The sequence below is a fragment of the Marinobacter sp. NSM genome (assembly GCF_052380025.1).
Taxonomy (GTDB): domain Bacteria; phylum Pseudomonadota; class Gammaproteobacteria; order Pseudomonadales; family Oleiphilaceae; genus Marinobacter.
Genome location: NZ_JBQTCK010000003.1, coordinates 1 through 113435 on the forward strand (window position 1 = coordinate 1; position 113435 = coordinate 113435).

109 protein-coding genes, 1 tRNA gene and 1 riboswitch (1 of these 111 running past the window's edge) are annotated in these 113435 nt (G+C 58.1%); of the genes, 55 read left to right on the plus strand and 55 right to left on the minus strand.

Translation table 11 applies throughout. The annotated features are described in order from the left end of the window. Nucleotides 1-416: 416 nt before the first annotated feature. From ACTZWX_RS07685 to ACTZWX_RS07695, 3 genes are read left to right on the plus strand one after another with little or no spacing between them, the layout of a single operon-like run. Complete coding sequence (locus ACTZWX_RS07685; protein WP_444713430.1) at nt 417-2339, plus strand: PrkA family serine protein kinase; 1923 nt, start codon at nt 417-419, stop codon at nt 2337-2339. 26 nt (nt 2340-2365) lie between these two features. Continuing rightward, nucleotides 2366-3655, plus strand: a complete 1290-nt coding sequence (locus ACTZWX_RS07690) for a YeaH/YhbH family protein (protein WP_444713847.1) — start codon at nt 2366-2368, stop codon at nt 3653-3655. Beyond that, complete coding sequence (locus ACTZWX_RS07695; RefSeq protein ID WP_444713431.1) at nt 3652-5211, plus strand: SpoVR family protein; 1560 nt, start codon at nt 3652-3654, stop codon at nt 5209-5211. Before ACTZWX_RS07690 ends, ACTZWX_RS07695 begins: the two co-directional genes overlap by 4 nt. A gap of 31 nt (nt 5212-5242) precedes the next feature. On the opposite strand, the gene ACTZWX_RS07700 is transcribed toward ACTZWX_RS07695, so the two are convergent. Genes ACTZWX_RS07700 through ACTZWX_RS07710 form a run of 3 tightly spaced genes read right to left on the minus strand, consistent with a single transcriptional unit; the run spans nt 5243 to nt 7538 of the window. Then, entirely contained in the window at nt 5243-6577 is a 1335-nt protein-coding gene (locus tag ACTZWX_RS07700; protein ID WP_444713432.1) for an ATP-binding protein, read from the minus strand. Continuing rightward, nucleotides 6577-7248 carry a winged helix-turn-helix domain-containing protein gene (locus ACTZWX_RS07705; RefSeq protein WP_444713433.1) on the minus strand — a complete coding sequence of 224 codons (672 nt, stop codon included), beginning with the start codon at nt 7246-7248 and terminating at the stop codon, nt 6577-6579. Before ACTZWX_RS07705 ends, ACTZWX_RS07700 begins: the two co-directional genes overlap by 1 nt. Further along, nucleotides 7245-7538, minus strand: a complete 294-nt coding sequence (locus tag ACTZWX_RS07710) for a PepSY domain-containing protein (RefSeq protein ID WP_444713848.1) — start codon at nt 7536-7538, stop codon at nt 7245-7247. Before ACTZWX_RS07710 ends, ACTZWX_RS07705 begins: the two co-directional genes overlap by 4 nt. A 247-nt stretch (nt 7539-7785) precedes the next feature. Between ACTZWX_RS07710 and ACTZWX_RS07715 the strand changes: the two genes are divergently transcribed. Then, nucleotides 7786-8250, plus strand: coding sequence for a hypothetical protein (locus ACTZWX_RS07715; protein WP_444713434.1), 465 nt, complete (start codon nt 7786-7788; stop codon nt 8248-8250). Between the two features lie 2 nt (nt 8251-8252). Continuing rightward, nucleotides 8253-10214: an alkaline phosphatase family protein gene (locus tag ACTZWX_RS07720; protein ID WP_444713435.1), complete on the plus strand. Its 1962-nt coding sequence runs from the start codon at nt 8253-8255 to the stop codon at nt 10212-10214. A gap of 7 nt (nt 10215-10221) precedes the next feature. On the opposite strand, the gene ACTZWX_RS07725 is transcribed toward ACTZWX_RS07720, so the two are convergent. The 4 genes from ACTZWX_RS07725 to ACTZWX_RS07740 form a co-directional block, all read right to left on the minus strand. Continuing rightward, a complete protein-coding gene (locus tag ACTZWX_RS07725; RefSeq protein WP_444713436.1) occupies nt 10222-12351 on the minus strand; it encodes a TonB-dependent receptor family protein in 2130 nt (709 codons plus the stop codon). A 53-nt stretch (nt 12352-12404) separates the two neighbouring features. Then, the gene (locus tag ACTZWX_RS07730) at nt 12405-14546 is read right to left on the minus strand and encodes a TRAP transporter large permease subunit (RefSeq protein ID WP_444713437.1); all 2142 of its coding nucleotides are present in this window, start codon (nt 14544-14546) and stop codon (nt 12405-12407) included. A 3-nt stretch (nt 14547-14549) separates the two neighbouring features. Continuing rightward, entirely contained in the window at nt 14550-15689 is a 1140-nt protein-coding gene (locus tag ACTZWX_RS07735; protein ID WP_444713438.1) for a putative solute-binding protein, read from the minus strand. Nucleotides 15690-15785: 96 nt separating this feature from the next. Continuing rightward, nucleotides 15786-16685 carry a bile acid:sodium symporter family protein gene (locus ACTZWX_RS07740; protein WP_444713439.1) on the minus strand — a complete coding sequence of 300 codons (900 nt, stop codon included), beginning with the start codon at nt 16683-16685 and terminating at the stop codon, nt 15786-15788. A gap of 212 nt (nt 16686-16897) precedes the next feature. Here ACTZWX_RS07740 and ACTZWX_RS07745 point away from each other — a divergent pair, with 212 nt between their 5' ends. Continuing rightward, nucleotides 16898-18370, plus strand: a complete 1473-nt coding sequence (locus ACTZWX_RS07745) for a WS/DGAT/MGAT family O-acyltransferase (RefSeq protein ID WP_444713440.1) — start codon at nt 16898-16900, stop codon at nt 18368-18370. A 23-nt stretch (nt 18371-18393) separates the two neighbouring features. On the opposite strand, the gene ACTZWX_RS07750 is transcribed toward ACTZWX_RS07745, so the two are convergent. Next, complete coding sequence (locus tag ACTZWX_RS07750) at nt 18394-19104, minus strand: Crp/Fnr family transcriptional regulator (RefSeq protein ID WP_444713441.1); 711 nt, start codon at nt 19102-19104, stop codon at nt 18394-18396. A gap of 90 nt (nt 19105-19194) precedes the next feature. Between ACTZWX_RS07750 and ACTZWX_RS07755 the strand changes: the two genes are divergently transcribed. Together ACTZWX_RS07755 and ACTZWX_RS07760 are read left to right on the plus strand one after the other, a co-directional pair. Further along, nucleotides 19195-19965, plus strand: coding sequence for a class II aldolase/adducin family protein (locus ACTZWX_RS07755; protein ID WP_444713442.1), 771 nt, complete (start codon nt 19195-19197; stop codon nt 19963-19965). 11 nt (nt 19966-19976) lie between these two features. Further along, nucleotides 19977-21353 (plus strand): GntP family permease, encoded by a 1377-nt coding sequence (locus tag ACTZWX_RS07760; protein ID WP_444713443.1) that lies wholly within the window; start codon nt 19977-19979, stop codon nt 21351-21353. Nucleotides 21354-21365: 12 nt separating this feature from the next. On the opposite strand, the gene ACTZWX_RS07765 is transcribed toward ACTZWX_RS07760, so the two are convergent. Beyond that, nucleotides 21366-21995 carry a TetR family transcriptional regulator gene (locus ACTZWX_RS07765; RefSeq protein WP_058092709.1) on the minus strand — a complete coding sequence of 210 codons (630 nt, stop codon included), beginning with the start codon at nt 21993-21995 and terminating at the stop codon, nt 21366-21368. A 198-nt stretch (nt 21996-22193) separates the two neighbouring features. Between ACTZWX_RS07765 and ACTZWX_RS07770 the strand changes: the two genes are divergently transcribed. Together ACTZWX_RS07770 and ACTZWX_RS07775 are read left to right on the plus strand one after the other, a co-directional pair. Then, the gene (locus ACTZWX_RS07770) at nt 22194-23300 is read left to right on the plus strand and encodes a ferredoxin reductase (protein ID WP_444713444.1); all 1107 of its coding nucleotides are present in this window, start codon (nt 22194-22196) and stop codon (nt 23298-23300) included. Between the two features lie 48 nt (nt 23301-23348). Continuing rightward, nucleotides 23349-24440 carry a fatty acid desaturase family protein gene (locus ACTZWX_RS07775; protein ID WP_444713445.1) on the plus strand — a complete coding sequence of 364 codons (1092 nt, stop codon included), beginning with the start codon at nt 23349-23351 and terminating at the stop codon, nt 24438-24440. Here the strand turns inward: ACTZWX_RS07775 and ACTZWX_RS07780 are convergent. Both ACTZWX_RS07780 and ACTZWX_RS07785 read right to left on the minus strand, forming a co-directional pair. Further along, on the minus strand, nt 24428-24865 hold the full coding sequence (locus ACTZWX_RS07780) for an RrF2 family transcriptional regulator (RefSeq protein ID WP_058092706.1): 438 nt from the start codon (nt 24863-24865) through the stop codon (nt 24428-24430). The two genes, ACTZWX_RS07775 and ACTZWX_RS07780, sit on opposite strands and share 13 nt — an antisense overlap. 29 nt (nt 24866-24894) lie before the next feature. Further along, nucleotides 24895-25263, minus strand: coding sequence for a YbaN family protein (locus ACTZWX_RS07785; RefSeq protein ID WP_444713446.1), 369 nt, complete (start codon nt 25261-25263; stop codon nt 24895-24897). A gap of 338 nt (nt 25264-25601) precedes the next feature. Between ACTZWX_RS07785 and moaA the strand changes: the two genes are divergently transcribed. Further along, entirely contained in the window at nt 25602-26594 is a 993-nt protein-coding gene (moaA, locus tag ACTZWX_RS07790) for a GTP 3',8-cyclase MoaA (protein ID WP_444713447.1), read from the plus strand. Nucleotides 26595-26707: 113 nt separating this feature from the next. Here the strand turns inward: moaA and hemN are convergent, their stop codons facing one another. Further along, nucleotides 26708-28117 carry an oxygen-independent coproporphyrinogen III oxidase gene (hemN, locus tag ACTZWX_RS07795; RefSeq protein WP_444713448.1) on the minus strand — a complete coding sequence of 470 codons (1410 nt, stop codon included), beginning with the start codon at nt 28115-28117 and terminating at the stop codon, nt 26708-26710. A gap of 183 nt (nt 28118-28300) precedes the next feature. On the opposite strand from hemN, the gene ACTZWX_RS07800 reads away from it, so the two are divergent. Beyond that, a complete protein-coding gene (locus ACTZWX_RS07800; RefSeq protein ID WP_444713449.1) occupies nt 28301-29833 on the plus strand; it encodes a cryptochrome/photolyase family protein in 1533 nt (510 codons plus the stop codon). A gap of 96 nt (nt 29834-29929) precedes the next feature. After that, nucleotides 29930-31225, plus strand: a complete 1296-nt coding sequence (locus tag ACTZWX_RS07805) for a hypothetical protein (protein WP_444713450.1) — start codon at nt 29930-29932, stop codon at nt 31223-31225. 5 nt (nt 31226-31230) lie between these two features. Here the strand turns inward: ACTZWX_RS07805 and ACTZWX_RS07810 are convergent, their stop codons facing one another. Further along, nucleotides 31231-32919 (minus strand): HAD family hydrolase, encoded by a 1689-nt coding sequence (locus ACTZWX_RS07810; protein ID WP_444713451.1) that lies wholly within the window; start codon nt 32917-32919, stop codon nt 31231-31233. Nucleotides 32920-32988: 69 nt separating this feature from the next. On the opposite strand from ACTZWX_RS07810, the gene ACTZWX_RS07815 reads away from it, so the two are divergent. Next, the gene (locus ACTZWX_RS07815; RefSeq protein WP_072676429.1) at nt 32989-33132 is read left to right on the plus strand and encodes a DUF2256 domain-containing protein; all 144 of its coding nucleotides are present in this window, start codon (nt 32989-32991) and stop codon (nt 33130-33132) included. Next, entirely contained in the window at nt 33129-34649 is a 1521-nt protein-coding gene (locus ACTZWX_RS07820; RefSeq protein WP_444713452.1) for an FAD-binding domain-containing protein, read from the plus strand. The genes ACTZWX_RS07815 and ACTZWX_RS07820 overlap by 4 nt, the downstream gene beginning before the upstream one ends. On the opposite strand, the gene ACTZWX_RS07825 is transcribed toward ACTZWX_RS07820, so the two are convergent. The 9 genes from ACTZWX_RS07825 to ACTZWX_RS07865 are packed head-to-tail and all read right to left on the minus strand — an operon-like array spanning nt 34632 to nt 41503. Beyond that, complete coding sequence (locus ACTZWX_RS07825) at nt 34632-36110, minus strand: complex I subunit 5 family protein (protein WP_444713453.1); 1479 nt, start codon at nt 36108-36110, stop codon at nt 34632-34634. The genes ACTZWX_RS07820 and ACTZWX_RS07825 overlap by 18 nt on opposite strands. Then, nucleotides 36110-37606 carry a complex I subunit 5 family protein gene (locus ACTZWX_RS07830; protein ID WP_444713454.1) on the minus strand — a complete coding sequence of 499 codons (1497 nt, stop codon included), beginning with the start codon at nt 37604-37606 and terminating at the stop codon, nt 36110-36112. Before ACTZWX_RS07830 ends, ACTZWX_RS07825 begins: the two co-directional genes overlap by 1 nt. After that, complete coding sequence (locus ACTZWX_RS07835; protein ID WP_444713455.1) at nt 37603-39069, minus strand: complex I subunit 5 family protein; 1467 nt, start codon at nt 39067-39069, stop codon at nt 37603-37605. The genes ACTZWX_RS07830 and ACTZWX_RS07835 overlap by 4 nt, the downstream gene beginning before the upstream one ends. Further along, nucleotides 39066-39416, minus strand: a complete 351-nt coding sequence (locus ACTZWX_RS07840; protein ID WP_444713456.1) for an NADH-quinone oxidoreductase subunit K — start codon at nt 39414-39416, stop codon at nt 39066-39068. Before ACTZWX_RS07840 ends, ACTZWX_RS07835 begins: the two co-directional genes overlap by 4 nt. Next, nucleotides 39413-40114, minus strand: coding sequence for an MnhB domain-containing protein (locus tag ACTZWX_RS07845; protein WP_444713457.1), 702 nt, complete (start codon nt 40112-40114; stop codon nt 39413-39415). The genes ACTZWX_RS07840 and ACTZWX_RS07845 overlap by 4 nt, the downstream gene beginning before the upstream one ends. Beyond that, complete coding sequence (locus tag ACTZWX_RS07850; RefSeq protein WP_444713458.1) at nt 40111-40395, minus strand: Na(+)/H(+) antiporter subunit B; 285 nt, start codon at nt 40393-40395, stop codon at nt 40111-40113. The genes ACTZWX_RS07845 and ACTZWX_RS07850 overlap by 4 nt, the downstream gene beginning before the upstream one ends. Then, the gene (locus ACTZWX_RS07855) at nt 40388-40708 is read right to left on the minus strand and encodes a cation:proton antiporter (protein WP_444713459.1); all 321 of its coding nucleotides are present in this window, start codon (nt 40706-40708) and stop codon (nt 40388-40390) included. The genes ACTZWX_RS07850 and ACTZWX_RS07855 overlap by 8 nt, the downstream gene beginning before the upstream one ends. Further along, complete coding sequence (locus ACTZWX_RS07860) at nt 40701-40991, minus strand: monovalent cation/H+ antiporter complex subunit F (RefSeq protein WP_444713460.1); 291 nt, start codon at nt 40989-40991, stop codon at nt 40701-40703. The genes ACTZWX_RS07855 and ACTZWX_RS07860 overlap by 8 nt, the downstream gene beginning before the upstream one ends. Further along, a complete protein-coding gene (locus tag ACTZWX_RS07865) occupies nt 40988-41503 on the minus strand; it encodes a Na+/H+ antiporter subunit E (RefSeq protein WP_444713461.1) in 516 nt (171 codons plus the stop codon). Before ACTZWX_RS07865 ends, ACTZWX_RS07860 begins: the two co-directional genes overlap by 4 nt. Before the next feature lie 202 nt (nt 41504-41705). On the opposite strand from ACTZWX_RS07865, the gene cadR reads away from it, so the two are divergent. Together cadR and ACTZWX_RS07875 are read left to right on the plus strand one after the other, a co-directional pair. Next, nucleotides 41706-42155 (plus strand): Cd(II)/Pb(II)-responsive transcriptional regulator, encoded by a 450-nt coding sequence (cadR, locus tag ACTZWX_RS07870; protein WP_444713462.1) that lies wholly within the window; start codon nt 41706-41708, stop codon nt 42153-42155. A gap of 75 nt (nt 42156-42230) precedes the next feature. Continuing rightward, on the plus strand, nt 42231-42872 hold the full coding sequence (locus tag ACTZWX_RS07875; protein WP_444713463.1) for a cation transporter: 642 nt from the start codon (nt 42231-42233) through the stop codon (nt 42870-42872). Between the two features lie 5 nt (nt 42873-42877). Here ACTZWX_RS07875 and ACTZWX_RS07880 read toward each other — a convergent pair whose 3' ends face one another. Together ACTZWX_RS07880 and ACTZWX_RS07885 are read right to left on the minus strand one after the other, a co-directional pair. Then, entirely contained in the window at nt 42878-43363 is a 486-nt protein-coding gene (locus tag ACTZWX_RS07880) for a DUF6174 domain-containing protein (RefSeq protein WP_444713464.1), read from the minus strand. After that, nucleotides 43336-44979, minus strand: a complete 1644-nt coding sequence (locus ACTZWX_RS07885; RefSeq protein WP_444713465.1) for a M12 family metallo-peptidase — start codon at nt 44977-44979, stop codon at nt 43336-43338. The genes ACTZWX_RS07880 and ACTZWX_RS07885 overlap by 28 nt, the downstream gene beginning before the upstream one ends. Nucleotides 44980-45092: 113 nt before the next feature. Between ACTZWX_RS07885 and rrtA the strand changes: the two genes are divergently transcribed. Further along, nucleotides 45093-45674, plus strand: a complete 582-nt coding sequence (gene rrtA, locus ACTZWX_RS07890) for a rhombosortase (protein WP_444713466.1) — start codon at nt 45093-45095, stop codon at nt 45672-45674. On the opposite strand, the gene ACTZWX_RS07895 is transcribed toward rrtA, so the two are convergent. Then, complete coding sequence (locus ACTZWX_RS07895; protein WP_444713467.1) at nt 45637-46560, minus strand: AEC family transporter; 924 nt, start codon at nt 46558-46560, stop codon at nt 45637-45639. The two genes, rrtA and ACTZWX_RS07895, sit on opposite strands and share 38 nt — an antisense overlap. Nucleotides 46561-46955: 395 nt before the next feature. Here ACTZWX_RS07895 and ACTZWX_RS07900 point away from each other — a divergent pair, with 395 nt between their 5' ends. The 3 genes from ACTZWX_RS07900 (at nt 46956) to ACTZWX_RS07910 (ending at nt 51898) form a co-directional block, all read left to right on the plus strand. Further along, the gene (locus ACTZWX_RS07900) at nt 46956-47654 is read left to right on the plus strand and encodes a Crp/Fnr family transcriptional regulator (protein WP_444713468.1); all 699 of its coding nucleotides are present in this window, start codon (nt 46956-46958) and stop codon (nt 47652-47654) included. A gap of 198 nt (nt 47655-47852) precedes the next feature. Then, entirely contained in the window at nt 47853-50351 is a 2499-nt protein-coding gene (locus tag ACTZWX_RS07905) for a hypothetical protein (RefSeq protein WP_444713469.1), read from the plus strand. A 20-nt stretch (nt 50352-50371) separates the two neighbouring features. Beyond that, nucleotides 50372-51898, plus strand: coding sequence for an OmpP1/FadL family transporter (locus ACTZWX_RS07910; RefSeq protein ID WP_444713470.1), 1527 nt, complete (start codon nt 50372-50374; stop codon nt 51896-51898). 87 nt (nt 51899-51985) lie between these two features. Here the strand turns inward: ACTZWX_RS07910 and wrbA are convergent, their stop codons facing one another. Continuing rightward, a complete protein-coding gene (gene wrbA / locus ACTZWX_RS07915; RefSeq protein WP_444713471.1) occupies nt 51986-52585 on the minus strand; it encodes an NAD(P)H:quinone oxidoreductase in 600 nt (199 codons plus the stop codon). Between the two features lie 199 nt (nt 52586-52784). Here wrbA and trhA point away from each other — a divergent pair, with 199 nt between their 5' ends. The 3 genes from trhA (at nt 52785) to ACTZWX_RS07930 (ending at nt 55974) form a co-directional block, all read left to right on the plus strand. Next, a complete protein-coding gene (trhA, locus tag ACTZWX_RS07920) occupies nt 52785-53450 on the plus strand; it encodes a PAQR family membrane homeostasis protein TrhA (RefSeq protein ID WP_444713472.1) in 666 nt (221 codons plus the stop codon). Nucleotides 53451-53466: 16 nt separating this feature from the next. Then, nucleotides 53467-54087, plus strand: a complete 621-nt coding sequence (locus ACTZWX_RS07925; RefSeq protein WP_444713473.1) for an NnrS family protein — start codon at nt 53467-53469, stop codon at nt 54085-54087. Between the two features lie 294 nt (nt 54088-54381). After that, the gene (locus ACTZWX_RS07930; protein ID WP_444713474.1) at nt 54382-55974 is read left to right on the plus strand and encodes an antiporter; all 1593 of its coding nucleotides are present in this window, start codon (nt 54382-54384) and stop codon (nt 55972-55974) included. Between the two features lie 90 nt (nt 55975-56064). On the opposite strand, the gene ACTZWX_RS07935 is transcribed toward ACTZWX_RS07930, so the two are convergent. The 3 genes from ACTZWX_RS07935 to ACTZWX_RS07945 form a co-directional block, all read right to left on the minus strand. Beyond that, on the minus strand, nt 56065-56679 hold the full coding sequence (locus ACTZWX_RS07935; RefSeq protein ID WP_444713475.1) for an ankyrin repeat domain-containing protein: 615 nt from the start codon (nt 56677-56679) through the stop codon (nt 56065-56067). Between the two features lie 84 nt (nt 56680-56763). After that, the gene (locus ACTZWX_RS07940; protein WP_444713476.1) at nt 56764-58269 is read right to left on the minus strand and encodes an MFS transporter; all 1506 of its coding nucleotides are present in this window, start codon (nt 58267-58269) and stop codon (nt 56764-56766) included. 47 nt (nt 58270-58316) lie between these two features. Then, nucleotides 58317-58778 (minus strand): universal stress protein, encoded by a 462-nt coding sequence (locus ACTZWX_RS07945; RefSeq protein ID WP_444713477.1) that lies wholly within the window; start codon nt 58776-58778, stop codon nt 58317-58319. Nucleotides 58779-59053: 275 nt separating this feature from the next. Here ACTZWX_RS07945 and ACTZWX_RS07950 point away from each other — a divergent pair, with 275 nt between their 5' ends. Beyond that, a complete protein-coding gene (locus tag ACTZWX_RS07950) occupies nt 59054-60400 on the plus strand; it encodes an MFS transporter (RefSeq protein ID WP_444713478.1) in 1347 nt (448 codons plus the stop codon). An 18-nt stretch (nt 60401-60418) separates the two neighbouring features. Then, complete coding sequence (locus ACTZWX_RS07955; RefSeq protein WP_444713479.1) at nt 60419-60877, plus strand: EVE domain-containing protein; 459 nt, start codon at nt 60419-60421, stop codon at nt 60875-60877. A 27-nt stretch (nt 60878-60904) separates the two neighbouring features. Here ACTZWX_RS07955 and ACTZWX_RS07960 read toward each other — a convergent pair whose 3' ends face one another. Then, nucleotides 60905-62257 (minus strand): hypothetical protein, encoded by a 1353-nt coding sequence (locus ACTZWX_RS07960; protein WP_444713480.1) that lies wholly within the window; start codon nt 62255-62257, stop codon nt 60905-60907. 216 nt (nt 62258-62473) lie between these two features. On the opposite strand from ACTZWX_RS07960, the gene ACTZWX_RS07965 reads away from it, so the two are divergent. Beyond that, nucleotides 62474-63295: an ion transporter gene (locus ACTZWX_RS07965; protein WP_444713481.1), complete on the plus strand. Its 822-nt coding sequence runs from the start codon at nt 62474-62476 to the stop codon at nt 63293-63295. Nucleotides 63296-63300: 5 nt separating this feature from the next. Here ACTZWX_RS07965 and ACTZWX_RS07970 read toward each other — a convergent pair whose 3' ends face one another. Further along, on the minus strand, nt 63301-63678 hold the full coding sequence (locus tag ACTZWX_RS07970; protein ID WP_444713482.1) for a SirB2 family protein: 378 nt from the start codon (nt 63676-63678) through the stop codon (nt 63301-63303). 125 nt (nt 63679-63803) lie between these two features. Between ACTZWX_RS07970 and ACTZWX_RS07975 the strand changes: the two genes are divergently transcribed. Then, nucleotides 63804-64844 carry an NnrS family protein gene (locus ACTZWX_RS07975; RefSeq protein ID WP_444713483.1) on the plus strand — a complete coding sequence of 347 codons (1041 nt, stop codon included), beginning with the start codon at nt 63804-63806 and terminating at the stop codon, nt 64842-64844. Here ACTZWX_RS07975 and ACTZWX_RS07980 read toward each other — a convergent pair. Then, complete coding sequence (locus ACTZWX_RS07980; protein ID WP_444713484.1) at nt 64796-65329, minus strand: SRPBCC family protein; 534 nt, start codon at nt 65327-65329, stop codon at nt 64796-64798. The genes ACTZWX_RS07975 and ACTZWX_RS07980 overlap by 49 nt on opposite strands. Nucleotides 65330-65581: 252 nt before the next feature. Between ACTZWX_RS07980 and fabA the strand changes: the two genes are divergently transcribed. Next, entirely contained in the window at nt 65582-66091 is a 510-nt protein-coding gene (fabA, locus tag ACTZWX_RS07985; RefSeq protein ID WP_061332961.1) for a bifunctional 3-hydroxydecanoyl-ACP dehydratase/trans-2-decenoyl-ACP isomerase, read from the plus strand. 11 nt (nt 66092-66102) lie between these two features. Beyond that, nucleotides 66103-67314: a beta-ketoacyl-ACP synthase I gene (fabB, locus tag ACTZWX_RS07990; RefSeq protein ID WP_444713485.1), complete on the plus strand. Its 1212-nt coding sequence runs from the start codon at nt 66103-66105 to the stop codon at nt 67312-67314. Here the strand turns inward: fabB and ACTZWX_RS07995 are convergent, their stop codons facing one another. Then, nucleotides 67315-67671, minus strand: coding sequence for a helix-turn-helix domain-containing protein (locus ACTZWX_RS07995; protein ID WP_444713486.1), 357 nt, complete (start codon nt 67669-67671; stop codon nt 67315-67317). It lies immediately after the preceding gene. A 187-nt stretch (nt 67672-67858) separates the two neighbouring features. Here ACTZWX_RS07995 and trhP point away from each other — a divergent pair, with 187 nt between their 5' ends. From trhP to ACTZWX_RS08035, 8 genes are all read left to right on the plus strand, one after another. After that, nucleotides 67859-69181, plus strand: a complete 1323-nt coding sequence (gene trhP / locus ACTZWX_RS08000; protein ID WP_444713487.1) for a prephenate-dependent tRNA uridine(34) hydroxylase TrhP — start codon at nt 67859-67861, stop codon at nt 69179-69181. 511 nt (nt 69182-69692) lie between these two features. Continuing rightward, nucleotides 69693-71141 (plus strand): Fe-S cluster assembly protein SufB, encoded by a 1449-nt coding sequence (sufB, locus tag ACTZWX_RS08005; protein WP_444713488.1) that lies wholly within the window; start codon nt 69693-69695, stop codon nt 71139-71141. Nucleotides 71142-71345: 204 nt separating this feature from the next. Further along, entirely contained in the window at nt 71346-72107 is a 762-nt protein-coding gene (gene sufC, locus ACTZWX_RS08010) for a Fe-S cluster assembly ATPase SufC (protein WP_152439007.1), read from the plus strand. Nucleotides 72108-72122: 15 nt separating this feature from the next. After that, a complete protein-coding gene (gene sufD / locus ACTZWX_RS08015; protein WP_444713489.1) occupies nt 72123-73409 on the plus strand; it encodes a Fe-S cluster assembly protein SufD in 1287 nt (428 codons plus the stop codon). A 4-nt stretch (nt 73410-73413) separates the two neighbouring features. Continuing rightward, nucleotides 73414-74667, plus strand: a complete 1254-nt coding sequence (locus tag ACTZWX_RS08020) for an aminotransferase class V-fold PLP-dependent enzyme (protein ID WP_444713490.1) — start codon at nt 73414-73416, stop codon at nt 74665-74667. 12 nt (nt 74668-74679) lie between these two features. Continuing rightward, on the plus strand, nt 74680-75036 hold the full coding sequence (locus ACTZWX_RS08025) for a HesB/IscA family protein (protein WP_444713491.1): 357 nt from the start codon (nt 74680-74682) through the stop codon (nt 75034-75036). 18 nt (nt 75037-75054) lie between these two features. Further along, nucleotides 75055-75597: a putative Fe-S cluster assembly protein SufT gene (sufT, locus tag ACTZWX_RS08030; RefSeq protein WP_152439009.1), complete on the plus strand. Its 543-nt coding sequence runs from the start codon at nt 75055-75057 to the stop codon at nt 75595-75597. Then, nucleotides 75594-76052, plus strand: a complete 459-nt coding sequence (locus ACTZWX_RS08035; RefSeq protein WP_058090504.1) for a SufE family protein — start codon at nt 75594-75596, stop codon at nt 76050-76052. The genes sufT and ACTZWX_RS08035 overlap by 4 nt, the downstream gene beginning before the upstream one ends. A gap of 2 nt (nt 76053-76054) precedes the next feature. On the opposite strand, the gene ACTZWX_RS08040 is transcribed toward ACTZWX_RS08035, so the two are convergent. Both ACTZWX_RS08040 and ACTZWX_RS08045 read right to left on the minus strand, forming a co-directional pair. Then, nucleotides 76055-77257 carry a flagellar assembly protein T N-terminal domain-containing protein gene (locus ACTZWX_RS08040; protein WP_444713492.1) on the minus strand — a complete coding sequence of 401 codons (1203 nt, stop codon included), beginning with the start codon at nt 77255-77257 and terminating at the stop codon, nt 76055-76057. A 33-nt stretch (nt 77258-77290) separates the two neighbouring features. Then, nucleotides 77291-77830 carry an LPP20 family lipoprotein gene (locus ACTZWX_RS08045; protein WP_444713493.1) on the minus strand — a complete coding sequence of 180 codons (540 nt, stop codon included), beginning with the start codon at nt 77828-77830 and terminating at the stop codon, nt 77291-77293. 248 nt (nt 77831-78078) lie between these two features. On the opposite strand from ACTZWX_RS08045, the gene traF reads away from it, so the two are divergent. The 5 genes from traF to trmL all read left to right on the plus strand — a co-directional run bounded on the left by traF (nt 78079) and on the right by trmL (nt 83141). After that, on the plus strand, nt 78079-79323 hold the full coding sequence (gene traF, locus ACTZWX_RS08050) for a conjugal transfer protein TraF (protein WP_444713494.1): 1245 nt from the start codon (nt 78079-78081) through the stop codon (nt 79321-79323). Nucleotides 79324-79484: 161 nt separating this feature from the next. Next, a complete protein-coding gene (locus ACTZWX_RS08055; RefSeq protein WP_444713495.1) occupies nt 79485-80597 on the plus strand; it encodes a multifunctional CCA tRNA nucleotidyl transferase/2'3'-cyclic phosphodiesterase/2'nucleotidase/phosphatase in 1113 nt (370 codons plus the stop codon). Nucleotides 80598-80612: 15 nt separating this feature from the next. Beyond that, nucleotides 80613-81353 carry a pteridine reductase gene (locus ACTZWX_RS08060; RefSeq protein WP_444713496.1) on the plus strand — a complete coding sequence of 247 codons (741 nt, stop codon included), beginning with the start codon at nt 80613-80615 and terminating at the stop codon, nt 81351-81353. 139 nt (nt 81354-81492) lie between these two features. Continuing rightward, nucleotides 81493-82671 (plus strand): acetyl-CoA C-acetyltransferase, encoded by a 1179-nt coding sequence (locus tag ACTZWX_RS08065; protein WP_444713497.1) that lies wholly within the window; start codon nt 81493-81495, stop codon nt 82669-82671. A gap of 5 nt (nt 82672-82676) precedes the next feature. Further along, a complete protein-coding gene (gene trmL, locus ACTZWX_RS08070) occupies nt 82677-83141 on the plus strand; it encodes a tRNA (uridine(34)/cytosine(34)/5-carboxymethylaminomethyluridine(34)-2'-O)-methyltransferase TrmL (protein ID WP_444713498.1) in 465 nt (154 codons plus the stop codon). Here the strand turns inward: trmL and ACTZWX_RS08075 are convergent. The 8 genes from ACTZWX_RS08075 to ACTZWX_RS08110 form a co-directional block, all read right to left on the minus strand. Further along, nucleotides 83099-83914, minus strand: coding sequence for a heme ABC transporter ATP-binding protein (locus tag ACTZWX_RS08075; RefSeq protein WP_444713499.1), 816 nt, complete (start codon nt 83912-83914; stop codon nt 83099-83101). The two genes, trmL and ACTZWX_RS08075, sit on opposite strands and share 43 nt — an antisense overlap. After that, a complete protein-coding gene (locus tag ACTZWX_RS08080; protein WP_444713500.1) occupies nt 83914-84951 on the minus strand; it encodes a FecCD family ABC transporter permease in 1038 nt (345 codons plus the stop codon). Before ACTZWX_RS08080 ends, ACTZWX_RS08075 begins: the two co-directional genes overlap by 1 nt. Then, complete coding sequence (locus tag ACTZWX_RS08085) at nt 84941-85795, minus strand: heme/hemin ABC transporter substrate-binding protein (RefSeq protein WP_444713501.1); 855 nt, start codon at nt 85793-85795, stop codon at nt 84941-84943. Before ACTZWX_RS08085 ends, ACTZWX_RS08080 begins: the two co-directional genes overlap by 11 nt. Then, nucleotides 85792-86865: a hemin-degrading factor gene (locus ACTZWX_RS08090; RefSeq protein ID WP_444713502.1), complete on the minus strand. Its 1074-nt coding sequence runs from the start codon at nt 86863-86865 to the stop codon at nt 85792-85794. Before ACTZWX_RS08090 ends, ACTZWX_RS08085 begins: the two co-directional genes overlap by 4 nt. Nucleotides 86866-86868: 3 nt before the next feature. Next, on the minus strand, nt 86869-87993 hold the full coding sequence (locus ACTZWX_RS08095; RefSeq protein WP_444713503.1) for an HmuY family protein: 1125 nt from the start codon (nt 87991-87993) through the stop codon (nt 86869-86871). 37 nt (nt 87994-88030) lie between these two features. Then, nucleotides 88031-90034, minus strand: coding sequence for a TonB-dependent receptor plug domain-containing protein (locus ACTZWX_RS08100; protein ID WP_444713504.1), 2004 nt, complete (start codon nt 90032-90034; stop codon nt 88031-88033). Between the two features lie 140 nt (nt 90035-90174). Next, nucleotides 90175-90672: a protein-export chaperone SecB gene (gene secB / locus ACTZWX_RS08105; RefSeq protein WP_058090491.1), complete on the minus strand. Its 498-nt coding sequence runs from the start codon at nt 90670-90672 to the stop codon at nt 90175-90177. Between the two features lie 132 nt (nt 90673-90804). Beyond that, nucleotides 90805-91221, minus strand: a complete 417-nt coding sequence (locus ACTZWX_RS08110) for a rhodanese-like domain-containing protein (protein WP_061332982.1) — start codon at nt 91219-91221, stop codon at nt 90805-90807. Between the two features lie 216 nt (nt 91222-91437). On the opposite strand from ACTZWX_RS08110, the gene gpmI reads away from it, so the two are divergent. The 4 genes from gpmI (at nt 91438) to ACTZWX_RS08130 (ending at nt 96445) form a co-directional block, all read left to right on the plus strand. Next, entirely contained in the window at nt 91438-92985 is a 1548-nt protein-coding gene (gpmI, locus tag ACTZWX_RS08115; protein ID WP_444713505.1) for a 2,3-bisphosphoglycerate-independent phosphoglycerate mutase, read from the plus strand. Between the two features lie 56 nt (nt 92986-93041). Next, nucleotides 93042-94142, plus strand: coding sequence for a murein hydrolase activator EnvC family protein (locus ACTZWX_RS08120; protein ID WP_444713849.1), 1101 nt, complete (start codon nt 93042-93044; stop codon nt 94140-94142). 87 nt (nt 94143-94229) lie between these two features. Further along, nucleotides 94230-95624, plus strand: coding sequence for a S41 family peptidase (locus tag ACTZWX_RS08125; protein WP_444713506.1), 1395 nt, complete (start codon nt 94230-94232; stop codon nt 95622-95624). Continuing rightward, nucleotides 95621-96445, plus strand: a complete 825-nt coding sequence (locus ACTZWX_RS08130; protein ID WP_444713507.1) for a divergent polysaccharide deacetylase family protein — start codon at nt 95621-95623, stop codon at nt 96443-96445. The genes ACTZWX_RS08125 and ACTZWX_RS08130 overlap by 4 nt, the downstream gene beginning before the upstream one ends. Nucleotides 96446-96543: 98 nt before the next feature. On the opposite strand, the gene hisF is transcribed toward ACTZWX_RS08130, so the two are convergent. The 5 genes from hisF to ACTZWX_RS08155 all read right to left on the minus strand — a co-directional run bounded on the left by hisF (nt 96544) and on the right by ACTZWX_RS08155 (nt 100104). Next, nucleotides 96544-97317, minus strand: coding sequence for an imidazole glycerol phosphate synthase subunit HisF (gene hisF, locus ACTZWX_RS08135; RefSeq protein ID WP_444713508.1), 774 nt, complete (start codon nt 97315-97317; stop codon nt 96544-96546). A 9-nt stretch (nt 97318-97326) separates the two neighbouring features. Next, complete coding sequence (hisA, locus tag ACTZWX_RS08140) at nt 97327-98064, minus strand: 1-(5-phosphoribosyl)-5-[(5-phosphoribosylamino)methylideneamino]imidazole-4-carboxamide isomerase (RefSeq protein WP_444713509.1); 738 nt, start codon at nt 98062-98064, stop codon at nt 97327-97329. Nucleotides 98065-98273: 209 nt separating this feature from the next. Continuing rightward, nucleotides 98274-98915: an imidazole glycerol phosphate synthase subunit HisH gene (gene hisH / locus ACTZWX_RS08145; RefSeq protein WP_444713510.1), complete on the minus strand. Its 642-nt coding sequence runs from the start codon at nt 98913-98915 to the stop codon at nt 98274-98276. A gap of 27 nt (nt 98916-98942) precedes the next feature. Further along, a complete protein-coding gene (hisB, locus tag ACTZWX_RS08150) occupies nt 98943-99536 on the minus strand; it encodes an imidazoleglycerol-phosphate dehydratase HisB (protein WP_058090483.1) in 594 nt (197 codons plus the stop codon). 106 nt (nt 99537-99642) lie between these two features. Continuing rightward, nucleotides 99643-100104: an SRPBCC family protein gene (locus tag ACTZWX_RS08155; protein ID WP_444713511.1), complete on the minus strand. Its 462-nt coding sequence runs from the start codon at nt 100102-100104 to the stop codon at nt 99643-99645. A 194-nt stretch (nt 100105-100298) separates the two neighbouring features. Between ACTZWX_RS08155 and ACTZWX_RS08160 the strand changes: the two genes are divergently transcribed. The 4 genes from ACTZWX_RS08160 (at nt 100299) to ACTZWX_RS08175 (ending at nt 104084) form a co-directional block, all read left to right on the plus strand. Further along, entirely contained in the window at nt 100299-102473 is a 2175-nt protein-coding gene (locus ACTZWX_RS08160) for an AsmA family protein (RefSeq protein ID WP_444713512.1), read from the plus strand. After that, nucleotides 102470-103534: an A/G-specific adenine glycosylase gene (gene mutY, locus ACTZWX_RS08165; protein WP_374787451.1), complete on the plus strand. Its 1065-nt coding sequence runs from the start codon at nt 102470-102472 to the stop codon at nt 103532-103534. The genes ACTZWX_RS08160 and mutY overlap by 4 nt, the downstream gene beginning before the upstream one ends. Nucleotides 103535-103617: 83 nt before the next feature. Further along, nucleotides 103618-103890, plus strand: coding sequence for an oxidative damage protection protein (locus ACTZWX_RS08170; protein ID WP_058090480.1), 273 nt, complete (start codon nt 103618-103620; stop codon nt 103888-103890). A gap of 118 nt (nt 103891-104008) precedes the next feature. Further along, nucleotides 104009-104084 (plus strand) — tRNA-Phe (locus ACTZWX_RS08175). A gap of 67 nt (nt 104085-104151) precedes the next feature. Here ACTZWX_RS08175 and ACTZWX_RS08180 read toward each other — a convergent pair. Continuing rightward, nucleotides 104152-104775, minus strand: coding sequence for a TetR/AcrR family transcriptional regulator (locus tag ACTZWX_RS08180; protein WP_444713513.1), 624 nt, complete (start codon nt 104773-104775; stop codon nt 104152-104154). 166 nt (nt 104776-104941) lie between these two features. On the opposite strand from ACTZWX_RS08180, the gene ACTZWX_RS08185 reads away from it, so the two are divergent. The 3 genes from ACTZWX_RS08185 to ACTZWX_RS08195 are packed head-to-tail and all read left to right on the plus strand — an operon-like array spanning nt 104942 to nt 108269. Continuing rightward, nucleotides 104942-105772, plus strand: a complete 831-nt coding sequence (locus ACTZWX_RS08185; RefSeq protein WP_444713514.1) for an SDR family NAD(P)-dependent oxidoreductase — start codon at nt 104942-104944, stop codon at nt 105770-105772. 39 nt (nt 105773-105811) lie between these two features. After that, nucleotides 105812-106738, plus strand: coding sequence for a ferritin-like domain-containing protein (locus tag ACTZWX_RS08190; RefSeq protein ID WP_444713515.1), 927 nt, complete (start codon nt 105812-105814; stop codon nt 106736-106738). 22 nt (nt 106739-106760) lie between these two features. Beyond that, nucleotides 106761-108269 (plus strand): flavin-containing monooxygenase, encoded by a 1509-nt coding sequence (locus ACTZWX_RS08195; RefSeq protein ID WP_444713516.1) that lies wholly within the window; start codon nt 106761-106763, stop codon nt 108267-108269. Here the strand turns inward: ACTZWX_RS08195 and ACTZWX_RS08200 are convergent. From ACTZWX_RS08200 to ACTZWX_RS08220, 5 genes are all read right to left on the minus strand, one after another. Then, the gene (locus ACTZWX_RS08200) at nt 108266-109666 is read right to left on the minus strand and encodes a sodium:solute symporter (protein ID WP_444713517.1); all 1401 of its coding nucleotides are present in this window, start codon (nt 109664-109666) and stop codon (nt 108266-108268) included. The genes ACTZWX_RS08195 and ACTZWX_RS08200 overlap by 4 nt on opposite strands. Then, a riboswitch (TPP riboswitch) is annotated at nt 109656-109766 on the minus strand. It overlaps the preceding gene by 11 nt. 150 nt (nt 109767-109916) lie before the next feature. After that, the gene (locus ACTZWX_RS08205; protein WP_444713518.1) at nt 109917-110285 is read right to left on the minus strand and encodes a thiol-disulfide oxidoreductase DCC family protein; all 369 of its coding nucleotides are present in this window, start codon (nt 110283-110285) and stop codon (nt 109917-109919) included. Nucleotides 110286-110334: 49 nt separating this feature from the next. Next, the gene (locus tag ACTZWX_RS08210; protein ID WP_444713519.1) at nt 110335-111003 is read right to left on the minus strand and encodes an alpha/beta hydrolase; all 669 of its coding nucleotides are present in this window, start codon (nt 111001-111003) and stop codon (nt 110335-110337) included. 50 nt (nt 111004-111053) lie between these two features. Beyond that, complete coding sequence (locus tag ACTZWX_RS08215) at nt 111054-111803, minus strand: ParA family protein (RefSeq protein ID WP_444713520.1); 750 nt, start codon at nt 111801-111803, stop codon at nt 111054-111056. 140 nt (nt 111804-111943) lie between these two features. Beyond that, nucleotides 111944-112099, minus strand: coding sequence for a hypothetical protein (locus ACTZWX_RS08220; RefSeq protein ID WP_444713521.1), 156 nt, complete (start codon nt 112097-112099; stop codon nt 111944-111946). A 75-nt stretch (nt 112100-112174) separates the two neighbouring features. Between ACTZWX_RS08220 and rhtB the strand changes: the two genes are divergently transcribed. Continuing rightward, nucleotides 112175-112795, plus strand: a complete 621-nt coding sequence (gene rhtB / locus ACTZWX_RS08225) for a homoserine/homoserine lactone efflux protein (RefSeq protein WP_444713522.1) — start codon at nt 112175-112177, stop codon at nt 112793-112795. 51 nt (nt 112796-112846) lie between these two features. Here the strand turns inward: rhtB and ACTZWX_RS08230 are convergent, their stop codons facing one another. Next, nucleotides 112847-113435, minus strand: partial view of a penicillin acylase family protein gene (locus ACTZWX_RS08230; protein WP_444713523.1) — the 3' end only. The gene runs 1904 nt beyond the window's last position; 589 of the gene's 2493 nt are visible here — the last part of the coding sequence; its start codon lies off the right edge, out of view; its stop codon occupies nt 112847-112849.

Consider the following 113435-nt stretch of genomic DNA (forward strand, 5'->3'; position numbering starts at 1 on the left):
ATCCAACGCCGGGCCCCTCCTAAATACTGTCGGAGTTTTGCCGGGGCGTATTTTTTTAGCGCTAACTTATTGTCTCCGCATTGCCTTTTTCTTTTTGCTTAAAAAAAACCCGCCCCGGTGTACGTCAGCCCCTCCCCCCAAACCCGGGAGCCCCCCACAAGCCTCTCAATCCGAAACGCCCCATAACATAATTTAATGAACCTTAGGTGAAACACACCTGTCCAACCCCCGAACTCTGAACTAAGCTCAGATTAAGCAGGCCGGAAAGCTCCGGATAACGTATACCTGTTTAACATAACCATTCCATCAACCTATTAACCAAAGCACACCGCCCGGACCGGCGGCGTTTCAGCAACGGGGATATTGCGTGAGTTAAAGCGGTTTTATAACAAGCAAGAGAAAGCGAGGGGCCATCTATGAGCATTCTGCAGCACTTCAAAGACCGGTATGCATCCACTCAGGAGGAAGAATACTCCCTTGAGGAATACCTGGAGATCTGCAAAAAGGACCCAACAGCCTACAGCACCGCCGCCGAGCGAATGCTGATAGCCATCGGCGAGCCAGAACTGATCGACACTTCCCGTGACCCTCGCCTGTCACGCATTTTTTCCAACAAAGTCATCAAACGCTACCCGGAATTCTCTGAGTTCTACGGCATGGAAGAGGCCGTGGAAAATATCGTGTCTTTCTTCCGCCACGCCGCACAAGGCCTGGAAGAGAAGAAGCAGATTCTTTACCTGCTGGGCCCGGTGGGCGGCGGCAAATCCTCCCTGGCGGAAAAGCTTAAAGCACTGATGCAGAAGGTGCCTTTCTATGCCATCAAGGATTCGCCGGTCAACGAAAGCCCCCTGGGCCTGTTCGACCCGGACGAAGACGGCCCTATTCTGGAAGAAGAGTACGGCATTCCCGGCCGCTACCTGAAAAACATCATGTCGCCCTGGGCGGTGAAGCGTTTGCATGAATTCGGAGGCGATATCAGCCAGTTCCGGGTGGTGAAACGCTACCCGTCGGTACTCGACCAGATCGGCGTATCCAAGACCGAACCCGGTGATGACAACAACCAGGATATCTCAGCACTGGTGGGCAAGGTCAACATCCGCATGCTGGAAGACTTCTCCCAAGACGATCCAGACGCCTACAGTTTCAGCGGCGGCCTGTGCAAGGCCAACCAGGGGCTGATGGAGTTTGTGGAAATGTTCAAGGCACCCATCAAGGTGCTGCATCCACTGCTGACCGCCACCCAGGAAGGCAACTACAACACCACCGAAGGCATGGGCTCAGTGCCCTTCGACGGCGTGATCCTGGCCCACTCCAACGAATCAGAGTGGCAGACCTTCCGCAACAACAAGCACAACGAAGCGTTCCTTGACCGGGTGTACATCGTCAAGGTGCCCTACTGCGTGCGGGTTACCGAAGAAATCGAGATCTACCGCAAGCTGTTGAAGAACAGCTCCCTGTCGGGCGCACCCTGTGCGCCGGATACCCTGGACATGCTGGCCCAGTTCTCGGTGCTGTCGCGCATCAAGGAGCCGGAAAACTCCAGCATCTTCTCCAAGATGAAGGTGTACGACGGCCAGAGCATCAAAGACACCGACCCCAAGGCCAAGTCCATCCAGGAGTACCGGGACGCTGCCGGCGTGATGGAAGGCATGGATGGCCTGTCTACCCGCTTCGCGTTCAAGATTCTGTCCAAGGTGTTCAACTTCGACACCACCGAAGTGGCGGCCAACCCGGTGCACTTGCTGTACGTGCTGGAAAAACAGATTGAGCAGGAGCAGTACCCGTCGGAGATTCAGGAAAAATACCTGAGGTTCATCAAGGAATACCTGGCACCGCACTATGTGCAATTCATCGGCAAGGAAATCCAGACCGCCTACCTGGAAAGCTACAGCGAATACGGCCAGAACCTGTTCGACCGCTACGTGACTTACGCCGACCTGTGGATACAGGACCAGGAGTTCCGGGATCCGGAAACCGGGGAAATTCTGGACCGCGCCTCCATCAACGACGAGCTGGAAAAAATCGAGAAGCCTGCGGGCATCAGCAACCCGAAAGACTTCCGCAACGAAGTGGTCAACTTTGTCCTGCGGGCCCGGGCCAACAATCAGGGGCAGAACCCCAGCTGGCTCAGTTACGAGAAGCTGCGCAGTGTGATCGAGAAGAAGATGTTCTCCAACACCGAAGACCTGCTGCCGGTGATTTCCTTCAACCCGAAAGCCAGCCAGGAAGACCAGAAGAAACACAAACAGTTTGTGGAACGCATGGTCGAACGTGGGTACACGGAAAAACAGGTCCGCTTGCTCGCCGAGTGGTATCTGCGTGTGCGTAAGTCCCATTAACGGCCAGCGGGAGCAGACCCATGGGTATGACCCACATAGTCGACCGGCGACTGAACGGCAAAAACAAAAGCGCAGTGAACCGGGAACGGTTCCTGCGCCGTTATCGCCATCACATCAAAAAAGCGGTGTCTGAAGCGGTCCAGAAGCGTTCCATCACCGATATTGAACGGGGCGAGAAAGTGAGTATTCCCGCCCGGGATATCGACGAGCCCATATTCCACCACGGCCAGGGCGGCCGGCGGGAGGTGGTGCATCCCGGCAATCAGGAATGGGTCGCTGGTGACACTATACCCAAACCTCCGGGCGGTGGCGGTAAAGGTCAGGGGCAAGGCGAGGCCAGCCCGGATGGCGAGGGCATGGACGAATTCGCCTTCCAGATCACCCAGGAAGAATTCCTGGAATTCCTGTTTGATGACCTGGAATTGCCCAACCTGGCCCGGAAGAAGCTCAAAGACACCGAGGCTTTCAGCTATGTACGGGCCGGCTTCACCAGCCAGGGCGTTCCCGCCAAACTGGATGTGGTGCGGTCCCTGCGGGGAGCCCACGCCCGCAGGCTTGGCCTGGGCGGCGCCCGCAAGAAGAAGATCAAAGACCTTGAAAAGCAGCTCGAGGCACTCAAAAGCGCCCCGGATGACCTGGACCCGGCCTTCAGCCACGAAGACCAGATCAAGGTGCTGGAAGATGAAATCTCGCGACTGAAGGCGAACGTCAAACGCATTCCGTTTATCGACGAAATCGACCTGCGTTACCGCCAGCATCAGAAGCAGCCCAAGCCCGCCACCAGCGCCGTGATGTTCTGCCTGATGGATGTGTCAGGCTCGATGACCCAGATGCACAAGGACATCGCCAAACGCTTTTTCATCCTGCTGTATCTGTTTTTGAAGAAGAACTACAAGAAGATCGACGTGGTGTTTATTCGTCACCACACCAGCGCCAAGGAAGTGGACGAAGAGGAATTCTTCTACAGCCGGGAAACCGGCGGCACCATTGTCTCCAGCGCCCTGAAGCTGATGCACCGGATCATCGAAGCCCGTTACTCGCCGGCGGAGTGGAACATTTACGCCGCCCAAGCATCGGATGGCGATAACTGGAACGATGATTCCCCGGTTTGCAGCAAACTGCTGGCGAACAGCATTTTGCCGCTGGTGCAGTACTACTCCTACATCGAAATCACACCCCAGGATCACCAGATGCTCTGGTACGAGTATGAAAAGATCCTGGAACAGTTTCCCCAGAGTTTTGCGATGGAACAGATTGCAGACCCTGGCGATATTTATCCGGTATTCCGACAGTTGTTCGAGAGGAAAGCGGCATGAGCAGCCTGATTGATCGCCCGAACGCACCGGAAAGCGAACAACCCAAGGCAGGTACGCCCATTTCCACCGGCTCGGAATGGACCTTTGAGCTGATTCAGAAGTACGATGAAGAAATTGCCAGGTGCGCCGCCGAGTTCGGCCTGGACACCTACCCCAACCAGGTGGAAGTGATTACCGCCGAGCAAATGATGGATGCCTACAGTTCTGTGGGTATGCCGGTGGGCTACCACCACTGGTCGTTCGGTAAGCAGTTCCTGCAGACCTCCAAGGGCTATCAACGGGGGCAGATGGGGCTGGCCTACGAGATTGTCATCAACTCCAACCCGTGCATTGCCTACCTGATGGAAGAGAACACCCTGCCCATGCAGGCACTGGTGATTGCCCACGCCAGCTATGGCCACAACTCCTTTTTCAAGGGCAACTACCTGTTCCGCACCTGGACCGATGCCAGCGCCATCATCGACTACCTGGTGTTTGCCCGCAATTATGTCGCCGAATGCGAGGAACGTTATGGCGTAGATGCGGTGGAGGAGATCCTGGACTCCTGCCATGCCTTGATGAACTATGGCGTAGACCGCTACAAACGCCCGGCACCGATATCCGCGGCGGAGGAAGCCCAGCGCCAGAAAGAGCGGGAGGAATACCAGCAACGGCGCATCAACGATTTGTGGCGCACCATCCCGAAACCAGAGGAAGATGACGACCCGATCAAGCGCAAGCCCCGCTATCCGGAAGAGCCCCAGGAGAACCTGCTGTACTTCATCGAGAAGAACGCGCCTTTGCTGGAGACCTGGCAGCGGGAACTGGTGCGCATTGTGCGCAAGCTGGCGCAGTACTTTTACCCGCAACGCCAGACCCAAGTAATGAACGAAGGCTGGGCCACCTTCTGGCACTACACCCTTTTACATCGGATGTACGAGAAAGGCCTGGTGACCGACGGCTTTATGCTGGAATTCCTGCAAAGCCACACCGCTGTGGTGTATCAGCCACCGTTCAACAGCCCCTGGTATTCCGGCATAAACCCCTACACCCTGGGCTTTTCCATCTTCACCGACCTGCGCCGCATCTGCGAGAACCCCACCGCCGAAGATCGCGAATGGTTCCCGGACATCGCCGGCAAGGACTGGCTGGGGACCGTGAACTTCGCCATGCGCAACTTCAAAGACGAGAGTTTTATCCAGCAATTCCTATCACCCAAGGTAATGCGCGATCTGAAACTCTTCGCCATAGAGAACGACGACCGGGAAGACCATTATCGAGTGACAGCCATTCATGATGACCCTGGTTACCGCGACCTGCGGGAGAAACTGGCTCGCCAGTACAACCTGAGTTATCGAGAGCCGAACATCCAGGTCTGGAATGTAGACGTGCGGGGCGACCGATCGATGACCCTTCGCCACGTGCCGGTGGACAGGGTGCCGCTAGGTGCCGAAACCGACGAAGTGCTCAAGCACGTACACCGGCTCTGGGGCTTTGATGTTCATCTGGAGAGCGTGGACGACGGCACCCTGTTGGAAGAGCACCATTGCCCGCCCAAAGTCGTGGATGACGAATAACGGATAAAACGTAAGACGAGACCTACGGCGCCTAGGTAGGAAACCGGGCGCTGACCTTAAGCCCACCGAGTTCAGAGCGACCCAGCGATAACTGGCCGCCATATAGTTGGACCAGATCCCGAACGATGGACAATCCCAGGCCAGAACCGGAGCGGGCTTCATCCAGCCGACCACCGCGCTCCAGCGCCCGCTGGCACTGTTCTTCACTCATTCCCGGCCCATCATCGTTTACTTCGATCCGAAGACCGTCTTTACTTTGCACGACCTCGACACCGACGGACTGCTTTGCCCAGTTCACAGCATTTTCCAGCAGGTTGCCCACCAGTTCCTGCAGATCCTGCTGCTCAAAACGGACCGGGGCAGGGCAATCAATTTTCGACTCAAAATGGATGCCGCGGCGCTGCGCCAGCATGCCCAGGCCATGGAGTACCGGGGCCAGGGTCTCTTCTGCCGTCAGCCCCGGCCCGAATGCCGGCGGCCCGGCGGTGGAAGCCCGGGCCAGGTGGTGGCGCACGGCGTCATTCAGCCGGTGCAGTTCTTTCTGGAAGGCCGGGCGTTGCGCTTCGGGCAAGCTCTCCACTTGGGTGTGCAGGACAGCGACGGAGGTTTTCAGGGCGTGGGCGAGATTTCCGGCGGTGGCGCGGCCACGTTCGATCAGCACCTGATCCCGCTCCAGCACCAGATTGATGGTGCGCGCCAGACCGGCCAACTCCTCAGGGAAGTCGGTATCCAGGGCAGAACGCTGGCCGGATTCCACGTCCCGCAGGCTGCGCTCAATCCTGCGAAGGGGCGCCAGGCCCCAACGAATCTGCAGGCCGAATAACAGCAGCAACAGACCACCCAGAGTCGCAAGTGACACTACCAACAGGGTCTGGAACCTAGCGACCTCTTCCTCTACCTCCGACAAATCAGCAGCCACCGCGACATGAATCGGCTCCGACATCGACGCCAGCTGCACCCTCTGCTCAAGTACCCGCAGGGTCTGCTCTCGGGGGCCAGGCACTTCCCGCCAGGTGCGGCCGGTAGCGCGCAACTGCGGCAGGCGTTGATCCCAAAGCGAGCGGGATGTGAGCACACGGTCATCCCCCACCCGCATCTGCCAGTACCAGCCCGAATACACCCGGTCAAAGCGGGGGTCGCCAAGCTGGGGGCTGGGCACGGGTGGCTCGCTGCCAGGTTGGTATTCGATGCCGGCAATGACCACGTTGAGCAGGGAGTCAAGGCGATCGTTGAACGAGGCGTTCACCGCCTCACGGAAATTCCAGGCCAGCAGGGTGCCCGCAAGAGGCAGCACAAGAAGCACCAACACCAGCGCCGAGGCCAGCATCCGAACCGAAATCGGCCAGCGTCGCAGCCTGGCCAGCATCAGCGACTGTCCTCGCCACCGGTGACGCGGTAGCCCTGGCCCCGCAGGGTTTCAATGGTGTGGTTGCCGAGCTTGCGGCGCAGACGGCTGACTTGCACGTCGATCACATTGGAATCCGGTTCCTGGTCGCCGTCATAGACGTGTTCGGAGAGCTCGGTGCGGCTGACCACACGAGGTGCCGCTTGAATCAGATGGGAAACCAGCCGGAACTCCTGCGCGGTGAGCGACACCGGCATGCCCGACCGGCTGACCTGGCCGGCGTGGGTATCCAGGGTCAGGTCGCCTACGGAAATCACCGGGTGAGCATGGCCGTGAGCGCGGCGCACCAACGCCCGCAGGCGGAACAGTACTTCGGCGGTTTCAAACGGTTTGGTGACGTAATCATCGGCGCCGGCAGAAAACCCGGCGGCTTTGTCAGACCAACGCTCCCGGGCGGTCAGGATCAGTACCGGCAGATCGATGCCCCGCTCTCTCCAGCCAGACAACCACTGGGCGCCATTGCCATCGGGCAGGCCAAGGTCCAGCACCACCGCGTCATAGCGTTCGGTGCTGACCAGAAAATCCGCGGTGCGGCCATCGCCGGCCACCTCAACCAGAACACCTGCATCTTTAAGGGACGCGGAAAGTCCCTCAGCCAGGGCGGTATCATCTTCAACCAGCAGAATTTTCATCGGCGCTGCATGCTCCTCAGATCACGCCCTTCAATCTCAAGAACGTCGCCCGTACGGGCATCAATTTCAAACTCCACCACCTGGCCCTGGGGGCCCAGCAGCTCGATCTCATAGATAATTTCACCGTCATCATCGTCAATATCCACGTCGATGACATCACCATGCCAATCTTTGGCCAGGGTATCCAGAATCTCACTCAAGGGTTTGATTCGCCCGGCTTCCACCTGCCGGTGCAAAGAACGCCAGTCGTCATCGTCAGCGTGAGCCACTCTTAGCGACACTGCTAGCATTGCCACCACAAGACATCCAAGCACCACCCGTCGGGTAAACCTATCAGTGGGAAATGTGCTTAAAGCTCTCATAGCCTCTTTTACCCCAATAGTTGGTCTCATGTCCCATAGTGTCAGATGCAAAATGAACGAATCATGAACGATCCACTCACGCTGTTGTCAGTATGGTTGTTCCAGAATGCCTCCAAGCTGACAGGAAACGCAACGCCGTCAGTGATTCAACAGTGATGATCAATAGGAGACTGACATGAAAACATTGACTGCACTTGGACTGATTGCTGGTATTGCTGCAACCCCTCTGGCGATGGCCGACGCCCGCCTGGATGATGCAAAGAACGCCGTTGCACTGGGCAAGGATTATGGCATCGTCGAGTTCCGCAGCATCGAGTTCGATGACGATTATTGGGGCGAAACTGAAATCGAGGGCTGGCTGGAAGACGGCTGGTATGTCGAGGTGGAGATTGACAGCAACGGCAACATCGACCGAGAGAAACGCACGCGCTCCGAACGTGAAAGCTACGGTCTGTCGGCCGATGCGGTAGTCAACTACCTGGACGCTGCCAGTCGCGAAGGCATGGTCTGGTTCGAAGATTTCGATGTGAACTCCAGAGGGTTCATCGACATCGAGGGTGAAGACGACCGTGGTCAGGACCTGGACATTGACTTCCGCAGCGACAGCCTTGAACCAATTCGTGTGGAGTGGGACGACTGAACGTGAGTCAGACAGAACTCACTCAGGCATCAAACCGTGAAGGCGCCAGCACGGTCCCGATCGTGCTGGCCGGCCCGATACTTCGACATACCTGTCGCGAATCGCTGACCCTCTGGCTGGTTACCCGCGACCCTGTGTCTGTCACCGTCGAACTGTTCGACGGTGACAACACCATGCACAGCCGCATGGCCTCTACCGACGAGCACACAACGCTGCGCATCGGGCGACTGGCTTGGTTGCATCTGATCTGCGTTCAGCCAGACACGCCATTACCCGAAGCCCGTTTTATCGGGTACGACCTGCACCTAACCAAGGCCGATGGTACCAGCGCCGGCCGCATTCAGGAGTGGGCGCCTCACCTTTGTCATAACCGTGAGCCGCGTCCAGCATTTGTGCTCAAACCTCGGCTGGACCGCCTACTACACGGTTCTTGTCGACGGCCCCACCATCCATCTACTGATGGCCTGGTTCGGGTGGACCAGGAACTGGCGGATGCCAACGATCCCGACGATCGCCCTGCACTGCTATTGATGACTGGCGATCAGATCTATGCCGATGATGTGGCCGGGCCCACACTGCACGCCATCCATCAGGTGGTGGAGCAGCTTGGGCTGTACCAGGAAACTCTCACCGGTGCCGACCTGAACCACAGCCAGGATCTTGCCTCCGATCCTGATGGTTATTACCACCGGGACCGACTGCTGCCGGAGTCGGAGTTTAACGAAGACCTGACGGAAAAATTCTTCGGCGGCGTGCGCAAACCCGTTTTTACCACTGCCCACGCCGGCAACCATCTGATCAGCTTTGCCGAAGTCTTTGCCATGTACCTGCTGGTGTGGTCACCAACACCTTGGGCGATGGCCACCCGGGCCATGCCGGTCAGCAAAGCCGATGAGCAGGCCCGCTATCGCATGGAGCAGGCCGTCATCGACCGTTTCTGCGAGACCCTGCCCCAGGCCGCCCGCGCGCTGGCTAACGTGCCGGTGTACATGATTTTTGACGACCACGATGTGACCGACGACTGGAACCTGTCGGCCTTGTGGGAAAGCACCGCCTACGAACACCCGTTCTCTCGCCGAATCATCGGCAACGCGCTACTGGGCTACCTGCTATGCCAGGGTTGGGGCAACCAGCCCGGAGTGTTTGATAAAGTCATCACACAATGCGCTGCGCTGTTCCCGACGGATGATGAACCGAACGATCTGGGCGCCGAGCAGCAAGACAAGCTGATCGACGACCTTTTCCACTTTCATCACTGGCACTACACCCTGGCCACCGAACCACCGCTGGTGGTGCTGGACACCCGCACGCGCCGCTGGCGCAGCGAAGTGCGGCGCAGCCACCCGTCCGGGTTGATGGACTGGGAAGCGCTGACCGATTTCCAGCAAGCCGTGATGGGCAAAGATGCCGTCGTTGTGGTGTCACCCGCGCCCATGCTCGGGGTCAAACTGATCGAGATGATCCAGCGGGTGTTCACCTGGTTCGGTAAACCGCTGATGGTGGATGCAGAAAACTGGATGGCGCACCGGGGCGCGGCTAACGTGTTACTGAATATTTTTGGCCACCCGAAAACTCCGAAGCATTTCGTGATTCTCTCAGGTGACGTGCACTACTCGTTCGCCTACGACGTGCGGTTTCGCCACGAACGCAACAGCCCACGCATCTGGCAGATCACCAGCAGCGGCATTAAAAACCAGTTTCCGAATGGTCTTCTGGAGTGGCTGGACCGGCTGAACCGCTGGCTGTTCGCCCCCTGGTCACCGCTGAACTGGTTTACCAAGCGCCGTCGCATGCGCATATCACCGCGCCTACCCGAGGGCCGGGAGGCGGGTGAACGGTTGTGGAACAGCGCCGGCATTGGCGATCTGAGGCTGACCCCGGAGGGCGTGCCGTCCGCCATCGCACAACTCAACTCAGATGGCGGCGGCACCCGGTTTCGGGAGGGTCGAGACGAAGAAGTCTAATAAACCGCTAGAATGACCACTCCACACCGGCGTATACCGTGCGTCCAGGGCCGGGCTCGAAGTAGCCCCGGTCGGCAATCGCCCGATCGGCATTGGCGTTGATGCGTACGTTGCTGAAGTAGTCCGCATCCAGCAGATTACGCATACCCGCGTACACACTGAACGACTGGTCACTCACAAGGAACCGATCGCCCACCCGCAGGCCCAGCAGCCAGACATCGCTGACCTTGGTCTGGTTGCTGTTCTCAGCGTAGAAATCCCCGATGTATTGGCTTTCCAACGCAGCAAATCGGCCGCCCAATCCCCGCCATTTCAACTCGTTTACCCACAGAGTCGAGGGCAGGCCCGGGATTTCATTACCGTTGGCACTATTTCCCTGCTCATCCGTAAAGTCTCGCAGTTCATAGTCTGCCAGGGTCAGCGCGCTGGTCACCCTCCAGGCGTAGGAGATGTCCCAGTCGATACCGAGCTCAAGACCCTGGCGGCGGGTTTCCCCGGCGTTCTCGTAGAAGGTCTGATCGCCAACGTTGAACGGCAGGATTTCATCGTCTACCCGGATAGAGAACAGGGCGATGTCATAGGCCAGTCCTTCGCCAATCAGCCCGCGCATACCCAGCTCCCGATTCAGGGCCTGTTGGGGCTCGATGTCTGGGTTAAAGCCGTTACCACCGTTGGGGTTGGCAAACTCGGTAAACGTTGGTGATTCGAACGCAGTGCCCACGTTTGCGTACACCTGGTGCCTCGGCGCAATTTTGTAGCTCAACCCCACTACCCCGCTGACTTCCCGGAAAGTGCGGGAACCGGAGTCATCACCGTTGGACAGAAAGTTGTCATCAATAGACAGGCGCAATTGATCCCAACGCGCACCCAGCGACAGGTTCCAGCGTTCGGTCAACGCCAAGTCACCCTGGCCAAACACCGCCAGGTTGGTGGCGTTCTGGGTTTCGTCCTGGGTTTGGCCGGTAATGTCGCCGTCGAACGACACCTGATAGCGCCGGCGATCATCAGCCTGCCGGTGCAGATCCACCCCGGTTACCCAGGTCAGCGGCAGACCGGCGAGCTCAGACATTTGCTGGTATTGAGAGCTGATGCCATAGAAATTCCGGTCAAAGGCTATGCGGCTGGCGCCGGGGAACGGCAACTGCTGGGCAAAGTCCCGGCGGTTGTAGAAGGCGTTAACGGTCAGGGTGCCCGGCAACGCTTCGCCGTCCTGATATTGCAGACCCAGGGTTTGCTGCTCGACAGACTGGCCGCTGTCGAGCCGCTTGGCCAGAAACGTGGCCTGGTTCCGGTCTTCCGCCACCTGCGCTGACGTCAGGCCGCCGGGATCTTCAGATTCCGGGTTGTGTAGCGCGTTGAATGTAGCGGTCACACGTCGCCCCTCACTCAGGGCATGAGACAATCGACCGTTGAAGATGCCCTTCTCGGCCTCACTTTGCTCCCTATGGCCGTTTACATTCAACCAAGATAGCGTAGCCGCGGCACTGGTGTTGCCACTCACGCCACTGCCCTGCACCGCGGCCTTACGATAGTCGTCGCTGCCGCCGTCCAACCGGACCCTGCCGCCCTCAGGCAGTTCATCGCCCCGCGCGGTGGTAATGTCGATCACGCCACCCGCCGCGTTGCCATACTGCACGGATGCCGGGCCACGAATCACCTCGATGCGTTGGGCTGACTCAAGGTCAATGGAATCGATCTGTGACTGGCCATCCGGCAAGGTGTAGGGGATACCGTCTACCTGAACTCGAATACCACGAATACCGAACGGTGAACGGGCACCGAAACCCCGGGTCGACACCCGCAAATTCTGGGCGAAGTTATAACGGTTCTGGAAGAACAGGCCAGGCACGGTATTGAGGGATTCGTCCAGTTGCAGGCGCTGCTGGCCCTGGCGGATGGCGGGAGCGTCCACTACGCTGACCGCAGCGGGGGTATCGTACAGGTCACGAGCCAGGCGAGGTGACGTCACTTCCAGAACGATTTCCCCGATCGCCTCGCCCTCGTCCGCAACCTGTGCCGCCAACTCGCTTGACGGCATCATGACCGACACAACTGCGAACATAATCACCAACCGCGGTGAGTAACCATGCGCCCGGGCTTCCTCATTCACTTCGCTTCCCCCTGCCAACAGTTGCATGACACGTACCAGCCGCGAACCCGATCACATCCGCGCAGGCCTGAGCATAACGACTAAGCTGGAGACTGAATACCCAACAATAGTTGGAATATTGTGCTCCCAAAGGCTGGCAGGTAAGTCACCATCAACAGCGTAGTGCCCATGACCAGCACCGGAAGAATGAATCGGAAATTGCGCTGCCAGAAGGTACCATACAGGCTCTGCGGCGATGTGGGCACACCCACCACCTGACGGGTCAGCAAATGGTTGAGCGCCACCGGTGGAGTCAGATACCCCATTTCAAATGCCAGCACGGTCATCACCCAGAAATGAAGCGGATCAATGCCATTGTTCAGTGCGATGGGTGCCAGCGTGGCGTTCACCAACAGCACCGCGCCATAGGGGTCCATGATCATGCCTATAAACACAAGCAAAGCCATCAGCAGCGTGAGTGTCAGCCACACCGATCCCAATTGTTCAGGGAATAACTCGAGCAGGCCCGAACGTTCGATCAGGCCGCCAACACTGACGGACAGCGCCATTAACATCAGCAGAGCACCGATCAGGGCACTGGATTCGCGGGTAGCGCGCAACACAGCAGGTGAAAAGCCGCTTGCCAGCGGACCACGGGCATCCTCCGGCAAGTCATCAGCGTCAGGATCCGATGATCTGAGCACCCAACGCTCGAACGCGAGCACCAGCAGTAAAATCAACGGCAGAATGGCTGGCGCAGAGAACTCATCCAGTCCACGATTCAGCAGTAAATTCCACAGCAGAATGACGCCCGCGAAAATGGCCACGTAAGGCAGCAGTGGCAACAACGCACGCAGCATGCCGGGCACCGCCTCCCGCAGTGGGGCGATCTCTCCTTTCGACGGCCCGCCAATCAGGAACACATAAATCGCGTACACCGACGCGGTCAACAACAATACCCGGGCGCCGGCGCTGAACATTTCGTCAGTGGTCACACTGTTGTTGAGGGTGGCAACAATGACCACCAGCAGACAGGGACGCAGCATGGTTCCCATGGAGCCGGAGATCGCCGTGGTCGCCAGTGCCAGTTGCTCCGATGTACCTGCACGCCGCAGCTCCCGGTAAAGAGTAAGGCCCGCCGCCAGAATAAAAATACCGGACGCGCCGCTGTACGCCGTGGGCAAGGCGGTGAGCAACAGCACCGCCACCCCGAGCCATTTCGGAGGCAACCGCCAGGGCCGCAGAACATTGAATACCTTCCTGGGAAGATGGGTGCGCGCCAGCAACATACCCACCCACACGTAGAGCCCAAGATTGAGGAACAATGCCGATAACTCCGCCATCATGGTGAGGTAGACGGCAATACCGTGGTAGAAGCCGTGAAACGCAAACTGGATGGAGGCAGAAATACACATGAAGCTGTAGAGAGGCACGCTCAGCATGGCCCGAGACCAGCTCCTACCCACGGGAAGGTCATCCCTCCGCCGGCGCAACTGCCAGAGGGAAATCAGGGTAAGCGTGCCGAAACCGGCCACCCAAATATCATGCATGAACAGATGGGCCAGGGGCATGCCGGCGTCTGCCTGGGCCAGCTCCTGTTGCCGATAAAGCCAGGTAGAAGCGGTCAGCAACCCGTTGGCCACCAATTGGGAAACGATGGCAACCCGATCATCCAGACGACTTTCTACAGGGCGAAGAGCAATGTGTTGGCGCCTCAGAGTGGCGGCCGCGGCACAGAACAGCAACATCAGCCCCAACAGCACCCGGCGGTTTCCGGTGACCAGCAGTACAGCCTGAGACAGCCCTGTCTCTATCAGAACGAAAGCCTGAACCCCTGGACCATTGAGCGACTGTAAGCGTTCCCAATTAGCAAGATGACTCTCACAGGCGCGGGATGCGGCCAGCACCGAAGCGCGGACCTGCTCACGGTCGATCTGTTCGCCGAACACATCGGCGAAGGGGTCGGCAGATTTTTCCGCTTTTTTAACCGCAACTGCCTGTTCTACGGCCGCTTCTTCATCGCTCACGACCTGGCAACCCGGCGCACTGACCCGGTCGATCACCCGCAGGTTGAAGTAGTCGGGCCAGGTTTCCCCGCCGATCTCCAGTAACCGCGAATGCAGGGTTTCGCCCACCGAGGCCAACAACGTAAGCACAAGAATCGCCAGCATCGGCACGCTGGCCAGGGTCATTGACCAGTTACGACTGGCGGATACGGGGGCGGTCCGGGAGTCAGTGGTCATGACTTACTCCACCGGATTACTGCATTCCTCCCGGCTACCGTCAGCGCGGCAACGGATCTTGCGCTGCAGGGTTAACATGTCCCCGCTATAGTAGCCTTGCTCACGCAATTCCAGCCGCGCCGCCTGCATCATCGCATCGTATTCCCGGCGGTCATCAGTGGGAATCCTTATCCACCACTTGTCCGGCACCTTTTCCTCTCCCATCCGGACACGGCTGATGATTTCATCCGACCCTTGGAAAAAAGCCTCCCGCACAAGCTGCGCCAGTTCGTTGGGGATGACCTCGGCGCGGCCAATCAGCTGCATGGTAATATGGGTCAACGGCAGGTCGATAATGCCACCGTCCGGCTCCAGCCCCTTGTGCAGTTCCAATACCTCATAGGCTGCCAGCGGCGCTGCCAGCACGTCGACCACCCCGGTATTGAACATATTGGGGGCATTAACAATGTCAGCGACCACCGGCGTTGCCCCCACCCCGGAAATCATCTCCGCCTGGGTAGGATCGTAATCCAGCACCACCACTCGCTTGCCGGATGCCTTTGCCAGGGTATTGATACTGCGGTCGTTCACAAACACGTGGGCGGCGCCTGCCGGAGCAATCCCCATTACCACATAACCGTTGCTGACCATGCGATCCGCACTGCGGGGATCGGCCATCAGCTGCAAGCCCAACTGCATTTGCTCCTGATCCGGGAAGCCGCCAATCGAATCCAGGGTGCCGGTGTATTGATTGAACAATCGCGCACGCAGCCCACTCATCAGGGCGGCGTCGCAGGTACCGGATTTGAGCTCTTCTACCATCACCGATTCGCTGGTGTAGGGCACCATCTCTACATTTATACCGTACTGAAGAATTCTGTGCCGCTGATCCTGGGCTGCACCATAAATAGGGCCGGAGCGCCCAAAGATATCCCAGACACATACCCGGTATGTCCGGTCTGGATCGGGCTGCAGGCCGGTCAGTTCCTGCATGGCGTTGATACGCTGTTCCAGCGGAAGACTCTGGTCATAAACCTTCGCCCGCAAGTCTTCATTGGCCCAGGTCAGAACCGGGAGGCAAGACATCGCCAAGGTGGTAGCCAGTAAAAGACACCGGATGGTCCAGTGGTAGGAAGGGCGCGTTTGAAGGGCAAGAGGCATCATTGTTGTTATCCCGAGCTGAAAGTCTGAGGACTCAGGGTAACAGTGATGCCTTCATGCCCCTCTGTCTCTGGCGGCAGCGGGCGGCTGGCAAATATGTCAATCGATTGGCTGGGAGGCGGTGGTCTGCACATTGGATTTGGGAATAATGCTGCGGCCATACACCGCCAGCAAGAACCCGATGGGGAACATAAGCACACCGTATACGGCAGCGGGGATGGACATGGCGCTGGATTCCAGCAGCGTCAGGGTAACCATCAGGCCAATGGTCGCGTTCTTGACACCCAACTCAACCGCCACGGCCAGTGATTCGCGCTGAGTCAGGCCCGCCGCACGCCCGGCAAGCAGGCCCAGAACAATGCCCACCACATTGAGCATGATGGTTGAAGGGCCCGCCTGCTTCAACAAATCGCCAATCTGGTCACGAACACCAAACAGCAGGGCCACAATCACAACCGCCAGCACCACGCCCCCGAAAATGCTGACCACACTCTCAGCTTTACGTGCCAGCTCAGGCTTGCGAGTGCGCAAAATCATGCCAAGAGCCACCGGGAACAACACGATGCCCACCAGCATGCCGATGGTTTTGCCCACTGGTAGCGAGATGTCCTCCGCCGTGCCCATAAAATGCTGCAGGGCCATATTGGCAAACAGCGGCAGGGTTATGATGGTGACCAGGCTGGCTACCACGGTCAGAACAATAGACAGGGCAATGTTGCCCCTGGCCAGCAAAACGAACAGGTTGGATGTGGTGCCGCCAGGGCAGGCTGCAATAATCACTAGCCCTACCGCGATGGCAGGCGACACCCCAAACAGGTAAGCCAGCGCAAACGCAGCCAGTGGCATCAGAAAAATCTGGGCGATGGTGCCGACCACCATGCCACGCGGGTAAACCGCCACCTGGCGAAAGTCCCGAGCGGTCAGGGTCATCCCGATACCGATCATGATGATAAAGAGCGACACCGGCAAACCTGCCGAGATCAGCGGGCTGGATTCCACGAAACCTCCGTCATTCTTTGTTATTCATTGTTTGCAGAGAGAAATTAGCACACTACCCGACAGATCGGCAGCGCCGGATGACTACATTGTGTAACTGCAAAACCCCGTAAAAGCCAGAACTAAATGGGCGTTTTGATCGTGTGTTACTGCGGTAATCAGTATACTTGCATGTAACAATCAAAAAATGACTAAGTGACGGAGATACACAAGGAATGAAACGTCTCGGAACACTGGACGCCTCATGGTTGGCGGTAGAATCTGAAGACACCCCGATGCACGTGGGTAACCTGCAGATATTCTCACTGCCGGAAGGAGCCCCGGAAACTTTCCTGCGGGACATGGTGACCCGCATGAAGGAAGCAGGAGATGTCGCAGCCCCCTGGGGATACAAGCTGGCCTGGTCCGGCTTGTTTGGGCGACTGGTGGCCCCAGCCTGGAAAATCGACAAGGACATCGATCTCGACTACCACGTGCGGCACTCAGCCCTGCCCCGCCCGGGCGGCGAGCGGGAGCTTGGTATTCTGGTATCGCGCCTGCACTCCAACCCCCTGGATTTTTCCCGCCCGCTGTGGGAATGCCATGTCATCGAGGGGCTCGAAAACAATCGCTTTGCCCTGTACACCAAGATGCATCACTCCATGATTGATGGCATCAGTGGTGTGCGCCTGATGCAGCGGGTGCTGACTACAGACCCGGAACGTACCAACATGCCACCGCCCTGGACGGTACGCCCGGAGCGGCGCCGGGGCAGCAAAACCGATAAAGAAGCCAGCGTGCCGGCGGCCGTCTCGCAAGCCATGGACGCACTGAAACTGCAGGCCGATATGGCGCCAAGACTCTGGCAGGCGGGCAACCGCCTGGTTCACTCTGTGCGGCACCCGGAAGACGGCCTGACGGCGCCCTTCACCGGCCCGGTCTCTTTGCTGAATCACCGGGTAACCGGTCAGCGCCGTTTCGCCACCCAGCACTATCAGCTGGATCGCCTGAAAGCTCTGGCGCACCAGTCCGGTGGCTCGCTGAACGATATCGTACTGTATCTGTGCGGAACGGCATTGCGCCGGTTTTTGCTGGAGCAGGGCCAGTTACCCGACATACCCCTGACGGCCGGCATTCCGGTTAACATCCGCCCGGCAGATGACCAGGGTACGGGTACCCAGATCAGCTTCATGATTGCCTCTCTCGCTACTGATGAAGCCGACCCGCTGAACCGGCTTCAGCAGATCAAAACATCTACCCGACGGGCCAAAGAGCACCTGCAGAAACTTCCAAAAAGTGCACTCACCCAGTACACCATGCTGCTGATGTCTCCGTATATCCTGCAGCTGATGTCTGGACTGGGCGGGCGCATGCGGCCGGTATTCAACGTGACGATTTCCAACGTACCTGGGCCGGAGCGAACGCTTTACTACGAGGGCGCAAAGCTGGAAGCCATGTACCCGGTGTCTCTGATTGCCCACGGCGGAGCCCTGAACATTACCTGCCTGAGCTATGCCGGCTCACTGAACTTCGGTTACACCGGTTGCCGCGACACTCTGCCCAGCATGCAGAAACTGGCGGTGTATACCGGGGAAGCCCTGGATGAGTTGGAGAGCCTGATCCTGCCTCCGCCCGCTAAAACGACAAAGGAAAACCCCCAAAGAAGCAGAAAAGCGCCGAAAGCTGCGGGCACCAGAAGCCAAAGCTGATCTCCGGGCAGCCCTCCCCGGCGCTAATCCAGAATCTGAAGGTAATCCTGCAAGGCGGCCGGATCGGTGAGTTCGATACGGCCGTAGGTCAGTTTCAGCAGCCCCCGCTGCTCAAAATGCTTGATCCACTGGTGCACGCCCTGTCGGGTCATGCCCATCATATTCGCTATGTGTTCCCGGGTAATACGGATAGTCACCGGCTCGGTGCCAGCGTCTCCATCGCCCTGAATCTGGGCCAGAAACAGCAACCTCCGGCCAATCCTTGCGGCAACGCCCCGAAGTGCATCGTCCTCGATAATCGACATCGCCGCCCATAAGCGGCGGCTCACCATGTCCAGAACCACCGGATAGCACTCCGGGTACTTTGCCATCACACCCCGGAATGCATCGCCGGGCAGCTCCACCAGGGTTGTCGCTTCATGAGCCGTGGCGCCGTAAACCCTTTTCATGCCGGGAGAAAAAACTGAATCGCCGAACCAGACTCCGGCGTTGAACATGATCAGAGTGGCTTCCCGCCCTGCGGAATTGACGGAACTTATCCGGACCACACCCGAAGCAATCACATTCAGAGTGGATGTGGCGGATCCCTTTTCGTAGATCGGCTCATCCGCATCGAAGGTTCGAACTCGGGCGATCTCGGCCAGGTCGTTGAACGCTCGCGCAGGGAAACCGGCAAACAAGGGACAATCAGCAAGGATCATCTTGATATTGGTCATAACGTTAATTGTAAACAATTTGACAGTCTTGGCCGATCACTTATCCCTACACTCACGGCTAACGAGGATGAACACCACAAGAACAACACCCACAGAGAGAAATGCATCATGTCAGAACAGCTCTCCATTCCGTCAAAGAAAAACAACGTCAGTGAACAAGAGTGGCAACTGCGAGTCGACCTTGCAGCGGCCTATCGCCTTGTGGCACTCCACGGTTGGGACGACCTTGTCTTTACCCACATCTCCGCAAGAATACCCGGCGACGAGCACCACTTCCTGATCAATCCCTACGGGATGATGTTCGAGGAAATTACCGCATCCAGCCTGGTACGTGTTGACCAGGACGCCAACAAAATTGACCCTGACGATTTCGACATCAATCCCGCCGGCTTTACCATCCACAGCGCCATTCATTCGGTGAGAGAAGACGCAGCCTGTGTGATGCATCTGCACACCGCCGATGGTATCGCGGTATCCGCACAATGGGATGGCCTGCTACCACTTTCCCAGCAAAGTCTGTTCGCGCTGGCCAGCCTGTCCTACCACGACTATGAAGGTGTGGCATTAAGGGAGGATGAGAAGGCGCGTTTACAAAGGGATCTGGGTGATGCGAATTTCATGATCCTGCGTAACCATGGCCTGCTGACCACAGGCACCAGTATTGCCGACGCGTTCCTGGCCATGTATATCCTGCAGACTTCGTGTCAGATCCAGATCAAAGCGCTCTCAGGCAACCAGCCACTAACGCCCATTCCACCCGGCATTGTCGATACCATCAAACAGCAAGCCGAACAGGTCACTAAAGGCCTGGGTGGCAAACTGGCCTGGCCAGGATTGCTGCGTAAGTTGGACCGAATTGACCCAGGTTTCCGGGACTGACAGGAGCTCACATGCTTGCAAACCTTGGCCTTCTGGCCGGTCTGATTCTGCTGATTGTGATGGCGTTGCGCGAAATCAACATTCTGGTCGCAGCGCTGGTCTCCAGCCTGATTGTTGCGGTGACCAACGGGTTGGGCCTATCCCCGACCCTGCTGGAACACTTTCCTTTTGGTCCGCTAGGCGCCTTCAGCTTTGCGGGCAAGTTTTTTATCCTGTTCCTGACCGGCGCCATCTTCGGCAAGATGATGGCTTCAAGCGGGGCTGCCGGCTCCATCGCCAATGCCATCACCCGCAGCCTGGGGGCAAAACGTACCATCCTGGTCACCATACTGGTATGCGCGCTACTGACTTACGGCGGTGTGGTGGTCTTTGTGGTGATCTTCACCATGTATCCGCTCGGTGTCGCACTAATGCGCGAGGCCAATCTACCCAAGCGGCTGTTCTGTGGCGCCGCTGCATTGGGCTCTGGAACATTTACCATGACCGCGCTCCCAGGCACGCCCTCCATCCACAATGTTATCGGTGCCTCAGCACTCGGCACTGACCTGTTTGCAGGCGCCCTGATCGGATTGACCGCTGGCGCTGTCATGTTTGTCTTGGGGCTGGTGTACCTAGAGCGGCAGTGGACCCGGGCTCGCGCAGCCGGAGAGGGCTACCAGGTGAATGCCCAGGACGAATACATGGAGAACATGGCGCCCGCGCTGCAGCACGGTCCCAAGTGGCAGCGTAGCATCATTCCGCTACTTCTGGTTCTGGGCACCATCATTCTTCCAAGACTGCTGACTGCACTCGGGATAGCCGATGGGGAAACGCCGTTTCTGGGCACCTTTATTGCGTTCGCCGGCAGCGAGCCGATCGTCTGGCCAAGCTTTGCATTAATGATTGGTGCAGGCAGCTGTGTGTTGCTTTTCCCTGACTTTCGCAGCAAAGCCATGGAAAGCCTTGGCGTGGGTGCTAACGATGCCATCATGCCATTGCTCAACACCGCCGCAGTGATCGGGTTTGGCAGCGTGGTGACTCAGACCACCGGTTTCAACAGCTTCGCACAATGGGTACTGGAACTGCCTCTGCCACCGCTGCTATCTGCATTTGCCTCGGTCAGTGTGGTATCGGCGATTGTAGGCTCCGGGTCTGGAGGGTTGCAGATCTTCATGCAGACTTTCGCGGAGAAATACCTTGCGATGGGTATTGAGCCCGAGACCCTGCACCGAATTGCCACCCTCGGTTCCGGCGGTATCGATTCACTGCCTCATTGCGGCGCGGTGATTGCCATGCTGACCATCATGGGCCTCAAGCACAAGGAAGCCTATAAGGACATCTTTGTGGTGACGGTCGCCATTCCGGTCATTGCGACATTGGTGGCCATTGGCGTGGCATCAGTGACCTAGCTGTAGCCAGGCTCAGGCGCTGTCGCTGTTCCAGTTGGCAGCGCCGACAAACACCATCTGCAGGAAACGGGTGGTGCGTTTACGCACCTGGCCTATCTGGTAGTCGTCATCTTCCGAGATGCTGAGCAGATCGGTCAGGCTGAAGGCCACGGTTCGAACCACCAGATCACAGGTTACGTCGAGATCTGCGTCACTAAGATGTTCCATTAACCTGAGCCGGCGAAGATCATTGGCCAGCTCACTGGCGAAGAAGCGCATTTCACTGCGAATCCCTTCCTGCACTGCCCGGCTTTCCCCCGCCAGGCCCTGGGCCATGAACAGGAAGAAACTGCGGTTGGCCTGGGCATGGGCGACAAAAATACCCACGGACTCTTCAATCAGCTTGTCTGCCTGCAGCACGTTGGCCCGGGCTTCCCGCATCATGCGGCGCAACACCAGGCCCAGCTCATCCACCAGCTGCAAACCCAGGTCGTCCATGCTTCGGAAATGCCTGTAGAAGGACGTAGGCACCACGCCGGCCTGCCGCGTGACTTCCCGAATGCCCAGGCTGGCAAAATGCCGCCCTTTACCTACCAGTGCCAGCGCGGCGCTCATCAGTTTTTCGCGGGTTTCCCCAGGCTTGCGCCTTTGTTTGTCTGCCATTCCTCTGCCCGTACCGCCTATACCAGGTTCACAAGTGTACACATTAGACTGGAGAAAGAACTACCAGGCTTGTCATTTCGAGCCAACCATCACGCCGGGTAATTGTTGAAAGTCAAACTTGTGTGTACAGTCGTACACATTAGTGAACACTTGTACACATGCAGTGGAACAAGCACCAACAAGTATGGAGAACCAATCATGCTGGCACGACTTTCAAACACCAAAGCACTTCACTGGCTTGGCCGGCAGTTACTGAACCGGGACAACCCGGCCGGCTATTTCGACCCCCTGGCCGAAGCCATCAATCCGATGTGGGTACAAGAGTACACACCGGCACGGGTAGAGAACATTATTAACGAAACAGCTGACACCAAAACTTTCGTTCTGAAGCCGGCAAAGCGCTGGGCAGGGTTCCAGGCGGGTCAGCATGTGAACATCTGTACCGATATAGAGGGTGTTCGCCGCACCCGCACCTTCAGCCTGTCCAGCTCACCGTTGTTGTGGCAATCCGAGGGGCAGATCACCCTGACCATCAAGCGCCTGCCCGGTGGGCTGGTCACCAACTGGATGCACGACGCCCTGCAACCGGGCGACGTGATTGGGCTTACAGAGGCGTTTGGGGAGTTCCTGATTCCCGAGCCGGCGAAACCCGTGCTGTTCATTGCCGGCGGTAGCGGCATCACCCCTATCCTGAGCCAGCTTCAGACCATGGCCGCAGAGGACTATCGGGCCCCCGTTACCCTGCTCTATTACGTGCGCACCCAGAATGACGTGATCGCCCGGGAAGCACTGCAGGCCCTGGCAGCACGCTGGCCTGCGCTGTCACTGACCATCATCGCAACCAATGAGAGCGACGAGCCGCGTTATCTGCGGGACAGCGACCTGGAGACCGTCGCCGGCATCAAGGCCAGAGAAGTATTCCTTTGCGGCCCCAAAGGCCTGATGGATCTGGCCACGGACCTTCTGGCCAAGCGCGGCCTGAAGGAGAAGCAGATGCACAGTACCTTCTTTGCGCCCCCGGCACAGGCATCTCTGGATAGCGATCAACTGGGTGGTGAGGTGACCTTTTCCAACAGCAACCTGAAAGTGGGCTCAGAAGGCGATGCCAACCTGCTGGAGATTGCCGAAGCCGCAGGCCTGAAACCCCAGTACGGCTGCCGCATGGGCATCTGCCACCAGTGCAGCTGTCGCAAAACCAGCGGCATCGTGGTTAATCGGCTTACCGGCAAGGTATCCGGCCCGGGTGAAGAGCCTGTTCAACTTTGTGTTTCGGTTCCCCAAGGGCCTGTCGCCCTGGACGTCTAACCCCATTCTTTTGTATTGCGGCGATTATTGCCGCAGGGAGTCATCGATATGAAAAAGCTTAACGAAGACCAACTGAACGAGCTGCAGAAAGATCTGGACGCCATCCGTGACGAGGTCATTGCAGACCTGGGCGAGCGGGATGCCAAGTACATCCGCAAGATCATCCGCCTGCACCGTACCCTGGAAGTGGGCGGCCGGGTGATGATGCCCTTTGGTTTCATTCCACCCGTATTCGTGGCCGCTACCGCAACGCTGGGTATCGCAAAAATCATAGAGAACATGGAAATCGGCCATAACGTCATGCATGGCCAATACGACTGGATGAATGACCCGGCCCTTAACTCTCAAACCTATGAATGGGACACCGTTTGCACCAGCGATTCCTGGCGCCGGACCCACAACTACGAACATCACACCTACACCAATATCATTGGCAAAGATCGGGACTATGGCTATGCAGTGCTGCGCCTGAGTGATGACGTGAAATGGCACCCGGGCCACCTGTTGCAGTTCATCAACTACATCCTGCTGACCGTGCTGTTCCAGTGGGGCGTCGGAGTACATGAACTGGAGAGCGAGAAGATCCGCCGGGGTGAGTTGCGCTGGCGCGACAAGCTGCCGTTCCTGAAGGAATTTGCCCGTAAGGGCGGCCGCCAGGGATTCAAGGATTACGTATTCTTCCCGCTACTGACCCTGCCTGTCGCTCCTATCGTTCTGGCAGGCAACGTGGGTGCTAACCTGATTCGTAACATCTGGGCATCCACCGTTATCTTCTGCGGGCACTTCACCCAAGATGCGGAGACCTTTACCGAGGAAGAATGCGAGGGTGAAAGCAAAGGCCACTGGTATCTGCGCCAGCTCACCGGTTCATCCAACTTCACCGGCGGTAAGTGGCTGCACGTGTTGAGTGGACACCTGAGTTACCAGATTGAACACCACGTGTTCCCCGACCTGCCGGCGCACCGCTACCCGGAGATTTCCGAGAAGGTTCAGGCAGTGTGCGAGAAATACGACATTCCGTACAACACCGGGAGCTTTGCCAAGCAGTATGGCACCGTCCTTAAACGTATCGGCAAATTCTCGCTGCCGGACGTGGTAAGAACCCGATTGGAAGGAAAGCGCGAGCTTCAGGCGATCTGAAGCAAGCGTACCAGCTGTGGCCGGTGTTTATCCTGGATGACATCGGCCAGAGTGTATTTGTCGAGTGTTTCAAGGAATGCCTTCAAGGCTTCGGCAAACATGGCCTTCAGGCCGCACACCGGGGTGATCTTGCAGGCGTTCTTTGATGAAAAGCATTCAACAATGCTGAGGTCCTGCTCCGTTTCCCTGACAAGAACACCGATGTTGATCTCATTGGGCGCCATGTGCAGGCGCATACCACCTTTCTTGCCCCGAATGGTCTCGATGTAGCCTTTCTTGTTGAGCTGATGAACCACTTTCATCAGGTGATTCTTGGAAATTTCGTAGCTGTCTGCAATTTCCTGAATGGTGGCCAGACGATCACCCTGTTCAGCCAGATAAATCAGAACTCTCAAGGAATAATCTGTATAGCGGGTGATGTGCATTCATAACTCCATAAATATGACGGAAAACTTTAACAGGATGGCCTCGTGAGCAGATAACCTGCAACGCTCAGCAGGAACAGCCCCGAAACCATCAATACAAATACCGTTGAACCCAGCCAGACCAACATGCTCCAGCTCAACACCATCATGGCGCAGGCGAGAATCTTCGCCTTAACCGGAATGGCCCTGCGCTCTTGCCACTGGGCAATTGCCGGGCCGAAAGTCGGGTGTTCTTCCAGCCACCGGGCAAACTCCGGAGACCCTTTACTGGCAAAGTACGCCGCCAGTATGACAAACGGCGTGGTCGGCAACAGCGGAAGAACAACCCCCGCGGCACCAATCGCTACAGACATATACGCAAGTATCCGGAAACCGGTTTTACCGGGGAGTGCTTTCATGGCAAGGGTCTCGGAACGATTTATAACTGCATCTATTCTACCGTGAATCAGTGTACGGGTCTGCCCAACTTGCTGAGAACGGACCTGGTTGATGTGACCAGCCATTTTTCAAAGCGTTCCATGACTGCCCCAATAAAAAACATAACTAATGAATATTAAAAGGCGCATCGTCTGCGATCGAAAATCAAACAAAAAATCACCCGTAAACAGGGTACGCCTGTTCTTTATCTGGGATTCGAACGAAGGATTACCCCCCGAGAGGTATCGGATTGGGTTGGGATATCTGTGATACTTTGACTATCCTTTATAAATATGACTCCAGACAGGGAAACCTGCCCATGCCGCAAGCCAAGCTGACCGATCGATTTGGCCGCATCGTCAATTACGTGCGCCTGTCGGTAACTGACCGCTGCGACTTCCGCTGTGTGTACTGCATGGCGGAGGACATGACCTTTCTGCCCCGCCAGCAGGTTCTGACGCTGGAGGAGATCGCCAGGCTGGCTCGAAACTTTGTTGCCCTGGGTACGGAAAAAATCCGCCTGACCGGTGGCGAACCCCTGGTCCGCAAGGACATCCTCGAGCTGGTTCGGGAAGTAGGCACCTACGGTTTACGAGATTTTGCCATGACCACCAATGGCAGCCAGCTGCCGACCATGGCGGAAAAACTGCGTCAGGCAGGCCTGCACCGTCTCAATATCAGCCTGGATTCACTGGATTCAGAAAAGTTCCATTCCATCACCCGTACTGGCAATCTGCAGCAGGTGTTAGACGGCATTGATGCCGCCCGGGACGCCGGTTTCCGTGGCATCAAGCTGAACACGGTAGTGATGAAAGGCCGCAATGATGAAGAGATTCCGGAGCTGATTGAGTTTGCCCGCAGGAAGCAGGTGGATATCAGTTTTATCGAGGAGATGCCGCTGGGCGAGATTTCGGAGCATGACCGCGGTCTTGCTTTGTGTACCAGTGAGGAAGTGCGGGACATTATCCGCCAGCGCCATGAGCTGATTCCGGCAACCCAGGATTCCGGTGGTCCAGCGCGGTATTATCGGATGACTGACAGTGACATTCAGGTTGGTTTCATTTCTCCCCATTCTCACAATTTCTGTTCGACCTGCAACCGGGTTCGGGTGACGGTTGAGGGGCGGCTTTTGCTGTGTCTTGGCAATGAGCATTCGGTGGATTTGCGCCGGGTTCTGAGGGGTAATCCGGTGACGGATGACAAGCTTCAGCAGGCGATCATTAGTGCGATGGATCTGAAGCCGGAGCGGCATCACTTTTCCAGCAATGGTGAGGTTCAGATTCTTCGGTTTATGAATATGACTGGTGGTTAAACACCATAAGCAATCTCAGCCACTAACGCTAAGTGGCTAGCTAGTTCATCGAGTCAAACCAACAAGGGCTGCCATTTGGCAGCCCTTGTTGGTTCTGTTTACAGCAAACCCGGTCAGATAATCCGGGAGAACCGCTGGCTGGCGCCTTCTTTGCGGTAAAGGTCAAGGATCTGGCAAATCGCCCGGATAAGCAAGCGGCCTGCCGGCTGCACCTGCAGCACGCCACCATCATCACCAATCAGTTCGTCCTGGATCATCGGCTTCAGGCGATTCAGTTCATCCGCGAAGTACCGATCAAAGTCTTCGCTCCATTTATCTGCAAACAGTTTGCGATCCAGGCGGAACTGGCAGATCAATTGCCCGATCACCCACCGGCGAATCCGGTCATCCCGGCTCAAACCAACGCCACGAACGATCGCCAGTTGCCCGGCATCAATGGAGGCTTCCCAGGACGGCAAGTCATGGTTGTTCTGGAAGTAGGCGTCGTCGGTCTGGCCGATGGCAGACACACCCAGCGATACCAGGTCGCAATCGGAATGGGTGGTGTAGCCCTGAAAATTCCGGTGCAGCCGGCCTTCGCGCTGGGCCACGGCGAGGCTGTCGTCCGGCTTGGCGAAGTGGTCCATGCCGATGTATTCGTAACCGGCTCCCAGCAGGCGGTTGATGGTGTTGTGCAGAATGGTCAGCTTCTGCTGCGGGCTTGGCAGGGTATCGGCCTGTATCCGGGTTTGCGGGTAGAACCGATCCGGCAGGTGCGCGTAGCTGAACACGGAGAGCCTGTCCGGGGACATGTCGATCACTGATTCCAGGGTTTGTGCAAAGCTTTCCGGGGTCTGGTACGGCAGGCCGTAGATCAGGTCCAGGTTAATGGAGCGGAAACCAATGCGACGGGCTTCGTTCAATACCGCCTCGGTCATGTCTCTGGGCTGAATACGGTTTACTGCCTTTTGCACTTCCGGGTTTACATCCTGAACGCCAAGGCTGATGCGATTAAAACCCAGCTCCCACAGGGTCGACAGGGTATCCTGGTCCACTTCCCGGGGGTCAATCTCGACACTATAATCCCGCTCATCGCCAGACTGCAGGTTAAACAGTTCAGCGTAACCGGCCATCAGGTGCTGCATCACATCCCTGGGCAGGAACGTCGGCGTGCCGCCGCCCCAGTGCAACTGTTGCACCGGGCGATCAGCCCCGAACAGTTTTGACTGGATGGCGGCTTCTTTCAGCACACGCTCCGCGTAAGGCATGGCCTTGTCACGCTTTTTGGTGATCACCTTGTTGCAGGCACAGTAGTAGCAAAGGTGCGCGCAGAACGGCAGGTGCGTGTACAAAGAGATAGGGCCACCAGACGCCTTGCTACGGCCGGCCGCTTTCACCATGTCTTCTATGCCGTACTTCTGGGTGAACTCGACCGCCGTGGGGTAAGACGTATAGCGGGGACCACTGAGGTCATAGCGGCGAATCAGTGCCTCATCCCAGATGAAGGCGGGCAGGTTGTTTTCTGCAGCGTTGTTGGAAGCCATAGTTAAAACTCTGTCGTCAGAAAAGATCGGCAAGCCGGAAAGCATCCATTATGCCCTATCGGCCCCGAGCATCAGTTGATGCGTATCATCTGGAGTCTATCAGCATAGCCACTGAACCACCTTTGCGCCCATGGCGTATTCAGCCTACCCCTTTGGGATAACACCGCAACCGGAGCTGACTCGATGGCCAACCTGATTCTGATTCTCGGCGACCAGCTGAGTCCGCAGCTTTCTGCACTGCAGCACGCAGATAAAGACAACGATCTGGTGGTGATGGCGGAAGTCCACGACGAGGCCAGCTACACCAATCACCACAAGAAGAAACTGGTGTTTATCTTCAGCGCCATGCGCCACTTCGCCCGGGATCTGGAACAACAAGGCTGGCAGGTGCATTACCAGCGTTACCATCCGGATAACCCGGAGCAATCCCTGGAAACCGTGATCACCAGGCTCGCTGCCAAGCATAAACCGGACAAAGTGATCACCACCGAGTGCGGTGAATGGCGGCTGCATTCGCTGATCAGCCAGTGGCATGAACGTCTGGGCATTCCAGTGGAAATACGCCCAGACACCCGTTTTGTTTGTCACAAAAAGGAATTCGCCGACTGGGCCAAAGGCCGCAAACAACTGCGCATGGAATTCTTCTACCGGGAAATGCGCAAGAAAACCGGGCTGCTGATGACGCCTGAGGGCAAACCGGAAGGCGGCCAATGGAATTTCGATTCCGACAACCGCAAGAAATGGTCCGGCAAACCGCCAGCCCCGGTGCCGTTTCGCATAGAGCCCGATTCAATAACCCGTGAAGTGGTCCAACTGGTGGAGGAACACTTCCCCGACCACTTCGGCACCACGGAAGACTTCCACTTTGCTGTCACCGCCGATCAGGCCCAGGCAGCGCTGGAACACTTTATCGACTTCGCCCTGCCCTGCTTTGGTGACTATCAGGATGCGCTATCCGACCACGAAGACTGGTTGTTCCACTCCATCCTGTCGCCCTATCTCAACACCGGGCTGCTGGACCCGACCGACGTTTGCCAGGCGGTGGCACAAGCCTGGTATGCCGGGCAGGCACCGCTGAACGCGGTGGAAGGGTTTATCCGCCAGATCGTCGGCTGGCGGGAGTTTGTTCGCGGTATTTACTGGCTGCTGATGCCGGGCTACGCCAAAGAGAACCGGCTGAACAACCAGCGCGGCCTGCCCTGGTTCTACTGGACCGGCGAAACCAAAATGCGCTGTATGCACAAGGCCATCGATGCCACCGCCCGCAATGCCTACGCCCACCACATCCAGCGCCTGATGGTGACCGGCAACTTCGCCCTGCTGGCCGGCATACATCCGGAGGAGATCTGTGACTGGTACCTGGCGGTCTACATCGATGCCTTCGACTGGGTGGAACTGCCCAATACCCTGGGCATGGTGATGCACGCCGATGGCGGCTATCTGGGCTCCAAACCCTACGCAGCCAGCGGCAAATACATCCAGCGGATGTCAGACCACTGCCAGAACTGCCACTACCGGGTACAGGATGCCACTGGGGAGAAAGCCTGCCCGTTCAACGCCCTGTACTGGCATTTTATCGACCGCCACCGGGATGACTTTGCCAACAATCCGCGCATGACCATGATGTATCGGAACTGGGATAAACAGCCAGATGAGCGGCGCCGTGCTATTCTCAGTCGCGGGGAGTGGCTGCTGGCCAATCTGGAGGAGCTGTAACCTACCTGAGAAAAACAGCTAAGAGAAAATAACCCGGTTGACTGCTATGCTATACCCATCGTCAAATTGTCAGCAATTAGGACGCTGGAGCCCGGCATGTCTATCAGGCCCGTAGCAGCAGGATTACTGTTCACCTTAATTTCGTGGACCGTTGCTGCAGACCATGAAACATTCAGCTTATATACATTTGATTCCCCACCCTACCAACAGTCCAACCCGATGCCAGGCGGCCCGGAGGCGACCGGGGAAACCGTCGAGACCATTCGATGCGCCATGGAACATGCGGGGGCGCAGGTGAACATTCGCCTGATGCCCCAGAACCGCGCCCGCTTCGCCCTGCAGCGTCAAATCGTGGATGGCTACTTTGCCGTAGACCCATCACCCGATCTGGATGAGGCTGCGGAGATCAGTCATCCGGTGGCACTGGAGAAATGGTACTGGTTCTACCTTGGCCAACGCCCTGACCCGACAACCGCAAAAATCGGTGTTGTCGGTGGCAGCAACGAAGAAGTCTGGCTCATCCAGAACGGCTTTCAGCCGTTTTTGACCGTCAGTTCAACCGAACAATTACCGGCTTTGCTGAAACGCCAACGAATTGATCTTGCACTGATGGATCAACAGGTGATGGAGACACTGCGCGAAGATTCGCCGGCGCTTGACCAAACGCTAAACCGGGAATTCCTGCGTTACGCCCCGCTGCACCTCTATCTCAACCGACGATTTGTCAGCGAACATCCGGGGGTCCTGACCCGATTCAACCGTCAATTGCCGGAGTGTATGGAGCAGCACATGCTACTGTCTGCAGATGAGTATCAGCATGTAGCAGGGCAAGCCCGGGGACTCATAAAAGACCTGGAGCAACGGCTGAATCTGGCCCAGACAATTCATCAGGGGCCAGTCTACGACAGCTTCACAGAGATTCTCACCCAGGACACCCTCTGGCAGGCTCTCGCCCCTGAGCAACCGACACCGTTGGCCTCTGAGATACTCGGGCTACCGGCATCTCAGGCCCTGAAGCGGTGGCAAGACGAGCAAGGCGGATTGGTAACGGAACTTCTGCTGACCGATAACAAGGGCGCATTGGTTGCCATGAGTCAGCTGTCATCCGATTACTGGCAGGGCGACGAGCCAAAGTTCCAGGAGATTGCCGTTGAAACCGAACGTGGTATGGAGCGCAAATCCGATTTATGGATATCACCCATTCGCTACGATGCGTCTACCCGCCAGTTCCAGATTATCGTCAGTGTGCCCATCCCCCTGAAAGAGCCGAATAACGGCCTGGAAGGTATTCTGGCCATGGGGCTGGCCATCGAAAAAGCGCTGCACAACTACGAACGGCTGGCGCGGGCTCGTTCTGAACACGTTGCCATGGAGCTACCGGTAGCCGAGTAGCACCCTCAGGCCGGCCCCAGCTCACAGGCCAGTACCAGAGCCCAGAACTCGGAAAAATCATTCACCACCACGTCCGGTTTGTCCGGGTGTTTGTGAGTACCCGGGAAAATCCGGTTCAGCCAGGGCAAGTCCCACTGGGCACCGTTGAAGAACACCGACGTCATGCCCGCCCGCTTCGCGGCAATCACATCGGTAGTAGAATCTCCCACGTACCACACACTTGGGTCCGGCGGGTAATCCAGTTTCTGCACCGCCAGCAGCAGCTGGTCCGGGTGCGGTTTTCTGAGCGGGGTATCATCGCCGCAAACATCCACGTCGAACAGATGGGTCCAACCGGTGTCTTCCACGGCAGCCAGCTCGTGTTCAAAGAACTCCCTATCCCGGTTGGTGATCACGCCCACCTGCATGCCCAGTCGTCGCAACCCCTCCAATACTTCCCGGACTTTCGGCTCGAAGGCCTTCACCGTGCCGTAGTGATTTCGGTAGTGATGGTTAAACGCCTTATGGGCAACCTGCTTGGCTTGCTGATCCTCCCCAAACAGCATCTCGAAAATATCGGTGCGGGAAATTTTCCGGTCTGCCTTTACCTTGGGGTGAAGCTTGGCGAACTCCCGTACATAGGCCACCAGCCGAGCATCTTCCGGGGTTTTGCTGTCTTCCGGCGCCACCATCCGGTTCATCAGCCCCAGCCTGTGGAAATCCGGCAACATATCGTCTACCGCGTGGTACATGGCGTCCAGGGTGTCCACCAGGGTGGCATGCCAGTCAAACAATACCACCGCCGGGCGGATCAACTTCACCACCGCCGGGTGCCAATCCGGCTCAATACGCGGCTCCGGCTGTTCGGGTGGTGGGAAGGGTTTCGGGCGGACTTCCGCAGGGCTGGCTGCAAACGCCTCAGGCTTTTCCCGCTCCAGCAACGCCAGCAAATCCATCAGGTCTTCAAAACTGTCCAGCACTGCCGCCGGTGCATCCCGGGAGGTGAACCAGCTCGAAATCCGGTCTGGCTCCCAGCAGGCGCCGTTGTAGAACACGCCGGACACCCCGGCACTGTGAGAGGTGAGCATATCGACATAGCTATCGCCCACATACCAGGCCCGGGCATCGGCCGGCAGCCCCAACATATCCAGGGTTTTGAGAATCACCTGCGGGTCGGGCTTGTATTCGGTCACATCATCAGCGCATACCGTTGCATCGAACAGATGATGCCATCGGCCCTCATCCACCGTTTGAAGTTCCTTGTCCAGAAACTCCCGATTGCGGTTGGTCGATACTGCCAGCTTGATGCCCATGGCTTTCAGCGCACACAGATACTCATAGGCACCCGGCTGAAATGGTTTCACCTGGCCAAAATATTTCCGGTAAGCGTTGTTATAGGCTTCGTGGGCAACCAGTTTGGCGGCTTTGTTATCACCGAAGATGGCATTGAAGATATCGGTTCTGGACACCCGCCGCTCCGCCAGAATCCTCGGATGCAGGCGCCGGAAGATACGGATGTAACGCACTAGCCGGGCATCATCCTGTGTGCGGCATTGCTCCTCCGGCAGCAACTTTTCCACCAGTCCCAGATCTTCCAGCTGAGGCAACATATCCTCCATGGCGCTGAACATGGCATCGTGGGTGTCCACCAAAGTGCCGTGCCAGTCAAAGATCAGAACCGAGGGGGGTTGAATGCCTTCGTTCAGTGTGGTCATAACAAAACCTTTGCCGTTTCAGTCACGTATATCTGCCCACATTCATACAGTTAAAACCAAAAATCGCGAATGCACAAAAAACCACACTTGCCCGAGAAAACCTGCCCGGTGTGCCAGCGCCCTTTCAACTGGCGCAAGAAATGGGCAAAAGACTGGGACCAGGTTCGCTATTGCAGCGAACGGTGCCGCCGCAACCGGAGCCCGCAACCATGACCACCGTGGTCTGGTTCAAGAGGGATTTGCGCACCCGCGATCACGCCCCGCTGGTGGCGGCCGCCAATCTGGGGGAACCGGTTATTGCGCTGTATGTGATTGAAGACGACTACTGGCAGCAACCGGATACCAGCGGGCGGCAATGGTGCTTTATCCAGGATTCCCTGGATGACCTGAATAAGCAGCTGCGCAAAGCGGGCAACCAACTGGTAGTGTTGCGAGGGTCCGTCATCGAAGCCCTGAGCGAGCTCAAGGCAAGCCATGCCATTGAGCGTGTATTTTGCCATCAGGAAACCGGCGGGCAATGGACCTTCGAGCGCGACAAGTCGGTTATCGAATGGTGTTCTGAACATCAGATAGAGTTCAGGGAGTGGAACCAGTTCGGGGTGGTACGCCGGCTCAAAGACCGGGACATATGGGATAAAGCCTGGACAGAACTGATGAGGCAGCCCGTACTTGAGGCACCTGGCTCCGTGCCCCTTGCCGGCGCCATCCAAAGTGTAGCCTGGCGCGGTATCGAACCCGGCGCCACCGCAGCAGACCGGTGCCCGGATCGGCAAACCGGTGGCAGCATTCGCGGCGAGACGTTACTGACGTCGTTTCTGGAACGCCGCTGCGTGGGTTACCAGTACAACATTTCCAGCCCCAATACCGCCGTGCGCGCCTGCTCCCGGCTGAGCCCTCATATCGCCTATGGCACGGTCAGCCTCCGGGAAATTTACCAACAGGCCAAGGCTGCCGGCAATCACAGTAATACCCTGCCCCGGAAACAGAAAAGCCTGACCAGCTTTCGCTCCCGGTTGCACTGGCATTGCCACTTTATCCAGAAACTCGAAGACGAACCGGAGCTGGAATTCCGCGCCATGCACCGGGAACTGGAGGGCATGAAAAGCGGGCCAAACGATTCAGAGCGGTTGCAGCGCTGGCAGCAAGGGCAGACAGGTTGGCCGCTGGTGGATGCCTGCATGCGCTCCCTTCAACACACCGGCTGGATTAACTTCCGGATGCGGGCGATGCTGATGGCCATAGCCAGTTATCAACTCTGGCTGCACTGGCGTGATCCGGCCTTACACCTGGCCCGGTTGTTCACCGATTTCGAGCCGGGCATTCACTATTCCCAGACCCAGATGCAATCCGGCCTGACCGGCATCAACGCCCTGCGCATCTATAACCCGGCTCTGCAAAGCCAGAAGCTGGACCCGAACGGCGAATTTATTCGCCGCTGGATTCCGGAACTGGCAGGAGTTCCCGCGGAAATGATCCATACACCCTGGTTAATGACGCCCGCCCAGAAAGCGAAATTCGGCGGCAACACCTACATTGCCCCGGTGTGTGACCATGAACAGGCCGCCAGGGCGGCGCGTAAAGCGGTGGGGGACTTTCGCAAGCAGCACGTCAGTCGGGAAGAAACCGACCGGGTGCTGCACCGCCACGGCAGCCGCAAGGGGCCACACCAAACACGGCCGAAAGCCGTCAGCAAGCAACCGCCTGACAACCAGCTATCGCTGTTTGACTGAACGCCAGGCCACCGCTGCTATGACCGTGGCCAACAGAATGGGCCAGAACAGGCTCCAGGCTTCCCGGACCATGGCAACCAGCCAGGCTTTCTCAGGCACTGCCGGGTGCCAGGGCAACCACCAGAACAACACCAGACTGGCGGCGGTTGCCATTGCCCAGCCAAGCCACATAAACGCCGGGTTACCGCCCACCCTGGCGTGAGCCCGCTGCACCCAGAGAAAACGCCACACCAGTACCATAGTGGCCACGGCACCCGCACTCATCAGCATTAGCAGGTAAGGTGCCATCGCAAACTCGAGGCTATCCGGCTTGAGCAGTTCCTTCATGGCCAGCTTGCTAGCCGCACCACTGGTGAACGGCAAGCCGGCCAGAGACAATCCCGGCAGTGCTATCAGCAACCACACCAGCCACTGTCCACTGCGGCTGGACGGCAGTGCCATGGCGGTCGACAGGAACAGGCTGCCCTTGGCCAAGCCATGATGCAGCACGTACAGCGCCATCACCGCAAACAGCGGGCCCGCATACTCCGCATTGGTCAGCGCCGCGCCCACCATCAGTGTCATCAGACCCATCTGGCTAATGCTGGAATAGGCCAACACGGTTTTTGGGCGCCGCTGGCGAACACCCAGCACAGCACCACCCAGAGAACCGACGGCGCCCAGGATCACCAGCGCATTACCCCAGCCCGGCAACGCCACCTCACCAAACGGCAAAGTGACCAGCCAACCCAACAGGCCGGCTTTGATCATGGCGCCACTGAGCACCGCACTGGCTGGCGTCGGCGCTACCGGATGGGCCAAGGGCAACCAGAAATGCAGCAATGGCAAGCCCGCCTTAACCCCGAACCCCGCCAACAACAGGAACATGATCAACCAACGCCGGTCGGCCTCCGCCACAGCGGCAGGCAGATCGGCCAACAAGCCACTACCTGCCTGCTGGGCGGCCATCAGCAGGCCCGACAGAATTGCCATTTCACCCACAACCGCCATGGCCAGGTAGACGCGCCCCGCGTGGTTGGCCTCTCCCGTTCCCTCGTGCACCACCAGGCCATAACCGGCAAAGGTCATCAAGGCGAAGAAGCTATAGAAGCTGGCAATATCCTGAGCCATCACCAGCCCCAGATTCCCGGCCAGGGTCAGCGCCCAGAACACACAGAAACGCCGCAGGTAATGCACCTTCAGATAGCCGACAGCGAAGACACCGGCCGCCAGCCAAAGCATTGCCGTCAGAACCAGAAATACCTGGCGCAGCTCATCCAGCCCCCACAGGCCGCCGAACAGCAGCCCCGGCAGTTCAAGGGACGCGTCTGGCCCCAATGTCAGGCCTGCCAACAAGGCGGGCAAGGGCAACACTGGCAAACAGTAGCGATAAGCCTGCTGCCAATCGGGGCGCAGCGCCAGTAGCAACGAGGCCAGCGGCAGGATAATCGCCAACAACAGCAAGAGGTTTGACGCAAACATCACAGCGTCACCTCACGCACCACGATCAGTTCTGCCCAACTCAAGGGGCTGAACGGCAAGTTAGCAATCAGCCCTGCTACCACCATCAAAACGGCCGTGATAAGCGGCGGCCATAGCAGCCAGGCGCTGGTTTCAAGGCGTCCCCAACGGCGCTCGTGGGGCCACGGCTCGCTCTGCTCGGCAAACCAGAGCCGGTGTAGTATCGGGAGGAAGTAGGCAGCATTAAGCAGGCTGCTGATCACCAGCACCGCTACTACCCAGTCCATACCGACCGCGAGTGCACCGCTGCCCATGGTCCATTTGGTAATAAACCCCGCCAACGGTGGGGCACCAATCATGCCAAAGGCGCCCAGGGTAAACGCCACCGAAGTGCCCGGCATGCGTTTGCCTGCGCCGTCCAGTTCATCGATGCGGTGCACTCCGAGGGTTTCAGCATAATTACCAGCACAGAAAAACAGGGTGATCTTCATGATGCCCTGATGCACCAGATGCACCAGGCCACCGACCACCCCCACCGGCCCGAACAGGCACAACCCCAGCACGATATAGGACACCTGGCTGACCGTTGAAAACGCCAGCCGACGTTTCAGGTCAACCTGGTACAGGGCACGCGTGGAGCCATAGATAATGGTGAAGGCGGCCACGACCGAAAGCCCGGCCAGCAGCCCCATGTCTTTCGCCGCTTCCAACCCGTAGATCTCAAAGACCACACGAATAATGCCAAAGGCACCAGCCTTCACCACCGCCACGGCATGCAGCAGGGCACTGACCGGTGCCGGGGCTACCATGGCCTGGGGCAGCCAGCCGTGGAATGGTACCAGGGCCGCCTTTACCCCCAGCCCGACGATCATCAGCACGAAAATGATCGTCAGAGGCCCCTGCATTGGTGGGGCAATGTCTGAGAAGTAGCCCCCTTCCCGGAACCTGAGATCCCCTACCAGACCATGCAGCCAGGCAATGGCAAACAGCAACACCGCGCCACCGGTCAGCGTGTAGATGATGTAGTTCCGCCCGGCCCGCAATGCTTTGGGGGTGCCACGATGCACCACCAGCGGATAGGTGGAAAGGGTGAGCATTTCGTAGAACAGAAAGAAGGTGAACAGGTTGCCCGCAAGGGCAATACCCATGGTGCTGGCCACACACAGGCTGAAAAAACCGAAGAACCGGCTCCGGTTCGGGGAGTCCTCGAGATAGCCAACGGCATAGATGGTGGTCAGTAACCACAGTACGGCAGACAACCCGGCAAACAACAGCGACAGCGCATCGGCCCTCAGCACGAATTCCACACCGGGCACCATGGTGAACGCGGCCTCGTACTCGCGCCCCTGGGCCACACCCCAGATCATCACGCCCACCAGGGCAATCTTCAGAATAGCGGCGGCCAGGTTAATGATGGTTCTCAGGCGGTGCCCTTTCTCCGGCAACGCGAACAGAACCACCGACGCCAGCAACGAGGTCATCAGCGCAAAGACCGGCATTAACACGCTCAGGTTCATGGGCCGGCCCCCTCAAACGGCAGTGACATCACCGACAACACCGGCTCCGCCACCAGGCCAAGGCCAAGCGACATCAACGCCAGAATCATCGGTATCACCTCCAGGCTCCTGGACGGGTGATAGAACTGGTCAGTGTCTGTCGCTTCAATGAACGACGCCCGGTAAACCCGGAAGACATAGGCGGCAGAAAGCAAACCACCCGCCAGCAGAACCCCCAGCCACCACCATTGGCCACTGGCCAGGCTGGCCTGGAGCAGCAACCATTTGGCGGCAAAGCCTCCGGTAGGCGGTAGCCCCATCAACGACACGCCAGCCAGGCCAAAGGAAAACAGCGAGAATGGCAGGAACCGGCTAACCCCCGCCAGGGCATCCACCCGGTTACTGCCTACCGACATGATCAGGTTGCCTGCGGCCAGGAACATCGCGGCCTTGGCCAGGGCATGGCTGACCACCTGCAGGGTAATGCCCTGTTGCGCCTGTTGGGATATGGCGTCGGTGACGCCCCAGGTGAGCGGGAACAGCAAAAACAGATAGCCAATCTGCGCCACGGAGGAATAGGCAACCACCTGTTTCAGTTTGGCCTGCCGGAACGCCAGCCAACTCCCCCAGATAACCGCCAGACTTCCCAGCACGCCTATCAACTGAGCCAGGGCGTAGCCACCCAGGTCGCGGCCGAGGTCCAGCCAAAGCCTGGCTGCAATGTAGAACGAGGCTTTGACCACTAACGCAGACAACAGCGCACTGACCGGCGACTTGGCGATGCCATGGGCCGGCGGCAACCAACCGTGCATCGGGAACAACGCGGTTTTCAGGGCCAGGCCCAGCAGCATCAGGATCAGCGGAAAGGTCAGGCCCGACTGAACATCACCGCTATTCATCAGCTCGGTCACGCCTGCCAGCGACAGGGTGCCAAACTGGCCGTAAATCAGGGCCACACCAAGCAGGTACGCCAGGGAACCCAGCAAAGCCGCCATCAGGTAGCGAATGGCAGCCCTGAGTGCATCCGCCCGGCCGCCCAACGCCACCAGTCCCACGGCGGCAAGGCTGATCAGCTCCAGCCCCACATACAGATTGAACAGATCGCCGCCCAGCCAGACCGCGTTCAGCCCGGCCCAAAGAAACCAGAACAGCGGCCAGAAATACCGGTGCCACGGCTTGCCGGGGGCCAGGTAGATGCTGGCGTGCCAGCCGCAAGCGGCCGCTACCAGAGACGTCAGCAACACGAAGGTTACCGCCAGGCCATCCACACGCAGCTCAATGCCCAGTGGCGCCTGCCAACCACCGAGCAGGTAAAGAAAACCGCCCTCGCTGGCCACGGCGGCCCACAAGCCCAGAGACACCAACACCTGCACCAGGATACCAAGCCAGGTCACCACCCGGCCTTTGCTGAAATCCAGCAACAGGGTCAGCACTGCCCAGGCCAGGGGTGTGAACAGCAATCCCGCCATTAACCACAGTGTCATTCGGCTGTGCCCTCCCGGTTCACAGCCCGAGCATTGGGCCGGGTGCTCTTCGCGGCAGGCTCGGCCAGCGTGGTCTGGCCTGACAAATGGTAGTACCGGCGGATTAACACCACCGCCAGTGCTGTTGCTGCAATAGCCACCACAATGCCGGTGAGCACCAGAGCCTGGGGCACAGGATCTGGCTCACCGTTGCGCTGAGCCAGACCAACCATGATCAGAAATACGCCGGAACCGATCAGGTTGAACGCCATCAACTTGCGCAGCAGGTGCTGCAGGCGCAGAAACCCGAACAGGCCAATACCACATAAGGCAACGCCAGCGAATGCATACAACAGGGCCGAGGTCATCCGCGCTCCCCTTCTTCCGGTTCTTCAGCGCCGTTAACCGGTGCCGACACAAACAGAGCCAGCAATACCATCGCAATGGAGAACGTAAGCACGGTTTCGATGACCAGGATCAGAGGTTTGTTAAAGGCTTCCGGGTACGCGAGGAAGGCATCGCCGGCCAGGGCACTGGCCACTGCCACCAGCAGAAATACGGAAAAGCCCAGCGCCAGCCCCAAACGCAACAACACGCCGGGGCGCAGAAACTCCATCGGGATCCCGCCAAGACGCATCATCACGCCCGACGCCGCCAACACGGCCCCGGCCTGGAACGCTCCCCCGGGGCGGTCGGAACCCGCCCACAACAGGTAGCCGGCAAGTACCAGCATCAGCGGCACAAACCAGCGCTGCAGGGCATACAACAAGGAATCTGAAGTGCGCAGGAGAGGATCTTCCAGGGACGTCGTTTTCGCCATGGAGATACCCGCAATCCCGGCGATGACCAACACGCCGATCTCAAGCAGCGTGTCGTAACTGCGAAAGTTCAACAACACAGCGGTGATCGGATGCTCTACTCCACTGGCCTCAAGGTTATCCGCCAGCAATCCGGGCAAGTCGACCGGCGCCCGGGTACCGGAAATCTGCCAGACCGTGATCAACAGCGTACCAGCAAAGGCCAGGCACACGGCAGCGAGGATGGTAACGCCAAAAAAACGCCTCATCCCGACGCCCCGCCTTGGTCATCGTCTTCACCACCGCAACGCCGGTTGTACCCCAAATGCCTGGCCGCATCCAGCAGCAACACGCCTGCCAGGCCGGCACCGATGGCGGCTTCTGCCAGTGCAATGTCCGGGGCCTGAAGGCGAACCCAGGCCAGAGCCATCAGCAAGCCAAAGGCGATAAACATGACCACCGCCCGGAACAGGTTGCGGGACCACAAAACCCCGACCGCGGTCGTCAACAACGCCAGCACCAAGATGGAATCCACCAGCCACTCAATCATCGGCTGACTCCTCAACCGCGGAATGCTCCGGGCGCACATGCACTGCGCGGGCAATCAGATGAGCAGACGTTGCGCTGGCAGCAAGAGCTGCCGCCCAGATCAGCACCATTTTCAGGCCACCCGCCAACGACGGTGCCAGTGGCAAAAGCGCCAGCACAATAAAGCCCAACCCGAGGTTGTCCACCTTGGTCAGAGCATGGATACGAGTCAGGGTGTCGGAGAATCGGAACAGACCGAGGGTGCCCACGGCAAAAAACAGACAACCGAGAACCAACAACACCACCTGAACCGCAAACATGGCTGAATCAATCATGGCGGCCTCCGTCATCATCCAAGGGCTGTTCGATGCGCACCACCCGGGTCACAAACGCCACGATCGCGAGTACCGACAACACCGCCAGTGTCAGCGCCACATCCATCAGTGCGGGCATGGATTGGGCGTAGGACAGCACCAGTAACAGAGCCACACCGGTTGTGCCGAACAGTTGTGATGCCAGCATCCGGTCGGCCGGGGCCGGCCCCCGCCAGATGCGGATCAGGGCTATCAGCAGGGTCAGCAACAGGAAGGCGGCAACGGCATTGAGTATCAGGGTCACCGTACCGTCCTCCCGATGTCGTCCAGGGAGAGTCCGAAAACCCGCGCCACCTGCCGCTCAGTCTCCCGCACGTCCTGCTCTACTGGCTCTCGGGTATCCAGACAGTGCAGGGTCAGTTGGTCGCCCTCAAGCAACGCGCTCAGGGTACCGGGCATAAGGGACAGGGTGTTGGCCAGCAGCCAGCGAGGGCTGCCCTCGGGCAAGTGAAGGGTCAGGATGATTTCACCCGGGTGAACCGGCAAGGCGGGTGACAGCAAGCGCCGCGCGACATCCAGCCCGGCCACCACCGAGCGGGTGAGAAAGTAACCGAGAAACGACAGCAGCCCAAGGGGCTGGGGGCGGTAGCCGGATGGGGGAAACAGGCGTACCGACAGCCAGGCCACGAGGGCGGTCACCCCCAGGCCAAAACCCAGAGCAGACGTTTCACCGAGCGTTAGCGCCCACCAAACCACCAATAACGCAGCGCCACGAAGCAGCAAACTGACGGCGGGTAACGGTGGCGCTGACTGCATAGGGTCTCCTGTCCCGGGGTTCAACAGGGTCTTGGTTCGCTAACTCCCTGTTAAAGTTCCCAAAAGCCTAACACAGTCTGCCGACGGAACCAGAACCGAGAAGGCAATTAAACGGCGGTTTCAAATTGTCGCCATAAACGCGAGAATTGATTGAGATCATCCGTTGGGCGAACAAACATCCAGACATGGGCGGGGCCTGAGCATGAAAATCGGCGAGTTATCAAAGACAGCGGGCCTTCCGGTGGAGACCATTCGCTACTACGAAAAAATCGGCCTGATGCCCGAGCCAGGCCGCAATGCCAGCGGCTATCGCCAATACCGGCGTGATCACCTTGATCGATTGCTGTTCATCAAACGCTGCCGCAATCTGGACATGACCCAGGACGAAATCCGGGAACTGATCCAGCTTACCAACCAGCCCGAGGCGGACTGCGGCGAGGTAGATGCCTTGCTTGCCAGACACCTGCACCATGTACGGGAGCGTCTCGCGGAACTGACCCGGTTGGAGAAGACGCTGGAACGACTGCAACAGGCCTGCTCTCGGGGGAGAACCGTCAGCGAATGCGGGATTCTGGATGGTCTTAACTCAGAAATCGGTCAACTTGAAGGTAACCACCATGCTAACCACGTTCCCGGCACCCATGGAAAATAATCTCAGCTGAAGAGTTGACCCTGTAGCAACTTCAGGGTTTTCAATAGAGACAACCTGATTCAAAGGAGGTCTCTGATGGCATGCAGCTGTTCCGTACCGGAACCCCAAGGCCCGGCTCCGGGCTTTCGTAAAGCGCTCTGGATTGCCCTGTGGGTGAATCTCGCCATGTTCTTCGTGGAAGGCCTGGCAAGCCTTCAGTCCGGCTCCGTCGCACTCATGGCGGACGCCATCGACTTCTTTGGCGACAGCGCCAACTACCTGCTTTCCCTGAGTGTGCTGAGCATGGGCATGCTCTGGCGTGGGCGGGCGGCCTTGGTCAAAGGATTAACCATGGCTACCTTTGGTCTGGTGGTCTGGGGCCGCGCCATCTGGGTGCTCCAGAGCGGCGTTACACCGGAGCCACTGACCATGGGGCTTGTCGGGTTACTGGCCCTGGCGGCCAACGTAGGTGTGGCCGTTATGCTGTTCAAGTTCCGGGAGGGTGATTCCGATATGCGCTCGGTCTGGCTTTGCAGCCGTAACGATGCCATCGGCAATCTGGCGGTGATGGGCGCAGCCCTGGGCGTATTTGGCACCGGCTCCGCCTGGCCGGACCTGATTGTGGCGGGCATTATGGGCACCCTGGCCCTGACCGCAGGTATCAGCGTGGTTCGCCATGCCCGGTCAGACATCGCCAATGCCCGAGCTGCAAACCGGCTGGTCGCCCAGGAAAACTGAGGCGATCAGTAGGCCTGGAAGTCGGTCAGCCGGTAGGAAAATTCATCATCTGCGATTAACGGGCTGTAGTCGACTTCCAGCGATACCGGGAAGCCATAGTGCGGATCGTATTCCACCAACAGTTTGTCGGCACTGCCCCGGGCCTGCTCTACCAGGTCCAGCAAACCTTCGATGGTGAGCCTGCGCTCATCCAGAATGTCCGGGTGGTTGAGGGGTTGCCCCAGCCCCTCAATGTCGATCACCCTGCCCTCCCTGACCGTCACGCGCATGGGTTGCAGTAGGTCCGGTGGGCAGAAACAGGTTTGTTCGATGGTGACTTCGTAGCCCTTTACCCCCTGGGACTGCCAGAGGGCCCTGGCCTCTTCAATAGTGCTTACCGGGCTCATGTCTTTGTCTTTGCCTGCACCCGCACAACCCGCCAGCAGCAAGGATAGAATGACTGCACCAAATACCGGAGCCTGTTTCACACTGCCCTCCTGCGCTGACGCCATTTCAGGGCTCCTGCTGCGGCAGCCATAACCAACCAGCCAAGTCCGACACTGCCACCACCGCTACCGCCGCCGGAGTCCACTGAGGCGTTGTTGCCGGTTTGGTCCGGGTTGGCACGAACGATAGTGCCGCCATCCCCCGTTTGCTCGCCGCCACTGTCCGGCTCTGACTCCGTTGCCGGCTCCACGCTGAAGCGGCTCGCCAGCCGATTGTTCTCCGGCCGGACATCCAGAACCTCACCGTTCAGGCTGATCAGCGAAACCTGCTGCGAGATCACCAGCTCTTCACCGGTCCCGGCCAGCCCTTGAATAACCAGAGCCATATTACTCGCGCCCGGAACCACGTCTTTGCAACGATAGGTGCTACCGTCCGTCTCACACGCCGCACCTTCGATGGTCACCAGCTCAAACGCGGCACCGGCACCTTCGATCTCGCCAGAGACTTCCAGCCAATCCGCAGATTGGGACGCCTGCTCGTAGGCCACGTCAAAGTAGGCCACAAAACTCTCAGCGCTAACCAAAGCCTCAGGATTAGATTCGCCCTCAGCCAGGGAAACATCCGCCGGGAAATTGAAGCACTGGTCCAGGGAGGTGCGGTTGTTGATGGTGGATATAAAGCTGGATTCTGAGCAATTTGAAAAACTCGTGGCGTTCTTATTGGCCCAGGAACTCATGATGTAGCCGCCCTCACAACTGTTGCCGTCGCCGTCATGACCAGAACCCAGGTTGTGTCCAAGTTCATGGGCCACCACCACAGCGGTCAGCACATTCGAGTCAAAGGCATTGGTCACCCCGGTGCCATAGCCATGGGCACTGCACAAGGTTCCGACCCAGGCCAGACCAGCCGTAGAGCCATCGAAGTCTCGGCCACTGATCAGATGAAACAATGCCCTCTCGTTTTGCTGAAAAGGCAGGCTACCATCGGCTACCTTGGCTCGAACATCATTCAGGAGATCACTGGCGCTGGTTGAGGTCGTGAACACTTCCGACTGCAGAAACGTCATGCTAAGGGTATCCAGCCCAATGCCCAGTTGCTCGAAATAGAACCCTTCCACCATGTTCAGAATACTGAGCGCACGGTCCTGGTAATCGCCCGGGAACCGGTCCTGAAACTGCCTATCAAACGCCACTTCCAGCTCCAGCAGCAGGCAGGCACCGGCCACCCGGTTCTCGCACAGGCTGTCGTAACTGGCAGACACCGCCTGTGCCATCATCGGCGACATGATCGAGTCCGGAGAGATTTCTGCCTCGGTGTGGGCGTGGTCAAGGCCGCACTGGGGGGCGCTCTGGAAGCTGAAGCTCTGATTGGCCAGCTGGTTGCGGGCGGAGTCACCGCCAACCGCGTGCATTCGCCCGAAGACATAAGCCAGCCCCTCCCAGCCGCCGTCGAGGCGCGAGACCCGGACCCAGCTTTGCGGGTCTTCGGCCACCTGTCCCCGGTAGTGATGCCCTTTGGTCTGTTGCGCCAGGGCCGAGGCCAGCCGTTCATTGCTGGTCAAGGCAACATCGTAGCTCTGGCCATCAATCCACAGTTGCAGTGAATCGGTTGATTCTGCGTTGGCCGGCAAGGCCATCAGCAGGAGCACCATGGTGGTCATCAAACGGAACTTACGTATCACGGGGAAGATCCCTTTCTGTTCAGACTTCAAGATTTCGCGCAAACTAGAGACAGTAGAACCGGGAGGCCAGCCAGTTACCGTAACGGTCTGTATTTATGAGGAGTGTGTCCCACTTGGGGTATCGAACGGTTAACAAGCCCGCACTGGCACTGATGGCCCTGCTGGCCATTCTGTGCCTTGCGCCGGCCAGCAGCCTTGAGTGGCGGCCAGACCTTGCTCATTCCGGCGAATGGTGGCGACTGGTCACCGGCCATCTGGTTCATTTGAACGGTTGGCACCTGGTGCTCAACCTTGCGGGGCTTGCCCTGGTGCTGGCCCTCTACCCACGCTTTCTGCCACTACTAACCCTGTCCATCGCCCTGATCTGGCTGGCAATTTTTATTTCCCTGGGGCTTCTGTTACTGCTGCCGGAGCTGCCCGGCTACCGGGGCTTTTCCGGCTGCCTGCACGGGCTGGCGGCGCTCCTTGCTGTCCGTAGTTTTAGGGAAGATTGGGTGTTGTCGGCCAGCATGCTTGTCTTGCTGGCCGGCAAACTGGTGATGGAGTCTGCCGGGCTGGGCCTTGCCGATACCGCCAACTTCATCGGGGGGCCGGTGGTCTGGCAGGCTCATGCCCTGGGTTTCGCTGGCGGGATAGTATTTGCCGGGCTGAGCCAGATCACGCTCCGAACGCCAAGGCAATCATCACCGGAATAAAGCCGAGCGCAAACAGCGTACTGAGCAATGTGGTGCCTGCCGCCTGCCGGGGCGCGGCGTCCAGCAGGGTCGCGATCACGACCGTGTTCGCGGCAATCGGGGTGATGGAAATCAGGAAAATGGCCTGGTGCACCGCCAGGTCGTAGATGCCCAGCAGATGGGCATCCAGCCACCAGAACGCCAGCGCCAGCAAAGGCCAGCTGACGAACTTGCCAAAGAAGGCCAGGCCGGTGAACACCGGATTGCCGGCCAGGCCCCGGAAACTCAGTATGCCCATGCCGATGATCATCATGCCCAGAATACTGTAGGCGCCGCGCAGGTTATCGAACAACGGCACGAACGCCTCCGGAATCGACACCCCCGACAGATTCAACGCCACTGCTGCGACAAACGCATACACCGACGGCAGTCTCGCCACCCGCACCAGTGCATCGCGAATGCTGTACTTGCCCCTTGCCGCCAGATAGAACCCCACCGAATTCTCAAACAGCGTGGTGCCCAGCATGCAGACGATGTAGAGCGCCAGGCCCTGTTCACCAAACAGCAGCAGGGCGACGGGTATCCCGAAATAACCCGTGTTGCCGGTACCCACCGATAACGGGATGACCGGCGCACTACCATCGGTCAGCAATCGGCGGGCAATGGCCAGGTGGACCAGGGCAATCAGGGTGCAGAAACCGAACACCAGGGCGGGCAACAGAATGACCTGGGGCGTCAGCGGTGCCGCCATGACACCAGAGAACACCACTGAAGGCGTCACGATGTAAAGCATGATCCCGGCGATATGTTTTCCACTGGCCTCCAGATAGCGCCCGGCAACCCAGCCGAGCGCAACGGTGACATACAGGGGAAGAAGTTTTACAAACAATGCCAGCGCGGCCGCCATGGAGTCTCCAAAAGACGATCTTTTACCTCAAGCGCAGCAGTCTACCACCTGTGTATGAAGATGCCCTCTGGCAAGTTCAATGTGTGGAACAAGATTAACTGCAAGGAGGGAACCCGCTACTGAGTGGCTTTCTAATCCCTTAGCCTTCAAGATTGTGCCTTTGCCACAGGTGGGGAGGCTCTTTCCGAAACTGTGCGGAGCCATGGATGGCGGTGCCCAAGCGCCACATGGATGTGCCGCAGGAGCGTGTTTCGGGAGGAGGATCCCCACCTGTGGCTTGCTCCGAATCTGACGGCTTATCGATTCAGTCAAATATCCTTAATGATTTAAGTCATTTTGGATGTTTGTTTTGTGGTGGGATAATTGACCTACGCCAATGTCGCGAAGGTTAGATTATGAACAGCAGTTTCAGGCCACCAATGGCCTCCGCACCCTGCTTACTGGGTGATGAAACCAACGAGATCATCCGCTACGACGCTGCCCCGGCGGAAGTGACCTTGTTAAATGGCCTGAGCCACGCCTTCGGAATCTGCCTGAATGAAAAACAGGACAACCCCGAAGCCCGGTTCCTGAGTGACCTCGCCCGCCTGTTCGACCAGAAACGAATCGACGCCGAAACGCCACTGGAAAAGCACGACCGCCCCTGGGCCAATGTATATCTCATCCAGTACGGCATCCTCAGGCTGTTCAGGGAATCTCCGACCGGCAAAGTCGCCATTCACCACTTCTTCACAGAAGGCGACCTGATCTGGCCAGTGTTCGGGCGCAGCCGCACCGTGCGCAATACCCTGTGCCTTACCAGTGTACTGCCCGCCACCGTCTGGGTTGCCGATTTCGCTGCCTTCCGTTCCGCCATCCAGAGCCACGGTGATGGGCTATGGGCCAGGTTTGCCCTGGTGCTGACCGAGGAAATGGCAGAGCTCACCAGCATGCGGGAATATCGCAAACACACCATGTCGGCCCGGGAACGCTATACGCTGCTGGTTGATGAGTACCCGGAACTGATCAGGCGGGTGCCGGATAACCAGCTTGCCTCGTGGCTTGGTGTTGTACCTGCCACCTTCTCCCGGCTGAAAACCGCTGCAAAGGCATGAACCGGCCAATTTGAGACATAAAGCACAAATACGCTGAAACACCGGTATGCCAACGGCTCAGCACCTCCAAGTTATCTGATTATGCCGTTCTGACGCACCCCCATGCCGATCAGGCCAATAAACCCCTGCACCCAATACGTAACATCCTGTTCCGTTCTGTAAACAAATACGAAAAGCCGTAATGTGGGGTGTTGCACAATGAAGTTGCAGTCAAGCCGTCTGCCGGTTGCTTCAGTCAAAGGACTACTGGCAAGTTCCATTGCAATCATGCTGACCGGGTGCCTGAGCACAGGAGGTGAAGCCACTTCCAACGATGCCACGGGCTCAGGCAGCGGTTCAGGAGATCAGGGTGAACGCGCGTTCTCCACAGTAAACGTCGCCTTTGACCCAGCCAACCAGGTTCTGCCATTTCCCACCAACCTGCTGTTCGAGGCCGACGCTTCCGCTGCGAAAGACGGCACCATTAACGCGCCGGTAGCCGACCCGGAGGCTTCTTCCGCCGCACTGGCCCAAGGCCTGAACGAACTGGACGGTTTCTCCACCATCGCCCCCTGGCGGGTCGCCTTTACCGGTGATGTGGATGCCGCCAGCCTGCAGGCAGGCGACACCGTTCGGGTTTTCCGGATGATCACGACCGGTGACACCTATCCGGAGCGGGTTCAGCCCACAGCCGTAGACCGTGAGCTGGAACCGGAAACCGATTACCGCGTGCAATACAACGCCGAGGCGCGCGAGCTGTTGATCATCCCCACTCGCGCCCTGGACAAAGGCACCAGCTACACCGCGGTGATTACCAAGGGCGTACTGGACCCGGAAGGCGCCCTGGTTGGCAGCCCACTGCAATGGTCCATTGCCAAGGGCACCAACCTGCTGGACCAGTGCGACAGCCCGGACCGGTCCGACCCAGCCCTGTTGCAGTGCACCACCAACCCGGCCATAGCGCCGTTGGTGGACGATAGCCGTTTCGGCCTGGGCCGGGATGATCTGTTGCTGGGCTGGGGTGTGACCACGCAGCAGCAGGATGACACCTTCCTGGCGGCCGCCAAGGCCATCAAGAACAATCAGCTTTCGATGCCGGGCAATGGCGATACAACCTGCCAGACCGCCATCTGTTTTCTGACCATTGGCTCGCTGCTCGGCCAGGACGCACCAAAAGCACCGGGTGATAAAGCCATAGTCTACCCTGGCACGATTCAGCTGCCATCCTTCATTGCAACGCCTGAAAATACCGACATCTGGGGCAATACGCCGGCAACCGACGACGCTGTCCTGTCAACCAAATGGACCTGCGAAGCCGGCAGCTGCAACTCGGACGATGCCCGCGGCCTCAGCAACAGTGATAATGCCCAGGCACCACAACTGACAACCTGGAATACGGTTCCCGTGGTACTTGCCGTACCAGACCCAAGCGCATCCGGGGTGCCAGCGCGGCCTGCGGGTGGTTACCCTCTGGTGATGTTCCAACACGCCATCCAACAGGACAGAACCAATGCCCTGGCCATTGCTTCTGAGCTGGCCCGAAAAGGTTTCGCGGTGATTGCCATCGACATGCCCCTGCACGGGCTGGTGCGCAACCAGTTGCCGGCCGATGACAGCCGGCTGGCCCTGCACGCCGCCAACCTGAACGACCAGCTTTATAACTCATCGCTGAACGCCGCCAGGAACATCATTCCCCTTAAAATCGAGCGCACCTATTATCTGGACCTGACTGGCGCTGAAGACGACACAGCCGATGGCGTGATTGACGGTTCCGGCGCTCACTTCCTGAATCCGTCCCAGCCGCTCACCCAGCGCGACACCCTGCGCCAGGGTGGGCTGGATCTGGTTTCGCTTGCCCATTACATTCGCAGCGGCCAGATGAGCCAGTGCGGTATGGCCGATGCCCTGCTCGGTGAAGCGGGCCTGCTGAAAACCTGCAACGCCAGTCGCTTTAATATCAATCTATTCAACCACGTCAACTTTAACGAAATCCACTTCCTCGGCCATTCCGTGGGCAACATCGTTGCCGCACCCTTCCTGGCCCAGGACCCGGACATTCGCTCCGTTGCCATGCTGACCCCCACCGGCGGCATCATGGAAACCCTGGCTGCCTCTGACACCATCGGGCCACAGCTGGCTGCAGGCCTTGCAGAATCCGGCGTGTTTCCGGGCACAGAGGACTACTTCCGGTTCTTTGCCGTAGTGCAGGCCGCCATTGATTCGGTGGACCCGCTCAATCACGCCCAAGCCATCGCCAACCCGGTCGATGGCAATGGTGAGAGTTTCGCCCGCCCGGTATATCTCTCGCAGGTGGTTGGTAACGACGGCAGCCAGGCCAGCCCGTCTGACCTGGTGTTGCCACCCTCGGTTGACCAGAACGCACCGCTTGCCGGCAGCACCCCGCTGGCTAACGCCATGGGGCTGGAGTTTGTCCGCCAGGACAACCTGAACAATGGCAAGGTTAGCCCTTCAACCCGAGCCGACGGCACCACGCCGCCGGGCCTGCAAATTGCCGTGCCTTTCCGCTTCGGCGCCCACTCCTCGCCGCTGCTGCCAGACACCCTGGTAGACGACCCGCGCAGCGATGATCCCGACGCCACCGTGGCGCTGCCAAACGGCGAAGAGGTCCACTTTGAAATGCAGATGCAGGTGGCGAACTTCTTCAACACCCCGTCTGAACTCACCGTTATCGAAGAATTTATCGACGTTCGTCTCTGACCCGTTAACAGGACAGTATTATGTTTTCTGCAAACATTCCGCTGCGGGCATGGCTGCCCGTAGCCATCATGGCTGCTTCATCGACTGCACATGGCGCTGGTCTGGAACTGACCCAGCACGGCACCAAGGAAACAGGCCATGGCTTTGCCGGCACTGCGGCCCTGCTGGAAGATGCTTCGGTGGTTGCCCACAACCCCGCCGGACTGCTTCGGCTGACCGGTACACAGACCAGTCTTGGCGTCAGCGCCATCTACGCCGACCTGAACTACAACGTGCGCGTGCAGCGGGAAAAAATCGAGCTGCCCTACGGCCTTGATCCAACACCGGTGAGCGGCCCGGGCAATGCCACCAGCAAGGAAGTCTCCATCGCGCCGCACCTGTATCTGGCGCACCGGATCAGTGACGATGCCGCTGTGGGCGTCGGCATCTATGCACCCTTCGCCTCGGGCAGTGATTTTCCCGCCGGTTGGGCTGGGCGCTATCATTCCGAGGAAACCTCCCAGACTACGGTCAATATCAACCCGGTGTTCGCCTTCCGCGCTACCGACACGGTGACCGTTGGTTTTGGTGGCTTCATCCAGATGTATGACGCCAAGCTCACCAATCAGATTGATACCGGTTATCTGGTGGCGGAAGCCCTGGTGGATCGAGTTCGGAAACAGGAAGGCGAAGCCGCTGCCCGCGCCACGGCGGAAGATGCCGTCGCCCGCATTGGCTCTCAGTTCGATATCGAGAACGACATTGAAATCGACAGCATGGCCTTCGGCCTGAGCTTTGGCTTGTTGTGGGAATACAGCGACCGAACCCGTTTCGGGCTGAATTACCGCAGTCGCACCGAGCACGTGGCCACCGGCCAGGCCACGCGTAAAGAAGTGTTTGACCCGGAGTTCCGGGAACGCCTGGTACAGACGGTTCAGGGCTTCGCCAACATAACCGAGGAAGATGCCCGGGATGCCGTTGCCTCCGCGTTCGATGAGCGTGGCGCCCTGGGCGGCGACCTGGAATCCACCATCACCCTGCCCGATGTACTGACGCTGAGCGCATTCCATCAATGGACAGACCGCATAGCGGTGATGGGCAGCGTCACCTACACCAACTGGAGCGTGTATGACGAACTGCGTTTATCGTACGTAGACACCTCTGCCCGGGGTGGCTCAGACATTACCGAAAGCGGTGACGATGTGCGCCGGCGAGATCTGGTTCAGCCACTGGAATTTGAGGACAGTTACCGTTTCGGCGTTGGTGCCAGCTATGCATGGGATGACCGGTTAACCCTCCGGACCGGCGTCAGCTTTGACCAGAGCCCGCTGCGCAACTCGGATTTCCGCACCCCGCGGGGGCCGGATAACGACCGCTATATCGTCGGCCTGGGGGCCAGCTACCAATGGTGGGACAACCTGTCGGTTGATCTGGCCTACTCCTGGATTCGAATCACTGAAGGTGATGTAACCGCAGTGGAGAACCCGGCGGGCAGCAATCATCGGGCTATCGGCACCAGTGAAGGCACATTGCACAACCTGGCGGCCCAGTTGAACTATCGGTTCTGATCGCGCCGCAAAAAAACCGCCGGAAACAACAAGGGCAGAGGTCACCCCCTGCCCTTGTTCGCGTTTAACGAATCACAAATCCGTTAATCAGCCATGCAGCTTTACGGCCAGCTCCGCCACATGCTTGCCTTGATAGCGGGCAATGTTCAGCTCTTTCTCGCTGGGTTGGCGTGAACCGTCGCCACCGGCGATGGTGGAGGCACCGTAAGGCGTTCCGCCGTTCATTTCAGAGATGTCGAAGAAATCCGGAACGCCATATCCCAGGGGCACGATCACCATGCCGTGGTGGGCCAGCGTGGTCCAGAAGGAACTGATCGTGTGCTCCTGCCCGCCACCGGTACCGGTTGAGGTAAACACACTGGCCACTTTTCCGTGCAGTTTACCCTCGGCCCACAGTCCCCCGGTCTGATCCAGGAAAGTACGCATCTGGCCCGACATGTTGCCGAATCGGGTCGGCGTACCGAAGATGATGGCGTCATAGTCCGCCAGCTCAGCCGGGCTGGCTACCGGGGCAGACTGATCAACCTTACCGCCGGCATCCAGAAAGGTCTGGTCTGCCATGGTCTCGGGAACCCGCTTCACCACAACATCGGCGCCTGAAACGCTTCTTGCACCTTCAGCAACGGTGTTAGCCATGGTTTCCATGTGGCCATACATTGAGTAATAAAGAACGAGTACTTTTGCCATGGAATATTCTCCTGTGATCGCTATGCCTGACGACAGCTTAACGAGCAGAGGCAAAACAGGAAAACGGAAGATTTCCGGCAGGTCATTCAGTTTTTCTGAACATGGTCACAGGATGTTCATGGCATTTGTTTGCGTACACGTGTACGCTAAGCTGGATTATACTTTCAGCTCGTACAGACAACCTGAGATGAACGCATCTATGAACCAAGCCCAGACCACGGCAGAACCCCTCCATAACCGCATTGAGGAGTGGATTAACAGCGCTACCCACGGCCTGGGCGCTGTTCTCAGCGTTATCGGCACTGTCGCCCTGATAGTGGGTGCCAGCCAGATGGGGGATGTCTGGAAGATTATCAGCTTCAGCGTGTTCGGGGCATCTCTGATTCTGCTGTATATGGCCTCTGCGCTATACCACGGCACCCGCCATCCGAAGCTGAAAACCGCATTCAAAACCCTGGATCACTGCGCTATCTTTCTGTTAATAGCCGGCACCTACACACCTTTTTTGCTGGTCAATCTGCGCGGCGCCACCGGCTGGACGTTATTTGCAGTCATCTGGTCCCTGGCGCTGACCGGAGTGGTGCTGAAAGTGATCTTCAAGAACCGCTTCAAACTGGCCAGGGTGGGCATCTACGTGGCCATGGGCTGGCTGATCATCTTCGCCTCATCCGATCTGGTCGCCAACCTGAGCGAAACCGCCCTCTACCTGACCATCGCCGGGGGCATTGTCTATACCGCCGGCGTGGCGTTCTATCTGGCCGACCGCATTCCCTACATGCATGCCATCTGGCACCTGTTTGTGATCGGCGGCAGCGCCTGTCATTTCAGTGCCATCTATTTCGGTGTTCTGCCCCACACGGTCTGAAAAAGACGCCCACCGCATGAGTGCTTCGCAAAGCCCCGGACGAATCCACACCTTCTGGCTTTTCTTTCCCGCTGCCGCTCTGTGGGCCGCCATAGTGGTGCCGCTATCATTGTTTGCAGTGATGTCCGGAACCGGCTGGCCATCGGGCCTGTTGGGTGCCGGCCATGGGCACGAACTGGTTTTTGGCTTTGCCCTGGCGTTAATTGCCGGTTATACCCTCGGCCCGCAACCCTGGAGAATACTCGCGCCGCTGTTTGGTATCTGGCTGGCAGCCCGGTTCAGCTGGCTGCTGGCACCCGAGTGGCTGGTCAGTCAGCTGCTTAGCCCGGCCTTTGCCCTGTTACTGGCCTGGCAGGTAGTGCCGCGCTTTCAGGCTGCCAGGAAATGGCGTAACAAAATTGCCGGACCACTGATCCTGGCTCTGTGCCTGCTGGCATTGGCCTATGCCTTGGCTGAGTGGATGCCCGTGGCACTGCCCCAAAGAAGCCTGATGGACGTCGCCATTCTGGGCTTGCTGTTGCTGATGACATTTATGGGGGGCCGAATCATCGCGCCGGCGGTGGCTGGCCAGCGGCGTCTGGGCCCTGGCTTTTTCCGGTATGGCTTATCAGTTACTGGTGCTATTCCAACGCAGTAAACACAAGGCAAACCACGCCTGATAAGGCCTGGAAATGATAGGCTACCTCTACTGCACCAATTGCCTCCAGGCCTACCACCGATTAAGTACTACCACCCCAACCATTTGTTTTTAATAAATTTATCGAAGAATCAAACATCATCAACCCAGAGGCAATTTGCGGAGCACTCGTACGGCAGATTTTCCCTGATATTTATCAAGAATGGTTCCACGCCTTCGTTTGCACAATAGGCGCATCGTCCGTAAACCACGACGACCGTGGCTCCGGCATGTTGTCACCAAGGAGCAAACACCATGGCAAAAACCAACGCAGACATTGAACACTGGGATGTCGAAAACGAGGAATTCTGGGAACGGGAAGGCAAGAAAGTCGCCTCCCGCAACCTGTGGATCTCCATTCCCAGCCTTTTGATGGGCTTCGCCATCTGGCTGATGTGGGGCATGATCACTACGCAGATGATCAACCTGGGATTCCCGTTCTCGGTTGAGCAACTCTTTACCCTGACCGCCATTGCAGGCCTTTCAGGTGCAACGCCTCGTATCCCAGCCTCTTTCATGATCAAGATTGCCGGGGGGCGTAACACCGTATTCCTGACCACCGCTCTGCTCATGATCCCGGCATTGGGCACCGGTATTGCACTGATGAATCCGGATACCCCGTTCATTGTGTTCCAGGCACTGGCACTGTTGTCTGGCATTGGTGGCGGTAACTTTGCCTGCTCCATGAGTAACATCAGCTCGTTCTATCCGAAGAGCAAGCAGGGTTATGGCCTTGGCATGAATGCCGGGCTTGGCAACTTCGGCGTGACCACCATGCAGATTCTGATTCCACTGGTGATGACTGTCGGTATCTTCGGAGCGCTGGCCGGCGCGCCGATGGAACTGCAAAGCCCGAGCGGCACGTTGATCGGCCGGATTGAGGCGGGCACCGATACCTGGATACAGAATGCCGGCTTCATCTGGCTGGTGTTTCTGATCCCGCTGGCCTTCGCCGGCTGGTTCGGCATGAACAACCTGAAAGTAATCACGCCGAATCCGGGCAGCCCGATATCTGCCTTCGGCAAGATTCTTGGCCTGTATGGCGTCGGTCTTCTGACCTCCCTTGCCGGCGTATGGGCGTTAGGCATCCTGAACATGTGGGTAGCCTTGCCACTGACGATTATTCTGACCCTCGTGCTGTTGCGACTGATCCCCGGCGATATCAAGCCCAACATCCAGAAGCAGTTCGCCATCTTCAGCAACAAGCACACCTGGTCCATGACCGTGCTGTACATCCTGACCTTCGGCTCATTCATCGGTTTCTCAGCGGCCTTGCCTCTGTCTATCAGCGTTATCTTCGGCAACATGATGGAAGTGGCAGCGGATGGCAGCGTTACCCGGGTAGCCAATCCTGATGCCCCGAGCGCGCTCACATGGGCATGGATAGGACCGTTTGTCGGCGCACTGATTCGCCCGGTTGGCGGCTGGATTTCAGACAAAATGGGCGGCTCCATTGTCACCCAGATCATCTCCGTGGTGATGGTGGTTGCGTCGGTAGCCACAGGTTACGTCATGATGCTGGCGTACAACTCAACCGATCCCAACGCCTACTTCCCGATTTTCCTGGTGCTGTTCATTGTGATGTTCGCCGCCAGCGGCATTGGCAACGGCTCTACCTTCCGCAGTATCGGTGTGATCTTCGATCAACAGCAGAAAGGACCGGTACTCGGCTGGACCTCTGCCGTTGCCGCTTACGGCGCCTTCATCGCACCACGGGTAATGGGGCAAGAAATCCAGGCAGGTACCCCGGAAGTTGCCATGTATGGCTTTGCCGTGTTCTACGCAGTTTGCTTGGTGGTGAACTGGTGGTTCTACCTGCGCAAGAATGCCTACATCAAGAACCCGTAATTGCACCAATCAAAGCGTTAGACCCCTGCTTGCCGGCCCCACAAGGGCCGGCTTTTTTGTGCCCAGAGTCCAGAACTTGAGGGCACCTATTCAGGGCTCGCAACCCAGTACCTGCCGGATTTGCTCCAGCTCATCCGTTGCCTCAACATCCGCCGACGCCGCCAGCGCCAGATCCTTTGCCGTTTGGCCCTGATGGTTTTCGATGTCAGGGTCTGCGCCAGCGGCCAGCAATACACGCACCAGCTCCGAAGACCGATTGCGGATAGCCATCATCAGCGCGGTCTGGCCTTTCTCCGCTTCCTGAAGGTCCGGGTTGGCTCCACGCTCCAACAACACGGCAACAGAATCTGCCCTGTTGTTGATGACCGCTCCCATCAGGGCGCTGTAGCCAGTCTTTTCCGTGTGATCAATACTCGCTCCCTGATCCAGCAGATACTCCAGTATTTCCAGGTGACCGCCAGATGCCGCTCGCATCATGGCGGTCCAGTTGCAATCGTCACCGGCGTCAATCCGCGCCCCCTGTGCAACCAGGTTTCGAACCCTGGCAGCATCGCCTTCCTCGGCAGCAACAATCAACGATGTTCGGCCACGTATATCCCGGGCCTCAAGATCTTCTCCAGCGCTGAACAGCTGCCAAAGAGCCAACAGCAACCCAACCGCCACCAGGCCACCGATGACACCGGACCAACGCTCCCAAAAGCTCATACGCACTCCTCCTCGTTTCAGCCATAATAAAAAACCCGCCAGGATTGCTCCATGGCGGGTTTCGTATGCTCGGTGTTCGAGGCGTTATTTTGCTGCTTGTAGTGCCGCTCTCTGGCGCTCCTCCTCTTCGATCTGCAAATCGACAGAAGATACGTGGTACTCATCAGAGAACGCGCTCTCAGGCTCCTTCAGCCAGAGGATACACAGCACCCAGCTGATGAACGCCCCGGCAGAGATAATGAAGAAGAACTGAGACGGTGTTACGAAGGTGAAGATGGTCAGATAGACCACCGCCCCGACGTTACCGTAGGCCCCCGCCATACCAGATATCTGCCCGGTCAGGCGGCGCTTGATGGACGGAATGATGCCGAAGGTAGCCCCTTCTGCACCCTGCACGAAGAAGGAGGTGAAGACGGTAATGCCAACCGCAATGATCAGCGGCCAGTTGGAATTGAGCAGTCCCATCAGGGCAAAGCCCAGGCCAATACCGAACATATAGCTGAGCATAACAAACCGGCGGTTGCCCATACGGTCAGACACCAAACCACCCATCGGGCGCGCCAGCAGGTTTACGAAGGCAAATGAGGCTGCAATCAGGCCGGCGGCCGTCGCACTCAGGCTCCAGGTTTCCTCGAAGAACATCGGCAGCATAGAGACCACCGCCAGCTCGGCACCGAAGTTGGCGAAGTAGGTACTGTTCAGGGCAGCCACACTGCTGAACGGGTACTTGTCGTCTTCCGGCACACCCTTTTTAAGGATTGGAATGTTCACCCGCAGAATCTGGATAATCTGGTAACAGACAATCAGGAAAATCGCCGCGTAGCAAATGGCAGCGCCCATGGGGCTCAGGTAGCCCAGGTTCTGGATGCGCCAGACCAGGATGGCCAGCACGCCAATCAGCGGAATGGTCCACAGGATGAGCTTGACCAAGTCACCCCAGCTGCTCACTTCCATGGCAGACGCCTTGCGCGGCTTGCGGTGCACAGTGCCTTCCGGGCCGTCAGTAATGGCGAACCAGTACCATACGCCGTAACCGGCCATCACGATGGCGCTCTGGGCAATCGCCCAGCGCCAGCCGTCATCACCACCGTACATAGTGATCGCAATGGTTGGCAGCGTCATCGCGGCAGCAGCAGAGCCAAAGTTACCCCAGCCGGCGTAGAAGCCTTCGGCAAAGCCGATGTCTTTAGGCTTGAACCACATGGCGGTCATGTGGATACCCACCACAAAACTCGCACCAATCGAGCTCAACACCAGACGACTGATCAAAAGCTGAGTCATGGTGTTACCGAAAGCAAACGCCAGGGCGGGAATGGCCATCACCACCATCAGCACCGAGAACACCCGGCGCGGCCCAAACCGGTCCAATGCCATACCCACAATGATCCGTGCGGGAATAGTCAGCGCCACGTTACAGATAGCAAACAGGCGCAGGTCGTCTTTGGTCAACCAGTCCACGCTCTTGAGCATGCTGGATGCCAGGGGCGCCATATTGAACCAGACGTAGAAGGTAATGAAGAAAGCAATCCAGGTCAGGTGCAGGGCCCTGATCTCAGGATTACGGACGCGGAATACGTCAGCGACTTTCATTTTAAGCCTCCGGGCTTACAACAAGGGGAAACAGAATCCCGGCCACCTTAGCGGCTGGGCAGAATCAGGAGCGGACACTGAACACGGCGGGCCAAAAATGAGCTGACGCTGCCGAAGGTCATGTAGTCCAGTTCGTCCACGAAATAGGTCAGGGAACGAGCGATAAAGCCGCCATCGGGTTCATGGCTATGGCGGGCCAGCACCAGCATGTCGGGCCGTACTTTTTTCTCGGCCGCGAACAGCAGCATTTTGCGGGCATCACCATCCAGCAACATGGTTTCTGCCTCTACGCCCTGGTTCTGACATACTTCCAGAGCCTCCTTGAGGTGGCCCTTGAGCTCACTGACCTCTTCCTGGAACAGATCTTCATTGCTGGATGTGATATCTCGGGGGTTCTCTGCCACAGCCACCAGGGTCAGCCTGGGCGACAATGCGCGAAACATGGTGATGGTTTGCGCTAGGGCCAGCCTGGCATTTCTGGAACCATCGTAGGCAATCATGATGTTCATGGGGTTCTCCAATGCATTCAGCTGCCGGATGATCTGGCAGTGCTTTGATTTTCGTCAGCATTACCCCACAGCAACGAGGCGCCATAATTGATGTAGGTCAAGCACCTGCCCGCGTACCCCACCAGAGAAATCCCACAGCTATCACCTGCCGCGCGATAGCCCCTGAATGCATACCACCCCTGCACCCAGCAGGAGGTACCTCCAATGCACCCGAAGCAAAACCGGCATATTTGATATGGTTTACCTGAAGCCATTCACCCTGTTCGAGAGCGGCCATGACCACCACTCCGACACCGAAAGAACAGTACCGGGCGCTGGGGTTATCTACCTTTGCGTTCACTCTCTGCTTTGCGGTCTGGACCATCTTTTCCATCATCGGCATCCGTATCAGCGAAGAGTTGGGGCTGAGTGACACCCAGCTTGGCCTGCTGATGGCCACCCCGATTCTGACCGGTTCCATCAGCCGCCTTTTTTTGGGCATCTGGACAGACCGTTACGGTGGGCGCTGGGTATTCGGCATTTTGATGCTGACAACAGCGGCCTGTGTTTACCTGCTCACCTTTACCACCACTTACCCGATGATGCTACTCGGCGCCCTGGGCATGGGCCTCGCCGGCGGCGCGTTTATCGTGGGGGTTGCCTACACCGCTGCCTGGTTCGAGCCCTCCAGACAGGGCACGGCGCTGGGTATTTTCGGGGCGGGTAACGTGGGGTCGGCGGTCACCAATTTCGGCGCACCGTTCTTACTGGTCGCCTTTGGCTGGGAAAAAACCGCTCAGATCTATGCCCTGGTGCTGGCGGTAATGGGTGTCTTCTTTATTGTGTTCGCGAAAACCGACCCCTTGGCACAAGCACGGGCCAATGCCGAGCAAAAATCCTTTGCTGAACAGATGGCACCACTGAAAGAGCTCAGGGTCTGGCGCTTCGCGCTCTACTATTTCTTTGTTTTTGGCGCCTTTGTCGCCCTGGCGCTCTGGCTGCCCCATTACCTGATTGGGGTTTATGGGCTGAATATCCAGACCGCCGGCATGATCGCCGCCATGTACTCAGTGCCCGCCTCCCTGTTCCGCATTCTTGGCGGCTGGCTGTCTGATCGTTATGGTGCCCGCCGGGTTATGTACTGGACCTTCATTGCCTCGGTGGCCTGCACCTTCCTGCTCAGCTATCCACCAACGGAATACGTTATCCACGGCATTGAGGGCGACATCCGCTTCAGTTTCGAGATCACTCTGGCGCTGTTCGTGGTGCTGACCTTTGTACTCGGGTTCTTCATGTCTTTGGGTAAGGCGGCAGTGTATAAACACATCCCGGTGTACTACCCTATGCAAGTTGGTGCAGTTGGCGGTGTGGTCGGTATGATTGGCGGATTCCTGTTGCCGTTGGCTTTCGGTGTACTGAACGACATTACCGGCATCTGGCAGAGCAGTTTCATGCTGATGTTTATTATTGTCGCAACTGCACTGGCCTGGATGCACCACGCCATCCGCAAGGCCGAACGGGCCGAGTGGGCGGCCCATGAAGAGCGCACAGACCTGCCGGAACTGGCGTCGCCGCAGCTGTTCTACCCACTCAGCCGGCAGCATCAGGAAACACCACTGGTGAAGCCGCCACAGCAGCCCTGACAACGAGAGACCTTGCCCATGGCCAAGTGGCTGGTAAAAACGGAACCTTCAGAATGCAGTATTGACGACTTTGCTGCCAAATCAGGCAGCAGCATCCCGTGGGATGGTGTGCGGAACTATCAGGCACGCAATTTCATGGCACAGATGGCAGAGGGTGATGAGGTGTTTATCTATCACTCCAGCTGCAAACACATTGGCATTGCCGGCATCGTCACCGTGACCCGCAGCGCCTACCCGGACCCCAGCCAGTTTGATTCGGAATCGCCCTATCACGACAGCAAAAGCACGCCGGAAAAACCCCGCTGGCAGGCGGTGGATATGGCCTTTGAGCGCAAACTACCACGCCTGATCCCACTGGATGAACTGAAAGCCCTGCCGGGGCTCGACAACCTGCCGCTGGTGAAGAAAGGCAGCAGATTGTCGGTAATGCCGGTCAGTGATGAGGAGTGGCAGATCATTCTGCAACAGGTGGCGTAGCCACCTGTTGCTTTGAATGACCGTTCCTCACTCATCGTGAGGAATTGGGTCTGGGCTTCTGTCCCAGCCCACCAGGGCGAGCGTCGCCACAACCCCCAGCAACAAGCCCTGCCAAGGCTCGAAGAACGCCAGGGCCGCGCCAATCAGCACTACGGTACCCCGTGAGGCGTTATCCCTCGGGATCGACATGGCAATGTAAGCACAGGCGAAGCCGGTGAGTACCAGCGTCAGAGACAGCGCCACACCCAACAGGGGCTTGAGCCCGGTCAGTAATGGCAGCAGGAAGTAAATGAACGGCAGACCCATCAGGTAATAAGATGCCAGCCCACTGTGCAGGCTGTTCATGGACTTGGGCCCCTGCTTCCAGCGTTGGACCACGATAACGTGCACGCCGGTCCAGACCGCGCCCTGAGTGGGGAAGAACGGTGCCACAATGCCCATGATGGCGTTGCGGATGGACAGGGAAAAGTGGGTGCGGTTCAGGTTAATGTCGATGTGCTCGTCCTTGCGGACTTTCAGGCCTTCCCGCAGCACTTCGTTACCGGTGACCAGGTCACCGAACAGGATGATGTAGGCAATCAGGGCCAGCGGAATACTCTGGATGATCATCTCTTGTGATGGCCAGCCATTCACCAGCGGCGATGCCTTGGCCAGCGCCTCTCCCAAAGGCGGCACCACAAAGCCCCACTGGATATCAAAACTCACCTCACCCACCAACGGCCCGATAATCGCAGCGGCCAGAAAACCCGGCAACAAGCCCAACGCCCCCAGCATGAAAAAGAACCGGCTTCGGGCTTTGAGCTTCTGCATCGGCACCGAGAAAGTAAAAATCAGACAGATGGCGCAGGCCAGCCCCGTCGCAATCGGCTGCTCCAGCAGGAAACGCTCGGCATCATCCACGAACACCCGTTTGAGCGCTGCAATGGACGCACCCAGAATAATGCCTGCTTTCAGGGTATCCGGCAGCCAGATAATGAATCGCCGCCCCAACCCGGTAATGCCCAGTATCAAAACCAGGGTCGCAAACACCAGACTCAGGGCGGTCATGGCCTGAAACCGGCTGACCGGGTCGTCATAGCCACCAATCACAAACGCCAGGATCAACGGCAACGCAGGCGTTATCCAGCCCCCCGCATAAGGTTCGCCGAAAACAATGACTGCCGAAGCTATCAAGGAAGCATGAATCATGGAAAGCGCAACCGCCTCCTCAAAACTCAAACCGAAAAAGGCTGTCATCACAGGTATCAAAGCCAGGCCGGTCGCCGCAGAGACAAAGAGCCCCTGCAGAAACTCCGACCAGCATAACCGGGTATGGTAGAACGGCACGCGGAAGGTAAACGGGCCCCAGCGCCAGCCGGCTAACTCAGGTCTTTCTGCCATGGGAGGTCACTCTCTTGTATTTGTTGTGAGTCACCTGATTATGGAAACCCTTTCCTCATAGCACGAATGAATAATTCTGATCATGTGAAATAAGCACTGTTTATAAAATGCAAGCATCCCTCACAGGCCAATGCTGATCAACATTCAGGCTACCCAATACCCTCTGAGCGCTTTAGAATCCGGCTCCTCGCGAACTTTCTGGAGTCTTTGTCTGCCATGTCCTCCGAACTAAGCCCTGTTTCCGGTTTTGAACAACTGCGCCGCATTGAGTCCAGCAAACTCTTTCAGGGCGCGGTGATTGCCATCATCATTCTTTCAGCGCTGACCATCGGTGCCAAAACCTACGATGTCCCGCCACTGGTGGAGCGAAGCCTGAGCGTGCTGGACAATGCCATCACCCTGTTCTTCCTGGTGGAGATCCTGTTCCGCTTTGGCGTCTGTCAGAACAAAAAACGCTTCCTGTTCGATGGCTGGAACCTGTTTGATACCCTGGTGGTAATCGGCAGCCTGATTCCGCTGGATAACGCCGAAGCGGTGCTGCTGGGCCGCCTGCTGCGAGTGTTCCGGGTGCTGCGACTGGTTTCAGTGGTGCCTGAGCTGCGCTTTTTGATCAATTCTCTGCTCAAAGCCATCCCCCGCATGGGCTACATCGCCCTGCTGATGTTCATCATCTTTTACATCTATGCGGCCATGGGCTCCATGTTCTTTGCCACCATTGACGAGGTGCTTTGGGGTGATGTCTCCATTGCCATGCTGACCCTGTTTCGGGTAGCCACCTTTGAAGACTGGACGGATGTGATGTACGACACCATGGCGGTGTATCCGTTAAGCTGGATTTACTACCTCACCTTCATATTCCTGACGGCCTTCGTGTTTCTGAACATGATGATCGGGGCAATACTGGAGGTGATGGGCGAAGAGCAGAACGCCAAGGAAGCTGAAAAAGCTCACGACGAGCGAGATGAGATCGCCCGCCAGCTCCAGGCTGTTCAACAACAGCTCCAGGAACTGACCAGGCAGATCAGCGGGAGGAAATAGGCGTTTTAGCCAAAGAACGGTTTGGCCATGGCCAGGTGGAGAATGGCGAGCACCTGGGCCAGGGCCAGAACAGAAGCGACAATCCGCACCGGTTTGGCCACGGTGGTTTTCAGCGCAAACACCCCAGCAATGATGTAACCAATCAGCAGCACGATCTTGGCAATCAGCCAGCCCGGCATGGCGCTGATATAACCGACCACAAACAGCAGGGAGATGGCGGACACCAGCAAGACGGTGTCGTTGATGTGCGGAATGAAGCGGAGCGGGGTTTGCCGCCAGCCGGGTCGGCCGGCCGCATCCAGCACCAACCGCAGAGTGAACAGGATAATCGTCAGGTAGGCGGTGGCCATGTGCAGCATCTTCAGCAATACGTAGGCACTCATAGAACATTCCTTTCCTAATCAAAATGATGCCCGCATTGTACGCAAAATACCCCGAAGCAGGTATGGTTTCTCAACCTCATCACCTTTAACATATACTGCATATACACGTTTTGGGGAGATTAGTTATGCAGTCCATTCCAGCCTCTCCTGAGCGCGCCTCCGCCAGCGTCAGCCAGCTCTTCAGTTACCCGTTCCGGATTTTCTTTCTGTCTATGACCGTACCAGCTATTGTCGCCATCCCCCTTTGGGTGCTGGAAGTGACCGGTACGGTACGACTGCCCCTGGCCATGCCGGGCCTGTTCTGGCATCAGCATGAAATGCTGTTCGGTTTCCTGTCTGCTGCCATTGCTGGCTTCTTGCTGACCGCCGTGTGTGTCTGGACCCAAACCGACCGAACCCACGGAGCGCTTCTGGCAGGGCTTTGGGGCGTCTGGCTGGCTGGCTGCCTGCTCCTGGCCTTTGGCGGCAACCTGCCGGAGTGGCTGGTACAGGGCGTTAACCTCGCCTTCCTGCCACTGGTGATGATCGATGCCGGCTGGCGCGTATGGAAAGCCCGGCAGAAACGGCAGGTGATGATTCTGGTGGTGTTGGGGCTGCTCTGGCTGATGCAGATCGGCTTCGTAACCCGGCTGGATATGGCGGCGGTGTTCTCCATGATCCTGTTGATGGTTTCGCTGGTTACCGGGTGGCAAACGGTAACCGCCATACTGGCGGTGGTGGCTGCCGTGCTGATGCTGGTTCGCCTGGCAAACTGGAAAGGCTGGCTGGTGCGCAGTGAACCCTTGTTGTGGATACTGCACCTGTCCATTCTCTGGGTACCGGTGGCCTTGCTGTTACTCGCCGGTTCTTTGCTGGCAGGCTGGCCAAGCAATGCCTGGACCCACGCCGCGGGTACCGGCGCCGTTGGCTGCCTGATTCTGGGCGTGATCGCCCGGGTCTCCCTGGGTCACACCGGCCGCCCACTGATTTTACCCAAAGGCATGGTTCTGGCTTTTGTGGCGGTTCAACTGGCGGCGGTTATTCGAGTTATTACCGCATTTGATGTCATTCCCTGGCACCCCGGCATCGGCACCAGTACCGCGCTGTGGGTGATCGCCTACGCTATCTTCCTGATTCGCTACACCGGTGTACTGGCAAGCCCCAGGGCCGATGGCCGAGAGGGGTAAATAGATTCAAACCTGGCCCGCGCCCGGCGGAAACAGTCCGCCGGGAAATGTATGCTGATGCCTTCCAGGGCGGCCATCAGCATTTCCATATGGGCATCCCACCCGGCACAGGCAATGGGCACCAACTCATCATCCGGCAGCAGCAGGGTCAATGTCAGACGCGTGCCCCCTCCATCCGGCTCAAGGCGCCATTCCAGCGGCCGCTCCGGTGCATCGCCGGCGCTCCAGGAGTAGGCCAGCAATCGGTTTGGCTCGCAGGCGGTAATCTCACAGTCAATGGGGGTGCCACTGTTACCGAAATCCAGCTGCACACGGCCACCACGCTTCGCTTCCAATACACCCGGCGCCAGCCATTGGGCCAGGCAGACAGAGTCCGTGAGCATTCTCCAGACTGCTTCCGGCGAGTGGTCAAGAGCCCGCACAAGCGTGGCAGTAACCCGACCGTTCACCTGTACCAATTGGCCGTCAATGGTTTCCTGATCCATCCTGTCGCCTCCTTATACATTAGCCCGTTTTCCTGAAACCAGGCTATCAACTGAAAGCAAAACCCATAGGCGCGACCAAAGTAGCAAGCCTCCCGTGCGAGCACCTTGATGACCATCAAAACAGGATTTCTGCGAACTATTTCCAAACTAAGGGGAACTTCACGCCGGCTATCATCCACTAAAGGTCAATAGCCCTTCTGGCGATAAGCGCTAAAGTAGAAGAAATGATTCTGCAACAGAGACACAGGCAATATGTATCCTGATCACTTTGACAAAGAAGACCTGATCCGCTGTGGTCACGGCGAATTGTTCCCGGGCGACATGCGCCTGCCCATCGATGAGATGCTGATGGTAGACCGCATCACCCACATTGCGGCAGACGACGGTGAATTCGGCAAAGGCAGCCTGGTGGCCGAACTGGACATCAACCCGGACCTCTGGTTCTTCAAAGTGCATTTTCAGGGCGACCCGGTGATGCCCGGCTGCCTGGGCCTGGATGCCATGTGGCAGCTGGTGGGTTTCTTTCTGGCCTGGACCGGGGGCGAAGGCAAAGGCCGCGCCCTGGGTGCCGGCGAAGTGAAATTCTTTGGCCAGGTGTTACCGACCAACAAAAAGGTTACTTACCGCCTGGACATCAAACGCCTCATTCGCCGTAAGCTGACTATGGCAATTGCGGATGCCCGTATGGAAGTCGACGGCCGGGAAATCTACACCGCCAAAGACCTTCGGGTTGGCCTGTTCACATCTACTGATGACTTTTAGGAGTTAGCACGATGCGTCGCGTTGTTGTAACCGGCATGGGGATTGTCTCCAGCCTCGGAACCAACCAGAAAGAAGTAGCCCAGTCCCTTCGGGAATCCCGCTCCGGCATCGCCTTCAGTGAAGAGGCCAGAGACAACGGCTTGCGCAGCCACGTTGCGGGCAAGATCGACCTGAACCTGTCGGAACTGATCGACCGTAAGATCTGGCGCTTCATGTCGCCGGCGGCTGGCTACTGCTACCTGTCAGCAAAAGAAGCCATCGAACAGGCAGGCCTGACCGACGAGCAAATTCGCGCCAACAGCACCGGTGCGGTGTTTGGTACTGGCGGCGCCTCCACCGTGGAGCTTCTGGACGCCATCGACACCCATCGCGACAAAGGCATTCGCCGGGTTGGCCCTTATCGGGTGCCCCGCACCATGGGTAGCGCGATCAACGCATCCATTACTACCGCGTTCGGTATTACCGGCATCAACTACGGCATCACCTCTGCCTGCGCCACCAGTGCCCACTGCATTGGCCACGCGGCAGACCAGATCGCCCTGGGCCGCCAGGAAGTGATGCTCGCTGGTGGTGGTGAAGACATTCACTGGACCCTGAGCCTGATGTTTGACGCCATGGGCGCGCTGTCTACCAAGTACAACGACACTCCGGAACAAGCCTCCCGCACCTACGATACGGACCGTGACGGCTTTGTTATTTCCGGTGGTGGCGGTGCACTGGTACTGGAATCCCTGGAGCACGCCGAAGCCCGCGGCGCCACCATCCTGGCGGAACTGGTTGGCTTTGGTGCCACCTCAGACGGCGCCGATATGGTCGCCCCGAGCGGTGAAGGTGCGGTTCGCTGCATGAAGCAGGCCATGGCGCAAGCTGGTGGTGAGATTAAATACATCAACACCCACGGCACCAGCACCCCGGCCGGGGACATCACCGAGCTCAAAGCCCTCAAGGAGACGTTTGGCGACAAGATCCCGCCGCTGAGCTCCACCAAGCCCCTGTGCGGCCACGCCCTGGGTGCCGCTGGCGTGCATGAGGCCATCTACACCCTGATCATGCAACGGGAAGGCTTTATTGCCCCGTCTGCCAACATCCAGAACCTGGACGAAGGCGCCGAAGGCTACCCCATCGTTCGGGAACGCCAGGACAACCAGAACCTGGACCTGGTGATGAGCAACAGCTTCGGCTTTGGCGGCACCAACGCCACCCTGATCTTCAAGAAAGTCTGATCAGGACAGCCTGAGCGAGCGGTATTCAGCCGGCGGAGTGCCCATCCAGCGCTTGAACGCCCGGCTGAATGCGCTGAGTTCCGAAAAACCAAGCTGTTCGGCAATTTCCACCAGCGGCTTGGTTTTATCTTTCATATAAGTAATAGCCTGCTCACGGCGAACCTGTTCCAGTAACGACGCAAACGTCAGTCCCTCTTGCCGCAGCTTCTTGTGCAACGTGTAGCGACTCATATTCAGCTGTCCTGCCACTGTCTCCACACCCACCTTGCCACGCGCCAGCTGTAACCGGATCAGCACACTGACCCGATTACTCAGAGAACGCTTTGAAACCTCAGCCCCCAGAGGCTCCGATGCCATGCCAATTCCCCCTGCCATTCTGCTTTAATCCACTGTGAAAGTTTGTCAGCGTACACATGTTAGCCGAGATCAATCAATACGACCTTTGAGCAAGATCAATGGCGATGCACTCAGTTTAGGGCAAACTCCACATTTTTCATGATGCCCTTCCTGCAACCCTTGATGACCAGAACCACCCGGAGCTCCCATGACCACCCCGGAACTGCTCGCGCCCGCCGGCACCCCCGAACACCTTGAAACCGCCTTCGCCTACGGCGCCGATGCCGTCTATGCCGGCCAGCCAAGGTACTCGCTAAGAGTAAGGAACAACAGCTTCAAAGACGTTTCAGCCCTCGGCGCCGGCATCGAGCGCGCCCACGAATTAGGCAAACAGTTCTACCTGGTCTCCAACATCGCGCCCCACAACGACAAAGTGCGCAGCTACCTGCGAGACCTGGCACCAGTGCTGGAGCATAAACCCGATGCCCTGATCATGTCCGACCCGGGGTTGATCATGCTGGTGCGGGAACACTGGCCAGACCAACCGATTCACCTCTCAGTCCAGGCCAACGCCGTGAACTGGGCCACTGTCGAATTCTGGCGCCGTCAGGGCATCAACCGGGTCATCCTGTCCCGGGAACTGGCCCTGAACGAAATCCGCGAAATCCGCGAAAAAGTCCCCGAGATGGAACTGGAAGTGTTCGTACACGGTGCGCTGTGCATGGCCTACTCCGGCCGCTGCCTGCTGTCCGGCTACATGAACCACCGCGACGCCAACCAGGGCGCCTGCACCAACGCCTGCCGCTGGAACTACAAACCGGTGCAACACAGCCACGACCAGACCGGCGACCTGATCGCCACCTCCGCCGACGCCGTGGAAACCTTCGAGCCGAAAGAAATCCTCCTGGAAGAACCCAACCGCCCAGGCGGCTTCATCCCCGCCTACGAGGATGAACACGGCACCTACATCATGAACTCCAAAGACCTCCGGGCCGTCCAGCACGTCGCCGAACTGGTCAACATGGGCGTCCACTCCCTGAAAATCGAAGGCCGAACCAAAAGCACCTACTACGTCGCCCGCACCACCCAGGTCTACCGCCAGGCCATCAACGACGCCCTCGCCGGCAAACCCTTCGACATGCACATGATGGACGAACTCGAAGCCCTCTCAAACCGCGGCTACACCGAAGGCTTCCTCCGCCGCCACGTACCCCAGGAATATCAGACCTACGAACAGGGCTCCTCTTACCTGGGCACACAGCAAGTGGTAGGCACCATTACCGATGCGGATGACCGATGGCTCACCATCGACGTCAAAAACAAATTCGCCCCCGGCGACCAACTCGAACTCATCACCCCGGCCGGCAATCTGCGCTTCAGCGCCAAAACCATGGAAAACCGCCAGGGCCAAGCCATGGACTACGCCCCGGGCAGCGGCCACATTGTTAAAATCCCCAGGCCGGAGAGCTTGCCGGAGAAACTGGACTTCACTTACCTGACCAAGATTTTCCCCGATAGCCCAAAGAGTTAAAGGGAAGCTTAGTGGGGCGGTCCGCGTAATGTCGCCGGAGCCGGGCGGGTACGTCTTCCCAAAACCTTGCGAAGCCATGGATGGCGGAGCAGAGCGTACACGGACGTATTCACAGCGTGTTTTGGGAAGACGTACCCGCCCGGCGACCGCACCAACCCTGAAGGCTACAAATGCCCTGACTCCAAGCCAGAAAACAAACCAAAGTCTATCAAAGCAATAACCCGCGCCTTAGTGCCCCGAGGGCCGATTAAGGTATAATCCCTACACAACCGATTTAATACCTGACTAAATTACTCTGGTATTGTATAATCGCTCGCCAGAAGCAACGGGAAACCGGCAAAAACGCCCCATCCCGTCATCCAAAAACCGATTGCAGGGCGTACTCAAGGACACGAGCGACCACTGCAACGCCAGCGAAAAGATGACATCCGCCGACACCGCCCAGCCGAAGGCTGGCTCGGCGAAACACCGGGCACCATGCCCCAGATGAGAGAATTACGGAGCGACGATCATGGCGACCACCGACAACGAGGTGAAAGAGCTGATCAAACGGGAATACGAGCACGGATTCGTCACCGAGATTGAATCCGATACCTTCGAACCCGGCCTCAATGAAGATGTAATCCGCCGCCTGTCTGAAATCAAACAGGAACCGGAATTCATGCTCGAATGGCGTCTGAAAGCCTATCGTCGCTGGCTGGAAATGGATGAGCCGGAATGGGCGCACGTGGACTTTCCCAAGGTGGACTACAACGCCATCTCCTACTACTCCGCGCCCAAGAAAAAAGAAGACATGCCCCAGAGCCTGGACGAAGTCGATCCGGAGCTGCTGCGCACCTACGAAAAACTGGGCATTCCCTTGCACGAGCGGGCCAAGCTGGCCGGCGTTGCGGTTGATGCCGTCTTCGATTCCGTTTCAGTAGCCACCACCTTCAAAGAACCGCTGGAGAAAGCCGGCGTAATCTTCTGCCCCATCTCCGAAGCGGTGCAGAAATACCCGGAACTGGTGAAGAAATACCTCGGCAGCGTCGTCCCGGCCGGCGACAACTACTTCGCCGCCCTCAACTCCGCCGTGTTTTCCGATGGCTCCTTTGTGTATATCCCGAAGGGCGTCCGCTGCCCCATGGAACTGTCCACCTACTTCCGTATCAACGCAGCGAATACCGGACAGTTCGAGCGTACCCTGATCATCGCCGAAGAAGGCAGCTACGTAAGCTACCTGGAAGGCTGCACCGCCCCGATGCGGGATGAGAACCAGCTGCACGCCGCCGTGGTGGAACTAGTGGCCCTGGACGACGCCCAGATCAAATACTCCACCGTGCAGAACTGGTACCCGGGTGACGAAAACGGCAAAGGCGGCATCTACAACTTCGTCACCAAGCGCGGCGCCTGCATCGGCAAGAACTCCAAGATCTCCTGGACCCAGGTAGAAACCGGCTCCGCCATCACCTGGAAATACCCGAGCTGCGTACTGCGCGGTGAGAACAGCGTTGGTGAGTTCTACTCCGTCGCCCTCACCCACAACTACCAGCAGGCCGACACCGGCACCAAGATGATTCACCTTGGCAAGAACACCAAGAGCACCATCATCTCCAAGGGCATCTCCGCCGGCCGTAGCTCCAACGCTTACCGCGGCCTGGTAAAATTCGGCCCGGGTGCGGAAGGTGCACGTAACTTTACCCAGTGTGACTCGCTGCTGATCGGCGACCGCTGTGGCGCCCACACCTTCCCGTACATTGAAAGTCAGAACAAATCGGCCATCGTGGAGCACGAAGCCACTACCTCCAAGGTCAGCGACGAGCAGATGTTCCTGTGCCGTCAGCGTGGTATCGACCCGGAACAGGCAGTGTCCATGATCGTGAACGGCTTCTGTAAAGAGGTGTTCAAAGAGCTGCCGATGGAGTTTGCGGTAGAAGCCGGCAAGTTGCTGGAAGTCAGTCTTGAGGGTTCTGTGGGCTAATCTTTATGGCCCCGCTGGCCTTGGTGGGGGTCAGCAAGCCGGGTGGTACGACAATTAAAGCAGTTGAAGTTAGGTAGGACGGCAAGTAAACAAGTTTCGCGGAAGGGCTTGCCTGAGGGCTGATCCACCCAGCGTCGAGGTTAGCGATATAAATTCCAGGGTGGGACAAAGAATTCAGACGGTTAAAAAGAGAGAAGCGTACAAATGCTGAGCATCAAAAACCTGCACGCCTCCGTTGAGGGCAAAGAAATCCTCAAGGGCATCAACCTGGAGATCAAAGCCGGGGAAGTTCACGCCATCATGGGCCCGAACGGTTCCGGTAAGAGTACCCTGTCACAGGTTCTGGCAGGCAACGACGCATTTGAAGTTACCAGCGGCGAAGTCACCCTCAATGGCGACAACCTGCTGGATCAGGAAACCGAAGAGCGCGCCCGCGAAGGTATCTTCCTGGCGTTCCAGTACCCGGTGGAAATCCCCGGTGTCAGCAACCTTCAGTTCCTGCGCACCGCCGTAAACGCCATGCGCAAGCACCGGGGTGAGGAAGAGATGAACGCCGCGGAATTCATGAAGCTGGCCAAAGAAGTCTCCAAACAGGTAGACCTGGATCCGGCCTTCCTCAAGCGCGGCGTCAACGAAGGCTTCTCCGGCGGCGAGAAAAAGCGCAACGAAATCATGCAGGCGCTGCTGCTGCAGCCGAAACTGGCCATTCTGGACGAAACCGACTCCGGCCTGGACATCGACGCCCTGAAAGTGGTGTCCGATGGTGTTAACGCCCTGCGCTCAGAAGATCGCGCTATTTTGATGGTGACCCACTACCAGCGCCTGCTGAACCACATTGTGCCCGACTACGTGCACGTGCTGGCCGGCGGCAAGATCATCAAGTCCGGCGGCCGTGAGCTCGCCCTGGAACTGGAAGAGAAAGGTTACGGCTGGTTGGGCATCAAAGACGAAGACACCAGCAACTGATCAGGAGGTCGCGGAATGAAATCAGCACCCACGCTTTCCAGCGCCTTCCTGCACCCGGCCGGGCAATCTTTGCCGGAGCCGTTGCTGGCGCTGCGTAAAAAACGGGCCAGCGCACTGGTGGACATGCCACTGCCGACCCGAAGAACCGAGAACTGGAAGTATTCCAGCAAGTACCTGAAGCTGGCCGACGATATGGCCATCTCGTTGCTCGCTGAAGGCAAAGGCGGCAACAGCCTGGCGGTGCCGGGTTACAAGGTTGTTTTCAATAACGGTGTGATGATCCCGGAAGCCAGTGAGTATCCGGACCTGAACGGCATCATCATCCAGAGTTTCAGTGATCTGGATGAAGACGATGCCAAGGCGGTGTCATTGCAATTGGGCTGCACCCTGGACCATGATCAGGCGCAGTTTGCCCGCGTGAACGGCGCCCGTTTTGAGGACGGCCTGTTGATTCGCCTGAAGCCGGGTGCCGTGCTCGACCAGCCGCTGTTTGTGATCCACGAAACCACCGCTGATGTCAGTGGTTCGGCCTATCCGCGCATATACGTGGAAGCCGGCGCCAACAGCCAGATGACGCTGGTGGAAGAATACATTTCCAGTGGTGATGCAAGCGCCCTGGTTAACACCGTTACCGAATTCAACCTGGCCGATGGCGCCAACATCACCAGCATTCGCCTGAACATGGAAGGCGAAAACGTTCAGCACATTGGCGCTACCGGCGTTCTGCAGCAACGCAGCTCCCGGTTCGAAAGCCACTGCGTGGGCTTCGGCGGCCCGCTGCGTCGGCACGACCTGCAGGTTCGCCTGGAAGGTGAAGGGGCCGAAACCAAGCTTAATGGTGTGGTGGTTACCCAAGGCAAGCAGCATTACGACAACCACACATCCATTGACCATGTGGCTGCCCACTGCAACAGCGAAGAGACCTACCGCAATATTGCTGCGGACCAATCCCACGCTATCTTCAACGGCCGGATTCATATCCACCAGGACGCCCAGAAGTCCAACGCGGATATGAACAACAAAAACCTACTGCTGTCTAACGGTGCAGAGATCGATACAAAGCCGGAACTGGAGATCTATGCGGACGACGTCAAGTGCGCACACGGCGCCACCATTGGCCAGCTGGATGAAACCTCGGTGTTCTATCTGGTATCCCGCGGCATTGGCCGCCGGCAGGCCAACGTGTTGTTGACCATGGCGTTTATCAATGAGCTGGTGCAGCAGATTCCGGTGGAAGCCGTGCGCGAAACTGCCCAAGCGCGGCTCAACGATTTCTTTGAGCAAACCTTTCAGGAGGCCTGAGGGCATGACTGACCTGTCCGTGGTAAAGAACACCAACTCCCCGGCGTTTGATGTAGAAGCCATCCGCCGAGACTTCCCGATCCTGGCACAGGAAATCAACGGGAAGCCGCTGGTGTATCTGGACAACGGCGCTTCGGCCCAGAAGCCGCAGGCGGTGTTGGATGCCATGGAACGCTACTACAGGGAAATGCACTCGAACGTGCACCGGGGCGCCCATACCCTGGGGGACCGCGCCACAACGGCTTTTGAAGGCGCCCGGGAAATCGTGCGGCACTTCCTAAACGCTCCCAGCACCAAAGAAATCATTTGGACCCGGGGCACCACGGAGGCCATCAACCTGGTGGCCAACGGCCTGGCTCCGCGCCTGAAAGCCGGCGATGAGATCCTGGTCAGTCATATGGAACACCACGCCAACATCGTGCCGTGGCAGATGATCGCCGAGCGCACCGGCGCCAAAGTGGTCCCTGTGCAGGTTACCTCCGAAGGCGAGCTTGACCTTGATTCATTCAACAGCTTGCTGAACGAGCGCACCCGAGTATTGGCCCTTACCCACGTGTCCAACGTGCTGGGCACAGTAAACCCGGTGGCGCCACTGATCGAACAGGCGAAGAAACAGGGCGTGATCACCCTGATTGACGGCGCCCAGGCCGTGCCCCACTTCAAGCCGGATGTGCAGGCACTGGGTTGCGATTTCTACGTGTTTTCATCCCACAAACTGTTCGGCCCCACCGGCATCGGTGTGCTGTATGGCCGTGCAGAACTACTGGAAGAAATGCCTCCTTACCAGGGTGGAGGCGAGATGATTGAGCGGGTGTCGTTCGAGCGCACCACCTGGAACGTTCTGCCCTACAAGTTTGAGGCTGGCACCCCGGCAATTGCCGAAGCCGTCGGCCTCGCGGCCGCGATAGACTACCTGGACAGGCTGGACCGCCAGGCCATGGAAGCGGCAGAAAATGCCCTGCTTATCCATGCCAACGAGCTGGTAGAGACGGTTCCAGGCATGGAGATTATCGGCACCGCGAGGCAGAAAGTACCGGTAATGTCCTTCAAGATTGCCGGCCTGCACCCAAGCGACATCGGCACCCTGCTGGACCAGCAAGGCATTGCCATCCGCACTGGTCACCACTGCGCGATGCCACTGATGGATTTCTACGGAGTACCCGGTACAGCCCGGGCTTCATTTGCGTTCTACAATACGCTGGAAGAGGTCGAGAAACTGTTTACCGGCCTGCAAAAGATCCAGCGCCTGTTTGCCTGAGGAGGTGGAAACATGTCAGCCGAAGTCTTCACCCCAAGTGATGTGAACGTGACCATGACTCCGACGGCGGTCAAACACGTTCGCAAACAACTGGATAAAAAACCGGAAGCCAAGGGCATTCGCCTGGCCATCAGGAAGAGTGGCTGCTCCGGTTTCAAATATGAAACCCAGTGGGTGGAAACCCCGGAATCCGACGACCGTATTTTCACCATCGACGGCGTGGACGTGTTCGTAAAGCAAGAACACCTGCCCCTGGTTAACGGCACTGAAATCGACTTTGTCACCGAGGGCGTGAACTCGCTGTTCCGCTTCCGCAACCCCAACGCGACAGCGGAGTGTGGTTGTGGCGAGAGTTTTACGGTGGCATAAACAGAGGTCTTACAGAACATGCAAGAACGGGAAGTTGTTCTAACCAAGCGCGAAGTGGAGGCCCGGCTGGTGCCTTCCGGTACGGAAATCATGATTCCGTCGGACACCTTCGTGACCATCACCCAGTCCCTCGGTGGCACCTTTACCGTAGCGGTGAATGGCAACCTGGCTCGCATTGAAGGTCACGACGCAGACGCCCTGGGTAAGCAGCCCCTGGAAAGCAGCTTTGAGACCCCGGAAGACGGCACCATCAACGAAAACCAGGTGTGGGAAGCCCTGCGCAACTGCTATGACCCGGAAATCCCGGTGAACGTGGTGGACCTGGGCCTGATCTACAACTGCAAAATCGAGAACGGCACCGAAGACGGCAACCACATTCACATCACCATGACCCTCACCGCCGCGGGCTGTGGCATGGGGCCCGTCATAACCAACGATGTGCAAACCAAGGTGGAGCATGTCCCCAACGTCGACAAGGTAACGGTTGAGCTGACCTTTGATCCGCCCTGGAACAACGATATGCTCACCGACGAAGCCAAACTCGAACTGGGAATGCTATGACCGCCAGCAAGGAACAATTTCTCGACAACCCTCTGGGGGTAAAAACCACCCTGGAAGACGTTCTGGACGCCTTTGAGTTTCTGGACGATTGGGAAGAGCGCTACGCCTACATCGTGGACCTGGGCAAACAGTTGCCGGCGTTCCCGGATGACGAGCGGACAGAAGAGAATTACGTGCATGGCTGCCAGAGCCAGGTGTGGCTGGTTCACCATCACGATGAGGACAGTGGCAAACTGTTCCTGCTGATCGACTCAGACGCCATCATCGTGCGCGGTCTGGCGGCCATTATTCTGGTAGCCCTGAACGGCAAGACACCGCGAGAATTGTTGGCCACTGACATCGACGAACTGTTTGAACAACTGGACCTGTTCCGCCATATCTCCCCGACACGGGGTAACGGCCTGCGGGCTATGGTCGGGAAGATCCGGGACATCGCGGCGGCCGAGGCCGCCTGATCTCACCAGATTATCGCCATATCGTCTCTCTGGATATTTACCTGGCCACCGGTCACCGGCAGGCGACCGGTGCTGAAATCCGGGTGGACGTTATCGAGGGTAATGGACACCTTCGCATCCGTCAGCTCCGGTGTACCATCCAGTGAATCGAAATAGCGCTGACTACGGTAGATATTGAGCTCGTCGCCCGGCCGCAATCCGGCTGTCGCGCCGGAAGCCAGGGTCACACGATTGCTCTCCACACGGGTCACCCGGGCCATGAACGGTTGACACGCCAGCGCATTGTTCACGGCTATCGCCATGTCATCAATCACGCCTGACACCGCCTGCCCCCACTCCGATTTTTCAAAGCCGGCCGAAGCAAAGCTCCCCGTGCCAGCACCTTTCGGATCCCAGCGGGCAGAAGTTTCAAAGCGCTGACGAAACACTGGCGAACCGCTGAAGCCATCGAACACCATCACTTCTGCTTCAAAGCGGCGACTGGTATCCACCAGGCCAATGCCACGCCGCATGCGATTGACGATGGAACTGCCCCAGGCGTTTGGATCTGCTATCCCAATATCGCGAATCACACCCGACACCACGAATTGTGCTCCCAGTTCCCGGGCCAGCTGGACCACATTAGTCAAATGATTCGCCGCCAGATTCTGGCGCGAGGTCGGTGCGTCCGGCAGCTCGCTAAACAATTGCAACGAGGTAGACCCAAGCACCTGCATTCTGCCATGAGACTGCAAGCGGGCAATCAGTGCCTGCGGCAATTTCTCGCCGGCATCATCGAGCCCCGGGTTTCCTCCCTGCTGTGGCCGGACAATCGGAAATCCGGTCACTGCAACTCGCTTGCGCAGCCCGGAGGCTTCTCCTGCTTTGCAGCTTTCGGTACCAGGGGCATCCGCCATCTCGGCCCGCACCACCACCCGCAAAAGGTTGCCGCTGCGGTATTCATCCACGATGGTGGCGTTACGTAACTGGGCGGTGGCCGAAAGCCGGGTTCGGGACTGTGTCAGCTCACCGTTTTCAAGCGTATCCTGGGTGCTTACGCTGGCCTCGTACTGCAGGGCGAGATCGCGCATGGCCGCCTGCCGGGCCTCGGCACGGGCCTGGTCCAGATTGTTCTCCCGGATATTGGCATGGCCTACCCCCTCAAGCACGGCGGCACTGACCACGCCCGAGCAGACCCACAGCAACAATAGAACAATGGCTTTCATACTTCTCCCGCATTCCGCCAAGGCATTAGCGGATTAATCCAGATAATAGAGTGACTGGGTGCGCCGGGTTTCCACATCCCCTACCCGGTCATTCTGGCGCGGCATGGGGATCATGCATTGGTCCTGAACCTGATCATCCACCACCCGTGAAACGCACTCGCGAAACCTCGGTTCCAGCTTGAGCTCCATCACCGTCTCAATCACACCATCGCTGTGCTCGTTCACCGCCACCATCCGCGCACCGCGTATATAACTGTCAACATAGGTGCGGAAGTTGTCATTGTTAACGACAAAATCATTCACCGTGGAGCTGCCGTAAATCACCGTACCGTATACCTGCTCAGCCAGGTTCCGATAGGCATCCAGTTGCGAAGCGCGCCGGGCCATCAACCGCTTTCGAGGATCTATTCGGTCTTCACGGACATCCTGGTAGGTGCCAAAACCACTGACCCGAACCGTGATGGGTTCAAATTCGGTACGGGTATCCTGCGAGCTGTTCTGATAGCTGCCCACCGGCGCGCAGGCTGCCAATGTAAAAACCAGAACAGGCACGAGAGTCCATCGCAGTGCCATTATCTTGTCTCCGGAAAACACTTTTGCAGCATCCATGAAAAAATCACGCCAGCATCAGCAACCCAATGATGTTACTTGCTTTTTCAAAACCAACGATCTTTCTCCCACGGGAAAGCGGCAACAGTCTGCCTTCGTTTACAGTTCGGGAACAAACCGTTACCCGTTGTGAGCTGCTTCACGAATTAAACTCGTCTAACCTTTCAAGTGCTTAATTGTTTGTACCTGCATATAACAACTCAGGACTGTTCATGAAAACAAACCGCCTTTGCAAATTGTCCCTGGCCATCAGCCTTTCCCTTGCCACCACCTCTGCCCTTGCGAGCCCTCAGGCACCCATGTCTGCGCGCTCGTTCGCCATGGGCGGAACTGGCGTCGCCGTAGCACATCCCTCTGCTGCCCCCCTGGCCAACCCGGCCATGATGGCGGCACCCCAGCACGACTGGGCGGATGATTTCGGCCTAATGCTGCCCTCGGTCAATGCACGATTTGCGGATGAAGAAGAAGTTGTTGATCAGATTGATGATATTCAGGACACAATTGATGAACTCGAGCAATCCATCAACAGCCTGAATCAGGGATCTGCCCAGGACAATGCCGGAAAGCTGCGTGAGCAGCTTCAGAATTTCGACCGTGATACTGTCCGAGTGAATGCCGGTCTCGGATTGGCCGTTGCTCTTCCCGGGCCCAGCCTGTCGGTTGGAGTGATGGCGAACGGCAACCTGACCGCAACCGTTCGAGGCGAGTACAGCGAAAACGATGACGCCCGATTGGCAGCTGTCGAAGCCGGAATCCTGACACCTGGCATTACCGACGAACTGGAATCCAGAGGCAGCATCCTTGCCTCTGCAGTTGCAGAGGTTGGTTTGAGTTTCGCCAAATCCTTCGAGCTCAATCACGGCGAGCAGCTTCAGCTAGGCATAACCCCCAAGTACGTCGAACTCCGTACCTTCCAATACACCGAACGAGTCTCAAGATTCGACGAAGATGATTTCGACGCTGACGAGTTCGAAACCGACAAAAGCGGCTTCAACCTGGACATCGGTGCCGCCTATGCCTTCGGCGAAAACCGCGAGTGGAATGCAGGCATTGTTGCCAGAAACCTGATACCCATGGAGCTGGACTCTGCCCAGGCTCGAGGCGAAGAGAAACGCACCCTCGAACTCAACCCCATGGTAACCGCCGCCATCGCCCACAAGAGCGACTACCACGTAGTCACCGCCGAACTGGACCTGACCAAGAAAAAAGCCTTCGGCTTTGAAGACGATACGCAATGGCTGGCTGTCGGCGCCGAATTCGACGCCTGGCGTTACGCCCAGCTGCGCGCCGGTATCCGCCACAACCTGGCCAGCAACAGCGACAACGACGGTATTGAAGAAGATACCCAGTTCACCGCTGGTCTGGGCCTGAATGTTCTTGGCGCCCGTCTGGATATTGGCGCCCTGTACAGCAGCGCTGATGTAGGTGCCGCGATCGAGCTTGGCACCTCCTTCTGATATCGCCGCAGTTCCAGAGCCCGGCCTGCCCCGCAAGCCGGGCTTTTTTGTGCCTCACCGCGTCCTTGCCACTCAAAGTCACGGTTGGGGTTTGCCTACGGCAGACTGTGGCCGGATAATCTACCGATCTGCACCCACACACCAAAGGAAACCCCAGCTCCATGCAAACCTATCTGGTAGGCGGCGCCGTTCGGGACAAACTGCTCGGCCTTGAGGTAAAAGACCGTGACTGGGTCGTGGTTGGCAGCACACCAGATGAAATGCGAGCGAAAGGTTTCAAGCAGGTAGGGGCCGATTTCCCGGTATTCCTGCACCCGAAAACCGGTGAGGAATACGCTCTGGCCCGCACCGAACGCAAGCAGGGCCGGGGCTACCATGGGTTTACCGTATACAGCGCCCCGGATGTCACCCTGGAGCAGGATCTGAAGCGCCGGGACCTGACCATCAACGCCATGGCAGAAACCGAAGATGGCGAGTTGGTCGATCCTTTCCACGGTCACGGCGACCTCGAGGAGAAAAAGCTTCGTCATGTGTCCGAAGCCTTTGCGGAAGACCCCCTGCGCATCCTTAGAACCGCCCGGTTTGCCGCACGACTGCAACCCATGGGTTTTACCGTATGCCACGAAACCAGGGCCCTGATGCAAGAGATGGTCCGTGAGGGCGAACTGGGGGACCTTGTTCCGGAGCGCGTATGGCAGGAGGTTCAGCGAGCACTGCATGAGAAAGCACCAGGTGTCTTTTTCGATGTGCTCAAAGACGTTGGCGCCCTGGAGGTTCTGATTCCAGAGCTCGCCTGCCCCGGCATTCTCCAGGACGGGCTTCAGGCCCTGCATTGCGTGCACCGGAAAAACGGCAACACGTCGCAGCGCTTCGCCGCATTGCTGTGCGCCGTGCCGGAACCCGCCGCTGTCGCTCGCGCAAAAGCCATGAAAAGCCCGAATGACTGCAAAGACATGGTACACCAGGTCTGTCTTTACATGGAGCACCTGGGCGATCAGAGCCCGCAGGTCCTTGCGCCGGAGCAAGCCCTGGCGTTGTTGGAGAAAGCGGACCTCTGGCGCCGCCCGGAGCGCTTTATTGAATTGCAGGAAACCCTGGCTTGCGCCGTTAGCCCCGGCCAGTCCGACAGCCTTGACCGGCTCAACCTGGCCGCACGACACGCCTCAGCGGTTAACCCCCAAGACCTGATCAAACAGGGCCACAAAGGAAAAGCCCTGGGCGATGCAATCCGCAACGAGCGGCTGGCACGTATCAAACAGGCATTGACCAACTGACCAGAGGAATTCTGTATGGCAGCTCCTGTTGTTCTGATCACCGGCGCCGCCCACCGTCTCGGCGCCCGTACCGCGGAGGTCCTGCACGCCCGGGGCTGGAATGTGGTCATCCACTATCGTTCGAGGACGGACCAAGCGGCCGAACTGGTGGACAAACTGAACCAAAAACGGTCTGACTCAGCCACCTCGATACAGGCAGACCTGACAGACATGGAACAGGTTGTCAGCCTGGCCAAAACCGCCTGCCAACATTGGGAGCGCCTGGACGGCCTGGTCAACAACGCCTCAGTCTTTTATCCCAGAACCACCGAAGACTCTGGCGAAGACGACTGGAACGCCGTCATGGGCGCCAACCTGAAAGCGCCATTCTTTCTGCTCAAGTATTGCTTGCCGGAACTGAAAAAAAACAAGGGAGCCGTGGTCAACCTGATCGACATCTACAGCGAAAAACCACTGAACGATCACCCCCTGTATTGTGCCAGCAAAGCGGGCCTGGCCGCCCTCACCCGATCCTGGGCCAAAGATCATGCCCCAGAAATCAGGGTAAACGGTGTATCGCCTGGCGCTATACTCTGGCCAGAGGGCGAGGCCGAAATCGACACGGTTTACCAGCAGGCCATTCTGGACAAAACACCCCTGTCCCGTACCGGCAACCCCGACGACATTGCCGGTGCCATCGCCTACCTGTTGTGCGATGCCCCGTTTGTGACCGGTCAGATTCTTTCCGTCGATGGCGGTCGTAGCCTGAATATGTAAATCACTCCCGGCAGGCTGAATCAACCCATACCTTGGTTGTTTTGGCCGAGCCGGGCTTTCCCGCTACAATGCTTGCCAGCATGTATTAACACGCCGGCAGGCATCTTCCTGATCCTGCCCTTTGCAACGGAGAATTCCCATGCGTGATGTCGTGATTGTTGCCGCAAAACGTACCGCTGTTGGCAGCTTCGGTGGCGGTTTGTCCAGCCTGCGGGCCGACCAACTCGGTTCCGCCGTGATCAAGGCACTGATGGAAGAAACCGGCGTGGCCGGCGAGCAGATCAATGAAGTAATCCTGGGCCAGGTACTGACTGCCGGTTGCGGTCAGAACCCTGCCCGCCAGGCAGCCATCAATGCCGGCCTGCCAAGCTCCACACCAGCGATCACCATCAACAAGGTATGTGGTTCCGGCCTGAAAGCAGTTCACATGGCGGTACAAGCCATTCAGTGCGGCGATGCCGAGATGATTGTCGCTGGCGGACAGGAAAGCATGAGCCAGGCGCCGCACGTTCTGCCCAACAGCCGTAATGGCCAGCGCATGGGCAACTGGAGCATGGTCGACACCATGGTGAACGATGGTCTGTGGGATGCCTTCAACGATTACCACATGGGTATCACCGCCGAAAACATCGTGGAGAAGTACGGTATCAGCCGGGACGAGCAGGACGAATTCGCCGCAGCCTCCCAGCAAAAAGCCGTGGCTGCCCAGAACGCCGGCTATTTTGACGGCCAGATTGTTCCGATCACCATTCCCCAGCGCAAGGGCGACCCGCTGGTGATCAGCAAAGACGAATGCCCCCGCGACGGCGTGACCGGAGACAGCCTTGGCAAACTGCGCCCGGCGTTCAAGAAAGACGGCTCCGTGACCGCCGGCAACGCCTCATCCCTGAACGACGGTGCCGCCGCTGTGATGGTTTGCAGTGCCGAGAAAGCCAAGGAACTGGGCCTGACCCCGCTGGCCACCATTAAGGCCCACGCCAATGCTGGTGTTGACCCCACCATCATGGGTACCGGCCCGATTCCCGCCAGCCAGCGCTGCCTTGAGCGGGCCGGCTGGACGGCCGCAGAGCTGGACCTGATCGAAGCCAACGAAGCCTTCGCGGCCCAGGCCATCTCGGTCAACCGGGACATGGGCTGGGATACCAGCAAGGTCAACGTAAATGGCGGCGCCATTGCCATTGGCCACCCGATCGGCGCCTCCGGCTGCCGTATTCTGGTTACCCTGCTGCACGAAATGGCTCGCCGCGACGCCAAGAAAGGCCTGGCGACTTTGTGCATCGGTGGCGGCATGGGTGTAGCCCTGGCGGTAGAGCGCTAAGCCCGGTGCTGCACGTTGTACTCTATGAGCCGGAGATACCGCCCAATACCGGCAATATCATCCGGCTCTGCGCCAACACCGGCTGTCAGCTGCACCTGATTGAACCGCTGGGGTTTTCCCTGGAGGACAAACAGATGCGCAGGGCCGGGCTGGATTACAGCGAGTACGCCACCATAAAGATCCACCCGGATTACGCCAGCTTCCTGGAAACCGAACAGCCCGCAAGGCTGTTCGGGCTCACCACGAAAGGCAGCCGCCACTATCACGAGGCCGATTTCCAGGATGGCGACTACCTGATGTTCGGGCCGGAAACCCGAGGGCTGCCAGCAAACGTTCGGGAAGCCCTGCCAGAACAGAACCGGCTGCGGGTGCCCATGCGCCCGGAGAGCCGCAGCCTGAATCTGTCCAATACCGCGGCCCTGGTGGTTTATGAGGCCTGGCGGCAGACCGGATTCAACGGCGCCGTCTGAGCACTCCCGCTGGCAAGGGGAATGACCAGCGGATAGCCCTCAGGGAGTTGGATAACCCGGGCCCGATAGCCGTAAACCGCTTTCAATAGTGACGGCGTCAGAACCTCACCGGAGCCCCCTTCATGAAAGCAGCGGCCGGACTTCATGACCACCATTCGGTCTGCAAACTGAGCCGCAAGATTGAGGTCATGGACAATGGCCAGCACGGCCACCCCGTGCTCCCGGGCCATTGCGCCCACCAACTCCAGCACCATCTGTTGGTGCGCAGGGTCCAGTGCCGACGTGCACTCGTCCAGCAATAACAGTCGATCCTGCCGGGTATCCCATATCTGCCCCAGCACCCTGGCCAGCTGCAACCTCTGCTGTTCCCCGCCGGACAATCCCGGCACCAGCCGATGCCGCAAATGCTTGATCTCCAGGGCTTCCATCAGGGTTTCCGCCACGGAATCCACGCATCGACGGGTTGCGGCCGGACGACCAAGGGCCACCACTTCCTCCACCGTCAGTGGGAAGTTAACCTCAACACTCTGAGGCATAATCGCCCGATGGCATGCCAGCTCACCCGGACACCAGCCACCAAGTTCGCGGCCGGCTAGACGGATCCGGCCCCGGTACGGCAATTCTCCAGCCAGTGCTTTCATAAGCGTTGACTTACCCGCACCATTCGGCCCCAGCAGCATCATCACTTCACCAGCAGACACCGTCAGATTGATATCGCTGACAATCTCCGTTCCCGCTAACGATACACTCAAGTTCTGAATTTCCAAGACCATCACATCACCTTTCTCCGCATGAGCAAACCCAGAAAAAACGGACCTCCGATCAGAGACATCATCAGCCCGATGGGCAGCTCGGCGGGTGCCACAACAACGCGCGCGACGGCATCAGCCGCAACCAATAGAGTTCCCCCCATCAGCGCACTGACTGGCAACACCACTCGATGACTCGCCCCCAGCAGCTGCCTTACCAGGTGCGGCACAACCAATCCGACAAAGCCGATCAGTCCGCTAACAGCCACGGCTGCGCCAACACCCAGCCCGACAACCAGTATCGCTACCTTCTTAACGGTGGCTGTTCGATACCCCAAGTGGCCCACTACCGATTCGCCCAACAAAAACGCGTCCAGTGGTCTGGCCAGCCAGGGTGCTGCCATTAAAGCCAGGATCATGAAAGGTGCGCCCAAAACAAGATCGTCCCAGGCAGCATGGCCAAGGCTTCCCATTGTCCAGAACGTCAGGGATCGTAATGCCTCATCGCTTGCGTAGAACGTCAGCAAACCGGTTGCTGCGCCCGCCACTGCGTTGATGGCAATACCCGCCAACAGAAGCGTTGCCACAGCCGTCTGGCCAGCACGACTGGCAATTCGCCAGGCCAGAATAACGGTGCCACTACCGCCGGCAAACGCGGCCAGAGGCAACGCCCACTGCCCCGCCAGGGTCACCCAACCACCAAGGGCCGTCCCGCCAAGAACGATGACGGCAATGGCGGCCAGTGACGCACCAGCGGAGACACCAATCAGGCCAGGATCTGCCAGGGGGTTTCGGAAAAGTCCCTGTAGGATCGCGCCGGAAACCCCTAATACAGCTCCAACCAGAAAGCCGAGTAGAAACCGGGGTAACCGGACTTCCAACACAACCATAGCCGCTACCGGGTCCGAAGCTTCCCGGCCGGAAACGACCTTGAGAATATCCATCAGTGCAAGGTCGTAAGCACCACTACCAATCGATGCCAGGGCCGCAACCGCCAGGAGAGCTCCCAGCAACAAGAGCGCCGGCGCCAACGGCAAACGACCGGAATGGTCACGGATCATTAGCGGCTATTTCCCTTTGGCCGGGCAAGGCATCGTTAAGCGTCGCCATCGCTTCCGGCAAGCGAGGGCCGAAGCCAAGCAGGAACATACTGTCGGCCACCAGCCGATGCCCGGACTGCCATGCTTCAAGGCGTTCAACCTCTGGCCACCCCGCAATGTCGAACTGGCCCGGAGTGGATTCCGCGATCACCACCGCATCAGGGCGGGAAGCAAGAATCGCCTCCCGGTTGGCCGGTTTGTACCCTTTAATACCCTGGGCGGCATTTTCGGCCCCGATCAGTTCAACCAGAGCATTCGCTGCAGTCTCCGACCCGGCCAACATGACCGAGTGGTTGCCAGCGGCGAGGATGAACAGGATTCTGGGCTGGTAATCACGGTTTCCGGTGTTCTGTTGAATCCGGCGGATATCTGCCTCGACGCCAGCCACCAGAGCCTGCGCTTCCTCGGTTGCCCCGAGCAGCTCGCCAACAGACAATATGCGCTCCAGCGCTGCCTCCGCGGTCCACCGCGACGGCAGTTGCGCAACCCGAACCCCGGCGCGGGCGAGGCGCTCAAGATTCCGGGCGGGCGCTGCCTGCTCTGAGGTAATCAGCATATCCGGCTTCAGTGCCAGAACGCCCTCGAAAGGCAAAGCGCGCAGATAACCAACCTTGGGTAGCTCAGCCGTTTGCTCCGGATAACCGCTGGTGGTATCCACTCCAACCAGGCGCGACTCCTGCCCAAGGCGATAGACGATTTCGGTGATGGCACCGTCTGCAGTCACCAGGCGGCTCGGTTCGGCAAACACCGAGCCCGATGCCAGCGACAATCCAATCAGAATGAACAGGGGCCACCGCAGCCTCATGACAAAGCCTCAAGCGTTGCGACCTGTTCACGCCAGAGTTCGGATTCCGGAATGCCGGGTTTACGTTCACCAAAAACCGTCAGAACCAGTTCTCCGTCTCCATTGAAAGCTTCCACAGATGTGATCAGACCATCGGTGGACGGACGTCGTACCAACCACCAGCGTTTGATGCCGTCGGTGTTAGCGTGCAGGTTGAAGCCCGAATCCAGTACGTTCATCCAGGGGCCAGTGCGGCGAACATTTGTGACACCCCCGGTAAAGATCTGGACAATCCCGGGATTGCCGACAAAGAACATCGCCGGGCATTGGCTGTCTCTCAGCAATCCCAGCAACCGATCCAGCACATTCTGATCCCCTGACTGCAGCTCCGTGGCCCACTCCCCACGCACCAGTTCGAGTGCTGTCAGGCGGTCAGCACCGGCACGCTTTAACAGGGCTCCAAAATGATGGACATCCTTGAGTTTCTCCCAGCCGGTGCGCAGCGCATCAACATCCACGGTTTCCGGGGACGAACGCTGCAATGTCTCTCGCCGGCCTACCGGTTTAAAGGCTTCCTGGCGGGCTGCTGTAAAGCGTTCGACCATTTTTTCCCAGGCATCCGCATCGGTCGTGTCCACTCGATAGATCTTGTGAATGGCCGTGCCGTACTGGTCGAAAAACTGAAGGCTTTCCCGTAGCCCGGACCGCACCTGCTCCAGTACCCGGTAGCCCCAGACCCAGTGTTTGAAAAACACCCGTATGTCAATCTCTCCAACCGCCAGCCCCATAGCTCCAGAGCCGCCAATCGTGAAGTCTCTGAAGCAACCGGTAACTTCATGAACTACCTCGTTGTTGCGGGCAAGAATCATCACCGGTCCGACCTGCTCCAGGGCTCCAAGGATCTGACTAAATTCGTTTACGAGTGGAATGACGGCATCGCGCTCCCGGAGTCGTACAAGCTCCATTTCGCTGACCCCAAGCCGGTCTGCGACCTGGCGGATCCTGAGATTCGGCTCCTGTTGTCTGATGGCTTCCCATCGCGCCGGCAGGTTGTCCGGCACACTTACTGAATCGGCTATTGCCTGTTGCATGACTTACTCCTCGGCTTGCTGAAGCTCCACCGGCAACCAACGAACCGTAGGCTGCCCGCTGGTTCCGTTCTGGTCGTAGTATCCGACGATCTGCAACGCCCAGACCGCGGACTCAGGATCATCAGCCTCCGCCTTAATCAGGAAGGTTCGGAAGTTGGGCCAGATTTTGTGTTGGTTGGTCAGGTTGTAGGCGTACCAGGTGTTATCCGTGAATACCCCGCCGGTTGAGTCCGTGTTGTAGAGCTGGGGAACACCCGGATCGCTGTCATTGGCGGCAAGTTCGCTCCAGGTCATCGGGTCGGAGGCCCCGCCTTTACCGGCGCCAGACACACCGCTGTTGGATTTCAGGTACCAGTCCCGACCAGAGAAGCCGACCTGGACGTCCCAGTTGTCGCTGGTATCACAATCGACAACGGCATCTGAGTCAAAATCGAAGCATACGTCGCCGCCGTCATAGCCTGCAGGGGGTGTGAAAGTGACTGGTGTGGTGCTGAATTGCGACGCGCCAGAGGCCTGCACGTCAAACTCCAGTGTGAAATCCTCAATACCTTGTCCTTCGCGGGTCGGGAAATTGAAGTCGACAACCCGCATTCGGGCATAGCTATTTCCCTCGGCAGAACGCACCAAATAGCCAACATCGTCTGCCTCGCTGATCACGCCCGTGGAAAAATCATATTGAGACCAGGTATCTGAGGCCCCAAATGCACTGGCAAAGGCATCCTCCTGCCAGCTAGCCGGCTCTTCAAGAATGCCCAGCAAGTGCTCCTGCTCGGAGTTGGCGGTCGCGTTGGTGAACATATTCGCGACGGGGTCGCCATTACCATCGTAAAAATCGTCCTGGGCAATAGCCAGAGCGCCGACAACGCTGCCGGTTCCGGAAGCACCGCTGTTCACCCTGAAACTCAAACGGTTGGCGGCAATGTGCCAGTCGCCACCTTCCTCCACCATCGCTCCGGTTTCCAGATTGAGGTAGACGGTCTCCGTTGCCGCGGGCAGCAACTGCTCGGAAAAATCGCTGACATTATCTGCATCGTCCTCCGCGATGGAGTTGTCACTACCTCCACCACAGGCCGTCAGAGCCAGGGTGGCCAGCACAACGGCCATAGGCCTGTTTTCGAAAAGTTCCATGGATGTCTCCTTAATATGTTTTTCGGGTGTTCGGGCATCATTGGCCAAAGGAAACCGTTAGCCCGGCGTAGAGGAAACGCCCGGCAACCGGTCTGAAATCTTCACTGGCATTGGAAAAATCACGCTGTTCGCCGCTAATGTTCTCGGCTCCGGCGAACAATCGAAGCTGGTCGGAGAACTGGTAGTTCAACTTCAGGTCGGCCGTTGTATACCCCGGGGACTCGGTTCCCGAGGCCGCATTCACGAACTCTTCACTCTGGTACCGAAGCCTCGCACTCCAGGACAATCCGGGCAGCCAAAGCGGACCATCCAGCCCGAGGCGCGCCTGATGCCTCGGGCGGCGATTAAGCTCATCGCCTGTTGCCACGTCTTCGGTTCGGGTCAGGGTATAGCCGGCGGTGAGTCGCCAGTGCTCAGAGGGTTCCCAGCCAGCCGTGGTCTCGAATCCCCAGGTCCTTGCCTCGGCAAGGTTTTCATAGGAGAAAACCTGAACTCCGTCGTTCCGCGCCTCGGTAGCCTCGGCATCCGGCGAGGTCTGGATCAGTTGCTCGATGTCATTAAAGAAGGCGTTGGCTTCCAGCCATGCAGATCGGTTCCAGGACAGGCCTCCTCCAAACTGGTAGCTGACGGATTGCTCCGGCTCCAGATCAGGCGTCCCCTGCACGATGTAGCCAAGCTGACTGTGGTCAAAAGTGAAGTGCCGCTCCTTGAGATTCGGCACCCGATATCCAGCGCCGACACCAGCGCGGAGGAAGCCGGTCAGAGAATCAGTCCGGATCAGGTCGTAGCGCGCATTGATCTTGGGGGCGGTGTGGGTTCCGAAATCGGAGTCATTCTGGAAACGGACGCCGGGCACCAACTCAAGATTCGCGGTAGGCATCCAGGTGTCCTGAACCCAGACCTCCTGGCTCTCACGCTGTCGCCGAGGCTCAGCACCCAGTTCGGAAGCGCCGTCCTTGGTCTGCTTGAGGGTTTCGCGGTTGACATCGACACCAGCCTGCAAGTGATGACCGAGCCCCACCGGCTTGCCCAAATGGGCAGAAAAACGAGACAGAGTAGATTCGGCACGACGGTCATCAAAGACACTGCTGGCCGTGTATTTCAAGGTATCGTCGTTGAGGGTCTCATGGACAGCAGCCCAACCGGCACGCAGATCTGAATTGCGACCATGATCGCCAGCCAGGGTATAGCGGGTGCGAGTGACTGTTTCATCCTTACCCTGATTGATAACAAAAGGCGGGTTGCGTTCGGTAAACCGTGACCCGGACTCCTCTTCGAATCGGGCGACCGCAGCGCTCAGCCGATGGTTGCTGTTTGGAAACCAGTCGGTGCGGAAGCTAAGGTCGGTTCGGTCGTATTCATCGCCCGGTCGTGCCCAGGTCTCTGGCTGCGGGTCGATGCCATCGGAATGCTGGTGTGATGCGGATAATCGAAGGGCCAGCTGTTCATTGCCACCCTGGACCGAGGCTCGGGCCGAATATCGCGCGGGGTCGGCATCACGCCCAGAAGGGTTCTGATCGCCATAGGTACCGACGTCGGTGGTGAAATGACCAGAGAACCCGGAAGCTGGCGGACGGGTGATGATGTTGACCACCCCACCGATACCGGCACTGCCGTATTGAGCAGACACAGCTCCCTTGACCACTTCGACACGCTCGATATCAAGGACAGCCAACTGACTGACATCAACGGATGAACCGGTCGTCGCCGTCATCGGCATACCATCGATCAGCACCAGGACCCGGTCAGCCTCAATTCCCTGCAACCAAACCTCATACCCGGGTTTCCCGTGAACCTCCCGCAGCTGAACCCCGGGCACGTTCTCCAGCGCTTCTTTCATGCTCCGGGCGTGAGTTTTCTCAAGTTCCTTCGCAGTGACGACTTCGGTACGCACAGGAGTGTCCAGCAACTGACGCTCCGTTCTCGTTCCAGTGACAACCAGCTCATCCAGATACAAGGCCTCGGCAATCAGGTTGCCGGAACTTCCCAAAAGCAAAAGGAACAGCGACGACCGCCCGAGATCACATTTCGAATTCAACATACCACACACCAATAATCGTAATGCGAACGATTATTGTTTTGTTTAATAAAAAGATCAACCCCTTTGATTGATGAATATCAAGCGCGCACAAAAAAAACCGGCCTCAGCCGGTTTTTTCATATTTCCAGAAAACCAAACGTTTAGTGAGTCTGCTCTTCCTTGGCCTCACCTGCCGCCTCTTCCTGCTTGCGCTTCAGCGCCTGGGCGTAAATCGCGTCAAAGTTCACCGGCGCCAGCATCAGGGCCGGGAAACTGCCCTTGTTGACGATACCGTCGATGGCTTCGCGGGCGTAGGGGAACAGAATAGTCGGGCAGTAAGCGCCCAGCATCTGGCCCAGCTGCGGGCCTTCAATACCAGACACCATGAATACACCGGCCTGCTGGATCTCAACGATGTAGGCCACCTTCTCACCCACTTTGGCAGTAACCGTCAGCGACAGCACCACTTCATACTGATTATCACTGATCTTGTTGTGGGCGGTATTCAGATCCAGGTTCACCTGCGGCTTCCACTGCTCCTGAAACACCAGGGGAGCGTTCGGGGACTCAAAAGACAGGTCCTTCACATAAATGCGCTGAAGGGCAAACTGGGGTTGGTTCTGGTTTTCGGTGCCTGCGGCTTGCTGATTCTCAGCCATGATCAGTCCTTTCGTTCTGGTAAAAAGGGCAACAGCCCGATGTTATGGTCACGTGAGCCGAAACAGTCTACTGCGTGGTCCCGGCAGGTAATGTGAAACAGTGCGACAGTTCGGCAATCAGATCAAGCCCTGTTACTTTTTCACCAGCGGCAAATTGCTGGCTCTCCAATCGGTGATACCGCCATTCAGGCGCACCACGTTGGTATAGCCCTCAGCATTCAGCTGCTTGACAGCCATGGCCGAATGCTGGCCCATTTTGTCCGCCACAATAATCTGCTTGTCCTTGAACTTGCTCAATTCATTGGCACGGCTCTTGAGGCTGTTCAATGGGATATTGATGGAGCCGGTAATGCGACCTTCGCCAAATTCCTTACGGTCTCGGATATCCACCACTACCGCCTCATCCTTGTTGATCAAAGTAACGGCACCCTGAGCCGAAATTTTGGTGCCACCCCTCCGGGATTCCAACACCAGAATGGCCACCAGGAATGCCACGAACAGTGATACCAGAATGTAATGATTGACTACGAATTCAAACAAGCGGTCCATGAAAATACCCTGAAAATTTGATTTGGCGGGATTATACACACCCGTAACGACTCAAAGAAGGCAAGCGTCTTTGCCGGCAGGCTGCAAACCCGAGCCTCAAACCATAGTGCCAATGCATGATACCGATGTGCGCCCTTACGTGGCCTGCGCAAATGAAAACGGTTACAATCTGACCCACTTTAAATCCGCTACTTTCGCAATCAACCGGACGAAATGATGACCGAGACGCGCAAGCCCACTGCACTGATTATTCTCGACGGCTGGGGCCACCGGGACCCGGCTGAAGACAATGCCATTTCTAACGCCCAGACCCCGTTCTGGGACAAGCTCTGGCAGAATCAGCCCAAGACCCTGATCAACACCTCAGGGATGTTTGTGGGGCTGCCCCAGGGCCAGATGGGCAACTCCGAAGTAGGCCACATGAACCTGGGTGCCGGCCGGGTGGTCTATCAAAGCCTGACGCGTATCGACAAAGACCTTGAAGACGGCAAGTTTCAGAGCAACGACGCCCTGTGTAACGCCATTGATAAAGCCGTAGCCAATGGCAAGGCCGTGCACATCATGGGCCTGCTGTCCCCCGGCGGCGTACACAGCCACGAAGACCATATGCTGGCTGCCGCAGAGGTTGCTGCGGCCCGTGGTGCCAAAGAGGTGTACATTCATGCGTTCCTGGACGGCCGTGACATGCCCCCGCGCAGTGCTCGCCCGTCCCTGGAAAAAGCCGCAACCAAAATGAAAGCTCTGGGCGTTGGCCGGGTGGCGACTATCGTGGGCCGCTACTTTGCCATGGACCGCGACAACCGCTGGGATCGGGTGGAAGCCGCATACAACGCCATGACGTTGGGCGAGGCGGAATTCACGTTTGAAGATCCGCTCACCGCGCTGGATCAAGCCTATGAGCGGGGCGAAAACGACGAGTTCGTAAAAGCCACTCACATTCGCGCCGAAGGCCAGCCTGAAGGCACCATCAACGACGGTGATTCGGTACTGTTCATGAACTTCCGGGCCGACCGCGCACGGGAAATGACCCGTACCTTCGTGGAGCAGGACTTCGACGGTTTTGACCGCCGAAAACACCCGGCACTGGCCGACTTTGTGATGCTGACCGAGTACGCGGCAGACATCAAAACCTCCTGCGCCTACCCGCCGGAGCAGCTGAGCAATGGCCTGGGTGAATATATGGCCGCGCTTGGCAAAACCCAGTTGCGCATCGCTGAAACCGAAAAGTACGCCCACGTCACCTTCTTTTTCAACGGCGGCCTGGAAACCCCGTTTGAGGGCGAAGACCGCATTCTGGTGCCGTCCCCGAAAGTCGCCACCTACGACCTGCAGCCGGAAATGAGCGCACCGGAAGTCACCGACAAGCTGGTCGAAGCCATCAAGAGCGGCAAGTACGACCTGATCGTATGCAACTACGCCAACGGCGACATGGTTGGCCATACCGGCAAACTGGACGCCGCCATCAAAGCCGCTGAGTGCCTGGACCAGTGCGTGCAGCGAGTGGTGGAAGCCCTGGACGAGGTGGGCGGTGAAGCGCTGATTACCGCCGACCACGGCAACTGTGAGCAGATGACCGACCCGAACTCAGGCCAGCTGCATACCTCCCACACCATCGGCCCAGTGCCGCTGGTCTATACCGGCCACCGCAAGGTCACTCTCAAGAATGACGGCAGCCTGTGCGATATTGCACCGACCTTACTCGCCCTGATGGGCGACGAAAAACCAAAGGAAATGTCCGGGCACAGCCTGGTCGATTTCAGCTGATCCGGCTGCCGGAATACGTGTTCTCACGGCTCGCCATACTGGTGCTGGCCCTCTTGCTGGGGGCCACACCGCTTTATGCCCAACAAGAAGTCACGCCGGCCCAGGTGGAAGCGCTGAAGAAGCGTATCGCCAATATCGACAAGTGGCTGGTCAGTGCCGAGAAGAACCGCTCAGACCTTGAAAAACAACTGGTTGCGACCGAGCGCAGAATCAGCGAACTGACCCGCGAACGCCGAGAGCTTCGGGCCCGGGCGGATGATCAGCAGAAACGGCTTGGCGAACTGCAGAAACAGGAAAACGAGCTGGCCAATACCCTGGAGAAGCAAAGAGACGGCCTGAAGAAACAAATACGCGCCGCCTGGATGGAAGGCGATGCACCAGCCCTGAAAGTTCTCCTCAATGAAATCGAGCCGGGCATGATCGCCCGCACCCTGACCTACTACGAATATCTCAGCAAAGATACCGTTGAACGGCTGGAAGCCTTCCTGGCCAGTCTTCAGGAACTCAAAGCCGCCCGCGCGGCCGTCCAGGCCAGCCGGGTGGAACTGGCGAAAACCGAAAGCAATCTTGAACAGCGCCAGAAGCAACTGGCAGACACTCGCAAGGAACGGGAACAAACCCTGGCGGCCCTGAATGCCGATATCCGTACCCGCCGAGGCGAGAGGGATGATCTGGAGGCAGACCGCAAGCGTCTGGAGCGGCTGCTGGAAGAGGTTCAGGAAGCCATTGCCAGCGTTCCCGCCCCCAACGAATCGCGCCCCTTTAAATCGTTGCGCAACCGCCTGCCATGGCCGGTTCAGGGCCGGGTTGTGAGTAACTACGGCGCAACCTACGCCGATGGCAAGCTTCGCCGTAATGGCCTCATCATGAACACCTCGGAAGAAGCCGAGGTCAAAGCCGTACACTACGGCCGGGTCGTCTTCGCCAACTGGCTTCGCGGTTTTGGTCTGATGACCATCATCGACCACGGCGACGGATATATGACATTGTATGGTCATAGCAGCAGCCTGTTCACCGCCCCCGGGGACTGGGTAGGTGCTGGCGAAACCATTGCCCTGGCAGGGCGCACCGGAGGCACGGAAGATCCGGCCGTGTATTTTGAAGTGCGCCAGAACGGCAAACCGGTCAACCCCCGCAGCTGGCTTGGCAAACCCTGAACCAAAGGGCTGACAAACACCGCGCCGGGCGCCATACTGTCTGGAGCCTAGCTGGTCCAACTTGCGGAAACACAACAGGATATGTGAATGAAACGGGTTAGAAGTACTCTCCAGATCTCACCACTACGTGCCATCGCACTTGCGACCTGTTGTCTGGCCGCCCCCGGACTGGCCCTGGCACAAGACCAGGAAGCCCAGACCCAGCAAATTCTCGAAGGCATCCAGAACGGCGAGCGGGTACAGATTCAGCTCCCTGACCCGGAAGAACAACTGCCCCTGGATGACCTGAGGAAGTTCACCGAAGTCTTCAGCCGTATTAAAGCCGCATACGTGGAAGAGGTGTCAGACCGCAAACTCCTCGAAAGCGCCATCAAAGGCATGCTGTCTGACCTGGACCCCCACTCCACCTACCTGGCCCCCAAGGATTACGAGGAACTGGAAGAAAGTACCTCCGGTGAGTTTGGCGGTCTGGGCATTGAAGTGGGTATGGAAAACGGCTTTGTAAAAGTCATTGCCCCAATTGACGACACCCCCGCTCACAAAGCCGGCGTACTGGCAGGTGACCTGATCATCAAACTGGACGAAAAGCCGGTCAAAGGCATGTCGCTGGAGGAAGCGGTCAAGCTGATGCGCGGCAAACCGGGAACGGTACTGACCCTGACCATCATGCGGGAAGGCGAGAGCGCCCCGATCGAGATCGACGTTACCCGCGATGTCATCAAGGTAACCAGCGTTAAATCCCGGATGATTGAAAATAGTTACGGCTATGTGCGGATTACTCAGTTCCAGGCTGAAACAGGACGGCAGTTCCGCCAGGCCCTGATCAAACTGGAGGAAGAATACGGCGGCGACCTGGATGGCCTGATTATCGACGTTCGCAACAATCCCGGCGGCGTATTGCAGGCAGCCGTCGAAACCGCAGACGCCTTGCTGGATGAAGGGCTGATTGTTTACACCGAGGGGCGCATCCAGAGCTCTCGGCTTCGCTTCAGCGCCAAAGCCGGCGACATTATGGAAGGCACCCCCATCGTTGTTCTGATCAACGGCGGCTCGGCCTCCGCATCCGAGATCCTCGCCGGTGCGCTGCAGGACCACGGCCGTGCGGTGATTATGGGCACCAAGTCGTTCGGCAAAGGCAGCGTGCAAACCGTTATCCCGCTGGACGAAACCCACGCCATCAAGATGACTACCGCCCGCTACTACACACCGGAAGGCCGTTCAATCCAGGCTACCGGTATCAAGCCTGACATCAAAGTGCGCCCCGCCGAGCTGACCGAACTTGACGGCCGCCCCTTCTTTACCGAGGCAGATCTGAGCGGTCATCTGCAAGGTCAGGATGAGGAACAGGAACGCCTGGAACGGCAGCAGCAAGCCGAAACTCCGGCTTCTGCAGCTGAGCGCGATTACCAGCTGCGTTCCGCGCTAAACCTGTTGAAAGGCATGAACATTCTCAACCGGCGGGATCAGGGCAAAAATCAGTGAGGCTATTGAAAACCGTTGTTCTGCTGGCCGGCTTGATGGTCGGGCCGGCAGTCTTTGCCGCGAGCCCCTGGGGAGATCAGTATCCCCCGACGATTGCTATTATCATCGATGATATGGGCCATAACCTGTACGAGGGTCAGCGGCTGGCCCAGATGGAACAGCCGCTGACACTGGCCTTCCTGCCCTTCCGCAAACACACCACCTCTCTCGCCAAGCTCGCCCACCAGCAGGACAAGGAAATCATGCTGCATGCGCCAATGGCCAATACCCGGCACTTTGGCCTGGGGCCCGGCGGGCTGACACCGGATATGGACGAAGCAACCCTGACCAAAACCCTGAGGCGCTCACTGCAGTCCATCCCCCATGTAAGCGGCGTTAACAATCACATGGGCAGCCTGCTGACCCAGCAGTTGCAACCAATGGACTGGGTGATGAAAGAGTTGAATCGCTACCCGGTGTATTTTGTCGATAGCCGCACCATCGCCAACTCGATCGCCGGCAGGGTTGCCGATGCCTACCGGATTCCCAGCCTGACCCGGGATGTATTTCTGGACCACGAACAAACCGAAGAGTTTGTAGACCAGCAGTTTCAGCTACTGATCAAAACCGCCAAAGAAAAAGGCACTGCCATCGGCATTGGTCACCCCCACAAAGTGACCGTGGATTACCTCGAGAAGCACTTGCCGGAACTGGATGCCCAGGGCATTGCGGTGGCAACCGTCAGCGGCATCTGGGCCATGCGTAATGGCAACCGGGAGATGTTTGCGGAAGGAGAAAAACTGCCGGTAGTGTTTTCTGTGGCGCGGAGTGATAAAGACTAATTTTTGGCCACGGACACTCGCGGACGTTCACGGACAACTACTCAAAGATCTTCGCTTTTCGTCCGTGCCTGTCCGTGAGTGTCAGTGGCAAAATTTCTTTAGTCCCGAACTTCAATCCCCTGGGCCTTCATAAAGGCTTTGGCCTCGGGAATGGTGTGCTGGCCGAAGTGGAAGATAGAGGCCGCCAGAACGGCATCGGCACCACCCTGCGTAACGCCATCGGCCAGGTGCTGCAGCTCACCTACGCCACCGGACGCAATCACCGGCACCGCCACGGCATCACTGATGGCGCGAGTCAGGCCCAGATCGAAACCGATCTTGGTGCCATCCCGGTCCATGCTGGTGAGCAGCAACTCACCGGCACCCATATCCACCATCTTTCTGGCCCATTCAACAGCATCCAGCCCGGTGGGCTTACGACCACCATGGGTAAAGATTTCCCAACGGGGCTCTTCGCCTTCTGCACTCACGCGCTTGGCGTCAATGGCCACCACGATGCACTGGCGACCGAAACGTTCGGCAGCTTCCTTCACAAATTCCGGATTGAATACCGCCGCAGTGTTGATGGATACCTTGTCAGCACCGGCATTCAGCAGCTTACGTATGTCGTCTACAGTGCGCACGCCGCCGCCCACGGTCAGCGGGATAAACACTTCTGCCGCCATGCGCTCTAAGGTTTCGTAGGTGGTGTCGCGGCTTTCACTGCTGGCGGTGATGTCTAGGAAGGTGATTTCGTCCGCGCCCTGTTCGTTGTAGCGTCGGGCCACCTCCACCGGGTCGCCGGCATCGCGGATGTCGACAAAGTTGACGCCTTTAACCACGCGGCCTTTGTCGACGTCCAAGCAGGGAATGATGCGTTTTGCCAGTGCCATGATCTGTCCTCAGTTTTTCAGGCTGTCGCAGTAGGCTTGCGCTTCGGCCACATCCAGGGTGCCTTCGTAGATGGCACGGCCGGTGATGGCACCGATGACGCCCTTGTCTGCTACGGTCGCCAGGCGCTTGAGGTCGTCCATGTTGGTGACGCCGCCGGAGGCGATTACCGGGATGCCGCCCTCTTCTGCCAGCTTGGCGGTGGCTTCCACGTTTACGCCTTGCATCATCCCGTCGCGGGCGATGTCGGTGTAAACAATGGAGGATACGCCGTCGTTGGCGAAGCGCTTGGCCAGGTCTACTGCCATGACTTCGGAGACTTCGGCCCAGCCGTCGGTGGCTACGCGGCCGTCTTTGGCGTCCAGGCCGACGATGATGTGGCCGGGGAATTCTTTGCACATTTCGGTGACGAATTCGGGCTCTTTAACGGCCTTGGTGCCGATGATGACCCACTCGACGCCAGCTTTCAGATAGGCTTCGATGGTTTCGGCGGAGCGTATGCCACCGCCGATCTGAATGGGCAGGTTCGGGTATTTTACGGCAATGGCTTTGACGATTTCGCCGTTGACGGGTTCGCCGGCGAAGGCACCATTGAGGTCGACCAGGTGCAGGCGGCGGGCGCCGGCGTTGACCCATTTGGTGGCCATGTCGACGGGGTCGTCACCGAATACGGTGGAGTCTTCCATGCGGCCCTGACGCAGTCTTACGCATTTGCCGTCTTTCAGGTCGATAGCGGGGATAATCAGCATTTTGTTCTTCCTCGGAGTTTGCCGTATGGGAGATGGCCGCCCGCCCACTGCTACGGGGAGAGCCCTCCGGGACACGCTGTGAATACGTCCGTGTACGCTTGACTGCAGCATCCCTGCTGCAGACAGTCCCCGAGGGCTCTCCCCGCATCAGCGGGCTACTCGTTTCTTGCCCGCAGAATCATCCGAGCAGCAACGAACGAGTTTCTCCCTCAGCTTTTTCCAGTCCAGTTCGTGAAGTTTTCCAACAACTGCAGGCCTGCCCGGGCGCTTTTCTCCGGGTGGAACTGCGCTGCAAATATGTTGTCCCTTGCCACCGCCGCAGCCAGGTCGACACCGTAACGGGTGCTGCCGGCCATGTCGGCGTTGCCGTCGGCTTCGGCGTAGTAGCTGTGCACAAAGTAGAAGCGGTCGCCGTCCGGGATGTTGTGCCAGAGCGGGTGGTCTACGGTGTGGTACACCTGGTTCCAGCCCATGTGGGGCACTTTCAGGCGTTCGCCGTATTCGGTGAGGTTGTCACCGAAGTAGCGGACTTCGGACGGAAACAGGCCGATGCCTTCCACGCCGCCGTTTTCTTCGCTGCGGGCCATCAATGCCTGCATGCCAACGCAGATGCCGAGGAACGGGCGGTCCTGGGAGACTTCTTTGACGAGTTCAACCACGCCCAAGCGGTGCATTTCGGCCATGCAGTCGCGGATGGCGCCAACGCCGGGCAGGATCACCCGGTCGGCTTCGCGGATTTTGGCGGCATCGTCTGTAACCAGTACGGTGCAGTCCGGGGCCACGTGCTCTACGGCTTTGCGGGCGGAATGTAGGTTGCCCATGCCGTAGTCGATGATGGCGACGGTCTTCATGGTGGTTCTGTTCCTTTCGGTGACCGGTTACAGGGCGCCTTTGGTGGACGGGGTGATGCCCGCCATGCGCTCGTCCATTTCAATCGCCATGCGCAGTGCGCGGCCGAAGGCTTTGAACACGGTTTCGATCTGGTGATGGGTGTTCTTGCCCTTCAGGTTGTCGATGTGCAGGGTCACCATGGAGTGGTTGACGAAACCCTGGAAGAACTCGGCAAACAGGTCAACGTCAAACCCGCCCACGCTGGCGCGGGTGTAGGGTACGTCCATGAGCAAGCCGGGACGGCCGGAGAGGTCGATAACCACGCGGGACAGGGCTTCGTCCAGGGGCACGTAGGCGTGGCCGTAGCGGCGGATGCCTTTTTTGTCGCCCACCGCCTGTTTGAAAGCCTGGCCAAGGGTGATGCCGATGTCTTCCACGGTGTGGTGATCGTCGATGTGCAGGTCGCCCTTGCAGGTGATGTCCAGGTCTACCAGGCCGTGGCGGGCGATCTGGTCCATCATGTGCTCAAGGAAGGGCACGCCGGTGTCAAAACAGGCTTTGCCGGTGCCATCGAGGTTGATCTCGACAGAGATCTGGGTTTCAAGGGTATTTCGCTCTACCCGAGCCTTGCGTTCAGCCATGGAGACTCCGTCTAGAAAACAGGCTTGCTACTGTAAATTTTCGATTCACAGATTATACCCGTTAACACAGCCGGAGTCCCGCAACCGCATCAATCGCCCCGATAGCTCAGAACGCGTTCTTCAGGTTGTTCATGTAGGTGTCTACAAGGCTGTTGAACTCGTGCTTGATGACCGGACTGATGGCCAGTTTGAGCAGGCTGGGCAGGGGCACCGTCAGCTGTGCGCTGGTCTGGAAGCGCACTTTGGTTGAGTTGTCGCCGTTGGCAGTGAGAGTCCAGGCACCGCTGACCACGCCGTTACCTTCGCCTTTTACCGGCTCCCAGGTAATCTTTCCTTTGTCTTTATCTGCGTGATATGTGCAGGCATACACAGACTGGATGGCGTGCTTGTCGACACCCACTTTTTCCATTTCCCAGCGGTAGGCGTTACCACCGAGGTCAACCAGTTTGTCTACTTTCGGGAAGTGGCTGGCAGATTTGGGGACATCTGCCAACAGATCGAATACTTCGTCATAGCCTGCCGGAATTTCCAGGTCCCGGTTCAGCTCAATCGATACGGTAATGGCCACAGCCGACTCCTTCTTATGCTTATTTATGTGCCGGGCGTTCGCGCCGGCTTCGTAAAAGGGGGTATTTTGAACCAAGACTAACGCATTGTCATATTCCTGCACTGTTAATTTACTAACCCTGCGTTATCCTTTGGGTTATTCATCCGTAATATGTCAGGCACCACACCCTGCCGGGAAGACAAGGAACTCGCACCATGAAAGTTATCCGCTATGCGCTTTACGCCGTGATCGCCCTGATTGTGCTGGCCGTCGCCGCTGTTGCCATTGCTGTTGCCGTGATCAATCCGAATGATTACAAACCCCAGATTGAGGCTTCAGTTGAGAAGCACACGAACCTGGACCTTATACTGGAAGGCGATATTGGCTGGTCTTTTATTCCCCTGGGCCTTGAGCTGAACGATGTCGAGGCCACCCTGGAAGGCGAGCGCCTGGTTGCGCTGGAGCGGCTGGTTGCCCAGATTGATTTCTGGTCGCTGATTGCCATGGCGCCGCGAGTGAACACCTTCCTGCTGGATGGCCTGGACGCGCGACTGGTGGTGAATGAGCAGGGCGAAGGTAACTGGACGCGCATCATGCCCGAAGGTGAACCCGCCGAGGCGCCTGAACAGGCGGCAGCGGAGCCAGACACAGCATCCGAGGAAGCAGCGGGTGGCGAGATGCTGGACTTCAATGTTGAGAACGTCGAGATCACCAACGCCCGGGTTCACTACAACGACCTGAGCACCGGCCAGTCCGTGACCCTGGAAGATTTCACGGTTTCCGCCAGCAATATCACCCTGGGCTCGGAATTCCCCCTCGATATTCGCTTCAAGGTGGAAACCGCCCAACCGCAATTTGCCGTTGATGGCAGCATCAGTGCCCGCGTGAACGCCAATCAGGCCCTGAGTGAGTTTGCGGTTTCCGCCCTCAAGGCAGTCTTTGACATGAACGGCGAACCTTTCGGTGGCAAATCCGTTAAGGCCGAAGTGGCCGGCTCGCTGCAGGCCAACCTGGAGGAGGAAACCGCTTCTCTGAACGACTTCACCGCCAGCCTGGCTAACCTGAAACTGAGCACCAACCTGAATGTAAAAGGTTTTGGCGATCAGCCAGCACTGGATGGCCGTCTGGAGATTGCCAGCTTCTCGCTCAAGCAACTCCTGAGCAATCTGGGCCAGCCGGCGATAGAAACCGAAGATCCGGATGTGCTCAAGGCCATCGCACTGTCCACCAACCTTGGCGGCCAGCCGGGCACCGTTGCCCTGAGCGATCTGAAAATCACGCTGGATGACACCACCTTCAACGGTGGCGGCAGCTACAACCTGACCAACGGTGGGCTGACCTTCAACCTGCAGGGCGACAAGATCAACGCCGACCGTTACCTGCCGTCAGCTACCGATGAAGATGAAGCGGCACCGCAGCAAGCCGCCGAAGCGGGCCCGGAAGGCGACCTGCTGCCACTGGAAACTATCCGGGACCTGCTGCTGGATATCGATTTTGGTCTGGGCGAGCTGATCATCAGCAACCTGACCATTAACGAGATCAAGGCCAGCACCACCGCCAAAGACGGCCTGCTGCAAGTGGATGAGTTCAGCGGCAAGCTCTATGACGGCAGCTTCGGCGCCAACGTCACCATCGATGCCCGTACCGACAACCCGAAATGGCGAGTTCGCTCTGACGTGACCAGCGTTAAAACACTGCCCTTGCTCACCGACCTGGCAGAAGTGGACATGCTGTCTGGCGCCGCCAACCTGAACGTAGCTGTCGACACCAACGGCAACCGCGTCTCTGCCCTGCGCAGCAATGCCAAAGGCGAGATCAGCTTCAACCTGGCCGAGGGCATGCTGCGCAATATGAACCTGACCCGTATGGCCTGCCAGGGCATTGCGCTGGCCAACCAGGAAACCCTGGGCACCACCGACTGGGGCACCCACACCCCCTTCAACGATATGCGCGGCACCCTGAAAATTGATGGCAACACCCTGAACAACACCGACCTGGTTGCCGCACTCGCCGGTATGCGCCTGGAAGGCGACGGCACGGTAGACATGGAACAGAGCCAGCTGGATTACGAACTGGGCCTCAGAATTGTGGGCGAGATTCACCGTGACAATGCCTGCCGGGTAACCGAATACGTACAGAACGTGGTGATTCCGGTGGAGTGCCGCGGCAATTTCGTTGAGAACCCCGCAGGCCTGTGCTCATTCGACGGATCACGTTTCCGTGACACCCTGAAAGACATCGCCGCCAATGCGGCCCGAGCAAAGGTTCGGGAAGAGACAGATCGCGCCAAGCAGCGGGCCGAAGAGAAGGCTCGCGAGGAAATCGACAAGCGCCTGGGCGAAGATGGCGAGCGTGTGCGGGATGCCGTTCGGGGACTGTTCAACCGATGAGCGACCGGTTCGCCGACCAGCTACTGGCGTGGTACGACCAACACGGCAGGCACAACCTGCCGTGGCACCATAACCGCAACGCCTACCGCGTCTGGGTCTCGGAGATTATGCTCCAGCAGACTCAGGTCACCACCGTGATTCCCTACTTCGAAGCCTTCATGGCCCGCTTCCCGGATGTCCAGGAACTGGCCCGGGCACCGGAAGATGATGTGCTCAGCCACTGGTCTGGCCTGGGCTACTATGCCCGCGCCCGCAACCTGCACAAAGCCGCCAAACAGGTGGTTGAGGAATTCGGGGGCGAGTTCCCCTGCGACCAGGAGCAACTCGAATCCCTCACCGGCATTGGCCGTTCAACCGCCGCCGCCATCATTGCACAGGCCTTCGGAAAACGGGCCACCATTCTGGACGGCAACGTAAAACGGGTTCTCGCCCGCTATCACGCCATACCCGGGTGGCCGGGGCAAACCCAAGTGCTCAACACACTCTGGGAACACGCCGAAACGCATACGCCCGATGACCGGGCCAGAGACTACACCCAGGCCATCATGGACCTGGGCGCCATGGTGTGCACCCGCAGCAAACCCGCCTGCGACACCTGCCCCATCAGCGATGGCTGTGCAGCCAAGGCACGCAACGAGGTGAAGCTTTACCCAGGCTCAAAGCCGAAAAAAGCCAAACCGGAAAAAACCACCTGGATGCTGATCCTGGAAGACGGCGAAGGCCGCATCCTGCTGGAGCGCCGGCCACCCAGCGGCATCTGGGGCGGCCTGTGGAGCCTGCCGGAGCTGGACCCGGCCTACGGCTCGGAAGAACTGCAGGACGCCTGTGAGAAAGAACTGGGTATCACCTGCCAGGACCCGGACCTGATCAGCGGCTTTCGGCACACGTTCAGCCATTACCACCTGCACATCCAACCCGCGCGACTGCCAGTCATAGACGTGTCCGGCATTGCCGATTCTGACAGGCATCGCTGGCTACATCGCGATGAAGCATTGTCTCTGGGCTTACCTGCCCCCATTCGCACCCTGCTGACAGAACCGGAGCAAGCGGCCCTGCTCTGACCCCAGCAATTGCCGATGCTCAAGTCACACCCGGAATTGATCTGTTATCATTCGCCAAACTGAACATCAACACAGGAGCCGCCATGAGCCGCACCGTATTCTGCCGCAAATACCAGAAAGAAATGGAAGGCCTGGCCATGCCCCCCATGCCCGGCCCCAAAGGCCAGGAGATCTATGACAACGTCTCCAAGCAGGCGTGGGAAGAATGGCAGAACCAGCAGACCATGCTGATCAATGAAAAGCACCTGAGCATGATGGACCCGAACAACCGGAAATACCTTCAGGCCCAGATGGAACGCTTCTTCAACAACGAGCCGTTCGACAAGGCTGAAGGCTACGTACCACCGGAAAAATAACCAAACTGATCAAGGCCTGAACAACCGGAAAAGATTCTGAAAATTTTTGCCGGGCGGCCTTGACTACCCAACCCTAAACCGGTTTAATAGCGCCCCGTTGCAGCACATAGCTCAACACGCCCGGATAGCTCAGTTGGTAGAGCAGAGGATTGAAAATCCTCGTGTCGGTGGTTCGATTCCGCCTCCGGGCACCATTAAGAATTCTGACAAAACCCGCCTTGTGCGGGTTTTGTTGTTTATGCCCTCTCCGTTTCTTCCCGACTACTTCACCGCATCCCGCAAGAACGACAACTCCGCCGCTATGTAATGGCCAATCATACTCGCCAGCCCGTCCGCCATTTCATCGAAACTGACCATCGGGTCCGGGTCAGACAAATGACGGATAACGGCGAATATGCCGCCGTTAATTCCGATGTAGGTGATCGCTGGAATGCGGCTAACCCGAAGGGTTTCCGGGTGCTCCATCAAGTAGCGCATGATCACGTTGTTGAGCACCTTGTAGAGCGGGTCCAGGTGGAGCTCAAAGTCCACCGCCATGGCGTATCGCACACACTTGAGGTACCGGCCATCGTCCTGCTCAAGAAAACTCCGGAACTCGTTCAGCAATGTGCGAATGGCCTCATCAATGGGCATCTGTACCAGGGTTGGCGTTAACGGCTTGATCATCGCCGCTGTGTCGGAGATGAAGCGTTGGCTCATGGCGTTGAAGATGGCCTGTTTGTTCTCGAAGTATTCATAAAGCGAACCTACCCCTACGCCTGCTATCTCAGCGATGTGTCGTGTTGTTGTGTCAGCCGGCCCGCGCTGGCTCAGGGCAATAAATCCGGCTTCTACGATCGCGTCCACCGTGGCGCGCGAGCGATCCTGTTTTGGTTTCCTAGGCATAATTTTCCGAATTGAATCCGAACAAGCGTTCGCTCTAATCTGCAGTCAGCTAGGCGCAAACACAAGCAGGGCAAGGCTTTCAGGCCTATTTGGCACTGGTTTTGTCCCTTTCAGGCGGCACGAGCCCTGGCAGCGTCACACTTACATCAAAACTGCGGAAATCTTCATGTTCAAAAATTCTCTGACTAAAAATGCCCGTGCAGTCATCACTGGCGCTGGCAGCGGCATCGGCAAAGCGCTGGCACTGGAACTCGCCCGGCGCGGGGGCCTTGTGGTGTGCTCTGACATCAACCTGGACGCCGCGGAACAAACCGCCAGCGAAGTCCGCCGCCTCGGTGGCCAGGCATGGGCGGTCGCCTGTGATGTCAGCAAGCTGGAACAGGTCCAGGCGCTGGCTTATAAAGCCGACGAGTTGCTGCCGGAACCGGTCAACCTGGTGATTAACAACGCGGGCGTTGGTGTGGGCGGTAAAACCATTGGCGAAACGTCTATTGAAGACTGGGAGTGGACGGTCAACATCAATCTGTGGGGCGTGGTCTATGGCTGCCATGTATTCGCACCCCGGCTCCGTCAGCAGGAGCAGGCCGGCATTATCAATGTGGCCTCAACCGCCAGCTTCTCCGCGGCTCCGCTTATGGGCCCCTATAACGCCACCAAGGCGGCTGCGCTGGCGATATCAGAAACCCTGGCGGCAGAACTCTCCGGCACCGGCGTCAGCGTCACCGCGCTGTGCCCTACCCTCGTGAAAACCAACATCTCGGCCAACGGCCGCATACAGGGCGAATCCAATGACCTGTTTAACCGGCTGATGGACCGCATCGGCATGTCCGCCGACAAGGTTGCTCGCATGGCTCTGGATGGCCTGGATAACAAACAGCTGTACGTCATGCCACAGGTCGATGCCCGCATGATCTGGCGAATCAAACGTCTGCTGCCGAATTCCTATGCAGCGATCACGGGGCTTATTAATCGCAGGATGACGTCCAAGTTCGTCTGATGACAGGCCTTAACCCTCCCCACAAGCCAGGAGACTGAAATGGCAAAGATTGATCTCGATAACATGCTGGAAAAGATCAAAAACACTCAGTGGAGCCTGTCGGATGTCGACTGGGATGCTCCAGGCGCTGAGCTGATTACCTCTGAACAGTGGCCAAAACTGAAGGCTTTCATGGCAGACCTTATGTGGATCGAGCACGTGGGTGCCAGGGCCTTTGCGGCGATGGCCAAGAAGGCCCCGGACGACACCCTGCGCCAGATTTACACCTATTTCCACGCCGAAGAACAGCGCCACGCCAACGCCGAAATGGCCTTAATGAAACGCTGGGGCATGCTGGAAGATGGCGAGTTGCCAGAGCCGAACAACAACCTGAGGCTGGTCATCGAGTGGCTGGACCGGTTTGCCGATGATCAGCCGGTCTATGTACTGGGCACCGTGGTACCCATGCTGGAAATCGCGCTCGACGGCGCACTGTGCAAGTTCCTCCTCGATACGGTAGACGACCCGGTGTGCCATCAAGCCTTCGAACTGATCAATGGCGATGAGGCCCGCCACCTTGGCGTGGGTTTCACCGTGATGGAAATGCAGGGACATGGCAAAACCTATATCGAGCTTATACGGATGACCGCGCAGCTGATGGACCCGAGGCTGATCTTGGGCATTGCCTCTTATTTTCCGCTGCTTAACAAGATGCGGGACAACATTGTCGAGATGGGATTGCCTGAGGAAAAGCTGTACGAAGCCATGCGCAAGTTCGAGAAGATCGGGGGGCGCACCGGGGATGGCCGAAGGAACCCCTGGTTCCAGATCATCAAGCACCACGGCAGGTTCGTGGTCGACCGTAAAAAACGCTTCTACCACGCGCCCATTGATGCCCTGGTGAAGGTGGCCGACGTCATCCCAAGAAAGGCGTTCCCGGCCGTACCCAGCTGGGTCAAAGAGATTACCTACCACCCGACCGCCTGACCACCGTTTACGAGATTACCTGATGAAGAATAACCAAGCGCTTCCTCAACAGCAGTCGCCTGCCGACGCATTGATCATTGGGGCCGGCTTCGCCGGCCTGGGCACCGCCATTCGCCTGCAACAGCAGGGCATTCGCAACATCACCATTCTGGAGCGATCAGACGATGTTGGAGGCACCTGGCGAGACAATCAGTACCCGGGAGCCGCCTGCGATATTCCCTCCAATCTCTATTCTTTCTCGTTCGCCCAGAACCCGAACTGGTCCCGTAGTTTTTCAGGAAGCCAGGAGATTCTGGAATACATTCATCATCTGGTGAATCACTTCAACCTTCGGCAATACATCCGGTTCAACCAGAATGTCAGCAACCTGGCCTGGGACCAGGACAAGGGACTCTGGCAGGCAACGACCACGGATGGCGATGTGTTTTCAGGGCGCACCGTAGTGATGGCCCAGGGGCCGCTTTCCAACCCCGGTTGGCCCGGTATCGCCGGCCTGGACGAGTTTGAGGGCAAGAAGATACACAGCGCCGCCTGGGATCACGATTACGACCTGAAGGGCAAGCGCATCGCGGTGATCGGCACGGGTGCCAGCGCCATACAGATCGTGCCGGAGCTGGCCAAATGCGCCGGCAAGCTGACGGTATTCCAGCGCACTCCGCCGTGGATCATGCCACGGCCGGACTTCACTACACCGGACTGGAACAAGACGCTGTTCCGCATAGCGCCCGTGAGTCAGACCGCCGTCCGCAAGGCACTCTATCTGGCCCATGAGTCCATGGCCCTGGCGGTCATCTGGAACTCGCCGCTGACCCGTTTTGCCGAACGCCTTGGGCGGTGGCACTTGCGCAAACAAGTACCAGACCGCTGGCTACGCCGACAGCTGACCCCCGACTACCGACTGGGCTGCAAACGCATTCTGGTTTCCAATGACTACTACCCGGCCCTGCAGAAACCAAACACCAAGCTGATCACCTGGCCGATAGACCGGATCAGCCAGCACGGCATCCGCACCGTAGAGGGCATTGAACACCAGTTCGACTGCATTGTGTTTGCCACCGGCTTTGAGGTGAGCAACGCAGGTACACCGTTCCCGATTACCGGCATCGGCGGACGCTCACTGAATGAAGAATGGAAGCGAGGCGCCCAGGCGTATAAAAGTATCAACGTGTCGGGTTACCCCAATCTGTTTTTTACCTTTGGGCCAAACTCCGGACCGGGCCATAACTCTGCGCTGGTCTATATGGAATCCCAGATGGATTACATCGTCCGGAGCATTCGCACCATCAAGAGCCTCAAACTTAAAGCCCTGGATGTTCGGCAATCGGCGCAGGACGACCACAACCGAAGCATCCAGAGCCGGCTGGCCAAAACCAACTGGAATTCCGGATGCCAGAGTTGGTACCTCACCGAGGATGGATTTAACGCGACGATGTACCCCGGCTTCGCAACACAATACGCGAAGCAGATGGCCGATCTGGAGCTGAAGGATTACCGCCTGCTGGCAGAAGAGACCGCGAGCGAGACCGTTTAAGGCCGCCCGACAGCCTCCTGCGTCCGGGCACCCGGATACAACCAGCCAATCAGCAAGCTGACCAGGCTGGATGCCAGCAAGGCGCCAAGGAACGGCGCCAGCGTTGGAATGCTGTCCGGAAAGCTCGCCGCCAGCGCACCGGCGGTGAAACTCCCTTGGCTCACCCAGCCGGGGAGCACGGCACCGAGCAAGCCTGCTACGCCACCGGCCACCGCTGCCAGCGGCGACATACGGCGCCACAATCCCAGCAAGACCGGCACCACAATCGCCGCACACAGCAAGTCTGCAATCAGGAACAGCCGAAGCACTGAGAAGCCCTGAAGGGCCACCCACACCACCGGTACCATCAGTATCACGGTCGCCCAACGCGCCGCGCGCACTGATAAGCCGCGCTTCCCCGAACTGGCCACCGCCATGGAAGCAATGGCGTTCTGCAAGGTATCCACGCTGGATGCCACCAGCGTGACGGCCAGAACCAGCGCCGGCAAAGCCAGCCAGTCAGGAGCGGCAGAGAGTAGCGCGAAGAATGGAATCGGCGGCTTGCCCAGCGGCAGCGCGTGCATGGCTGCCAGCATCCCCAGGCCACCAATGGCCATCACCACCAGAAACGTACTGGCACCGCCCAACACCGCGCCGCGCCCAAGGGCACTATCGGTTTCAGCTGCCCACACCCGCTGCCAATACCCTTGATGAAACAGGTTGGCGGCGGTCACCGCAATCACCAGCGTGAGCGCCACAGATAGCGCACTGCCAACCGGCACGGAAGGCATGACTGCCTGTGTTGGCATGGAGGGCAACCAGTACCAAGCCACACCACCCACAAGCAGCAACAACGCCAGCAACAACCAGGCCTGCCAACGGTCCGTAGCCAGGCTCGCCCTCAAACCACCGACAGAGGTATAGATCAGGGTGACCAGCGCCACACCGAGAATCACCAAAACGGGCGGCACATCGGAAAGCAGCGCGGCAATGGCGCCGATAGCGGTGAGTTCCGCCGCCAGGAAGCACGCCATGTAGGCTACCGACACCATCGACACCCAGCGTCTTACCCCGGCGCCATAGCAAGCCTCGGCGAACTCGCCGATACTCCGGCCTGCCGGTAACCGCTTACGGATGGCAGGGCCATAGAACCCCAGCACCAGAAACGGTAACGCGGAGCCAACCGCATAACCCGCCAGCGCCACAGGCCCCACAAACGCACCAATTTCCGGTGGCGCAAAAAGAATCCACGCCCCCATGCCCGAGGCCAGGAACGACAGCCCGATGGCCTGTGCACTCTGAGAATTTCGAGCGGTGACATAGTCATCCAGCAGACCATCCGCCCGCCGTGCCCGCAAACCAAGAACAGCAAAACCGAGGAGCGCCGCACTGAGCACGGCAACCGTTAGATAGAACAAGTCGCACTTCCTCCGCCGGTATTAACCGGATCAGGTTCCAGGGTCGGCGCTTGGCCCTCTCAGCCCCCGCATCGGCGGCGGGACTCCCCTGGCGACGAGTAAATGAAATGTTGATGCAACTGCTGGATTAACAACAGCCGGCAGGCATGAGTTTAAAACCGATACTCCTCGCTTACAACGGTCACGGGGTCAGCCTGACGAATTGAATGTTCCGGTCCGGGTTCCGGTGTGCTGGTCAGGCGGTTAGCTATCACCGTTCCTCATTCGAGAGACGACGGTCAACCCATCGATGGTAAAGTCGAGCGAGTGCGGGACGAATGAGCGGCAGGCCAATTATCCACGCCAGAGGCTTCAGCAAAGGCACCCGGGACATCAGTAGGATATAGGCATCGAGTTCCCGATGGATGGTGCCTTCTCCATCCTTAACGTGCAGCTCTCGCAGTGCCTTGTCCGGGTCTATACCCTGCTGCCGCAACTCCTCATCGCGGCCAGTGATGTCCAGCCACTCCACGGACTCACCGGTGCGCCCCGCCAGCTTCTCGTTCCAACGGCGATCCTTGATACAGGCAGGGCAGGAACCATCATAGAATACCAACAGTTTGTTCCGGGCATGCGTCATAACGCCTCCCTCTTGTGAAAACTCTGGCAGCCCCCGGGGCTCACGCCCCTTACGTTTGCCCGGAGGTGAGCTGGAACAGAAAGTTATCCAACTCCCTGATTTCCTCCAGACAAAGGCTATGCTCCATACCATAGCAGTAATACGCTGGCTCATACCCGAGATCCTGCAGCCTTTTCTGCGCCGCCAGGCCCAGGTGCTCCGCGACGATCGGATCAAACCGGCCGTGGCCGATAAAAATCGGCAGCTTCCGATTGGCCTCACTTAGTTGAATGGAGTCCGCAGTCGCAAAGTAGGTAGACAAGGCAAACAGGCCACCCAGCCGCTCCGGGTAACTCAGCGCCAGCTCATAGGCCACAGCACCACCCTGGGAGAAACCACCCAGAATAATGTTCTCACTGGCGATCCCCCGCTCCCGTTCCTGCCGGATAAGCTCAGCCACCAACCCGGCAGAAGCACGTAGTTGCTCAGTGTCTACCTTACGGTCCACATCCATAGCCAGGATGTCATACCAGGCCGGCATCACCATTCCGCCGTTTATGGTCACCGGCAGCTCGGGGGCGTGCGGGAAGATAAAGCGGATAGACTGCGCTTGGGAGAAGCGGAATTCCGGAACCACGGGTTCGAAATCATGGCCGCTGGCGCCGAGGCCATGCAACCAGATGACGGTGGTTTGGGGATTGTCGCCGGTATCGATTTGCAGGGTGTTCAGGGCTGTCATCGGGCCTCCGGAAGGTCGGATAATGACAGGCGACTTTAACATTTTCTGAGTCAGCGAGCCCAAAGATCCTTCCGGACGCTCACCCACAGCTTACGAAACTCGACAGCGGCCGGGCTATTTGGCGCCAGCAGTTCCAGCGGCTGCCCTTCCTCGCCCATGCGTTCAACCACACTGGCATAGGGCACCGCCGCTGGAACCTGGTGCCCGAACAACTCACTCCCTTGGGCCAATATCTCCCTGTGCAAGTTCTTGCGCCGGTCCACCATCGAAAAGAAAGGCCGCAGTTTCTTGCTCCCCAGTTTCTTGTCTTTCACAAACTCCCGTAACTGGTTCCAGCTGTTCAGTGAAAGCCAGGTTGGCACCAAAGGCACGTAGACCTTGTCCGCCACCTCCAGCACCTGTTCGGTCAGCCGGGAAAGCGTTGGCGGGCAGTCCAGGATAACCAGGCTAGTATCTTCCGAAAGCGGCGCCAAAAGATCCTTCAGGGCGTTGTGCCCGTCGTCCTGATCCAGCTTGATATCGAAGTTACGAAAGCTGCTGTGGGCAGGAATGAAATCGAGGTTGGGGTAGACGTTTTCGTGGATAAACCGGGCAATGGGGAATTTGCCTTCCAGCAGCTTGGACAGCTTGCATCCTTTGACCATTTCCGCACCGGCCAGGTAGAAGCTGGCCGCCCCTTGTGGGTCCAAATCCCAGAGCAAGGTGCTGATATTCTCCCGGCTGGCCAGGTAGGCCATGTTGACTGCAGCGGCAGTTTTACCCACGCCGCCTTTGGGGCTGTAGAAGGCAATTATTCTCATGACGGAGGCTCCTGCCGTGTCTGGTAATAACAAACACTACAGGATAACAGCCACCCGCGAGGCTTCTATGAAACTTTTATGACAGAGTAATAGCTGGAACGGGTGTGTCGGGGGTAAGAAGGGCTTTCGTAAAACCACGCTCACGCGGCTTTGCGGAAGCCCTCCATCCGTACGGCCTTGTCCCGGTTGCGCTTGTATTTGGTTTTGTCTTCAACCACCCGCATCTGGTATTTTGGCGTTCTCAGTTCTCGTTGCACAGCACTGTGCTGTGCGGCTTTCGCCCGTTTCTTCGCCATTTCGGTTTCTCCTCGCTTGGCCAGGTTTTCGCGACGGGTATTATACCACTTTCCTGAATTTCACGAGCGTAAGCAATGACACTCACTGTGTGGCTCACATTTCTGGTCGCAGCGCTGCTGATCAGCGTCTCTCCCGGTGCCGGCGCGGTTAATTCCATGAGCAGCGGCCTGCGCTATGGCGTGCGCAACTCCCTGCCCACCATCGCCGGCCAGCAGTTCGGTTACGGTGTGCAGATTGTGCTGGTGGGTGCGGGCCTGGGCGCCATCGTGGCATCCTCCAATACCGCGCTGATGATCATCAAGTGGATTGGCGTTGTGTACCTGATCTGTCTGGGTATCCAGAAATGGCGTGAAGAACCGGTGCAGGCATCCCGCGCGGACTTGTCCGGCTTCAGCCCGCGCCAGCAGTTCTGGAACGGCGCGCTGGTGAACCTCACCAACCCGAAAGCCACAATCTTTCTGATCGCCCTGTTCCCTCAATTCCTGGTGGCCGGCACGCACCATGGTCAGCAGCTGGCTACCATGGGCACCACACTGATCCTTGTCGATATCCTGGTGATGGTGGGTTACGCCCTGCTGGCCAGCCAATTGTTCCGATTCATGACAACGCCCACGCGACAGCGGCAAATGAACCGGGTATTCGGCGGGTTGTTTGTGACGGCGGCGTTGGCCTTGGCGAGTTTCAAGCGCAGCTAGTGTACCCCGCTCAAAAGAATTGCGGCCCTGAATCAGGGCCGCTTTCTTCAATCATTCACGAAGTTCAAGTGTTTCTATGACAGCCTCCGCAATCTCTCCCTCAGTAAACAACATCGGACGCCACTCAAGCTCACTATATAACTCCGTTTGATCCGAAAAGTTCTCACTCTCCGGGTCATGACTCTGACTGTAGCTCAGGAACATTTCAGCCTTCGGACCGTTCTCGGTGTACTCCAGTGCCATAACGAAGCTGGAGCCATAGTTGATCCGGTAAGCCAGCTCGTCAGTGCCATCGCCATTTTCATCCAGTGCGAACAGAGGGCTATCCTCAACCGGCCTGCCGGTCAGAGTATTGGCGAGATCGGAAGTACTTCTGGAACTGGCTTTGGTTTCCGCCATATTGAACACGCCTTCGAAGGAGTAGCCACCGGAGATGGCAATCGGCTGTTCGCCTTCGGCTTTGAGAACATACTGAACATTACCCAGCGAAGCATCCAGTGCAATACCGGCTTTGTTAAGCCTGTCTGCGGCTGCCGCCAAAGCCTGGAGTACCGGATCAGTGATGGCATTATCTGTGTCTATAGGTACCAGGCCGGACGGCGTAGTGACAGGCTCCTTAGGATCAAACGCAGTGGCAAAC

Excerpts from the sequence above, each read along its gene's own strand:
- ACTZWX_RS07685 (WP_444713430.1), top strand. The coding sequence starts at position 417 with ATGAGCATTCTGCAGCACTTCAAAGACCGGTATGCATCCACTCAGGAG.
- ACTZWX_RS07690 (WP_444713847.1), top strand. The coding sequence starts at position 2,366 with ATGACCCACATAGTCGACCGGCGACTGAACGGCAAAAACAAAAGCGCA.
- ACTZWX_RS07695 (WP_444713431.1), top strand. The coding sequence starts at position 3,652 with ATGAGCAGCCTGATTGATCGCCCGAACGCACCGGAAAGCGAACAACCC.
- ACTZWX_RS07700 (WP_444713432.1), bottom strand. The coding sequence starts at position 6,577 with ATGCTGGCCAGGCTGCGACGCTGGCCGATTTCGGTTCGGATGCTGGCC.
- ACTZWX_RS07705 (WP_444713433.1), bottom strand. The coding sequence starts at position 7,248 with ATGAAAATTCTGCTGGTTGAAGATGATACCGCCCTGGCTGAGGGACTT.
- ACTZWX_RS07710 (WP_444713848.1), bottom strand. The coding sequence starts at position 7,538 with ATGCTAGCAGTGTCGCTAAGAGTGGCTCACGCTGACGATGACGACTGG.
- ACTZWX_RS07715 (WP_444713434.1), top strand. The coding sequence starts at position 7,786 with ATGAAAACATTGACTGCACTTGGACTGATTGCTGGTATTGCTGCAACC.
- ACTZWX_RS07725 (WP_444713436.1), bottom strand. The coding sequence starts at position 12,351 with ATGCAACTGTTGGCAGGGGGAAGCGAAGTGAATGAGGAAGCCCGGGCG.
- ACTZWX_RS07730 (WP_444713437.1), bottom strand. The coding sequence starts at position 14,546 with ATGACCACTGACTCCCGGACCGCCCCCGTATCCGCCAGTCGTAACTGG.
- ACTZWX_RS07735 (WP_444713438.1), bottom strand. The coding sequence starts at position 15,689 with ATGATGCCTCTTGCCCTTCAAACGCGCCCTTCCTACCACTGGACCATC.
- ACTZWX_RS07745 (WP_444713440.1), top strand. The coding sequence starts at position 16,898 with ATGAAACGTCTCGGAACACTGGACGCCTCATGGTTGGCGGTAGAATCT.
- ACTZWX_RS07755 (WP_444713442.1), top strand. The coding sequence starts at position 19,195 with ATGTCAGAACAGCTCTCCATTCCGTCAAAGAAAAACAACGTCAGTGAA.
- ACTZWX_RS07760 (WP_444713443.1), top strand. The coding sequence starts at position 19,977 with ATGCTTGCAAACCTTGGCCTTCTGGCCGGTCTGATTCTGCTGATTGTG.
- ACTZWX_RS07765 (WP_058092709.1), bottom strand. The coding sequence starts at position 21,995 with ATGGCAGACAAACAAAGGCGCAAGCCTGGGGAAACCCGCGAAAAACTG.
- ACTZWX_RS07770 (WP_444713444.1), top strand. The coding sequence starts at position 22,194 with ATGCTGGCACGACTTTCAAACACCAAAGCACTTCACTGGCTTGGCCGG.
- ACTZWX_RS07775 (WP_444713445.1), top strand. The coding sequence starts at position 23,349 with ATGAAAAAGCTTAACGAAGACCAACTGAACGAGCTGCAGAAAGATCTG.
- ACTZWX_RS07780 (WP_058092706.1), bottom strand. The coding sequence starts at position 24,865 with ATGCACATCACCCGCTATACAGATTATTCCTTGAGAGTTCTGATTTAT.
- ACTZWX_RS07785 (WP_444713446.1), bottom strand. The coding sequence starts at position 25,263 with ATGAAAGCACTCCCCGGTAAAACCGGTTTCCGGATACTTGCGTATATG.
- moaA (WP_444713447.1), top strand. The coding sequence starts at position 25,602 with ATGCCGCAAGCCAAGCTGACCGATCGATTTGGCCGCATCGTCAATTAC.
- hemN (WP_444713448.1), bottom strand. The coding sequence starts at position 28,117 with ATGGCTTCCAACAACGCTGCAGAAAACAACCTGCCCGCCTTCATCTGG.
- ACTZWX_RS07800 (WP_444713449.1), top strand. The coding sequence starts at position 28,301 with ATGGCCAACCTGATTCTGATTCTCGGCGACCAGCTGAGTCCGCAGCTT.
- ACTZWX_RS07805 (WP_444713450.1), top strand. The coding sequence starts at position 29,930 with ATGTCTATCAGGCCCGTAGCAGCAGGATTACTGTTCACCTTAATTTCG.
- ACTZWX_RS07810 (WP_444713451.1), bottom strand. The coding sequence starts at position 32,919 with ATGACCACACTGAACGAAGGCATTCAACCCCCCTCGGTTCTGATCTTT.
- ACTZWX_RS07815 (WP_072676429.1), top strand. The coding sequence starts at position 32,989 with ATGCACAAAAAACCACACTTGCCCGAGAAAACCTGCCCGGTGTGCCAG.
- ACTZWX_RS07820 (WP_444713452.1), top strand. The coding sequence starts at position 33,129 with ATGACCACCGTGGTCTGGTTCAAGAGGGATTTGCGCACCCGCGATCAC.
- ACTZWX_RS07825 (WP_444713453.1), bottom strand. The coding sequence starts at position 36,110 with ATGTTTGCGTCAAACCTCTTGCTGTTGTTGGCGATTATCCTGCCGCTG.
- ACTZWX_RS07830 (WP_444713454.1), bottom strand. The coding sequence starts at position 37,606 with ATGAACCTGAGCGTGTTAATGCCGGTCTTTGCGCTGATGACCTCGTTG.
- ACTZWX_RS07835 (WP_444713455.1), bottom strand. The coding sequence starts at position 39,069 with ATGACACTGTGGTTAATGGCGGGATTGCTGTTCACACCCCTGGCCTGG.
- ACTZWX_RS07840 (WP_444713456.1), bottom strand. The coding sequence starts at position 39,416 with ATGACCTCGGCCCTGTTGTATGCATTCGCTGGCGTTGCCTTATGTGGT.
- ACTZWX_RS07845 (WP_444713457.1), bottom strand. The coding sequence starts at position 40,114 with ATGAGGCGTTTTTTTGGCGTTACCATCCTCGCTGCCGTGTGCCTGGCC.
- ACTZWX_RS07850 (WP_444713458.1), bottom strand. The coding sequence starts at position 40,395 with ATGATTGAGTGGCTGGTGGATTCCATCTTGGTGCTGGCGTTGTTGACG.
- ACTZWX_RS07855 (WP_444713459.1), bottom strand. The coding sequence starts at position 40,708 with ATGATTGATTCAGCCATGTTTGCGGTTCAGGTGGTGTTGTTGGTTCTC.
- ACTZWX_RS07865 (WP_444713461.1), bottom strand. The coding sequence starts at position 41,503 with ATGCAGTCAGCGCCACCGTTACCCGCCGTCAGTTTGCTGCTTCGTGGC.
- cadR (WP_444713462.1), top strand. The coding sequence starts at position 41,706 with ATGAAAATCGGCGAGTTATCAAAGACAGCGGGCCTTCCGGTGGAGACC.
- ACTZWX_RS07875 (WP_444713463.1), top strand. The coding sequence starts at position 42,231 with ATGGCATGCAGCTGTTCCGTACCGGAACCCCAAGGCCCGGCTCCGGGC.
- ACTZWX_RS07880 (WP_444713464.1), bottom strand. The coding sequence starts at position 43,363 with ATGGCGTCAGCGCAGGAGGGCAGTGTGAAACAGGCTCCGGTATTTGGT.
- ACTZWX_RS07895 (WP_444713467.1), bottom strand. The coding sequence starts at position 46,560 with ATGGCGGCCGCGCTGGCATTGTTTGTAAAACTTCTTCCCCTGTATGTC.
- ACTZWX_RS07900 (WP_444713468.1), top strand. The coding sequence starts at position 46,956 with ATGAACAGCAGTTTCAGGCCACCAATGGCCTCCGCACCCTGCTTACTG.
- ACTZWX_RS07905 (WP_444713469.1), top strand. The coding sequence starts at position 47,853 with ATGAAGTTGCAGTCAAGCCGTCTGCCGGTTGCTTCAGTCAAAGGACTA.
- ACTZWX_RS07910 (WP_444713470.1), top strand. The coding sequence starts at position 50,372 with ATGTTTTCTGCAAACATTCCGCTGCGGGCATGGCTGCCCGTAGCCATC.
- wrbA (WP_444713471.1), bottom strand. The coding sequence starts at position 52,585 with ATGGCAAAAGTACTCGTTCTTTATTACTCAATGTATGGCCACATGGAA.
- trhA (WP_444713472.1), top strand. The coding sequence starts at position 52,785 with ATGAACCAAGCCCAGACCACGGCAGAACCCCTCCATAACCGCATTGAG.
- ACTZWX_RS07925 (WP_444713473.1), top strand. The coding sequence starts at position 53,467 with ATGAGTGCTTCGCAAAGCCCCGGACGAATCCACACCTTCTGGCTTTTC.
- ACTZWX_RS07930 (WP_444713474.1), top strand. The coding sequence starts at position 54,382 with ATGGCAAAAACCAACGCAGACATTGAACACTGGGATGTCGAAAACGAG.
- ACTZWX_RS07935 (WP_444713475.1), bottom strand. The coding sequence starts at position 56,679 with ATGAGCTTTTGGGAGCGTTGGTCCGGTGTCATCGGTGGCCTGGTGGCG.
- ACTZWX_RS07940 (WP_444713476.1), bottom strand. The coding sequence starts at position 58,269 with ATGAAAGTCGCTGACGTATTCCGCGTCCGTAATCCTGAGATCAGGGCC.
- ACTZWX_RS07945 (WP_444713477.1), bottom strand. The coding sequence starts at position 58,778 with ATGAACATCATGATTGCCTACGATGGTTCCAGAAATGCCAGGCTGGCC.
- ACTZWX_RS07950 (WP_444713478.1), top strand. The coding sequence starts at position 59,054 with ATGACCACCACTCCGACACCGAAAGAACAGTACCGGGCGCTGGGGTTA.
- ACTZWX_RS07955 (WP_444713479.1), top strand. The coding sequence starts at position 60,419 with ATGGCCAAGTGGCTGGTAAAAACGGAACCTTCAGAATGCAGTATTGAC.
- ACTZWX_RS07960 (WP_444713480.1), bottom strand. The coding sequence starts at position 62,257 with ATGGCAGAAAGACCTGAGTTAGCCGGCTGGCGCTGGGGCCCGTTTACC.
- ACTZWX_RS07965 (WP_444713481.1), top strand. The coding sequence starts at position 62,474 with ATGTCCTCCGAACTAAGCCCTGTTTCCGGTTTTGAACAACTGCGCCGC.
- ACTZWX_RS07970 (WP_444713482.1), bottom strand. The coding sequence starts at position 63,678 with ATGAGTGCCTACGTATTGCTGAAGATGCTGCACATGGCCACCGCCTAC.
- ACTZWX_RS07975 (WP_444713483.1), top strand. The coding sequence starts at position 63,804 with ATGCAGTCCATTCCAGCCTCTCCTGAGCGCGCCTCCGCCAGCGTCAGC.
- ACTZWX_RS07980 (WP_444713484.1), bottom strand. The coding sequence starts at position 65,329 with ATGGATCAGGAAACCATTGACGGCCAATTGGTACAGGTGAACGGTCGG.
- fabA (WP_061332961.1), top strand. The coding sequence starts at position 65,582 with ATGTATCCTGATCACTTTGACAAAGAAGACCTGATCCGCTGTGGTCAC.
- fabB (WP_444713485.1), top strand. The coding sequence starts at position 66,103 with ATGCGTCGCGTTGTTGTAACCGGCATGGGGATTGTCTCCAGCCTCGGA.
- ACTZWX_RS07995 (WP_444713486.1), bottom strand. The coding sequence starts at position 67,671 with ATGGCATCGGAGCCTCTGGGGGCTGAGGTTTCAAAGCGTTCTCTGAGT.
- trhP (WP_444713487.1), top strand. The coding sequence starts at position 67,859 with ATGACCACCCCGGAACTGCTCGCGCCCGCCGGCACCCCCGAACACCTT.
- sufB (WP_444713488.1), top strand. The coding sequence starts at position 69,693 with ATGGCGACCACCGACAACGAGGTGAAAGAGCTGATCAAACGGGAATAC.
- sufC (WP_152439007.1), top strand. The coding sequence starts at position 71,346 with ATGCTGAGCATCAAAAACCTGCACGCCTCCGTTGAGGGCAAAGAAATC.
- sufD (WP_444713489.1), top strand. The coding sequence starts at position 72,123 with ATGAAATCAGCACCCACGCTTTCCAGCGCCTTCCTGCACCCGGCCGGG.
- ACTZWX_RS08020 (WP_444713490.1), top strand. The coding sequence starts at position 73,414 with ATGACTGACCTGTCCGTGGTAAAGAACACCAACTCCCCGGCGTTTGAT.
- ACTZWX_RS08025 (WP_444713491.1), top strand. The coding sequence starts at position 74,680 with ATGTCAGCCGAAGTCTTCACCCCAAGTGATGTGAACGTGACCATGACT.
- sufT (WP_152439009.1), top strand. The coding sequence starts at position 75,055 with ATGCAAGAACGGGAAGTTGTTCTAACCAAGCGCGAAGTGGAGGCCCGG.
- ACTZWX_RS08035 (WP_058090504.1), top strand. The coding sequence starts at position 75,594 with ATGACCGCCAGCAAGGAACAATTTCTCGACAACCCTCTGGGGGTAAAA.
- ACTZWX_RS08040 (WP_444713492.1), bottom strand. The coding sequence starts at position 77,257 with ATGAAAGCCATTGTTCTATTGTTGCTGTGGGTCTGCTCGGGCGTGGTC.
- ACTZWX_RS08045 (WP_444713493.1), bottom strand. The coding sequence starts at position 77,830 with ATGGCACTGCGATGGACTCTCGTGCCTGTTCTGGTTTTTACATTGGCA.
- traF (WP_444713494.1), top strand. The coding sequence starts at position 78,079 with ATGAAAACAAACCGCCTTTGCAAATTGTCCCTGGCCATCAGCCTTTCC.
- ACTZWX_RS08055 (WP_444713495.1), top strand. The coding sequence starts at position 79,485 with ATGCAAACCTATCTGGTAGGCGGCGCCGTTCGGGACAAACTGCTCGGC.
- ACTZWX_RS08060 (WP_444713496.1), top strand. The coding sequence starts at position 80,613 with ATGGCAGCTCCTGTTGTTCTGATCACCGGCGCCGCCCACCGTCTCGGC.
- ACTZWX_RS08065 (WP_444713497.1), top strand. The coding sequence starts at position 81,493 with ATGCGTGATGTCGTGATTGTTGCCGCAAAACGTACCGCTGTTGGCAGC.
- ACTZWX_RS08075 (WP_444713499.1), bottom strand. The coding sequence starts at position 83,914 with ATGGTCTTGGAAATTCAGAACTTGAGTGTATCGTTAGCGGGAACGGAG.
- ACTZWX_RS08080 (WP_444713500.1), bottom strand. The coding sequence starts at position 84,951 with ATGATCCGTGACCATTCCGGTCGTTTGCCGTTGGCGCCGGCGCTCTTG.
- ACTZWX_RS08085 (WP_444713501.1), bottom strand. The coding sequence starts at position 85,795 with ATGAGGCTGCGGTGGCCCCTGTTCATTCTGATTGGATTGTCGCTGGCA.
- ACTZWX_RS08090 (WP_444713502.1), bottom strand. The coding sequence starts at position 86,865 with ATGCAACAGGCAATAGCCGATTCAGTAAGTGTGCCGGACAACCTGCCG.
- ACTZWX_RS08095 (WP_444713503.1), bottom strand. The coding sequence starts at position 87,993 with ATGGAACTTTTCGAAAACAGGCCTATGGCCGTTGTGCTGGCCACCCTG.
- ACTZWX_RS08100 (WP_444713504.1), bottom strand. The coding sequence starts at position 90,034 with ATGTTGAATTCGAAATGTGATCTCGGGCGGTCGTCGCTGTTCCTTTTG.
- secB (WP_058090491.1), bottom strand. The coding sequence starts at position 90,672 with ATGGCTGAGAATCAGCAAGCCGCAGGCACCGAAAACCAGAACCAACCC.
- ACTZWX_RS08110 (WP_061332982.1), bottom strand. The coding sequence starts at position 91,221 with ATGGACCGCTTGTTTGAATTCGTAGTCAATCATTACATTCTGGTATCA.
- gpmI (WP_444713505.1), top strand. The coding sequence starts at position 91,438 with ATGACCGAGACGCGCAAGCCCACTGCACTGATTATTCTCGACGGCTGG.
- ACTZWX_RS08125 (WP_444713506.1), top strand. The coding sequence starts at position 94,230 with ATGAAACGGGTTAGAAGTACTCTCCAGATCTCACCACTACGTGCCATC.
- hisF (WP_444713508.1), bottom strand. The coding sequence starts at position 97,317 with ATGGCACTGGCAAAACGCATCATTCCCTGCTTGGACGTCGACAAAGGC.
- hisA (WP_444713509.1), bottom strand. The coding sequence starts at position 98,064 with ATGCTGATTATCCCCGCTATCGACCTGAAAGACGGCAAATGCGTAAGA.
- hisH (WP_444713510.1), bottom strand. The coding sequence starts at position 98,915 with ATGAAGACCGTCGCCATCATCGACTACGGCATGGGCAACCTACATTCC.
- hisB (WP_058090483.1), bottom strand. The coding sequence starts at position 99,536 with ATGGCTGAACGCAAGGCTCGGGTAGAGCGAAATACCCTTGAAACCCAG.
- ACTZWX_RS08160 (WP_444713512.1), top strand. The coding sequence starts at position 100,299 with ATGAAAGTTATCCGCTATGCGCTTTACGCCGTGATCGCCCTGATTGTG.
- mutY (WP_374787451.1), top strand. The coding sequence starts at position 102,470 with ATGAGCGACCGGTTCGCCGACCAGCTACTGGCGTGGTACGACCAACAC.
- ACTZWX_RS08170 (WP_058090480.1), top strand. The coding sequence starts at position 103,618 with ATGAGCCGCACCGTATTCTGCCGCAAATACCAGAAAGAAATGGAAGGC.
- ACTZWX_RS08180 (WP_444713513.1), bottom strand. The coding sequence starts at position 104,775 with ATGCCTAGGAAACCAAAACAGGATCGCTCGCGCGCCACGGTGGACGCG.
- ACTZWX_RS08185 (WP_444713514.1), top strand. The coding sequence starts at position 104,942 with ATGTTCAAAAATTCTCTGACTAAAAATGCCCGTGCAGTCATCACTGGC.
- ACTZWX_RS08190 (WP_444713515.1), top strand. The coding sequence starts at position 105,812 with ATGGCAAAGATTGATCTCGATAACATGCTGGAAAAGATCAAAAACACT.
- ACTZWX_RS08195 (WP_444713516.1), top strand. The coding sequence starts at position 106,761 with ATGAAGAATAACCAAGCGCTTCCTCAACAGCAGTCGCCTGCCGACGCA.
- ACTZWX_RS08205 (WP_444713518.1), bottom strand. The coding sequence starts at position 110,285 with ATGACGCATGCCCGGAACAAACTGTTGGTATTCTATGATGGTTCCTGC.
- ACTZWX_RS08210 (WP_444713519.1), bottom strand. The coding sequence starts at position 111,003 with ATGACAGCCCTGAACACCCTGCAAATCGATACCGGCGACAATCCCCAA.
- ACTZWX_RS08215 (WP_444713520.1), bottom strand. The coding sequence starts at position 111,803 with ATGAGAATAATTGCCTTCTACAGCCCCAAAGGCGGCGTGGGTAAAACT.
- ACTZWX_RS08220 (WP_444713521.1), bottom strand. The coding sequence starts at position 112,099 with ATGGCGAAGAAACGGGCGAAAGCCGCACAGCACAGTGCTGTGCAACGA.
- rhtB (WP_444713522.1), top strand. The coding sequence starts at position 112,175 with ATGACACTCACTGTGTGGCTCACATTTCTGGTCGCAGCGCTGCTGATC.